This window comes from Paraburkholderia sp. J63 (assembly GCF_905220245.1).
Classification (GTDB): domain Bacteria; phylum Pseudomonadota; class Gammaproteobacteria; order Burkholderiales; family Burkholderiaceae; genus Paraburkholderia.
Genome location: NZ_CAJMZF010000007.1, coordinates 115,219 through 230,561, shown reverse-complemented (window position 1 = coordinate 230,561; position 115,343 = coordinate 115,219). Strand labels below are relative to the sequence as shown.

Here is a 115,343-nt window from a genome sequence, read left to right as displayed (position 1 = left end):
ACGCGATCGTCCTCGGCGCGGGTATCGTCGGCGTGAGCGTGGCGCTGCATCTGCAAGCGCGCGGCGTGCGCGTCACGCTCGTCGACCGGCGCGCGCCCGGCGAGGAAACGAGCTTCGGCAACGCGGGGCTGATCGAGGCTTCGTCGGTCGTGCCGTATGGTTTCCCGCGCGACTGGCGCACGCTGCTGCGCCTCATGCGCAACGACTCGACGATGCTGCGCTACGACCCGCGCTCGCTGCCCGCCTACGTGCGCTGGCTCGCATCGTTCTGGCGCGAATCGGCGCCGGCGCGGCTCGCGGCCGCATCTCACGACATGTGGCCGCTGATCGGGCGCTGCGTCGCCGAGCACGAGGCGCTGCTCGCGCGTACGGACCCGGGCACCGACTCAGGCGCGGATCTGCGCGCGCTCGTGCGTCCCGTCGGCTGGATCGAGGCGTACCGCTCGTCCGCGCAGTTCGAGCGCGAGCGCGAAGACGCGCAGCGCGTGGCCGCGCAGCATGGTCTGCGTATGGCGGTCCTCGATGCGGCGGGGCTGCGCGCGGCGGAGGCCTCGCTCTCGGAGGGCTATGCCGGCGCGATTCACTGGCTCGATCCGGCCAGCGTGGCCGATCCCGGCGCGCTCGTGAAGGGCTACGCGCAATTGTTCCTGCGCGAAGGCGGCCGGTTCGCGAAAGGCGATGCGCTCACGTTGCGCGCGCAAGGCAGCGGCTGGCAGGTGCAGACCGCGGACGGCCCGCTCCCGGCGGAGCTGGCCGTCGTCGCGCTCGGGCCGTGGTCGGATCTCGTGACCGGGCCGCTGGGCTATCGCGTGCCGCTGCGGCCCAAGCGCGGCTATCACATGCACTACGCGAGCGAGGCGCGCGCGCCGCTCACGCGTCCCGTCGTGGATATCGAGGGCGGCTATGTGGTCGCGCCGATGAACCGCGGTCTGCGGCTCACCACGGGCGTGGAGCTCGCCTCGCGCGAGCGGCCGCCCAATTACGCGCAGCTCGATGCGGCCGAGCGCGCGGCGCGGCCGATGTTCGGGCTCGGCAAGCGGCTCGACGATCAGCCCTGGATGGGCATGCGCCCGTGCACGCCGGACATGCGTCCGGTGCTCGGGCCCGCGCCGCGTCATGCAGGGCTGTGGTTCGCCTTCGGCCACAACCACCACGGGCTCACGCTCGGGCCCGTGTCGGGGCGGCTGCTCGCGGAGCAGATCATGGGCGAGACGCCGTTCACCGATCCGCGGCCTTATTTGCCGCAGCGTTTCGCGTAGCGCGTTGAACTGACAACGCGAGTTCAGCGCGGTGGCAACACGGGCTTAATGCGCGCCCGCCGCGCCGCCGCCGCCCGATCCCTTCGTCGACTTCGTGATCCAGATGAGCGGAATGATCGCGAGGAAGATGATCGCCGAGATATAGAAGATGTCGTTCAGGCCCATCATCGCGGCCTGGGTCGAGAGCTGGAAATCGAACAGCGCGCGCGCCGAGGGCTCGCTCAGGTGCAGCGCCTGCTGCGTCTGCGCGATCGACTGCGTGAAGATCGGGTTGTCGACGGAAGCCTGCTCGGTGAGGCGCGCGTGATGGAGGATCGTGCGGTTGTTCCAGGCGTTGGTTGCAATCGACGTGCCCACGGCGCCGCAGAACACGCGCACGAAGTTCGAGAGCCCCGCGGCGGCGGGAATGCGCTGCGGCGGCTGGCCCGCGAGAATGATCGCCGTGAGCGGCACGAAGAAGAGCGCCATCGGCACGCCTTGCAGCAGCGTGGGCAGCACGAGATGCCATGTGTCGATCTCGATCACGTAGCGCGAGCGCATGAAGAACACCACCGCGAACAACACGAACGCCGCCGTCGCGATCACGCGCGCGTCCGAGCGCGGCAGCACGCGCCCGACCACGGGCGAAAGCAGCAGCGCGAAGATGCCGAGCGGCGCGGTCACGAGGCCCGCGTCCACCGAGCGATAGTTGAGGTACTCCTGCATCCATTGCGGCAGGAGCACGAGATTGCCGAAGAACACGCCATACGCCACCGAGATTGCGATCGTCCCGCCAAGGAAATTGCGCTGCGCAAAGAGCCGCAAGTCGACGATCGGATGCGCCTCGGTGAGCTCCCAGACGAGAAAGAACGCGAAGCTCACGACCGCGACGATCCCGAGCGTGACGATCACGGGCGAGGCGAACCAGTCGAGGTCCTTGCCCTTGTCGAGCAGGATCTGCAGCGAGGCGACCCAGGCGATCAGCAGACCGAGGCCCACCACGTCGATGGGCGGCTTGCGCGTGGCCGATTCGCGGTGCCGGTAGATCGACCACACGATCGAGGCGGCGAACAGGCCCACTGGAATGTTGATGTAGAAGATCCACGACCAGTTGTAGCTGTCGGTGATCCAGCCGCCCAGCGCGGGGCCGGCGATCGGGCCGACCGTGGTGGTCATCGCCCAGAATGCGAGCGCGCTGGCCGATTTGTCGCGCGGCCAGGAGCCGAGCAGGATCGCCTGGGAGAGCGGAATCAGCGGGCCCGCCACGGCGCCCTGCAGCACGCGCGCGACGAGCAGGATCGGCAGCGTGGGCGCGATGCCGCAGAACCACGAAGCCAGCACGAACGAGAGGATCGAGCACACGAACAGGCGCACCTGGCCGAAGCGCTGCGTAAGCCAGCCGGTGAGCGGAATGGAGACCGCGTTGGCCGCGGCGAACACCGTGATGACCCACGTGCCTTCGTCGACCGAGACGCCGAGGTCGCCCGAGATGGTCGGGATCGCGACGTTGGCGATCGAGGTGTCGAGCACGTTCATGAAGGTCGCGAGCGCGACGGCGATGGTCGCGAGGATCAGCTTGCCGCCTTCGAGCGGGGGCGGCGGAGCGGGCGGAACAGACGGCGAAGACGGCTGCGACGGCGAGGCGGGCTGGCTCAAGCTTCTTCTCCGCAAATTCGGGGGGGCGGCAGGAAACGCGCAGGGTCCGCGCGGCGGACCGGATTTGCGGCAAGGATACCCGCAATCGCCTGGCGGCATGGGCGGTCGTGGAAGCATCTCCAGGCGTTGCAGGGGCATCGGCGGGCCGCGCGCGGCGCGGTTTGTTACGCCTGGCTTTCGTTTGGCCGGTGTGCATGCGCGTGCGGCAAGGGCAGCGTATGCTTGCGGCTGTCGCGTTTGCTGCAGCGCGATGCCAGGCGCGCGGCGCTGAATGAGGCGGGTTGGCAAGTCGGAGATACGGCGGAGAGGATCAGGACAATGAGCTGGAAACAATTCGATGGTGGCTGGCGTCTCGCGCCCGCCGAAGGTGCGGCGCGCGCGCTCGTCGTGTTGCTGCACGGGGTGGGGAGCAATGCGCGCGATCTGATGCCGCTCGCGGACGCCTGGCGCGACGCGCTGCCCGGCGTCGCCTTCGCCTCGCTCGACGGCCACGAGCCGTTCGACGGCGGCTTCGGAGGCCGCCAGTGGTTCACGTTGCGCGACGTGAACGAAACGAACCGCACCGCGCGCGTGGCCGCCGCGGCGCCGATGCTGGAAAAGCGCCTCGCCGACGAGCTCGCGCATTGGGGCCTCGGCCACGACCGCCTCGCGCTGGTCGGCTTCTCGCAGGGCTCGATCATGTCGCTCTATCTCGTGGCCACGCAGTCCGAGGGGGCGGCGGCCGTGGTCGCCTACGCCGGGCGCCTCGTTACGCCGGTCGTCGCGAAGAGCCGCACGCCGATCACGCTCGTGCACGGCGAGGACGACGAGGTGATTCCGGTGCTGGAGCTCGAGCGCGCCGCCGCGGCGTTCAGCGACGCAGGCTTCGCCGTGGCGGCGTTTGCGTTGCCGGGCGTCGGCCACACGATCACGGCGCAGGGCGCGATGCTCGGGCGCGACGCGCTGGTGCGGGCGCTGGGGTAGCGCGGGAGCGGGAAGGGCGCGCGCCGCTAACGTGCGTCACTAACGTGCGTCACTAACGTGCGTCACTAACGTGCGTCACTAAAGTCTTGGGCGATGCTGCCGTAAACGGAACGAGTGGGCCGTCATGGCCTCTTGCGCCCGGCGCGCGGCATTGCACCCAGTTCGCAGCGCTGCACCATCCGCAATGTTGAGCCGCTGCTGTCGCTGGCTGGTCAAACGTTTGCCGCCGCCGGGGTCGATTTCCAGGGCGCCCCGCCGCCAGGCGGACCACCGACCCACCACGACGAACAACGACGACATGGCCCGAGCCGCGCGGCACGCTTCGCTTCTGCACCGGTTGTCCCGCCCTCGCCACGATGTGGCGATCGATCTGGGCACCGCCAATACGCTGATCTATACGGAGGACGGCGGCATCGTGCTCGATCAGCCCTCGGTGGTTTGCCGCGCGCGCGGCGCGGCTGCCGGCCAGGGCCGCAAGGGCGAAGAAATCGCCGTCGCCGCGGTGGGCGCCCAGGCGAAGGCCCTGCTCGGGCGCGCGCCGCAGAACCTCGAAACCGTGAAGCCGCTCGTGCACGGCGTGATCGCCGACTTCGCCGCCGCCGAGCAGATGATGCGCCGCTTCGTGGCCATGGCGCGCCCGCGCCGCGCCTTCGGCCGGCGCCCGGCGTTCACGGTATGCGTGCCGGGGGCCGCGACGCGCGTGGAGCGCCGCGCGATTCGCGACGCCGCGTTCGCGGCCGGCGCGGCGAGCGTGAACCTGATCGGCGAGTCGCTGGCCTCGGCGCTGGGCGCGGGGCTGCCGGTCGCTTCGGCAACGGGGTCGATGGTCGTCGATATCGGCGGCGGCACGACCGAGGTGGGCGTGATCGCCCTGGGCGGCGTGGCGTGCAGCGGTTCGGTGCGCGTGGGCGGCGATCAGTTCGACCGCGCCATCATCGAGCACGTGCGCGGCCTCTACGGGGTGATCCTCGGCGAGCAGAGCGCCGAGCATGCCAAGAAGACCATCGGCAGCGCGCTGCGCGGCGAGCCCATCGGGCGCCTGCGCGTGACGGGCCGCAGCCTCGAAGACGGCCTGCCGCGCACCGTCGAGATCACGAGCGAGGACATCGCCGATGCGCTCGCGTTGCCGCTGCGTCAGGTGTTTGGCGTAGTGCGCCAGGTGCTCGAACAGGCGCCGCCCGAGCTCGTCAGCGATATCGCCGATACCGGCATCGTGCTCGCGGGCGGCGGCGCGCTGCTCGGCCGTCTCGACCAGTGCCTGGCCGCCGAGCTGGGCGTGGCGGTGCGCGTGGCCGACGCGCCGCTGACCTGCGCTGTGCGCGGCGCGGGCGCGGCGGCGGCGGGTGCGGTGTTCGCGGGCCAGCCGGACTTCTGCGCCTGCGATTGAGGGGGATTGAGCGGCGGCTGGGCGAAGACGCGGCCAGGCGAGCCTCCCATGCAAAGCGGCCACCCAGGGTGGCCGCTTTCACAGGACTCCAGAAGTATCGCAGTCCGAATTTAGCGCTTGCTTACTCGCGGCCGTGCGCGTGCGCGTCGAGCTTGTGCTCGGCGGCTTCGCCCACGAGGCCCGCGTAGTACAGATGCACGCCGATGGCGAGCGAGTCGTTGCGGATCTCGTGGAAGGCCTTCCATGCCTTCACCGGATCCTTGAACACGAGGTAATGCGCTTCCTGCGAGACGAGGCGCGCGACTTCGTGCAGGCCGTGGCCGTGCAGGGCGTCGACGAGCGCGTCGAGGCTGCGGTGCGTGCGCGCGTCGGTGCGCGGGTAGAGCATGTGGAGGACCGCCACGCGTTCGGACGCGAGTGCCGCGGAGAGCGCAACCACGATGTCCTGGTGATTGAGCGCGGTGACGATGGCGTCCTGTGCAAGTTCGTCTTCTGCGAACAGGGTGTCGATCGAGATGTTCATCTGTTCATTCCTTACGTTTTGCTTTAATCGCGTGCGGCGAAAAAAATGACCCGCCAAAGAAGGCGGGTCGGTTTACAGCCATGCGGGTCGACAGGGGAAGTCGTTGCATGTCAAGCAGTATCTCAGAGCAACGCTGATCCATGTTGCGCTGCAGTGGCAAAATATTGTTGCATAAATCAGCGTTAAGGAAGCTGCAAGCATTCAATGTTGCTAGCCTGAATAGGCATTGTTGCCGGGATCGCTATCAATCGATGGTGCAGTGCGCCGTAAAATGCGTCAAGTGGTCGCGGAGAAGCCGGCCTGAAACATTCAGGTCGGCATCCGGGCGGCGGCGCTGCCTGTTGCGCCTCTTGTGAGGCGAAGGCAAATCAATGCAAGGACAAGACATGATCGATTCGAAGACACACGCCACACTCACGATCCCCGGCCACGCCGAAGGCGTTCAGCTACCGGTCTACAAAGGCACGATGGGCCCGGACGTGATCGACATCCGCAAGCTCTATGGCCAGACCGGCATGTTCACCTACGACCCCGGCTTCATGTCGACGGCGTCGTGCAATTCGGCGATCACCTATATCGACGGCGACAAGGGCGAGCTGCTCTATCGCGGCTATCCGATCGACAACCTCGCGCAGAACGCCGACTTCCTCGAGACCTGCTACCTGCTGCTGAAGGGCGAGCTGCCGACGCAGAAGCAAAAGGACGAATTCGTCTCGATGGTCACGAACCACACGATGGTTCATGAGCAGATGCACTTCTTTTTCCGGGGGTTCCGCCGTGACGCGCATCCGATGGCGATTCTGGTGGCGGCGGTCGGCGCGCTGTCCGCGTTTTATCACGACTCGCTCGACATCAACGAGCCGACGCATCGTGAAGTGTCCGCGATCCGCATGATCGCCAAGCTGCCGACGCTGGTCGCGATGGCGTACAAGTACAGCATCGGCCAGCCGTTCGTGTACCCGCGCAACGATCTCTCGTACAGCGCGAACTTCATGCAGATGATGTTCTCGACGCCGAGCGAGACGTACAAGGTCAACGACGTGCTCGTGCGCGCGCTCGACCGCATCCTGATCCTGCACGCCGATCACGAGCAGAACGCCTCGACTTCCACCGTGCGTCTCGCGGGCTCGTCGGGTGCGAACCCGTTCGCATGTATCGCTGCGGGCATTGCGTGTCTGTGGGGCCCGGCGCACGGCGGCGCCAACGAAGCCGCGCTGAACATGCTCGAAGAAATCGGCTCGGTCGACAACATTCCCGAATTCATCCGCAAGGTGAAGGACAAGAACTCGGGCGTGAAGCTGATGGGCTTCGGCCACCGCGTCTACAAGAACTACGATCCGCGCGCGAAGCTCATGCGCGAGACCTGCTACGAAGTGCTCAACGAGCTCGGCCTGCACGACGATCCGCTGTTCAAGCTCGCGATGGCGCTCGAAAAGATCGCGCTCGAAGACGAATATTTCGTGTCGCGCAAGCTCTACCCGAACGTGGACTTCTACTCGGGCATCGTGCAGCGCGCGCTGGGCATTCCCACGTCGATGTTCACCTGCATCTTCGCGATGGCGCGTACGGTGGGCTGGATTGCGCAGTGGAACGAAATGATTGCTGATCCCGAGCAGAAGATCGGCCGTCCGCGTCAGCTCTTTATCGGCGATACGCCGCGTGAGGCGAAGCCGGTCTCGGCGCGCTGATGGATTGACGTTGCGTTGACGTTGTTTAACGCCGCCATCGCAACCAACACGGCGTGACGTTTTCACATTGTCACGCCGTGCCCGACGGGCGGGCGCACGTTTGATCGTGCGCCCGCCCGTCGTCGTTTCCGTCATGCCATGATCCTGCTGCGCGGAGGGAACGCACGCGCCTCGTACGAATCTCACGTGAGCCACTACAATCGAGCGAAAGCGAACCGAAGAGGAGGCACACGATGCAGGATCCTGAAGCACTCGGCGGCGTCACCCGCACAAGCGGCGTGGATCATCCCGCTCACGAAACCGATAGCGCATTTATCGCGCCCGAAACGCCCGAGGTCGCCAGCGCCGACCAGCACGTGCTCAAATCGGGCGACACGTTCATCGTCAACGACTCGCTCGGCGACATCACCGGCGTCGACGACGGCCTCTTCGTCAACGACACGCGCGTGCTCTCATCGCTGCGCCTCACCTTCGGCGGCCGCGTGCCGTCGCTGCTCTCGGGCAGCGTGAGCAGCGACAACACCGCATTCACCGCGCATTTCACCAATCGCCCGCTGCCGCCGCTCGGCGGCTCGACCACGCCCGAAGGCGTGATTCACGTCGAGCGCGAGCGCGTGCTCTCGGGCACGATGATGACCGAGGCCATCGAGCTCACGAACTACGGCACCGAAGAGGCCGTCGTGCCGCTTTCGATCTCGTTCGCGAGCGACTTCCGCGACATGTTCGAAGTGCGTGGCCTGAAGCGCGAGCGGCAAGGCACGATCGTGCCGCCGCGCGTCGAGGACGGCGAAGTGCGGCTCGAATACATTGGCCTCGACAAAGTCGCGCGGCGCGTGCGCATCGAGTTCTCGCCCGCGCCCGACAAGCTCTTCGCCGACCGCGCCGACTTCACCGTCGCGCTGCCCGCGCAGGCCTGCGTCTCGCTCTACCTCACGGTGGCGATCGAAGTGGAACCGCTCGCCGGCGCCGCCTCCGACGCGCCGAGCGCCGGCATCATTCAGCCCCCGCATTGCCTCGCGGATGCGAAGGAGCAGCGCGTGGGCCGCGCGGCCGTGCGCGCCGCGCTGGTCGATGCACACATCGTGATGCGCGAGCGTCGCCGCTCGGCCGCGCACGTGCGCTCGAGCAATCCGCTCTTCAATGCGTGGATCAACCGCTCGATCGCCGACCTCGGCCTCTTGACCACGGACCTGCCGACGGGACCGTATCCCTACGCGGGCATTCCGTGGTTCTCCACGCCGTTCGGCCGCGACGCGATCATCACCTCGCTGCAGACGCTCTGGCTCACGCCCGCGCTCGCGAACGGCGTGTTGCGCTTTCTCGCGGCCCATCAGGCGCAGGAGGATTCGGCGTTCCGCGACGCGGCGGTCGGCAAGATCATGCACGAGATGCGCAAGAGCGAAATGGCCGCCACCGGCGAAGTGCCGTTCGCGCTCTACTACGGCGGCGTGGATTCCACGCCGCTGTTCGTCGTGCTGGCGGGCGCCTATGCGGAGCGCACCGGCGACATGGCGTTGATCGACGAGCTCTGGCCCGCGCTCGAACGCGCCGCGGCCTGGGTCGCGGGCGTCTGCGACCGCAACCCGCTCGGCCTGCTCGACTATCGTCGCGAATCGGAAGGCGGGCTCGCGAACCAGGGCTGGAAGGACAGCCACGACTCGGTGTTCCATGCGGACGGACGCTTCCCCGACGGCCCGATCGCGCTCGTCGAAGTGCAGGCCTATGCGAGCGCGGCCTTCGAGACGATGGCGAAGTTCGCCACGCATCGCGGCCTCGTCGAAGAGTCCGCGCGCTATGCGGCCCGCGCGAACAAGATTCGCCGCTGCGTGGAAGACAAATACTGGATGGTGGAGTCGGACTTCTACGGCATCGCGCTCGACGGCCACGGCGACTTGTGCCGCGTGCTCGCGTCGAACGCGGGACACCTGCTCGCATTCGGCTTGCCCGAGTACGAGCGCGGGCGCGCCGTGGCCGGCATACTCGAATCGGCGCTGTTCCATACGGGGTGGGGCGTGCGCACGCTGGCGGCAGGCCAGGCGCGCTTCAATCCGATGGCCTATCACAACGGCTCGGTCTGGCCGCACGACAACGCACTATGCGCGCGCGGGTTCGCGCGCTACGGCCGCAAGGAAGCCGCCGTGCGCCTGCTGCAGGCGCTGTTCGAAGCGGCCGTCACGTTCGACATGCGTCTGCCCGAGCTGTTCTGCGGCTTCCCGCGCCGTCGCGGCGAGCCGCCCACCGCGTATCCGGTGGCCTGCCTGCCGCAGGCCTGGGCCGCGGGCTCGCCGTTCATGATGCTCGAAGCGTGCCTGGGCGTGAGCATCGACGCGGCGCGCCACGAAGTGCGCGTCGAGCAACCGATGCTGCCCGAAGGCATCGACTGGCTCGAAGTGGGGGATCTGCGCGTGGGCAGCGCAGCGGTCACGCTCACGTTCCGGCGCGTGGACGGCAAGGTCGTCGCATCGGCGGATCGCAGCGACGTGAAGGTGGTCGCGGTGCTGTGAGAACCTGCACGTTGCCCGATGCCTTGTCGTTCGCGTTGTTTCTTCGTGAATTCGTGAACGCAGGCGTCGGGCAACGTAATCGGGGCGCCAATGCCATTTGGCGCCGCTTTGCACATTTCAATTGCTTTACGCTTCGCCCCAAAAAGCGGATTAATTCTTTTGCATGCGCTTTTATGGGGCGTGCATTGCACCGCATTCGCCAGTTGTTCTTTCGGCACAACGCCGTATTCAATTTCAACGCAATTTTTATTTTCCGCGCCTTATGATGCGCGTGATCGCTATTTCACACCACCACGCATGACGCTTCGGGCGCGCACGCTGGGCGAATCTGTCTGATCGCCGCGCCAGGCTTGCCGCTGCAAGCGGCAGCTATTCCATTATTGGCAATAATTGATTGCCGATAATGGAATGAATCGCCATTGAAGCGCCTTGATTGCACGCGCATGGCTTTGGTGGAAAGCGCATTCGATTCAATTTATTACCGCCCAAACCCGGAGCCATAAAACATGAAAAAATCGCTAATCGCCCTCGCAATCACCGGCGCGTTTGCCGTCTCGGCACATGCGCAAAGCAGCGTGACGCTGTACGGCTTGATCGACACGGGCCTCGTCTACACCAATAACCAGTTGGGCCACAGCAACTGGCAGCTCAGCAGCAGCGCGACGCAGAACACGGTGTTCGGCCTCAAGGGCTCGGAGGATCTCGGCGGCGGCCTGCATGCGATCTTCAAGCTCGAACAGGGCTTCCTGCTCAATAACGGCGCGCAGGCATTCTCGGGCGACATGTTCGGCTCGCAGGCATGGGTCGGTCTGCAGAGCGACCCGTACGGCACGCTCACGTTCGGCCGCCAGTTCGACGTAATGAACGACCTCGTCGGCCCGCTCACGGCCGAGTTCAATACGTGGGGCGGCAGTCTCGCCGCGCATCCGTTCGAGAACGACAACCTCGCGGCGAACTCGGTCGTCATCAACAACTCGGTCAAGTACGCGAGCCCGACGTGGAACGGCCTCACGTTCGAGACCATGTACTCGTTCAGCAATCAGGCGGGCAACTTCGCGAACAACCGTTCATACGGCTTCGCGCTCTCGTATGCGCAGGGGCCCGTCAACCTTGCGGCCGGCTACCTGCAGCTCAACGGCGCCGGCAACGGCAGCGGCGCGGTCACCACGGGTGATACGAGCGCGAACTTCATCGCGCAACGTCAGCGCATCTGGTCGCTGGGCGGCAACTACACGTATGGTCCGGTCACGGCGGGCCTCGTGTGGAGCCATACGCAGATCGACAACGCGGCGGGCGTGTTCTCGTTCGGCACGGGCACCTATCTGGGCGCCGGCGATGACTCGGCGGGCTCGCTTGCAGGCTCGCTGCGTCTCGACAACTACGAAGCCAATGTGAAATACGCGCTCACGCCGGCGTGGACGGTCTCGGGCGCCTATACGTACACGCACGGTGCGTATAACGGCTCGAACCCGGGCTGGAACACGGCGATGCTGCAAACGGACTACGCGATCAGCAAGCGCACCGACTTCTACCTCGAAGGCGTTTATCAGAACGTGCACGGCGCGCCGCAAGGGTCGGTGCTCTCGCATGCGATGATCAATACGCTGTCGCCTTCGGCGACGGATACGCAGGTGGCGGTGACGGTGGGGATGCGGCACGCGTTCTGATTCTGGGCGCGAGACTGGTGTTTTGATTCGGAGTATTGCGCGCGGCGATTGCCGCGCCGCCGATGCCTACACCGCATTCGGGATGAACGATGTTTATCTCGAAGTCTGCGACGCTTCTTATTCGCAAGTTGGCTGGGGCGTTCTTGCCTTCCTGCTTTGTTTCCCGGCATTTGCTTTCCTCACTGTGGAAGCTGTTCAGAGTGCGATTGTCGATACGCCGGCCATGGTCAAAAGCGGGGAGCAGGGGATGTTCAGTGGCATTATGTGGATTTTCGTCGCAGTTACGGTGCTGTGCTGCGTGCTCACCGTCGTCGTACTGCTCCGCGATTGCTTTAACTACAGGCACAAGGCCGTGCGCTTCAATCGCCAGGCGCGCATGGTGTACGCCTTCCGGCACAACGGGCCGGGAGGCGTTATCGCGGTACCTTGGGACAAGGCGTTTTTCTACCCGCACCGGCTGCCTTCCAACAGCCTGGCCGGGGGAGCGCCAACCCTGATGCGCTGCTTTGTCCTCGACGAGACCGGAAAAAAAATCGTCAACACGTTCAGTTTCGGCGCCCGTGTGGTGAATGGCGCGGACGAGGCCACTCCAATTGGCAAACAGGTCCTCCATCAGGTTCAGGCCAATTTCGAGTTCATCCGGAGATACATGGAGCAGGGACCGGGCGCGCTACCGAAGGTCGAGCGATATCTCCCGCGAGGCCCCTCTCTGCGCGCTTCAATGAGCGTCTGGTTCCACGGTATAGGAGCTGTCGGGAGCGCCAGCGGTGCCATGCGTGGTCTCACCATACTGCTTTCGGGGCCGATATTCCTGCTTTCGATACTGCATTACATCGCGCAACTGACCAGGAATCGTTTGCGACCCACCAGGCGGCCCCCCTCCCGCAACATCCCGCAACACCAGTGGTAACATTTGTTGTCGTCCACCGCCCGTCAGTCATCCGCATGCCAGAAAGCTTCGACCAGCTTGCCGCGCTCATTCGCGCGCGCTTCTCCGAGCTCAGCCCGCAATTCCAGAGCGGCGCGGCGTTCCTGCTCGATCATCCCGATGAAGTGGCCGTCTCGTCGATGCGCAAGGTCGCCGAGCGCGCCCAGGTGCAGCCCGCGTCGCTCGTGCGGCTTTCGCAACAACTCGGCTTTCCGGGCTGGAACGAGCTGCGCACCCTGTTCGTCGCGCGCGTGCGCACGCGTCCCGAGCCGCTTTCGAGCCGCGCCCGCTCGCTCGTCGCGGGCAGCGCGAAGGATGCGCTCGCACGCGATCTGCTGCTTGCCCAGCAGCACAACCTCGAAGCCAGCGCCGCGCACAACGCGCGCACCATGGTCGAGGCCGCGCGCGTGCTCAAGAAGGCGAAGCACGTGCACGTGGCCGGTTTTCGCTCGTGCTACGCGGTGGCGTTCGGCCTCGTGTATGGCTACCGGCTCTTTCGGCCCTCGGTCTCGCTGCTGGGCGGCGAGGCCGGCACGCTCGAAATGCAGTTGCTCGGCATCGAGCGCGATAGCGCGACGATCGTCGTGAGCTTCGCGCCGTACTCGGTCGAAGCCGTGCGCGTGGCCGAGGCGGCGCTCGAAAAGGGTAGCCGGCTGATCGCCATTACCGATAGCGCTGTTTCGCCCATCGCGCTCAACGCCGAAAAAGTGCTGATTTTCACGCACGAAAGCCCGTCGTTCTTCCCGTCGCTGGTGGCCGCGACCGCGCTCACCGAGTCGCTCGTCGCGCATCTGCTCGCGCTGGAGGGGGCGGGCGCCGTGACGCAGCTCGAGCAGTCCGAGCGCACGCTCAATGCGCGCGGCGCCTATGTGCCGTGAGTTTGTGGCATCGGAGCCCAAGCCCGCCTGCGCCTGACCAGGTCTTCGTCCTGGTTGCCTGATTGTGAAGCCGCCCGCGAGGCGGCTTTTTTCGTGCGCGATCATCTCATTTGTTGTGGCAAGAATTTAATTTGACAACATATGTTGTGAAGCGTATAAATCGGGCATCGGCCGTTTCAGGCATTCAGACGAGAATTTCGATGCAGGGACTTAAGACTTTCCGGGGGCCGGCCTCCCGGATGGGCGGCACGCCCGAGGCGATCGGGCAGCGGCTCGGCGCGCTCGCGAGGCCCATCTTCGAAGCCTACATGGCGCAGAGCAGCGCCTGGGCGGCGGTGAGCCGCTGGCGCGGCAGCGCCTTTGCGCAGCAATTGCGCGCGGCGGCCGAGCAGTATTTCCCGGCCTATGTCGCGGAAATCGATGCCATGGCCGCCTCGCTCGGCTGGCCGGCGCACGACCTGTTCCTCTGGAATTGCCGCGGCGAGCTGATCCATAACGCGCCGGATGGCTGCACGACGCTCGCGGTGCGCACGCCCGAGGCCGGCCTGATCGCCCATAACGAAGACGGCGATCCCTGGCTGCGCGGGCGCTGCGCCGTGGTCGAGATCCAGCCCGAGGGCAAGCCCGGCTTCGTGAGCTTTTACTACCCCGGTTCGCTGCCCGGTCACACTTTCGCGGCGTCGCACGCGGGCATCGCGCAGGCGATCAACAACGTGCGCATCCGCGAGCCGCGTGCGGGCGTGCCGCGCATGATCCTCGCGCGCGCCGTGCTCGATGCGGCAACGCTCGCCGACGCCCTGGCCATTCTGCGCGACACACCGCGCGCGAGCGGCTTTCACCATACGCTCGGCGGCGTGGATGCGTCGGGCGAGGTGCGCGTCCATAGCGTGGAGGCCACGGCGCAGCGCACTTCGATCGTCGAAGTGGGCGCGCCTTCGGGGCACGCGAACCATCTGATTCACGCGGGTTGCGAGAGCGAGGCGCAGATCGTCACCGATTCGTCGCGCGACCGCCAGGCGCGGCTCGCCGAGTTGTTGCCCGCGCTTGGCGTGCGGCCCTCGGGCGAGGCGCTCGTGCGCACGCTTCAGGACCGCGCGGGCGCGGGCCTGCCGATCTACCGCGACGACCCTCGCGACCCGGACGACGAAAACACGCTGGCCACGGCCTGTATGCGCGTGGAGCCGCGTGGCGTGACCTTCGACGTCTGGCAGAACGGCGTGCACGCACTGGGCCTGCAGGTAGCGCGCGGCGGTTGAGGGCGCAGCCAGTCCCGGCGGCGCGCGAAGCGCAGCACGAGATTCAACGCATTCAACGGATTGAGCGGATTCAACGAAGCAACCCGATTTCAGCGATTTCAGCGAGAAAACCCATGTCCACGAAAGTCTTCCATCGGATGCCGAAGCAAACCTTGCCCGTCGCGGTGGCGGGCGACGGGATCGAGATCATCGATTCCACCGGCAAGCGCTACATCGACGCGAGCGGCGGCGCGGCCGTCTCGTGCCTCGGCCACAGCAACCAGCGCGTGATCGACGCGATCAAGCGCCAGGCGCAGCAACTGCCGTACGCGCATACCTCGTTCTTCACGATCGAGGCTTCCGAGCAACTCGCCGATCATCTGATCGCCGCGGCGCCCGCGGGGCTCGACCATGTCTATTTCGTTTCGGGCGGCTCCGAGGCCATCGAGGCCGCGCTCAAGCTCGCGCGCCAGTATTTCGTGGAAAAGGGCGAGCTCACGCGCCGCCATTTCATCGCGCGCCGCCAGAGCTATCACGGCAATACGCTCGGCGCGCTGGCGATCGGCGGCAATGCGTGGCGCCGCGAGCCGTTCCTGCCGATCCTGATCGAATCGCATCATGTGAGTCCGTGCTACGCGTACCGCGAGCGCCTCGAAGGCGAGACCGACGAGGCCTACGCGCAGCGCCTCGCCGACGAGCTCGAACAGAAGATCCTCGAGCTCGGTGCGGAAAACGTGGCGGCGTTCGTCGCGGAGACGGTGGTGGGCGCAACGGCCGGCGCGGTGCCGCCGGTGCGCGAGTACTTTCGCAAGATCCGCGCGGTGTGCGATCGCTATGGCGTGCTGCTGCTCCTCGACGAGATCATGTCGGGCATGGGCCGCACGGGCTATCTGTTCGCGTGCGAGGAAGACGGCGTGGCGCCCGATCTGCTCACGATCGCGAAGGGGCTGGGCGCGGGCTATCAGCCGATCGGCGCGACGCTCGTGAGCCAGCGCATCTACGAGACCATCGTGGGCGGCAGCGGCTATTTCCAGCACGGCCACACCTATATCGGCCACGCCACGGCATGCGCGGCGGCGCTCGAAGTGCAGCGCGTGATCGCCGAAGACAAACTGCTCGAAAACGTGCTCGCGCGCGGCGAGCAACTGCGGGCGCGTCTGCGCGAGCGCTACGCCGAGCACCCGTATGTGGGCGACGTGCGCGGGCGCGGCCTGTTCGTGGGCGTGGAGCTCGTGAAGGACCGCGCGACCAAGGCGAGCTTCGACCCGGCGCTCAAGCTGCATGCGGCCATCAAGCGCGAGGCGTTCGCGCGCGGCCTGATGGTCTATCCGATGGGCGGCACCGTTGACGGCAAGAACGGCGATCACGTACTGCTCGCGCCGCCGTTCATCTGTACGGCCCAGAATATCGATACGATCGAGGAGCGCCTGGCCGCCGCGATCGGCGCCGCGCTGAATGCGACGGGCGTGGCCAACGCGGCGTGATCTTTCCGGAGCTTATTTAATGACGCAATCCCAGACCCCGCGCTTGCCCGCCTTCGACGCGGCCAGCGCGACGTCCGAGCAGAAAGCGGTGCTCGACGAAATCCTCTCCGGCCCGCGCGGCAACCTGAACGGGCCGTTCCTCGGCTGGATCCACAGTCCGGAGCTGGCTCAGCACGCGCAGCGTCTGGGCGCGTTCTGCCGCTACAACACGGGGCTCTCGCTGCGCCTTTCGGAGCTGGCGATCCTCGTGACGGCGGTGCGCTGGCAGGCGCAGGCGGAGTGGTTCATCCACTATCCGATCGCGCTGAAGGCGGGCGTGCCCGAGGCGCTGGCCGAGCAGATCCGCACCGGCGCCGAGCCGGTTTTCGACGAGCCCGACGACGCGCTCATCTACGCATTCGTGACGGAGCTCTACGACACGAAGCGCGTCTCCGACGCGACCTACGCACGCGCGGTGGAGCGCTTCGGGCATGAGACCACGATCAACCTCGTGGGGCTGCTCGGCTACTACGCGCTCGTGGCGATGACGCTCAATGTGTTCGGCATGCGCGCCGAAGGCCAGAATTCGCTGCCGTTTTCCGAGTAAGGGCAAAGGACCGATGGGGCGCCATGACGCCCCGTTTCGTCGATTGAGCGTGCAAACCGCTTGAACGAAGTATCGTCTGAATATTAAGATGCGCCGTTCCCCTGACCGTTCGTCACGGGCGAGGTGCACATCCAAACGACTTCCACGTTCGGCAAGTGGGGGCGAAACAGACTGAGACTCTCAGGGAGCAGGCGATGACACGCAAGTTCATTCTCAAAGACGATAAGACGGACCATAACGGCGTGGTGCTGGACGGCATCGCCGGCTCGTCGTTCGATGGGCGTCCGATGGCCTACCTCGGCGCCCCGGTCAGGTGCCATACCTGCAATGAGCAGGGCGTCATCATTTCCGATGGCGCGCCGCATACCCTGTCCGTCATGGGCAAGCAGGTCGCGCTCGAAGGCGATCTCTGCCAGTGCAAATGCGAGCCGCTGCCCAAGCTGATCGCGTCGCAGGCTACGGGAACGCTGGCGGGCTGAGCCGGGCGGGCTCGCGTCGCGGGTCCGGTTGTGTCATGGGCGCTATAGGTCTTGCCATGGCCCGGTTTGGCCTGGTCGGACGAGGCGCTTTTTTATGCATTTGCCGATAATCGTGACGGCCGTATTTCAGCGGCGGGATTTTTTTGACAGTGTGATTAATGGTGCAACACGGCAATATATAAAAATCGGTTCATTCCAAGGCGAAAAACAAAACGTCCGGGCGATTTTCTTCGGGGGAAACGGGTTCAGACGGGTGCTCGGCGCCGTATTGGATCTGAACTATCTGGTTAATGCTCGGTGTAGAAGTGCTTTAGCGCCTGGTTTAAGGCCGCTTACGTATCGCCACAATAAGCCTTGCGCACTTGAAATAATATGATTGTTTGTGCATTGCGGGCCAGCTAGAGGCCCGGCAGAGGGCGCCGGGCGGCGCCGCAGCACGATTATGCGAGTCGATCCCCATCGATTAATCGCGGTTTTCCCGCATCCGTATCAAAATCGCTTGCGCGATTTTGTTTGTATTGTTAGCCTTGCGAGACTTATTAACGGTCGCCCGAATAACATTATCGATAAAAAGCCTGCATGTGGGAGAGCGGAACCCGCATCGGGAATCATTCGATGAGCGACCTGGCTTGCGGAGGCAGCGCCATGCTGGATACGCCCATTGAGCTTGCAGAAAACGAACCCGCCGCCATGGCTGGCGTTGGCGACGTGGTCACCCTTAAATCGGGTGGACCGCGCATGACCGTCATGTACGCAGGGCCGGTTGGCTTTGCAAACGGCCATTGGCTGATCTGCCAGTGGTTCGACGACCACGGCGAACTGCGTCAGGACATGTTCGCGCAGGACATGGTGCAAATCGAGCCACGCCTGATTTCGGCGGCCTCGGTCAAGCTGCGCATGCCGGCAACCCGTGCCAACGGGCGCGCTTGAATCGGCTTTGAATCCGTTCGAAGCCGGATTTGAAGGTTTGAAGCGCCGAACAATGGCGGACAGCGGGGCGGCACGGGCCGCCCATCGTCTGTCCTCGCGCCTGCTAACGCAGGCAGCCCCTTAACGCTGTCCTTCCGCCGCGATCCGCACGGCCAGCCCGGCCAGTACCGTCCCCATCAAATACCGCTGAAACGCCAGCCACTTCGGTCGGCCGGAAAGAAACGACGCAATCGTGCCCGCCGTAATGGCCGCGGTGGCGTTCACGGTAACCGAGAGCACGATCTGCACCGCGCCGAGCTCGATCGATTGCGCGAGCACGCTGCCTTTGGCCGGGTCGATGAACTGCGGCAGCAGCGAGAGATAGAGGATCGCCACCTTCGGGTTCAGCAGGTTCGTGACGAAGCCCATGAGGAAGAGCTTGCGCGGCCGGTCGGGCGTGAGCTCGCGCACCTGGAATGGCGATCGGCCGCCCGGCTTGAGCGTCTGCCACGCGAGCCAGGCCAGATAGAGCGCGCCGCCGAGGCGCAGCGCGTCGTACGCAAAAGGCACGGCCATCAGCAGCGCCGTGATGCCGAATGCGGCGCACAGCATGTAGAAAATGAACCCGAGCGCGACCCCGCCGAGCGAGATGAGGCCTGCCTTGCGGCCCTGGCAGATCGAGCGCGAGATCAGATAGATCATATTGGGTCCGGGCGTGAGCGCCATGCCGAGAGCGACGGCGGCAAAGGCGAGCAGCGGGGCGACGTGGGGCATGGCGGGCTCCGTGGGTCCTGCGGGTAAGGCGGCTGGGGAAATCGGGGGACGCGCACGGTGATGGACCTGCGTGCGCGACGAATATGAGCGTGATTATTTCATGCAAACGGGGCGCGTGCGCGGCCCGTCGGGCGGATTGGCCGTTCGGCCAGGGCAGGTATCTCGCGGCGACGCATGGCGTCTATCGCTTGCCCGATATCCGCAAGCGCCGGTTATCCGGACGGTGCGATTTTTCAATGCGAGGAGCGTCCGCGCTCGGCCTCACGGGCCTCGCGCGCGTGCACGCGGTCGTCGAGCCGGCGGGAGAACAGCAGCATGCCCAGCCGCCGCCGTCTTTCCTTCACGTTGCCGCCTATGTCCTTCGGCGGATTCGGCTGCAGCGCCCAGTAAAGCGCAAGCAGCCAGCCGAACACCGTCCAGCCGAGCACCGCGTTGAAGAGCGCGATCGTCAGCAGATCGTCGCGCACGCGCCGCTCCGCGATCAGCGCTGGCAAGAAATAAAGCGCGACCGCCGCGAGCAGAACGATGATCTCGAAGACGGAATGGCTCACCATGGCCGGTCCTCCCCAATGGCGCGTTACGCGCCCGATCATCCATTGTCGCGCGGATCGGCCTTGCGCGCTTGAAGTCCCTGGCCGAACGGCCAGCGCGTGGCGAGTTCGTGCGCGAGACCTGTCGGCGAAGGGCTGTTCGGGTCTATGATTTGAATTTTTCCCGCACGGAATTCGCACCATGAGCTCAGACACGACAGAGGACATCCGGCAACTGGATCACGACGAGTTGCGCGCGTTCGTGGAGCGCAAGTGGAACGACGAAATCGTCCCCGCGCTCACCGACTACATCGCGGTGCCGGCCAAGAGTCCGGCGTTCGACGCCGACTGGGCGAAGCACGGCTATCTGGAGCGCGTCGTGCAAGAAGCCGCGAAGTGGGCCGAAACCCAGCCCGTGCGCGGCCTGAAACTCGAAATCGTGCGTCTGCCGGGCCGCACGCCGGTGATCTTCTTCGAGGTGCCGGCCACGCGCTCGGGCAGCAGCGAGACCGTCGTGCTCTACGGGCACCTCGACAAGCAGCCCGAATTCGCGGGCTGGCGCAACGATCTCGGTCCCTGGACGCCCAAGCTCGAAGACGGCCGCCTCTATGGGCGAGGTGGCGCCGACGACGGCTACGCCATCTACGCGAGCGTCACGGCGCTGGCCGCGCTCGACGCCCAGGGCATCGAGCGTCCACGCTGCGTGGGCCTCATCGAGACCTGCGAGGAATCGGGCAGCTATGACCTGCTGCCCTATGTCGACGCACTGCGCGAGCGCCTGGGCACGGTCGGGCTAGTCGTCTGTCTCGACTCGGGTGCGGGCAACTACGATCAGCTTTGGCTCACCACTTCGTTGCGCGGTCTCGTGTCGGGCGATCTGGAAGTCGAGGTGCTGGAAGAGGGCATCCATTCCGGCTCCTATGGCGGCATTGCGCCGTCCAGCTTCCGCGTGATGCGCCAGTTGTTCGAGCGGCTCGAAGACGCCGCAAGCGGCACGCTCCTGCCCAAGGGCTTTCATTGCGCGATCCCGTCGAAGCGTCTTTCCGAGGCCGAGGCCACCGCCAGGATTCTCGGCGACAGCGTCTGGAAGGGGCTGCCCTGGGCATGCGGCCAGGACGGCCGGCCCGTGCTGCCCAAGACCACGGACCCGCAGCAGGCGCTGCTCGATTCGACGTGGCGCCCGTCGCTCTCCGTGACCGGCGCGGCGGGCCTGCCCGCGCTCGCCGACGCCGGCAACGTGCTGCGTCCGCGCACGGCGTTCAAGCTTTCGCTGCGGCTGCCGCCGCTGGTGGAGGCGTCGAAGGCCGTCGCCGAGCTGAAGGCGCTGCTCGAACTCGATCCGCCCTATAACGCGAAGGTCACTTTCAAGCCGGACACGGGCGCAGCCAACGGCTGGAGCGCGCCGGAACTCGCGCCGTGGCTCTCGCAGGCGCTCGATGCGGCTTCGCGGACGCACTTCGGGGCGGACTGCGCGTATCTGGGCCAGGGCGGCACGATACCGCTGATGAACGTCCTGCAAGCGGGCTTTCCCAAGTCGCAGTTCATGGTGTGCGGCGTGCTCGGACCGAAGTCGAATGCGCACGGGCCCAACGAGTTCCTGCACGTGCCGTACGCGAAGAAGCTCACGGCCGCGGTGGCCGAGGTGATTGCTTCGGCGCCTTGAAGGGCTGATCAGGCTTGAACGGCCTCAATGGGCCTCAATGAGCTAAAACCCGGATCTGGGTCCGGGTTTTAGCGGCGCCCTGTGCGCGGGCGCTCAAATATTTCTTGTGGCCTCGCCGCTGCGCGGCGATTTTCAACGGTGCACGCGCCCACCGCGCACCGTCCGCCATGCGGGCGTTTTATTCCTTCGCTGCCGCGTCGTCGTGCACTGCATCCGCGTGGCAGGAACAGCTTTCTTCGTCCATCGGCTGCTCCAGGTTCTTCATGATCCCGCACTCGGCGCTGCTGCTGTGGTGGGCATGGCAGCTCTCACGCAGCGTCCGCAACTGCTGTTCGAGCACGCGCATCGACTCGATCTGCTCGTGAATGCGCGCAATCTGGCAATCGATCAGTTGATTCACTTCGTCGCACGGCTGGCTCGGGTCCGCCTGATAGCGGCGCAGCGTGCGGATATCGGCGAGGCCGATGCCCAGCGAGCGGCAATGGCGGATGAAGTTCAGCTGCGCGGCATGCACGCCCGTGTAGCTGCGGTATCCGTTGGTTTCTCGCGCCGGCTCGTCGAGCAGGCCCTCGCGTTCGTAGAAGCGCACCGTTTCGACGTCGCAATGGGCCTGGCGCGCCAGTTCACCGATTCTCATGGTCGCAGTTCTCCCAAATTGGCTTGACCCTGTAGCCGCTACAGGCTGTTCAATGATTCTGTCACTTTTGGGAGAAATCGGCCATGGTCCAGGCTTTCTGGTCGCGTTGCGTGTCCGCGCAGCGTTTTCGGGCGCGCGACGACGGGCGGGACGCAGCGGCGTCGGGCTCGACGGAATCGGCAGTCTCGCTCGATGAAGCGGGGGAGGACCGCGTGTGCGGCCACGATCACAGTCACGCGCATGAGCATGGCGACGATCACGATCACGGACAAGCCCACGACCACGCCGCTGGTCACGCTCATGCCCACGACCACGCCGGCCATGAAGCATCGTCCTGCTGCGGGGGCGCTGCCGCGCTAAACCCCTCCCGCAGCACCGTTCACGCGAGCGCCCCCGAAGGCGCGCAGCGCGCGCGCTACCGCATCGACAACATGGATTGCCCGACCGAGGAGCGGCTCATCCGCAAGCGCCTCGAGCCGATGCCGGGTGTCGTGCGCCTCGACTTCGATCTGCTCGCGCGCGAGCTGACGGTCTACCACCGGCTGCCCGACGCGCAACCGCTCGAAGCGGCGCTGCACGCGCTCGACATGGCGCCGCGTCCGCTCGACGACGGCGCGCAGGCCAACGCGAACGCCGACACCGCCGCCCCGGCGCGCAGCCCCGGCCTCGCGCTGCGCGAGAAGCTGCTCCTCGCCGCAAGCGGCATTGCAGCAGCGGCCGCTGAGGTCCTGGCATGGAGCACGGGCCACGAGACCGGCTGGCCGGTGCTGGTCTGCACGGTGGTCTCGCTGTTGTGCGCGGGCTTGCCGACGCTGCGCAAAGGCTGGATCGCGCTCAAGAATTTCACGATCAACATCTATTTCCTGATGTCGCTCGCGGTCGCGGGCGCCGTTGTCATCGGCAAGTGGCCCGAGGCGGCCATGGTCGTGTTCCTGTTCGCGCTCGCCGAGGAGATCGAGGCGCTTTCGCTCGAACGCGCGCGTCACGCGATCCGCTCGCTGACCGCGCTCGCGCCCGAAACCGCCGAGGTCTGGATGGCAAGCGCCGGCGCCGCGGCTCAACAAACGCGACAACAGGGACGGGGAGAATGGCGTACCCGCGCCGTCGCCGAAGTGGCGGTGGGCGAGCGCATCCGCGTGCGCACGGGCGAGCGCGTGCCCGTCGACGCACGCGTGGCCACGGGGCGCGCCGCGCTCGACCAGGCGCCCATCACCGGCGAGAGCCTGCCCGTCGACAAGGTCGAAGGCGATGCGCTCTACGCGGGCAGCATCGTCGTCGATGGCGTCGTGGAGGCGATCGTCACCGCCGCCGCGCGCGACAGCACGCTCGCGCGCATCGCGGCGGCGGTCCAGGAGGCCCAGGCGCAGCGCGCGCCCACGCAACGCTTCGTCGACCAGTTCGCGCGCTACTACACGCCCGCCGTGGTCGCGCTCGCGGTGCTGATCGCGATTGCGGGGCCGCTCGCGTTCGGCGGCGCATGGGGCGCGTGGCTCTACAAGTCGCTCGTGCTGCTGGTGATCGCATGCCCGTGCGCGCTCGTCGTCTCGACGCCGGTGACGGTCGTGAGCGGCCTCGCGGCGGCCGCGCGCAACGGCATGCTCGTGAAGGGCGGCGTGTGGCTCGAACGCGCCCGTCTGCTCAAGGCCGTCGCGCTCGACAAGACCGGCACGCTCACGCGCGGCGCGCCGGTGCTCACCGACACGCTCGCGCTGGCGGCACTGCCCGAGGACGAGGCGCTGCGCCTCGCCGCGAGCCTCGACGATGCGAGCACACATCCGGTCGCGCGCGCGCTCGTGGCGGGGTGGCGCGAGCGCGGCACAGAGGCGTCGCTTGCGCCGATCGACAATTTCGCGGTGCTCAACGGTCTCGGCGTGACCGGGCGCATTGACGGCGAGGCTTGGCATCTGGGCAATCATCGGCTCGTGGAATCGCTGGGCCTGTGCTCGCCCGATCTCGAAGCCCGGCTTGAGCAACTCGAAGCCGCGGGCAAGACCGCCATCGTGCTGTGCTCGCCGCGCGAGCCGGTGGCGCTGTTCGCCGTTGCCGATGCGGTGCGGGCCGAGAGCCTGCCCGCCGTGCGCGCGCTCAAGCAACTCGGCGTGACACCTGTGATGCTGACCGGCGATAACCCGGCGACGGCGCGGGCGATTGCGGCGCAGCTCGGCATCGACGACGCGCGCGGCAATCTGCTGCCGCAGGACAAGCAGGACGCGGTGGCGGCGCTTTGCGCGCAGCACGGGATGACGGCGATGGTCGGCGACGGCGTGAACGACGCGCCCGCGCTCGCGCGCGCCGACATCGGCTTTGCGATGGGCGCGGCCGGTACGGCGACGGCGCTCGAGACCGCCGACGTCGCGATCATGGACGACGATCCGCGCAAGATCGCGGCGTTCATCGGATTGAGCCGCAAGGTGTCGGCGGTGCTGATGCAGAACATCGCGCTCGCGTTGGGGATCAAGGCGGTGTTTCTCGTACTGGCGCTGGCGGGCGAGGCGACCCTCTGGATGGCCGTGTTCGCGGACGTGGGCGCGAGCCTGCTGGTCGTCGCGAACGGGTTGCGGGTGCGGCGGCATTTCGTTGGGCGTGGCTAGGGAGTCGTGTGCAACTAACGGGCGCACTCGCCCGAATGCGTCGTTATGCAACTAACAGCCCGACGCAGCCCTCCACACCGACAAACTTCCCCGTGGCACAGAACACGGATCGCCCATAACCAAGCATCAAACGCCCGACGCAACGCCACCTGAGCGAGCAAGCGCCGCCCGCAGGGCAGCGCGAGTCACCTCGTCGAAATCGCCGAGAAACTCGCAATGCCCGGCGATCAACGTGGCGACGGGCACGCCATCGCGAAACACGATGCGATTGCCCGCGACAGCGGGCACTTTCTCCCCGGGCAGCACGGTTCCAACCAGATTCAGCGGGTCCGAGGCGGCGACGCAAACCAGCGCGTCGTCTCCACCCCCGCGCCGCCGCACGTCGCGCAGCAGCGCGACGGCTTCGGGCAGGGCGAACTGCTCGCCCGAGAGGCCCGTGACGAAGCGGCCGCCGCGCACGTCGCCGCGCGCCTCCATGCGATGCAGCACACGCAGCAGATCGCGCCACGGCGGCAGCCAGGGCGCCTCGCGCGCGAGCAGTTGCCAGCACACGACGCCATAGCGGCGCAGCAGCACGTTGGCGACGTGCTCCAGCAGATCGGGGTGGGCTGGCGGTCGCCGTGATGGCGCAGGGTTCGTCGCGCGCAACGATCGCATTTCCTTCGGGGCGACCGTCGCCTGCGCCGATGATCCCTCCGCGACATCTCCCGCCGACACCGTCTCCCCAACAGGCACCGCCGCCCGCCGCAGCACCGCCCAGCGCCCGGCATCGGCCATGCCGCCCGCGAGCGGCCCGAAGCCGCGCGGGCGCCGTCGTCCGTAATGGCCGTGCTGCGCCTGGCGCTTCGCGGCGGGGCGCACCAGCGCGCGCAGTCCTGCGAAGCTGTCGGCGTTCACGAGCCCAGCGGCCACCAGCTCGCCGAGTGCGGTCTCCAGCTCCACGCCGAGCAGGTGCGCATCGGCGGCCAGCTCGTCGAAGAACATCGCGCCGTGGCGCAGCAGCGCCTCATGGACGCGCCGTGCGCGCGCCGAATCCGCGGCTTCGGGCAGGTCGACGAGCGCCGTCCAGCGCGCGAGCTCGCGGCGCGGCAGAAGCACCACTGGCGTGCTGCGCACCGTCGTGCTCGCGGCCCGCGCCGGCAGCCGCGCCCACGCGATCTGTCCCGAGCGGCACAGGTCGTCGAGCAGCATCGGCGTGTAATCGTCGATGCGCGCGGGCAGGATCTCGTCCTCCCACGCGAGCGCCGACGCCTCCCAGCCTTCGAGTTGCCCAAGCATGGCAGTCAGCGCGTCGCGGCCCGAGCCGCGCGTGTCGTTGCCCGTCGTGGCCGCCACGTGCTGCCACTCGAACAGGAAGCGCATGAAATCCTGCCGCTCGACCGGCTCGATCTCGCGGCGCAGCTTGCGCACCGTATAGCGGTGGATGCGCGCCAGCAGATGGCGTTCGCACCATTCCTCCTCGCGCGCGCCCGGCGTGAAGCGCCCGCGCATGACCGTGCCTTCGGCTTCGAGCCGCGTGAGCGCGAGCGCCACGACGCTGGCCTCCAGCGCGAGCGGCCGCGCGATCTGCGCAACCGTTAGCGGTCCGAATCCCGACATTCGCGCGCGCACGATCTCGACCAGCGCCGTGTCCTCGTTCCACGGTTCGTCGCGCGGCTCGTCGGCGCCGGCGAGCGCGGCCAACGGCGGCTCGCATCGCGCCTGCGGATAGATCGCGCGCACGCAGGCGAGACGCTCGATGCTCACCCACAGCGCGTCGTGCTCGGCGACCGGCATGCGCGTCGCGCGCCCCGCGGCGGCCAGCTCCGCGAGCCACGCGTTCCAGCCCTGCGCGTGCGCCTCGCTTTGCGTCAGCGCGCCGAGCGTGTTGATGGCGTCATGGAGTTCGTCGACGTCGCGCACCTGCGGCCAGGCCTCCTCGCGCACGCTCGCGATCGCCTCGGGATCGAGCGCGCCCATGTCGTCCGCCGATTCGGGGTCGCTCCAGCGCCGCGACAGCACTGCCTGGGTGCGCCGCTCCTCGATGGGGGCATCGTCGAGGAACGCATAGGGGCGCGCGGTCAGAATCTCGGCCGCGAGCGGCGAGGGCGCCGGCAGCTCGCGCGTCACGAGCCGCACGCCGCGCGACTCGATGCGGCGCAGCAGCGCGAGCCATCCTTCGGTGTCCATCGCGTCGTGGAGGCAGTCGTCGAGCGTTTGATCGACGAGCGGATGGTGCGGAATCTCGCGCTCGCCCGCGAGGTTCTCCACGCACGCGGCCTGGTCGGGGAACACGGCCGCGAGCAGATCCTCGCTGCGCATGCGCTGGATCTGCGGCGGCGTCTTGCGCCCGCCCGTCTGGCGCGGCAGCGCGAGCGCCGTGGTGGCGTTCCAGCGCCAGCGCACGCCGAACAGCGGCGCGTCGAGCAGCGCCTGCACGAGCAGGTGCTCGGCGCTGTTCGAATGCAGATAGCGCCACACCTCGTCGAGCGCGAAGCTGTGCGCGTGGGTGAGCGAGAGGATGATCGCGTCCTCGGTGGCGGCGGCCTGGAGCTCGAAGTTGAACTGGCGGCAAAAGCGCTTGCGCAGCGTGAGGCCCCACGCGCGGTTCACGCGGCTGCCGAACGGCGCGTGGATCACGAGCTGCGTGCCGCCCGCTTCGTCGAAGAAGCGCTCCAACACGAGCGTGTCCTGGGTCGGCAGGACGGTGAGCGCGGCGCGGGCGCGCGCGAGGTACTCGACGATCTGGCGCGCGGGGGCGTCGTCCAGACCGAGCGTGGCGCACAGCCATGCGGTGGCGCGTTCGATGGCCGCGGCGTTGGCCGGGGCGCTTGCGGGCGGTGTGGCGCCCGCATCGTTTGCGGCGTCGATCGGGCCGTTCTCGCGCAGATCGCTCGCCGCAGCCTCGTCATCATCTGTGCCCAGCGCCGCCTCGATCTGGCCGCGCAAGCGCGAGATCGCGAACGAAAGCTCGTCGCTGCGGCCCGGCGCCTCGCCGAGCCAGAACGGGATGTTCGGCGGCTGGCCTTGCGCGTCCTCCACGCGCACGCGTCCCGCCTCGATGCGCAGGATGCGGTACGAAGCGTTGCCGAGCTGGAACACGTCGCCCGCGAGGCTTTCGACGGCGAAGTCCTCGTTCACGGTGCCGATCTGCACGGCTTGCGGTTGGAGCAGCACGGCGTAGTCGGCGTTGTCGGGGATCGTGCCGCCCGAGGTCAGCGCGACGAGGCGCGCGCCGCGCCGGGCGCGCAGCGTATGGCTCACGACGTCGCGGTGCAGATACGCGGCGCGCGGTCCGTGACGGCTCGTGTAGCCAACGGCCAGCATGCGCAGCACCGCGTCGAAGCGCGCGCGCTCGAACTGCGCGAACGGCGCGCTGCGGCGCACGAGCGCGAACAGCGCGTCTTCGTTCCACTCCTCGCACGCCACCTCGGCGACGATCTGCTGCGCCAGCACGTCGAGCGGCGCGTGCGGCAGCGCGAGGCGGTCGAGCTCGCCGCGCCGCACGCAATCGAGCAGCGCCGCGCATTCGATGAGATCGTCGCGCGAGGTCGGAAAGAGCCGTCCCTTCGGCATGCCGCCCACCTGGTGGCCGGAGCGTCCGACGCGCTGCAAAAAGCCCGCGATCGAGCGCGGCGAGCTGATCTGGCAGACGAGATCGACATCGCCGATATCGATGCCCAGTTCGAGCGAGGCCGTGGCCACCAGCACGCGCAGCTCGCCGCGCTTCAGGCGCTGCTCGGCGTCGAAGCGATGCTCGCGCGCGAGGCTGCCGTGATGCGCGGCCACGACCTCGGCACCGAGGCGGTCGGTGAGATGGCGCGCGACGCGCTCGGCCATGCGGCGCGTATTCACGAACACGAGCGTCGTGCGGTGCTGCGCGACGAGCTCGGCCATGCGATCGTAGACGCGCTCCCAGACGTCGTTGGCCATGACAGCCTCGAGCGGCACGGGCGGCACTTCGAGCGCGAGGTCGCGCGCCCGCACGTGGCCCGCGTCGACGATCGCGCACGCGGGCGGCGCCGCAGCGTTTTCGCCGATGCCGACGAGAAAGCGCGCCACGGTTTCGATGGGCTTTTGCGTCGCCGAAAGCCCGATGCGCAAGAGACGCTGGCCGCACAGCGCGTCGAGGCGTTCGAGACTGAGCGCAAGATGGACGCCGCGCTTGTTGCCCGCGAGCGCGTGAATTTCGTCGACGATCACGCTGCGCGCGCCCGCGAGCATGCGGCGGCCCGACTCCGAGCCGAGCAGCACGTAGAGCGACTCGGGCGTGGTGACGAGAATATGCGGCGCGCGCAAGCGCTGCGCGGCGCGCTCGGGCTGCGGCGTGTCGCCGGTGCGCACGGCGGTGCGGATCTCGACCGGCGGCAGGTCGCGGCGCGCGAGCTCCGCGCGGATGCCTTCGAGCGGACGCTCCAGGTTCAGGTGGATGTCGTTGGAGAGCGCCTTGAGCGGCGAGACGTAGACGACGAGCGTGGCGTCGGGCAGCGCGCCGCCGTTCGCGAGGCCTTCGCGCACGAGCGCGTCGAGCGCGGTGAGAAAACCCGTGAGCGTCTTGCCCGAGCCGGTAGGCGCGGCCACGAGCGTGGCGTGGCCGCTCGCGATGAGCGGCCACGCGGCGCGCTGCGCGGGCGTGGGGGCCGCGAAGCTGCTCCGGAACCACGCGGCCACGGCCGGATGGAAGAGGGCGAGCGGATCGTCCGGGTCGGCCGCATTGGGCGTGGACACGGAAGAATCGGGCTGGACGGAGGCGGGCGAAAGCAGGCTCATGCGCACAAGGGTTGAGGGCGCGTCGCGCGGGTTTCAAGTGCCGGGCATGCGGGACATGCGGCTCGTGGGATTCGCACGATTCATCGGACTGCAGTTGTGCGAAAGAACAAGGCACGAACAAGGCAAAACACGGCGCAAAAAAACAGTCTCGCAGGTTTCGCGCGCGGCTGCCAGGCGGCGCTTCGGGAGCGCTGCGGCGCGTGGGCGCCGCAGCGCCCATGTCCCCGATTACGTAAGCCGCGAGCGCCCTCAGCACGTCTCGCGCGTTCGCAGTATCCTCTGGCCCGTTGGATGTTCCCTCGGCCCACGTCGGAGTTTTCCCATGCAAATGCGCCCTCTTGGCCGTACCGGCCTCTTTGTTTCCGAACTTTGTCTCGGCACCATGACCTTCGGCGGTGGCGCCGGCATCTGGAACCAGATCGGCGACCTGCAGCAGACCGACGCCGAGCGCCTCATCGGCGGCGCGCTCGATGCGGGCATCAACTTCATCGATACCGCCGACATCTACTCGCAAGGCATTTCCGAGCAGATCACGGGTCAGGCGCTCAAGAACCTCAAGGTGGTGCGCGATCAGGTCGTCGTCGCGACCAAGGTGTTCGGCGAAATGGGTCCGTCGCCGAACCAGCGCGGCGCGACGCGCTATCACATCATGGAGGGCGTGAAGGCGAGCCTGCGCCGCCTCCAGCTCGACCACATCGACCTCTACCAGATTCACGGCTTCGACCCGGTCACGCCCATCGAGGAGACCGTGCGCGCGTTCGACACGCTCGTGCAGCAGGGCTACGTGCGCTATGTGGGCGTCTCGAACTGGGCCGCGTGGCAGATCGTGAAGGCGCTGGGCATCGCGCATCATCACGGGCTCGCGCGCTTCCAGTCGCTGCAGGCGTATTACACGATCGCGGGCCGCGACCTCGAGCGCGAGATCGTGCCGATGCTCGCGAGCGAAGGGCTCGGGCTCATGGTCTGGAGTCCGCTCGCGGGCGGGCTGCTGAGCGGCAAATATGGGCGCGATCGTCAGGGCGAGGAGGGCAGCCGCCGCACGACGTTCGATTTTCCGCCCGTGGAACGCGAGCGCGCATGGGACTGCATCGACGCGATGCGGCCGATCGCCGAACGCAAGGGCGTCTCGGTGGCGCAGATAGCGCTCGCGTGGCTCCTGCATCAGCGCGCGGTGACGACGGTGATCGTGGGCGCGAAGCGCACCGATCAACTCGACGACAACGTCGCGGCCACGAAGGTGAAGCTCTCGACCGAAGAGCTCGCGATTCTCGACGACGTGAGCCGCCTGCCCGCCGAATATCCGGGCTGGATGCTCGCGCGTCAGGGCGATGCGCGGCTGGAGCAGTTGCGCGACGAACGCTGAAGGGCGCGGCCGGACGTGCGCGAGGCACGCGTCCGGCCGCATAGCGGATCAAGCCACGGCTAATCCGCAGTTACTTAGCGGTTACTTAGCGGTTATTGCGCGGCCACCACCTTCAGGTGATTTTTCACCGAACTCACGCCCGACACGCCTTCGACCACCTCCTTGGCGTTGTCGCGATCCTCGGCGCTCGGCACCGTGCCCGTCAGCGAGACGACGCCCTTGCGCGTCTTCACGTGAATGTGCTCGGACTTCACATTCTTCGCGGCCAGCAACTCGGCTTTCACCTTGGTCGTGATGGTTGTGTCATCAACGTGCTGGCCAACGCTTTCGGAGCTCGCCGAGGGCGCCGTCGAAGTATCGGTCGTGGTCGTCTGCGCGCCGGCAGCGAGCGCGAAAGTCATGCAGGCCACCCCCGCCATGGTCTTGAGCATCGGAATGCGCTTCATGCGTTTCTCCTTTTCCGTTGGTGTTCGCCGGACGATGTCGCAAGGTCCATGCCGCGCCATGCCGATCGTGCCAACTGGAGCGCAAATCGCGATTTAAATCGTGGCGCGAGCGGCACCGCCACGGCGGGCGAAGCGAACACTATGTGGGACGGCGGCATGGTCGCGGGCCGCGCGTGAGGATGGGGCCGGAGCGGTCGACGAGCGCTCGGTCAGATACGCAATCAGGGACGCAATTTTTTCGGGGGATTGTAAAAACGTCCGCGGGGCGGGGCGGCCCGGGTGCTGTAATTGCGTCGTCGCAAGGCGCGATCCCGTTATAAAACAAGCCTTTGTAAAAACTGGCATGGGTGTTGCGTAGTGTCGGCCATTGACACCCCACTCAGAAACAGGACAGCCATGCCTTCCATCGCGTTACACGCCCGTCAGCATCTGGCACTGACGCCGCGTCTGCAGCAGGCCGTGCGCCTGTTGCAACTGTCGTCGCTCGAATTTCAGCAGGAACTGCGCGAGGCGCTCGATACCAATCCGTTTCTCGAATATGTGCCGCCCGCCCAGGAGACCGGCGAAGCCGCCGAGGCCGCTGAAGGCGCAGCCGGCATTGGCGCCGCCGCGTCCGCCGTGCCCATCGCTGCCGGTGCGCACGAAGGCGATCTCGATGGCGGCATGGAAAGCGCCGGCGATGTCGGCATGAGCCCCGATGCGACGAGCTATGGCAGCGAGTCGGGCACCTACGGCGAGGATGCCGGGGGCTACGGCGACGAAGGCGGCTCGTACACCGCCGATCTGCCGATGCCGGGCGCGATGCGCGCGTCGTCGGGCTATCGCGGCTCCGAAGACGGCGAAGCCGAGGCCGCCGACTGGGTGCGCGTGCCCGTCTCGCTGCGCGAGCAATTGCACGAGGCGCTGCGGCTCTCGCCGCTCGAAGACCTCGATCGCGCGGCGGTCCAGGTCGTGATCGAAGCGCTCGACGACGACGGCTATCTGCGTCAGGAGCTCGCCGATCTCGCCGAAGTCGAAGGCTTGGGCGACACGCTCGACGAAGACCGCCTGCGCGTCGCGCTACGCGTGGTCCAGACGCTCGACCGGCCCGGCATTGGCGCGCGCTCGCTTGCGGAATGCCTCGCGCTGCAGCTCGAAGCGATGCCCGAAGACACGCCGCACCGCGATATTGCGCATCGCATCGTGACCGACCATCTCGAGCGTCTCGCGCGCCGCGAGCATGGCGAGCTGCAACGCCAGCTCGGCTGCGATGCGCAGTCGCTGCAGGCCGCGAGCGCGCTCGTGCGCCGCCTCGACCCGAAGCCCGGCAATCACTACGGCCGCGCGGACGGCGGCTATGTAGTGCCGGACGTGATCGTGCGCCAGGTGCGCGGCCGCTGGGTGGTCACCGTGAATCCGGCCATCGAGCCGCGCGCGCGCATCCACAAGCTCTATGCGGAGCTGTTCGCGCGCTCGGAGCAGACGAGCCGCTCGCCGCTCGCGCAACAGTTGCAGGAAGCGCGCTGGCTGATTCGCAACGCGCACAAGCGCTGCGAGACGATCCTGCGTGTGGGCGAATGCATCGTCGCGCGCCAGAAAGCCTTCTTCCAGTACGGCGAGATCGCGCTGCGCCCGATGCTGCTGCGCGACGTCGCCGACGAGCTCGGCCTGCACGAGTCGACCGTGTCGCGCGCGACCGGCAACAAGTACATGGCCACGCCGCGCGGCATCTTCGAGTTCAAGCGCTTCTTCCCGCGCGAACTGGAGACGCGCACGGGCGGGACCTGTTCTGCCGCCGCCGTGCGCGCGCTCATCAAGGAGATGATCGACGCCGAGAATCCGCGCGATCCGCTCTCGGACGTCGTGCTCACGCAGGAACTGGAAAAGCAGGGCGTGCGCGTGGCGCGCCGCACCGTCACGAAATACCGTCAGATGATGAAGCTGCCGGCGGCGGAAATGCGGCGGCAGCTTTAACGAGGGGGCGTAAAAGGCGCGGGCTGTGCGGCGAGATCGATTTCGGCGCGCAGCCCGCGGTTTTGTTGTGTTCGGCGCGTCTTCGTCTTCGTTGGACGCGCCGTTGCATTCGTTCCTGCGTTCACTGCGCGCCGCGTTCGCGCAGGCGCTCGATCAGCGCCATCGCCGCGGCGGGATTGCGCTCCTTATAGCCGCTGATCACATAAAGATAGACATCGCGTCCCGTGTTGGCCGCGAGCGGTGCGTCGAAGGTGGCGAGATCCTCGGGGCTGCCGCCCCGCGCCCATGTGAGCGCGCGCTCGGCCCACCGGTCGAGTTCCTCGGGCGCGTAGCCGAGAGGCTCGCCATCGGCCGTGCCCATGATGCGGGCATAGACGAAGGGCGCGCTCACGTCGGCGATCTGTGGGTATTCTGAATCGCCGGACATCACGATCGCGGCCCCGCGCTGCCGCGCCAGCGCGACGAATTCCGGCGTGCAGAAACTCTCGTGCCGCACCTCCAGCGCATGCTTTAGCGCGTACCCATCGGCCTCGACAGGCAGCAGTTCGAGAAATCGTGCGTAGTCCTCTGGATCGAAGCGCTTGCCCGCGAGCAATTGCCAGTTGATCGCGCCAAGCTTGTCGCGCAGATTCAGCACGCCGCTGGCCAGAAAGCGCTCGATCGTCGGGCCGGCCTCGGCCAGCACGCGGCGGTTCATCGCGAAGCGCGGGCCCTTCACCGAGAACACGAAATCGTCGGGTGTCTCGTCGTGCCAGCGCGTGAAGCTCGTGGGGCGCTGGGCGCCGTAATAGGTGCTGTTGATTTCGATCGAGGTGAGGTGGCGGCTCGCATAGTCGAGCTCGAGGCGCTGGGCGAGCCCTTCGGGATAGAACGTGCCGCGCCACGGCTGATAGATCCATCCTCCAATGCCGACGCGAATGCGGCCGGTTTTCACGGGCGAAGCAGATGAGCGTGCCATGGGAATTGCACCATCGAGTCCGGAATTCCGCAGTTTAGCGCGGCTTTTGTGCATGAAGGGCCGAAACGGCATCTTTGCAATAGCACGATTTCGAAAGCACAGTTATGCAGGTGGAATGCGATACTGACTGTATCACCACGCCGATTTTCAGACCGTTTTAGGCATAGTCCGATATTTTCCCCGGGGACGTGAGGCTAATTTAGTCGTTGTGTGTCAGACAACCTCACTTGGAATATCAGATGCAGCCTCGTCCCTCGATGGAACTCAGCGACGCGCAGTGGCGCAGCGTCGAACCGCTCTTCCATGAAATCCGTTCCGCCGGTCCGCGCCGCGGCCGCCCGGCGCATTGCTCGCGCGCCGTATTCGAAGCCATTCTCTGGGTGCTTTCAACGGGCTCCGTCTGGGCGAAACTGCCCGAGCGCTACCCCGACTTCCGCACCTGCCATCGCCGCTTCAAGCTATGGTTCGACGCCGGCCTCGTGCAGCAGGCCATGGAGCGTCTCTATGGCGAAGAAGGCGCGGCCATGTGCGCGGCCATGAGCGCGCGCATGCAGCCGTGGCGCGCGCCGGCCGGGCGCAAGGCGCCGCGGTTTCCGGTTGCTTTCTCGCTGCGCTGGCCTTTGGCACGCACCTGAGCGTTAACCTGCGAGTCCGGCTGGGAAAGCGTCCGGCAGCGGATTATGAGTCCGCCGCCGGACGCTTTCGCATGGTGCTGGCCACGCGGGCCGGCTCGAAGGCGGCGCGTCCTTGCCGCGGCATCCGCGGGAATTGCAGCGCGCGAAGTCGGTCGATTCGCTGAGCGAATCCGCCTTCGCCAGGATCGGTCAATTCCGCCCTTTGTGGGATTCGCCTCCGGTGCGCGATACTGTGAGGCTCAACGCAACGGAACCCATAGGACATGGCGCATTTCGACGTATTCAACGGCGACGCGGACGGCATCTGCGCGTTGCACCAGCTTCGCCTCGCCCGGCCGCGCGAGGCCACGCTCGTCACGGGCGTGAAGCGCGACATCGCGCTTGTCAAGCGCGTGCAGGCGAAATCCGGCGACTCGCTCACGGTCCTCGACATTTCGTTTGATTCGAACCGCCAGGCGCTTTGCGCGCTGCTCGACCAGGGCGTCCACGTCGAATACTTCGATCATCACCGCGCGGGCGAGCTGCCGATGAACGTCAACCTCGTCGCGCATATCGACACCACGGCGCAGGTCTGCACGAGCGTGCTGGTCGACCGTCATCTGCGCGGGCAATACCGCCCTTGGGCAATCGCGGCGGCGTTCGGCGACAACCTCCATGCCACCGCGCACGCGCTCGCGCGCGAAGCCGGGCTCAGCGAGGCGCAGGCCGCCCAGTTATGCGAGCTGGGCGAGTCGATCAACTACAACGCCTATGGCGACAGCATCGACGACCTCTTCATCGCGCCGGACGCGCTCTACCAAACGCTCAAGCCCTACGCCGATCCGTTCGACTTCATCGCGTCGGAGCGGCTAGTAGCGCGTCTTTCGGCGTGCTGCCGCGAAGACCTCGAACGCGCCCAGCAGATCACGCCCTTGTTCACGGTGCAGTACGGCAGTGTGTGCGTGCTCCCCGACGAGCCCTGGGCGCGCCGCGTGCGCGGCGTGTTCGCCAATGCGCTCGCGATCGAGGAGCCGTCGTGCGCCCATGCGGTACTGAGCGTCAATCCCGATGGCAATTACGCGGTCAGCGTGCGCGCGCCGCTCGTGCATCCGTGCGGCGCCGATGAGCTGTGCCATGCGTTCCCGGGCGGCAGCGGCCGCGTGGGCGCGGCGGGCATCGACTGTCTCGATTCGGAGCGGCTCGACCTGTTCGTCACCGCATTCGTGCGCGTGTTCGGACGCTCCGCGCCGCGCTGAACGCCGCGCGCTTCCTCACTTGCCGCCGTCCGGCGCAGGCGTGCTCGTGCGCGACCAGCGCCAGTCGCGGATCTCGGGCATGTCGTCGCCGTATTCGTCCACGTAGCGGCGGTGCGCGGCGAGCTTGTCGTGCAGTGTCTGCCGCAGATGCGCGGCGCGTTGCGCGAGTCCATCCACGCGATCGATCACGGCTTCGCACAAGTGATAGCGGTCCAGCCGGTTCACCACCGTCATGTCGAATGGCGTGGTCGTCGTCCCTTCCTCGATGAAGCCATGCACGTGGATGTTCGCGTGGTTGGCGCGCCGGTAAGTCAGCCGATGGATCAGCGACGGATAGCTGTGATGCGCGAAGATCACGGGCCGGCTCGTCGTGAAGAGCGCATTGAAGTCGGCGTCGGAGAGACCGTGCGGATGGCGGTCCGCGGGCTCCAGCGTCATCAGGTCCACCACGTTCACCACGCGTATTTTCAGATCGGGTAGCCAGCCGCGCAGCAGATCGACCGCCGCGAGCGTCTCCAGCGTGGGCACGTCGCCGGCGCAGGCCATCACCACGTCGGGCTCGCCGCCTTCGTCGTTGCTCGCCCACTGCCAGATGCCGATGCCGTCCGCGCAATGGCGGATAGCGGCGTCCATGTCGAGCCACTGGGCCTGCGGCTGCTTGCCCGCAACGATGATGTTGATGCGGTTCCAGGTGCGCAGCACGTGATCGGTCACGGCGAGCAGCGTATTGGCGTCGGGCGGCAAGTAGACGCGCACCGTATCGGCCTTCTTGTTGACCGCGTAGTCGATGAAGCCCGGGTCCTGATGACTGAAGCCGTTATGGTCCTGGCGCCACACGTGCGAGGTCAGCAGGTAGTTCAGCGAGGGCAGGGGGCGCCGCCACGGAATCTCGCGGATCACCTTGAGCCACTTCGCATGCTGGTTGAACATCGAATCGACGATGTGGATGAACGCCTCGTAGCACGACATGAAGCCGTGGCGGCCTGTCAGCAGATAGCCTTCGAGCCAGCCCTGGCAGGTGTGCTCGCTCAGGATCTCCATGACGCGGCCGTCCTGCGCGAGCTGGATGTCGTCGGGCGACGTTTGTGCGAGCCATGTGCGCGCCGTCACGTCGAAGACGTCGGACCAGCGGTTCGAGGCCGTTTCGTCCGGGCCGAAAATGCGGAAGTTGCGCGTGGGCAGATTCACGCGCATCACTTCGCGCAGGAACGCACCCATCACGCGCGTCGCCTCGGCGTCCACCTGGCCCGGCGCGGGCACGTCCACGGCATGGCGCTCGAACGCGGGCACGCGCAGTTCGCGCACGCGCCCGCCGCCGTTCGAGCGCGGGTTCGCGCTCATGCGGCGCTCGCCTTGCGGCGCGAGCGCGGCGATCTCGGGCGCGAGCCGGCCCTGCGCGTCGAATAGCTCTTCGGGCTTGTAGCTGCGCATCCAGTTTTCAAGCAGTGCGAGGTGGCCTGGCTTCGCGATGTTCGCGAGCGGCACCTGATGCGAGCGCCACGAGCCCTCGGTCTTCTGGCCATCGACGCTCTTCGGGCCGGTCCAGCCCTTGGGCGTTCGCAGCACGATCATCGGCCAGTGAGGGCGCTCGATCTGCGCCTGCGGATCGGCTTCGGCCGCCTTGCGCGCGGCCTGCTGGATGCGCGCGATCTCGTCGAACGCGCTGTCGAAGGCGGCGGCCATCAGGCGGTGCGCGACGCCGGGGTCCTCGGCCTCCACGAAGATCGGCTCGTAGCCGTAGCCCTTCATGAGCGCGGCGAGTTCCTCGTCGCCGATGCGCGCGAGCACGGTCGGCCCCGCAATCTTGAAGCCGTTCAGATGCAGGATGGGCAGCACCGCGCCATCGGTCACCGGATTGAGGAACTTGTTGGAATGCCACGAGGTGGCGAGCGGCCCCGTTTCGGCTTCGCCGTCGCCGATTACGCACGCGGCAATCAGGTCCGGGTTGTCGAACACCGCGCCATACGCGTGCGACAGCGCGTAGCCGAGCTCGCCGCCCTCGTGAATCGAGCCCGGCGTTTGCGGCGCAACGTGGCTCGGAATGCCGCCCGGAAAGCTGAACTGCTTGAAGAGCCGCGCCATGCCTTCTTCGTCCTGCGGCACGTTCGGCCAGGTCTCGCTATACGTGCCTTCGAGCCAGGTATTCGCGACGACGGCCGGCCCGCCATGCCCCGGCCCCGCAATGAAGAGCAGATCGAGATCGCGCTCGTTGATGATGCGGTTCAGATGCGTGTAGAGGAAATTGAGGCCGGGCGTGGTTCCCCAGTGGCCGAGCAGCCGCGGCTTCACGTGGGCGAGTTGCAGCGGCTCGCGCAGCAGCGGATTGGCGAGCAGATAGATCTGGCCCACCGCGAGATAGTTGGCGGCGCGCCACCAGGCGTCCATGCGCTGTAGCAGTTCGTCGGAAAGCGGCGGGCGGGTGGAAGGGCTGATTGGGCTCATGCGGTGCTCCTCACGCGGTGCTTCGATCGATCGGAGGTATGGTGCCACGATCGCTGGGAGCGTTTCCGCTGGGTGTACGCGCGGTTGGCGCGCGCCCTCGTCGCGGTGCGCGCGTACACCGCGTAACATGGATGATGCGTCCCCGCGGATCGTGCGGCGTGGACGTCTCGCGGATCTTCCTGAAGGCCTTCCGGGATGGGGACGCGAGTTTTGCATGGAGAACGGCGATGCGAGCGATGGTGTTCGACGGTACGAGTCCGCAACTGCGGGAAGCGGACGTGCCCGATCCGGTTCCCGCGGCGGGCGAACTGCTCATCGACGTCCATGCGTGCGGCGTGTGCCGTACCGATCTTCACGTGGTCGATGGCGATTTGACGCAGCCCAAGCGTCCCGTGATTCCGGGGCACGAAATCGTCGGCACGGTGGCGGCGCTCGGCGCGGGCGTCACGGGCTTCGCCTTGGGCGACCGCGTGGGCGTGCCGTGGCTCGGCCACACCTGCGGGCATTGCCGCTTCTGCCTGCGCGGCCGCGAAAACCTCTGCGACGCGCCCGGCTTCACCGGCTACACGATCGACGGTGGCTACGCGCAACGCACGGTCGCCCACGCCCATTACTGCTTCCATCTGCCGCGCCAGTACAGCGATGTCAAAGCCGCGCCGCTGCTGTGCGCGGGTTTGATCGGCTATCGCACGCTCGCGCTGGCCGGCGACGCGCCCTGTATCGGCATCTATGGATTCGGCGCGGCGGCGCATATCGTCGCGCAGGTCGCGCGGCATCAGGGCCGCACGGTGTACGCGTTCACGCGTCCCGGCGACCACGATGCGCAGCGTTTCGCTCGGCGGCTGGGTGCGGCATGGGCGGGCGGCAGCGACGAAGCGCCGCCCGAGCCGCTCGACGCCGCGCTGCTGTTCGCGCCCGTCGGCGCGCTGGTGCCCGCGGCGCTGCGCGCGGTGGCCAAGGGCGGCACGGTCGTCTGCGGCGGCATCCATATGAGCGACATTCCGTCGTTTCCGTACGCGTGGCTGTGGGAGGAGCGCCGCATCGTCTCCGTGGCGAATCTCACGCGCGACGACGGCGCAGCATTCATGGCTATCGCTGCGCGCCACACGCTCGACATCGAGACCACGGCGTACCCGCTCGCGCGCGCCAACGACGCGCTTGCGGATCTGCGCGAGGGGCGGCTCACGGGCGCCGCGGTGCTGACGATGCGATGAGCGCGCCATCGGTGACGTTATCGACGCCATCGGCGCGCGGGCAGGCCACGCAGCGACGATGCGACACAGCCAGAGGCGCATTCTCGTTTCCATCTATGTGGAGACGACCAAGCCGACGCGATCAGACCAGGTCGATCAGGACAAACGCGCAGGACCAACGAATACATCGTTTTTTGATTGCGCGAGCTTGCGACACGGCTCGCGCGTGACGCAACGGCCGGCAATGCCATTGCGCGCCGCCGGGAAGACCGGGACCGCGCACGGTGGATGCCGCGCATCATGGGCCATGCCCGGGAGGTAACAATGTACAAGCGGATTCTGGTGGCCGTGGACGGCAGCCGCAGCGGACGCCGCGCGCTGGACGAGGCCGTGAAGATTGCCAAAGCGACGGGCGCCACGGTCGAGGCGCTTTGCGTGGTCCAGCACCCGGCGCGCCTTGTCGATATCAGCTCGGGTTTCGCCGAAGAGCAGACGCGCCAGTCGGCCGAGGCCGACGTCGCCACGGCCGGGCTCGAGGAAGCGAAGACGGTGTTCGCAGAGGCCGGCGTGACGGGCACGGCACGCGCGGCCGACTCGATGGGCGAAGAAGTGGCGGCCGTGATCTACCGCATTGCGGCGGAAAACGAGGCGGATCTCGTCGTGATGGGGACGCGTGGTTTGTCGGGCATGAAGCGGCTGTTGCTCGGCAGCGTGGCGGAGTCGTTCCTGCGCATGGCCGACCGCCCGGTCATGCTCGTGCGCAACGAGGAACCGAAGGTGGACTGACACCGGCCTTCGCAGACGAAAACGGGCGCGCCGCCGATGCGGCGGCGCCCGACACCCTGCCTGCAAATATCTCGAAATCCGACCTGGATCAAATCTTCCGATTGAGGGCAGCACTCGGGAGGCGGGCGCCTTGCTTATCATGTGAATTCGACCGTTTGCTGGGCGCACGCGCTGCGCTCCGAGTCATCGTCGCCGTGCCGCGTGAATGAGCACAGCGCACTGGAGTTCACGTGCGTGCTGCATGACGGGTTTGCCAGCCGCAGGTCAGCCGCCGGTCAAGCTGGAGTCCCGCACCGCCGTGCGTCCTTGCCACGCACGCTCTGGCCGGAATGCCTTGAGGCGAACGTGAACGGAAATCCACTGACGCCTATGCGCCAGCGCATCCGAAAGCACACGGCACGGCCTTACGTTTTTCGTTCATATAGCAAGGAATCCGATTCATTTGCTCACGCGAATGCGTGACACATTGTTGACATCAGCGGACTTGCGACGCATTTCTTCACCGGCCATCGATCGCGCCGGTAATACGAAGAAACACGACTGTAGCGAAACTGTACGTTTTGCTCGCTATGCTGATGTCCACGATGAGTTTCTGTACAGGAGAAATTCGATGCTCAGCCATCACGAACTGGCGGCACTATTGCTGATTCGCGACGCCAATGCGCCGCTTCAGTCACTCGATTCCGATTTTCTGGCGCTGACGCGCTACCACCTCGTGGAGATGGACGAAGACGAGGACGGCTACGCGCCGCGCCTCACGACGCGCGGCAAGGAATTGCTGCGGCGGCTCACACAGGGCGGCCAGCCGAGTCGCGAAGGTGGGGCGCGATGATGGGCTCGTGCTTTCGCGCGGACTGTAACCCAATTGCAAAGCAGGTTGCCGCCGTGCGGCTGTCAAGTGCCTGACATTAGACGCTACGCTCGTTACAACCGTGTAACGAAGCGGCACGTTCCTTGCGCTACAGTACTTCCTCTTGTTTCAACGACACTGATATCACCAGGGAGAGTCATACATGAAAACCTTTGCCAAACCGTTCGCCCGCTTGTCCGCCCTGATGCTTTGTGCAGCGCTGGCCGCGCCGCTGGTCGCTGTTGCCGCGCCATATCATCATGAGGTGTGCCATACCGAAACGCACCATCATCACCCCGTGCGTGTCTGCCATCATGTGCACTGAGCGACGCTGAGCAGTATGCCGCACTTCGGTGCGGTTTTTTTTGCCTCAAATAGTTAGGTATCCATATTAAATAATCGACATCGTAGTTCTGTTGCTGAGAGTCGCAGATTTCGAATGAGGAAGCCATCGGTGCAGGCTCGCGCGTCCATTTATACGAGGGTCAACGGCGTGAGCACGCGACGCGCGTGAGGGCAGGCCGCGTCGTCATCCGTTGCAGGGCCGGTGCGATCCTGGAGGATCTGAAACCGGTCCTGTGCGACACCACTCAATCGCAGTTCAATTATTGCCGTTGCCGTGGTGTCCGCCGCCGCCGGGCGGCCGATTGTTGCCACCGCCGGGCGGCCGGCCGCCCTGGCCCGGCGGGCGCCCACCGCTATTGCCGGGCGGCCGGGCGCCACCGTGTCCCGGCGGCTTCGCACCACCATGACCGGGCGGACGCGCGCCCGGGTTGGGCGGACGATGATCGTGTCCGTGTCCATTGCCGGGCCGGTTGCCGTGATGACCGCCGGGCGGCCTCGCGCCATGCGCGGGCGGACGCACCGGCGGGCGGATGGCCGGCGGCGGTCCGGGGCGCGGCCCCGGGTGCCGATACCAGTGCGATTGATTGCCGTACCACGGGCGGTCGCGATAGTAGTTGCCCCAGTACGCGCCGAGCGAGAACGTGACGATGGGCAGGCCGATAGTCGAGCCGTAGTTCATCAGCGGCACTCTCGCGCCCTGATACGGATACGTGAGATACCCGCCGTAGACCCAGCCGCGCAGGCCGGGCAAGCTTACGTCGCACCAGCTATAGCCGGCCACGCAGCCCATTACGGCGAGCGAGACACCACCCGGGACTTGCGCCACGACCGGATAGTCGCCGGCCGGCCCGGCATAGAGATTGACGGTCGTGCTCGTGAATGCCTGACTCTGCGCGAGCGCCGGCGCCGCCGACACGGCGGCCAGACCGGCGAGCATCGCGCCAACGAATTGCTTGTGCATCGCTGCTCCTCCTCGGTGGGAACTACCCGACGACTGTTTATTGCACATCAACGAATTTGCAACCGTTACGGTAGCAGATATGTGTTCGGGGGCGCGGCTGCGTATGTAACGGGAAATTGCTTCGCCAGCGTGGACTCGCCACGTCGGTCCTCGCGCTGGACATTCGTCCCGGTTACGGGCCGCGCCTTGCAGACATCGGCAATTAATCAGGATTACTTATCAAATTTCACGATGAATATCGCCAACTCTCTGCCGCATTCGCTTCAGATCAGCATCGTCAGTTCTTCCTCAACCTTGAGGCGATCACATTCGATGTATTCGATTTCCAACTGAATTTCAGTTGAATATTTAACTTTTTAATGGAAATCGGCTTCGCTAACATCCGCTCCGCTGACGACACAATCCCGCGCGGCTCGCGCCGAAAGCGGGACGGAACCGTCGTCGCAACCGACAAAAAATCAATAGCGAGATCGCGTTCGTCAACGGAGAAGAGACAGGTGAGCAACCCAATCAGGATCGCAGCGGCAGGCGTGGTGATGAGCTGCGCGTTCGCGCAGGCGGCAAACGCGCAGTCGACGGTTACGCTGTACGGCATCGTCGATGCCGGCGTGCTTTACACGAATAATCGCGAGGGCCATTCGTCATGGGAATTGGCGGGCGGCAACGAGTCGGGGCCGCGCTGGGGCCTGATGGGCTCCGAGGACCTCGGCGGCGGCACGAAGGCAAACTTCCGGCTGGAGAATGGCTTCAACGTCGCCAACGGCGCGCTCGGCCAGGGCGGCCGGATGTTCGGACGGCAGGCGTGGGTCGGCCTGAGCGGCACCAACTGGGGCGCGGTGACGCTCGGTCGCCAGTACAACTCGACGCAGGACGTGCTCGGCTCGATGCAGATGAGCGGCTATCTTGCGCAGTATTCGACGCACCCGTTCGACAACGACGACATCAATAACACGTTCCGCACCAACAACTCGGTCAAGTACGTGTCCCCGACCTTCGCCGGCTTGCAGGCGAACCTCGTCTATGGCTTTTCGAACGCCACCGGCTTCGCGGACGACAATAGCTGGAGCGCGGGCCTTACCTATGCGAACGGGCCGCTGAACGCGGGCGCCGCCTATGCGCGGATGAACCATCCGGCGCTGAGTGCGTCCGGCGCAGTTGCTTCGGACAACTACTATCCTGCGTCGGCGAGCGTGTTCGGCGCGAGTCTTGCGAATACTACGCGCCAGCAGATCTGGGGCGCGGGCGGCACCTACACGTTCGGCCAGGCGACGTTCGAGCTGCTGTACACCGGCACGAGCTTCGAAATGTCGGCGGGCGGCGCGCTGCGCTTCAACAACTACGAAGGCAGCCTGCGTTATATGCTGACGCCCGCGCTGATGGCGATGGCCGGCTACACCTATACGCAGGTCGCGCGAGGCGACGACGATGGCCACTACCATCAGGTATCGGCTGGCCTCCAGTATCTGCTGTCCAAGCGCACCGACGTGTACGTGAACGGTTTCTATCAGAAGGCGTCGTCGGGCATCGGCAGTGCGTGGATCGACGGAACCAGCGGGCCGTCGTCGACGACGTCGCAGGTCGCGATCGTCGCCGGCATCCGCGAGAAGTTCTAAGCGGCGCTCACGCGCAGGTCATTCGTCGGCGAGGCTGAACTCGATGTCCTGCGCGCCTTCCCACAGCACGAGCTTGCCGAACGCGGCGAGATGCTCGTGTCCTTCGAGCAGCGTGAAGAAGTGATTGCCGGCGAGCTGGCCCATCTTGCTCGCGAAGATCGAGCTGCCGTACACGAACAGGAACTCGGTCTCGCTGAATCCGCCCGGATACAGCAGGATGTCGCCGCGCGACGCGTGGCTGGTGTGGTTTTCGAAATCGAGGCCGGTATCGAAATCGCCGAGCGGAATCCAGACCGCTTCGCCGCTCCAGCGCGAATGGATGACCTTGTTCCTGAACGGCAGCAACTCGAGGAAGCGCTTGCAGGTAAGCGGGGCTTTTTCTTCTTCGAGGCGGCCGACGAAGCGGTACGGGCCGGCGTTGACGACGATCTTTTTCATGGGTTGTTCTCCGTGGGTAGCGCTGTAACGCGCCTACATTAACGCAGTTTGTGCGCGTGACGGCGCACGAATAGTGGCGTTTCGCCGGGCGGTATGGCGCACGCTCCGGGAGCGTCGATGGTGCGCGGCGTTATTTGCAGCGTTATTTGCGCCGTTTCTTCAGCAGATAGTCGCGCAGCACGGTGGCGTTGTTGCGCACGGTTTCGTGCGAGCTGAAAAGCAGCACCACCGGTCGCGTTTTACTCGTCTCGACGATGGGCTCCCACGCGGCAGGGTTCGCATCGAGTTCGGCGATGTAGCGGCGCTCGAACTCGTCCCATTGTGCGGGGTCCTTGTGGAACCACTGGCGCAGTTCCGTGCTCGGCGCAACGTCTTTCGCCCAGCTCACGTCCGCGAGCCTCTCCTTGCGGATGCCGCGCGGCCATAGCCGGTCGACCAGAAAGCACGCCGCTCCGTCTTCGGGCAGCGGTTCGTAGACACGCTGGACCGTGATCGCGGGTTGGGTCATTTTCCGCTTCTCCTTTTTATGGGGATTCGTGTCCGCTTGCTGCGCCGGCGACAAGGCATCGGCCACGCGCTCGCGCAGTGCGGGCAGCACGTCGTGCGCGAACCACGGATGCCGCTGGAGCCACGGCGTATTGCGTGGCGAAGGGTGGGGCAGCGGTACGCAGGCGGGGGTGTAGTCGCGCCACGCTTCGACGGTCTCGGTGAGCGAGGCCTTGCGCCGGTTGCCGAGGAAATAGCGCTGCGCATACTGGCCGACCAGTAGCGTGAGGCGCACCTCGGGCATCAGCGCGAGCAGGCGTTCGTGCCAGAGCGGCGCGCATTCGGGGCGCGGCGGCTTATCGCCGCTGCCGCCTTTGCCCGATACGCGTCCCGGATAGCAAAAGCCCATCGGCACGATGGCGATGCGCGCGGCGTCGTAGAACGTCTGCGCGTCGATGCCCATCCATTCGCGCAGGCGCTCGCCGCTCGCGTCGTCCCAGGGCACGCCCGAGGCGTGGACCTTCGCGCCGGGCGCCTGGCCGACGATCAAAAGCCGCGCGCTCGCGCTCGCCTGGAGCACCGGGCGCGGGCCGAGCGGCAGGGCGCCGGCGCAGGCGCGGCAGGCACGGATTTCGGTCAGGAGGCGGGGGAGCGAGCGGGTATTCGACACGGCGGGAACGCATTCGGCGAGCGGACAACAAGGGTCTCAGTCTACCAAAGAGCCGCGGCGCGCCGTGACGGCTTGCGTGGCCGGCGGCGCGCGCAAGCGGACGTCATCGGCACGCAAAGGTGGCATTCTGGCTCCCGATCGTGCGCCCGCGTTGGTCGCGCCCGGCCTGGCGCCGCCGCGAGCACCGCCGCACAAAGACGCGTAGACTCGCACGAAGCAGCAGTGTCAGACAGCAGGCGCGGCGCGTGCTGTGCCTGCCGGGCGCCTTCAGGTCTGCGACGTCCGCGATACCGGTTATGTCGACTATGTCGATGACATCGGTACGCACGTTACGGACGTCACGTGGCGCACCCCGCACTTCCGGATCGACCGCCTCTGCCGCGTGCTTCGTGCGGCGCCGCAACGCCTTCCGGACGACGACCGTGAACGACACCGCGAGCGTCCGGCCCACCGCGCCGGCCCGCCCGGGAGACCACGCACCGGCGCGACGCCGGCGGTTCGCTCCCGCGGCCGGCCGCACTGCACAGCGCGTCGGGTGGGTGCCTCGCAAGGAGGCTTCATGAGATTGCTTGCTGTCCACCCGAGCGGCCTGATGTATACGCGCGTGTTCCTTCGGCTCGAGCCGCTGGGTCTCGAATCGGTTGCCGGCACGGCGCGCGAGGCGGGCCACGACGTGCGCCTCATCGACCTGCAGGTGGAAACCCATCGCGACCTGATGCGCATGGTGCGCGACTGGCAGCCCGAGGCGCTCTGCTTTTCGGGCAACTATCTGGCGAACATTCCCGAGATCATCGATCTTTCCAGGGCCGTGAAGGCCGCGCTGCCCGCGTGCTTCGTGTTCGTGGGCGGCCATAGCGTGTCGTTCACGGCGCCCGATCTGCTGCGCCATGCCGAGGGCGCGATCGACTGCATCCTGCGCGGCGAGGGCGAGGCGTCGATCAACACATTGCTCCAAACGGTTGCGCAAGGCGGCGATCTGCTAGCGGTGCCGGGCGTGGTGACGCGCGAAGGCTCGGGGCCGCCTCCGCGCTTCGTCGAGCAACTCGACCCTGTGCGTCCCGCGCGCGACCTGTTGCGGCATCGGCGCAAATACTTCATCGGCACGCTCGATCCGTGCGCGTCGATCGAGTTCGCGCGCGGCTGTCCGTGGGACTGCACGTTCTGCAGCGCGTGGACGTTCTACGGGCGCAGCTATCGCACGCGCAGCCCCGAGGTCGTGGTGGAGGAACTGGCGTCGCTGCGCGAGCCCGGTGTCTTCATCGTCGACGACGTGGCCTTCGTGCACGCCGAGCACGGCATGGCGATCGCCGATGCGATCCGTCAACGCGGCATCAAGAAGCGCTACTACCTCGAGACGCGCGGCGACGTGCTCCTGCGCAACAAGGAAGTGTTTCGCGCGTGGCAGACGCTCGGCCTCAAATACATGTTCCTCGGTCTCGAAGCGATCGACGACGAAGGTCTCAAGGCGTTTCGCAAACGCATCAGCCTCGATCGCAATTTCGAGGCGCTGGAGTTTGCACGCTCGCTCGGCATCACGGTCGCGGTCAACCTGATTGCCGACCCCGACTGGGATCGGGCGCGCTTCGAGACGATTCGTCAGTGGTGCCTGGAGATTCCGGAGATCGTGAACATCAGCGTGAACACGCCGTATCCGGGCACGGAGAACTGGCAGCACGAGGCGCGGCGGCTCACGAGCCTCGACTACCGGCTCTACGACATTCAGCACGCCGTGGTGCCGACGAAGCTGCCGCTGCCCGAGTTCTATGCGGAACTGGTGCGCACGCAACAAGTTCTGAACCGCAAGCACATGGGCTGGACGGCTTTTCGCGGCGCGTTCGGGCAGGCCTCGCATCTGCTGTTGCGCGGCCAGACCAATTTCGTGCGCATGCTCTGGAAGTTCAACTCGGTGTTCGATCCGCGCCTCCAGCTTGCCGATCACGCGCGCGAGGTGCACTACGAGATGACGCCGCCGCCCGGCATGACGGGCGAGCGCCAGATCGACATGAAGACCATCTATATTCATGGCCCGACCGGGCGCAAGGGCCGAAAGATCGACGACGCCACCGAGAAGTTCGTCGATGAGACGCGCATGGGCATGGGCTGAAATCAGCTGGCCTGGCTCACCGGCACCCAACCATATTGCGTGGCGGCCTGCGCAAGCTGCTTCGCGATCGAGGTGGCGAGCTTGCCGGCGTCGGCGGTCGTGGTGTCGCGCTTCGCCTCGGACGCGCCGTGCAGTCCCGCGCCCGCTGCCGCCGACATCGCAACCTGACCTGCCGCCGCGCCCACGCCCGCCGTTTCCGCCATGCCGGGCATATGGCCGCTGTCGGCCTTCGCATCGAAGGTGACGAGCGTTTGCGGTGCGCCGTTGGCCGGCAGGAACGACACGGCGATGGTCGCGCCCACTTCGCTCTTGCCCGCGCCGAGCCCGATGAGCACGCGGCGGCGACGGCTGCCCGCATCGACGGTATCGATGCGGCCTTCGACCACGATCGCGCTGCGTCCTGCCGGCACGGGGCCGTCCACGCGCATGGCGGGCAGGCCCATCTTGCGCAACTGGGCGACGATGTTGTCGGCCAGCTTTTCGCGCGCCGCGAGCGCCATCTGTTCCTGCTGCTGCGCCGACGACTCGCCGCTCGCCATCATCTTGAGTTTCTGCGCCATGCCGCTGTCGAGCTTCACGACGTCGGGCGAGATCTCGAACGCGGACACGTAGATCACCTCTGCGCGCACTTGCGGCAGCGGGCCGGCTGCCTGCAGCGCCGTGGCGGCCGAGGCGCAGCCCGACGCGAAGAGCGCGCCTGCGAGCAATGCAGCGCCCGCGAGCCGACGGGTCTTGTTGAAGAGGGAGTGGAGAATCGTGTTCATGTCGGGTCGCCTGGGTGCGGGTGCCGATATCCACCAATTAATCAGGATGGCGAAATATCGTCAAGGGTTCGTGAGGGCTGACTGAGCGGTTTGCCTGAGTGATCTGTCTGCGCTTGCCAGCTTCTTCAGGTCGCTGTGCAGGTTGCTCGGTACAGGCGCAAGTATGGGGGGAAGCGCCTGGCCGCGCCACGCGCAAATTATGTCGTTCTATGTCGCCCGGCCCGGCGCGTATGTCACCCGCGTGCGGCTGCGTCCTGAAGCACGGGATGATTGAGCGGCAGCTTAACCACGGCTTCGAGTCCGCCGCCTGCACGATCGACGAAGGTCAGCGAGCCGCCGTGCAGCCGCGCGATTCGTTCGACGATTGCGAGCCCGAGGCCGGTGCCGCCCGAATGGGTCCGTGCGTTGTCGCCGCGGCTGAAAGGCAATTTGAGCCGCTCCAGTTCTGCCGCGCGGATGCCGTTGCCGCGGTCGCCGATCGCCACGCAGGCCTGGCCGTCCGCCTGCCATGTGCGTATGCACAACCCGGTGCGGCCGTAGACGACGGCGTTCTGCATCAGGTTCATCAGGAGCCGCATGATGGCCACGGGCCGGAACGCGAAGTGGGGGAGATCGCCTTCCTCGAAGTCGAATTCGTGCCCGAGCCCCGCGAAATCGGCCACGAGCTGGCCCGCGAGCGCGTTGAGGTCGCCCGGCTGCGGCGCTTCGCGCTCGCCGCTGCCCGCGTAGTCCATGAACTGCTGGAGGATCGTGTCGATGTGGTCGAGATAGCCCTCGGCCGAATCGACGAGCTTGTCATTGGTGCCGCGCGGCAGCGCCATGGCGATGGCGAGGCGCAGCTTGGTGAGCGGCGTGCGGATGTCGTGGGAGACGCCGGCGAGCATCAGCGCGCGCGTTGCTTCGGCTTGTTGCAGCGCGGCGGTCATCTGATTGAAGGCCTGGCTGACCTCGGCGATTTCGGTCGGGCCGTGGGTCGGCAGTGGGGCGGGCGCTTCTCCAGCGCTTACGCGGCGCGCCGCGTGGGCGAGATCGGCGAGCGGACGGTTCAGGTGCAGCTGGATCAGCCAGCCCGTGAACGCCGCGAGCAGCGCGAGACCGATCGACAGCACGATGGCCGTGGTGATGCCACTCGCGCGCGCGTCGGCGGTCATCGGCAGGGCCACCCAGATGGGCTCGGCCGCCGCGTGCACGCGGATCCAGAGGCGCTCTTCGTCTGACGTTTCCCAGCGCACGGGCATGTCCGCGGGCAAATGGCGCTGGAGCGCCTCGATAAAGACGTCGCGCTGCCAGGTCTGAAAAAAGTGCAGCGGATTCACGCCCGGCAAATCCGTGCTTTCGGCGGGCGCGCTACGGTGACCGTTCAGGCGCGCGGCGGCGGCGCGGCCTTCGGCGGGCGGCATTGCGGCGAGCGTGCCGTCGAGCATCTTGACGTAGTCCGCGAAGATGATCGAGGCGCGCTCGATGCGCGGGCGCTGCACGAAATGCAGCAGCGCGGCGAACGAGCAGACCTGGGTGAGCGCGACGAGCGCCACCAGCAGCGCGATATTGCGCGAGAGGAGCGAGCGCGGCAGCCAGTGTGTGGGCGTACGCATTTCAGCCGTCGACGCCGGCCACCAGCATGTAGCCGATGCCCCAGACGGTCTTGATGAAGCGCGGCTTGGCGGGATCCTCCTCGACGATCTGGCGCAGCCGCAGGATCTGCACGTCGACGCTGCGGTCGAGCGCGGCGTGGTCGCGACCGCGGGCGCGCGCGAGCAGATTTTCGCGGCTCACGGCGCGGTTCGGCGAGGAGCCGAGCGCGTGCAGCAGGAGCATCTGCGCCGAATGAATTTCGACGGACACGCCGTCGCGCAGGAGCGTTTGCTGGCCGACGTCGAAGACGAAATTGCCGAAACGCAGCCGCTGCGTCGTGACAGTGGGCTCGCCCGCGGCCATCTTCTGGCGGCGCAGCAGCGCCTTCACGCGCGCGACGAGCTCGTCGGGCAGGAACGGCTTGGCGAGATAGTCGTCGGCGCCGGTTTCGAGGCCGATCACCTTGTCGGCGGCATCGCCCTTGGCCGTGAGCATGAGGATCGGCAGCGTATGGCCCTCCGCGCGCAGGCGGCGGCACACGCTCAGGCCGTCTTCGGGCTCCATCATGAGATCGAGCACCAGCAGGTCGTAAGGCTCACGCTGCAGCATGCGGTCGAGGCGCTTGCCGTCGGCGACGGCGCGCACCTCGAAACCGTGCCCGCTCAGGAAGCGCTGCAGCATGTGGCGCAGCTCGGCTTCGTCGTCGAGCACGATGATCCGGTTTGCCTGCTCCATGGGCCGCCTCGGGTGGGGAATGCTGGTGGTCGTTGTGCGGATGCATCCAGGGCCGCGCGGCGCTGTCATGCGGATGCGCAAGTCAGGCGCATTGTTCAGGGGTGCTATCGGTACTGCGGGTGCTATCGGCTTGCCGCGCTCATACGATAGTAGATGAGATGCGCCTGCCCGAACGTCGCGTCGCGCACGTTGCGTGTGAACTCGTGGGGCCTCCGGGCATCGCGCGATTCATTCGCCGGGCGTTTGCGTGCGCTCGACGCAACGACGAGCGGCCGGACTATGGCTGGGCAACTCACCCAGTCACGCGTCCGGCCGCGAATCAGCAGACGAATCAAGCCCAGTGCGCGGGCACCCAGACGCCGCCTGCCCAGTGGCCCGGCACCCAGATCGCGGCGCGCGGCGCCGGCGCGACATAGACGGGACGCGGCGCGACATAGACGGCGCGCGGCAGCGGGCGCGCGACATACACCACGCGGGGAGCGGGCGGCGCAACGTACACGACCTTCGGCGCGGGCGGCGCGACATAAACCGGCTTCGGCGGCGGGGGCGCGACGTAGACCGTCTTGGGCGCCTGGGCGACGACCACGGTATTCGGCGCGGGCGGCGGAGCCACGTAGACGGTGCTGGTCGCCGGCGGCGGGGCCGTGACGACCACCGGCGCTGGCACGGGCGCCGGGACCGGCGCCACGGCCACGGTGGCGCCCACGGCCACCGTGGATCCGCCCGTGACCACGGTGGTGCCACCCGTCGTGACCGTGCTGCCATGGACGACGGTCGAGCCGCCCGAAGTCGTCACCACGCCCGGCGCGACTTGCGTGGCGCTGCCCGAGTGCGTGACGGTGCCGCCGTTGCTGCCCGTGGCCGTGCCCGAGCGATAGCAGGTCGAGCCCGCGCAATTCGTCGAGGCGTTGTGGCTCACGCTATTGCCGTTTGCGGCGGTGACCGTGCCCGTCGACGAGTACTGGCCCGGCGCCGTGCGCGTCACGCTGCCCGAGGTCGACGCGCTGCGGCCGTCTTCGCCCGTCATGGTGCCGGTGTGCGAGCAGGTGCCGCCCGCGCAGCTCGTGTCGCCGGCGTGCTGGACCGAACGCCCGTTCGGGCCGACTGCCGTGCCGCTGTTCGAGAACTGTCCCGGCGCGGTGCGCGTAACAGTGCCGGTGTTGGTCCCGACGCCGCCCCACGGGCCAACCACGCCGCCTGCGTGCGAGCAACTGCCGCCGCCGCACGAACCGGCGTGCGCGCCGTTATAGGTGCCGTGCGGCGTGTAGGCGGTGCCGTGGCCGGACCAGCCCGCGAACGCCGGCGCGCTGGCGAGGGCGAAGAGGGTGGCGGCGAGGGCGGAGCGGGTGAGCGATTTCATCGGGGGTCCTTGCGGTTCGGTTCAGGGCACGCATTCGGCGTGTCAGCGGAACGAACTATAGGGCGATCCCCTGCGCGAGTCTCGTGCAAAACCATGTCGAAATATGTCACGGCGCGCGCATGACATGCGGCGACATAGTTTGTCAGTGGTTCTACGCGTTTCGCGCCACTAAAGTGCGGTTCATCCGACGCGACGCCCGATGCAGCAGCGAACGACGCGTCCTTTTCGACACCGCGCCAGGCGCTTATTCGCACATCGCTCACCATGCTATCCACTGGAAAACTCGCGTCCTATGTCACGCTCTTCATTGTTGCCGCTTCGCTGATTGAAGCGGCGGTGCTCTCGCAGCGCAAGCGCTGCGACGGCCAGGTTCCGTTCGACTGGTCCGAGGTCTGGCTTTCGCTCGCCGATCTCGTCGGACGAAAACTGTTCGCCCTCCTGCCCATTTCGCTCGCCACGCCGGTGTTCCATTTCGCGTGGGACCATCGTCTGTTTACGCTGACGATCGATAACGTCCTGCTCGTGCTGCTCGTCTTCGTCGGCCAGGAATTCTGCTACTACTGCTATCACCGCGCCTCGCACCGCATGCGCTTTTTCTGGGCGTCGCACGCGGTGCATCATTCGCCCAACCAGCTTACGCTGTCTTCCGCGTATCGCCTCGGGTGGACCAGCAAGCTCGCCGGCCCGGTGCTTTTCTTTGCACCGCTCGTCTGGCTCGGTGTACGCCCGGAGATCGCGGTGGCGATTCTCTCGTTCAACCTGCTCTATCAGTTCTGGCTGCACAACACCTGGATGCCGAAGCTCGGCTGGCTCGAATACGTGTTCAATACGCCTTCGGCACACCGCGTGCATCATGCGTCCAATGTCGATTACCTCGATGCGAACTATGGCGGCGTGCTGATCGTGTTCGACCGCCTGTTCGGGACCTATGTGGCCGAGCGCGCCGAGGAGCCGTGCCGCTACGGGCTCGTCACGCCGACGCGGTCGCGCAATCCGCTCGTCGTCGAATTCGGGCACTGGGCGAGCCTCGCGCGCGACATCGCCTCGGCGCCCGATCTGTGGACCGCGGTGCGCCATGTGATCCTGCCGCCTGGCTGGCGCGCGGACGGCAAGGGCGAAACCACCGAGGAACTGCGCCGGCGCGATCTGGCGGCGGTGCGGACGGAGGCGTGAGCCGTGGTTAGGGGCCAACGTGCTTGAACGTGCCGCCGCGCGCGAACGATGCAAGCCATGCACGCGGCAGTTGATGGGAGCTTCGTGCTCGGCTAACGTTGCGGCACGCGGCGGCCACGAGTTGCCGCGGCAATTTTCAACCCATCGTTCGAAGGTTCGAACCGACCCGGACGAACGACTCGCAGGCGCTCAAGATGGACAACTCAGTGAATGGCAAGACGGTGGCGATCACCGGCGGTTTCGGCAATCTCGGCATGGCGAGCGCGCAGTTTCTCGCGGCGCGCGGCGCACGCGTCGCGCTCATCGGCCGGGGCGCGGCGCCTGGCGACGACGCATGGCCCGCCACGCTGGCCCGGGCGGTGCGCATCGGCGGTGTCGATCTCGTCGATGCCGGCGCGGCGAACACGGCGCTGAAGACGGCGAGCGAGGCGCTCGGCGGCCTCGACGCGCTCGTCAATATTGCGGGCGCGTTCCGCTGGGAAACGATCGCCGACGGCGACGCGCGCACATGGGACCTGATGTTCGACCTGAACGTAAAGACGGCGCTCAATGCGTCGAAGGCGGCGCTCCCGCATCTGCTCGCGCGCGGTGCAGGGCGCATCGTGAACATCGGCGCGGGCGCGGGTCAGAAGGCCGGGCTCGGCATGGGCGCCTATGCGGCTTCGAAGGCGGGCGTGGCGCGCCTCACCGAAGCGCTGGCCGAGGAGCTCAAGGACCGGCGCGTGACCGTCAATGCGATCTTGCCGAGCATCATCGATACGCCGCAAAACCGCGCCGACATGCCCGACGCCGATTTCACGCGCTGGGTGCAGCCCGATGAAATCGCGGCGGTGATCGCGTTTCTGATGTCCTCGGACGCGCGCGCGGTTACGGGCGCCGCGATCTCGGTGAATGGGCGCGTGTGAGGCGCCTGGCGCGGCCGGTTTGGCGCGAACGGTTCAGCACGGCAAGCGAGTTCGGCACGGCCAGTTCGGCACGGCCAGTTCGGCACGGCCAGTTCGGCACGGCCAGTTCGGCGCAGGCGGATGATGCAGGCCAGCGCGTCACGGCGTGGGTGATACGCCGCTAATGCCCGTGTCCGCCGCCATGCCCACCACCGCTTGGCCAGTTGCCGCCGCCTCCGCCGTGCCAACCCCCGCCACCGCCATGCCAGCCGCCACCTCCGTGCCAACCACCACCGTGCCAGCCGTGATAGTGGTAGCAGCATCCGCCACCGCCGCCCCAGTACGCGAAGCCGAAGCTCGGCCCGTAATCGTAGGCGGGATAGCCGTACCCATAGGGATAACCGTAGCCGTAGGGATAGGGGTAGCCATAGCCATACGTGGCGTCGTAATAGCCCGGATAAGGCGCGACGCAGCCTGCCAGCGCCGCAGCCATCCCCAATGTAGATAAGAGCCGGAACACAGTTGTCTCCCGCCGACCGGAGCCGGCGCACCGCGCGTGGCTCCGGTCCTATGCAAGGCAAGGCCTCGATATTGCTTTGAAACCGGAATGCAGGGCCGGGTTCAAGGACAATTGTGTCCTCAGATTACTGCAGGGCGCGCATCACTGCTTAAGCGTGCTTTCGAGCCCGGCGCGCGGGCGCGACCGTCTATTTGTCAGGAAGACGAAAGATTTCGCGAGCGGCCGAAAGCGAGCCGGTCGAGCACCCAGACGGCCAGGATCGTTGCGCCCATCAGCGGGAAGATCACGCCGAGCACGGCAAGGCCCGCCTTCCACGCACGCATGGGCGGCGCGGCGCGCTCGCGCGACGGAGCGCCAATCCCGCGTGCTGCGCGGTCGGTGCGGGCGGGGCGGCGCAGCCACCACATCGTGAAGCCGGTGACGGCCAGCATCGCAAGCCCGAGCGAGATCGCCGCACAAATCAGCTGGTTCGTGAGGCCGAAGTAGCGCCCCATATGCAGCGACGTGCCATACGCAATGGCCTGCGAGACCGCGCCGTAATCGGTGTAGCGGATGTCCTTGAGCACGGCGCCGCTGTACTGGTCGATATAGATCGTGCGTTCCGCTTGCGGGTCCGCCGGGAAGTACGAAACGACGTAGACGCCCGTTGCCGTCGCGGGCAGCGCGACGTCGTAGCCGCTTTCCACGCCGAGCGCGCGCATTTGCGCGACCACCTGATCGAGCGTCCAGTGCGAGGCGGGTGGCGCGCTCGCCTCCAGCGATTGCGGCACCGGCACGGCGCCCACGGCCCACGGCACGTTGGGGAGCGGCAAGTCGTCCATCACCATGCCGGGCATCGACGCCATGTCGTGGCCCGCGTGCTCCGTCTCCGAGGCGTGATTCGCTTGACCGCTATGGTTGGCGTGGTCCGCAGATACCGTGCCTTGCGCACCAGGCAGCGTCGAATGCAGCGGCAGGCCGCCGCCCCATGCGCCGCGCGGCTCGCCGAGACTCGCACGCGTCGCGAGCGCCTTGAACTGCTTGCCCCACGAGCCCGTCCACGGCAGGCCGCTCACGACGAAGGCGAGCGCGCCCACCGCGAGCCAGATGCCGATTGCGCTGTGCAGGCTCTTCCAGAACGGCCGGCCCGTTGCGCCGAAGCGCGGCCACAGCGCGGCAAGTATCGTCCGCCACCGGGTCGAGCCCCGCTCGCTGGCCTGGCGCGGCCACCAGAGCGCGACGCCGGTCACGATCATCACGAGCGTCCAGCAGGCGGCGAGCTCCATCAGCAACTCGCCGGGTTTGCCGAGCAGCAGCTTGCGATGCAACATGCGGTCCACCTGCATGAAGCGGCGCTCAACGTCGAGCGTGCCGAGCACTTCGCCGCTGTACGGGTTCAGATAGACGCTCTCCTTGGCGCCGCCCGCGAGCGCGAACACGAACTCCGCGCTGCGCGCGGGATTCGCTTCGATATGCGCCCGCACGGGCCGCGCGCCTGGCGGCAGCGCAGCGCGCGCCCGCGCGAGCAGGACATCGGCGGGCAGGCGAGGCGTCGCGGCCGGCGCGACCACGAGCCGGTGCGGATACAGCAGCGGCTCGATCTGAGGCTGGAAGCAATAGATCGTGCCGGTGATCGCGAGCACGATCAGAAATGGCATGACGAACAGGCCGGCATAGAAATGCCAGCGCCATAGCGTGCGATAGCCGGGATGAACGGCGCCGGCGGCGCGGGCGGCGCGCGTGCCGGAGACGGGCAGCGTAGCGGACATCGGATGCTCCTCATGGTCCGGCGCGGCGGCGCGGGTCGCGCGCCGGGCCGGTGGTTGCTGTTGCGGTTGCGATGGTTGCGACGTTTTCCGCAGGGACGAATGCAGGCGCTGGCTCACAGGCCGAGCTTCGCCTCGACGTAATACGTGCGGCCCGGATAGGGGTGGTAGACGAAGTAGCGCGCATCGAACAGGTTGTCGATGCCCACGCCGATCTCGCTCCTCTTCGTGGGCCGGAACGTGTACTTGATGTCGGCGACCGTGTACGTGCTCGTGCCGCCGAACACGTCCGGATTGGTGTCGGTGTTGGTGAGCGTGTTGTACTGGCGCCCCGAATAGCGGGCTGCGAGCGTGAGCGCGTTCTTAGCGTCGAAGCGGTAGGTCGCCACGAGATTCGCGCGCCACAGCGGAATCCGGTAGAAGTACTTACCAACGCTCGCCGGATTCTGTGCATTGGCGAGAATCTTCGACTGCGTATAAGCCACGTTCGCCGCAAGATCGAGGCCGTGCACGACCACGTCCTCCCCTTGATAGCTCGTTTCCACGCCGCGCGAGCGCACTTTGCCGATGTTCTGGAAGTTCGTCACGTTCGGAATGACCGTGGTGTCGGTCTGGCTGAAGATCGTGTTCTTTACGTCATCCTGAAAGAGCGTGAAGCGGAACAGGCCGTTCCAGTGCGCCCATTCGGCGCTGAGCTCTTTCGAGAGATCGTCTTCGGGGCGCAGGTTCGGATTGTTGTTCACGATCGACGAGCCGTTCACCTGCCCCTGGAACAGTTCGCTCACGGTGGGGAAGCGATACGCGCGCGCGATGGAGGCGCGCAGCGTGAGGTCGTCGGTGACGTCGAACGAGAGCGAGGCCTTCGGCGAGAGGTGGCGATCGCCGGCGCTCGCATAGGGCAGGCTCGAAGCGCCGAGTGCCTGGTAGCCGTCGTAGGCGCGCCAGTCTTCGTAGCGCACGCCGTAGACGAGCTTCCAGCGCGGCAGGAAGCGCCACGCGTCCTGCGCGTAGAACGCCTGCGTCTCGGTCTTGCCGGAGAACGCGTTGGCGAAGCTGCCCGCGCCGCCGTCGCGCCACGCGAGCGTGTTCCAGGTCTGGTTGTCGACGAAATAGTTGTCGTAGTGGTAACCGAAGCTGAGCCAGTGCGCGCCGAGGCCCGCGTCGGGCCGCTCGGGCGTCCACGTCGTCCTGAGGTCGAGCGTCTTCCAGCCGGTGCCGTCGCCGAGCGTCATCGTACCGGGGCCATCGCCGGGGCCGCCGGCATTGGCGGTGCGCGCGACGCTGTTGCTTACGTCGTAGTACGAAGCAATGGCCTCGGCGTTCCAGCCGCTCGCCTGATGCGTGCGCAGCGAAACGCCGTAGAGCCAGTTCTCGCTCCAGCCGCGGCTGGGCGCGAGCGCGGCGGCGGGGATCGTGTACTCGTAGCCCCCCATCGACACCTTGCCGCTATAGACCGGGTTGCCGTTCGCATCGTAGAGGAACGTCGAGGTCTGGCTGTCGTAGGTCTGGTGCCAGTAGCCGAGCGTCGCGCCGCCTTGCACGGTGGGCGTGAAGTCGTATTGCATGCGCAGCTTGAACTGGTCCTGAACGGTGTGCTCGATGCCCTCGCCGTTCACGCCCAGCACGGCCGTGGGCGTGTTGGTCTGATTGTTGTAGAAGTACGCGCCGTGTACGGGAACGTCGCCCGGTTTCGCGGGCGTCTGTGATTGCGCGAGCGTCGCGAACTGCAGCGGCTGGCTCGTGTTCTCGAGGTGATTGACGCCGAGCAGGTACGAGAACTTGCCGATCGCGTCGCCTATCGAGGCGCTCATTTCGCTGCCGTTGAAATTCTGGTTCACGCCATAGAGGCTGAAGTGCTGCGCGAACGCCTTGACGTCCGCATTGGCTTCGAACTGCTTCGGCATGCGCGTCGTGATCAGCACCGTGGCGCCGAGCGAATTGCCCGGATAGAGCGCCGAATACGGCCCGTAGATCACGTCCACTTGCTGGATCTGGTCGGGAAACACCATCGACCAGCGCGGCGGAAACGAGTAGCTGTTGCCGAGCAGATTCGAGAGCAGCAGGCCATCGGCATAGACGAGGCCGCGCGCGCTTTGCGTGTTGCTCGTGCCGCGCACGGCGATGATCGAATTGAGGTCGCCGACGAAGCGCTTGCGGACCGCCAGATTCGGCAGGTACTTGAGCACGTCTTCGGTGTTGACGACGTTCCAGTTCTGGAACTGCGCCGGCGTGACGGTCTCGACCGTGGCGGGCAGGTTCGGGTCGACGGCGGGTATGGCGGCGCTGGCCGTGCCGCCGCTCGCGGCGCTCACGGCGACGGTGGGCAGCGTGGCGTCGGCGCTGGCGTCGGTCGTGTGGACGGACGCGGAGCTGGACGTCACCGCGTCGGCCGCAAAAGATGCGATGGGCGTCAGAGACGCAATGGGCGCGAGCAGCGACAGCGGCACGAGGCCGAATCCTGTCCGCGTGAGCGGGCCGCTAAAAGACGGCTTGAAACGTGGCTTGAAAGACGCGCCAAGGCACGCATGGAGCTGCGAGCGAATGCGCGCGCCGCGCGGGGTGGGCGTGGACATGACGAAGTTTCCCGAAGGCGATGGACGTGCGGCTGCACGCGAGCACCGCGCAATCGCCCCGATAGACGGGCTTGCGCGTGCTACAGCACGGGTTTCGATGCACACGCGACGATGCGCATTGCCGACGCTATCGACAACGCGGGGGCCTGCGCCCGATCATGCGTGGCGCGGGCAGACTGAATCGCGAACGTGGGTGCGAAAGAAACGCGAACGTGCAGCCGATGACGGCGGCAGTCAGGAAACGAATGGTGGGGCGCGTGGCCTGCCCGTGGGGAAGGCGCCAAACGGCGTGTGGCGGGTGGAGAGCGGCGCGACGCGCTCGAGCGTGGCCACGAGTGCGCGCGAGGACTCGGGCACGGGGACGCCCGGCATCGCGACATGATGTTCGAGCAGATGGCAGTAGCCGCATGCGCCGAATGCATCGTCGTGCGAAAGATGCGGCGCGGTAGAGGCCGGCTGCATCGCGGAGCAAAGCGTTGCGTCGGGCTCGTGCGCGTGATGCGCGGCAACGAGCTGACTCACGAGCGGCGCAAGCACGATGAGCCACATGGCGACGAGGCCAAGCCATGCGGTCAACAGGGTGTGTTTGCGTAAGTTCATGACGGAGCGAGCGATTGCGCGGCGCAGTCTACCATGATGTGCGCGAGTTGCGCATGCGGGCTATCGCGCTGAAGACGGTCATAAGCAGCGGAGTATTGGGGGAGAGCGGGGCGCGAGAATCGATTTGCGGCGGCGATTTCGAACATGTTCTATGGCGAGTGCGTGGGCGGCGAGCGACAATTGCTGCTGTCTGCAACGATTTATGGCGCCGCCTTTTTCGCGGCGAACGATCATGCCCGTCTTTTCAATTCGCCAGGCGCCCAGCCTGAGATGGATGGCCCGCACCGCCGAGCCTTGTGGTGTACGCGCGCTGCGCCATGATGGCGATGCCGCCGCGCTGGAGCATGCGCCGTCCGCTCGCGAAGCCAGAGCGCGGGTGAGCCGTTGCGGCATCGAATTGCCCGACGGGTATGCATTGAGGCTCGAAGCGCGCACCCATGCCACCGCGCGCAATCCGGCCGGCTGCCCACTCGAGGGAAGCGTGCTGCGCCAGTGGTGCGTACGCAGGCAGTGTGGCGAGTGCCCTCATCAGGCAAAGTCCGCTGGCCCCGCATTTCTTCAGAATCGCATGTGAGCTTTTGAGGCGTTGCTTCTGGCAGCTCCCCTTCCTCAGGTCAAAACCCGGCCGATTCAGGCCAATTCAGGCCGAATCCGGCGTCGAGGCCTGCTCGCGCAGCGCCTCCAGTTCCGCTACCACCGCCTCCGAGAGCGCGCCCACATCGTTGGTCCATTTGCCGGCTTCGCGCATCGTTGCGCGTAGTTCCAGACAGGCCTCGTTGAGCATCGAGGGGCCCAGCACGGCAAGACCGCCCGAGACGCGATGCGCCCAGTCGCGCAGTTGCTGGAAGTCACGCGCCGACGCAATCTGCGCATAGTCGGCGATATCGTGGTCGGCCTGCTCGACAAAGAGCGGCGCGAGCGCGGGCGACAACGCGGGAAAGCGCGGTAGATCGTCGTCGTCATCGTCGTCGTCGGGCTGTGCACCGGTGCGAGCAGCAAGCGCCTGAGGGGTTTCCATCGGGCTCATCGCGGCCTCGGCGACGGCGGCCTGCACCACGCTGCGCGGATTCGCCGCCACGTCGGCGAGCACGCGCGCAAGCGCCGCGAGCGGCACAGGCTTGCTCAGATAATCGGTGAAGCCGGACAGGCGGCCTTGCGCGATCTGCTCGGGCAGCGCGTTGCCGCTCACCGCATAGACAGGCAGCCCCACGTGCTTCGCGCGCGTGGCCTGCAGCAGTTCGTAGCCGTTCATCTTCGGCATGTTGAGGTCGGTGAGCACGACGTCCACATGCACGTCGTCGAGCCGCGCGAGCGCTTCTTCGCCGTCCTTCGCTTCGGTCACGTTCGCACCGAGCGTGCGCAACTGATCGCGCAGGAGGCTGCGATTGAGCAGATTGTCTTCGGCAATCAGCACGTTCAGCCGCCGGAAATCGCTGTCTTGCAGCGGCTCTGCTCCGGCAGATCCGGCAGCCGCTCCAGCGCGAATCCCCGCGCCGGTCGGCACGGTGGGTGCGGCCGCGCCGGCCCGGCCACGCAGCATTTGCGTGGCGGTACGAATGCCCGCGAGACTGTAGAGACTCACTTCCGCGCCGCCGTCTTCGCGCGCGAGCGGCACGAGCGGTCCGTCCTGGCGCAACCACACCACGTTGGCCGTGCCGCCCCACAGTCGCTGCACGTCGTCGACCGAAAACTCGCCCGTCACGAGCAGATAGTCCCATGTGCCTTCGCGCGGCGGCGCTTCGTTGGCGCTCAGCCAGGTGGGCGTGCTGACCTTGGGGTCGAAGAGATTCGTGAGCCATTCGTGATTTTCGGGCGCGCGGCACAGCATGGCCGGATGCACGTCGGGCAGAGCCCATTCCTCGCCCGCGGTGGCCTTGCCTTCCACGCGCAGCGGCAGCGTAACGATGACGCGCGTGCCCACGCCGAGCGTGCTCTCCACCTCGCAGCGCCCGTGCATAAGTTTCGCGAGGCGTCCGCAGATCGACAGGCCGAGGCCCGTGCCGCGCGCCTCCGTGAGCCGGTGCTCGTCGCCCTGCGTGAACGGCTGGAACAGCCGCGCCTTGAGCGAGTCGGGCATGCCCACGCCCGAGTCGGCCACGCTGATTTCGAGTGCGTTGTCGCGCCAGTTCGCGCGCAGCACGACCTTGCCCGAGTGCGTGAACTTGAACGCATTGCTCAAGAGATTGTTCACGATCTGCGCGAGCCGCACGGAATCGAAGTAGAGCCGTGCGGGAACGCTGCGCTCCATCACGAGATAGAACGGCAACTGCTGCCGCGCGGCAAGCGGCGCATGCGCGAGCGCGATGCGCACGAGCAGCGCCGCAATCGATTCGGGCTCCTCAGAAAGCGTCATCGCGCCGACGTCGATCTTCGAGAAGTCGAGCACGTCGCTCACGATCTGCAGCAGTTCCGAGGAAGACACCTGCATGGCCTGCACGCGCGCCTCCTGCTCGGGTGCAAGCGGCCCGCGCGCCACCAGCTCGATGTTGCCGACGAGCGAGGCGAGCGGCGTGCGGATCTCGTGGCTCATCGCCGCGAAGAAGCTCACCTTGCTGCGCGCGGCTTCGTCGCTCGTGCGCTTCGCTTCGCGCAGCAAGCGCTCGGCCTCGTAGTGCTGCGACATGTCGGCGAAGGCGCAGAACATGACGTCCTCGCGATACATCGACGCGGGCGCGTAGGTGATCTCCAGATGCACGCTTTCGCCGTCGTCGCGCACGAGCGAGAACGGCAGGACGTGGATCGGCGTGTCGCCGGCCGTCGACGGCACGTAGGGCAGATGCTTCTCGAACTCGACGCACAGGGCGCCGGGCAGCCGGGTGGCGTGCGTGTCGAGGCCGAGCACGTTGCGCACGATCTGGTTTGCGATCACGATTTCGAAGTCGCGCTGCCGCACGATGCACAAGCCGACCGGCGTCGCGTGCACGAGCAGGTGGTTGAGCAGCTCGCCTTCGAGCGCGCGCGTGGCTTTGGCATAGGTGCGCTCGAGCACGTGCCGGTTCCAGTAGCGCGCGAGCGCGACGAGCAGCGCCACGAGCGCCGCCGTCATCAGCAGGATGACGGCGAGCGGCGTGCGGATCAGCGCGAGTTGCGCATCCCAGGGCAGCGCGAGCGTGTAATGGCCGAACTGATATTCGAGCGGCTGCTCGCGCAGCGCCCAGCCGAAGCGCGGCAGCAGGTGGAAGCGCTCGACGGGCAGTGTCGCGACCACACGGTCGACGTACTGCGCGGCCGGTGCGGACAAGGTTCCGGCCAGCATCGTGCCGTCGCTGTCGAACAGGGTTGGCTCGATGTCCGGGGTGTCCGGAGCCTGCACTTTCGGCAGCGCGCCCAGATCGACGCTCGTGATCACCAGCGCATAAGGTTTGGCATCCTTAAGAACAGTTGCCGCCCCCAGCATGAGCTGGGAGGGAAAGCCTAGCCCGGGCGGGGGGCGGAACCAGATCACGTCGCGCCAGTGGCCCTGATCCATCGGGTCGATGCCGTGCGCGCTCATGCGCAGCAGCGCGGCGTCCACCAGCATGCGCGCGTCATCCACGCCCTCGTGCAAGGGCTCGTGGTTTTTGCTGTGCGGGTTTGGCGTGAGCTGGTATCCCCATGCGGCGCTGCCGTCGAGCAGCACGAAGAGCATCGGCGAATCCGGGCTGACGCGCGAAGCCATCTGCGCGGCGCGCTCGCACAGCGCCTGCACAGCGGGCGAGCCGGCGACGCCCGCGAAAGCCGGTGCGCAGCGCTGTGGCGTCTCGGCAATAGACGGCGGCGTGAACCTGCCCGCCTCCTCCAGCGAGAACAGCAGCCGCATGCTCGACAGGAGGGAGTAGCGGCGCAAAAGGAACTCGTTCGTTTGCGCCGTGAGCGTGCGCAGCTGCGCGGCCTGGCTCGAGAGCGAGGCCGCGCCGATGCTGAACGCCGCCACGCACGCGGCCACGAGCCCCGCAAATGCGAGCAGCGCGAGCAGCATGGCGAAGACGCGCCGCTCGCGCTTGAGGTTGCGTTCGAGAGCCTTGAGCGCGTCGAGGGGCGAAGCCAGCGAGGCCATGCGCCGTTCCATCATGCGAATCCGTGTTCGCTCGCGTAGCGGATCAGGTCGGCGTTCGATTCGAGGTGGAGCTTGCGCATGGCCGCGCGCTTCTGGGTGGCGACGGTCGTCACCGAGCGGCTCAGGCGCTTCGAGATTTCCGTGACGCTCAGGCCGAGTGCGAAGAGACGCACGACTTCGAGCTCGCGCGGCGAGAGCGGGTTGGTGCGGCGGAATTCGTCGGCGGTCGAGCCTTCCGTGGCGAGCCGCTCAGCAATGCGCGCGGAGAGCGTCGTGCCCGGCTCGACCAGCGCGCGCTGGCAGACTTGCGCGAGCGTCGGGATCGGCTCGTCCTTGCCGACGAGGCCGGCCACGCCCAGCTCGGCGAGCTCGTGCAGGATGCCGCCATTGGTGAGCATCGTGAACACCACCACGGGGATGTCCGGATAGAGCCGGCGCAGGCGGCTGATGAGGCGCAGCCCGTCTTCGTCCTCGAGCCCGCCTTGCATCGAGAAGTCGGTGACGATGAGGTCGCAAGGGGTGCTGCGCAATGTGTCGACGAGCTCGGCGCCCGACCCGGCGGTTGCCACGACCCGGTGTCCGGGTAGCTGGCCCAGATAGTCGGTGACGGCCGAGAGCACGACCGGATGGTCGTCGGCCACCACGATCCGCAGGTCTTGTATGGCATTCGTCATGAGCGTGAGCGCTTGCTGGATTCTCAGTCTGAAGGAAGGCGCGAGGCCGGCCCCGCGGCAATGCCGGATGCCTATCTCATTATATGTCAGCGGTCTGTCTGGCCTGTTGCAGGGTGTCGCGGTGCTTCGCGCAGGACTACGGTCCGTGGCACAGGTCAGGCTCGTCCGGGCGTTGCGGCATGCGGTTGCGTTATCAGCGGCATTGTCGGTTGCATCATCGATCGGCTTGCGGATGCGCTGCGCCGGTGCCATGCGCGTCCGCCGTGTTGGCTGCCGGACAGCGCGCGTGGAAGCAGGCGACCGAAAAGCGGGCTTCGCTGCCCGATGCCGTGGCGCAGGCCTGGAGGCACGAGCGCGTGGGCATCTGCGCGAACCGCAGCGGCGCGGGGCGCATGCGCGGCTGAGCGGCATGGGCGGCTTCCGCGCGGCCGTGCGCGGGTGCGCTGGCAGGCCTCGCGCTGGCGAGGCAGAACACGACCGCCCACGCCATCATGGCCCAGCCGAGGGCGCCGCCCGCCGCAATCAGCCAGAAGGTGGAACCGGGCTCGCGCCAGAGCAGGAACAGCGTGGCGAAGAAGGCGATGTAGAAGACCGGCAGGAGGTAGACCCCGAAGCCGCTCGCCGAGTCGCAAGCGCCCAGGATCCACGACGCAGCGGATCGTTTCTGACGAAGGGGTTGGACGATGGACATCGCGGTATCGGGTTCGAGTGGGTTGGGAGCAAGGCGACGTTGTTCGCGTCATGTCTTGACTCTATCGCTTGAGTCTGACGAACAAAATCGGACGATTTCGAGAAACGATGGCGTGGATTCGTGAGGATTCGCGTGGCGCAAGATGGCCATGCGGAGGGGTATGCCGCGCCGCAGCATTGTGCGGCGACGGCCCGGAGCCCGGTGGCTTTCGGCGGCGCGGCGCGAACTCGATGCGCCGCGCATGGTCCTATCCCGCCAGGGAAGGGCCGGCATGGCCGCCGCGGTTGCCCGCGGGAAACGCACAGATTGCGTCGATGCAGCGGCCGGCGACCATGCACGCTATCCTGTGGCGCTTCGCGCAGCCCTTGCGCGCGCGAGCCTCTTCTTCATGGCTTTGTCTTGACAGGAACCACTCAATGCGCCGACGTCAATTTCTTCTCAGCTCCAGCGCCGCGCTTGCCGCGAGCGGCCTCGCTCTCGCCGGCTGCACGACGACCCCGCTGGGCTCGGGCAACAGCGCCGCCCAGAACGCGGCCAGGCGCAACGCCATCGACGCGAGCGTGGACGCCACGCTTACGCGCCTCTATAGCACGGTGACCGGCTCACGCGAGTTGCTTTCGAAGGCGAGCGGCGTGCTGGTATTCCCGAGCGTGATCGCGGCGGGCTTCTGGATCGGCGCGCAGTACGGCACCGGCGCGCTGCGCGTGGCCGGGCGTAGCGAGGGCTACTACAGCACGCTCGGCGGCTCGTTCGGCTTGCAGATCGGTGCGCAGTCCAAGGCCATCATCTTCGCGTTCATGAACCAGGGCGCGCTCAACGACTTCGTGAACAGCCAGGGCTGGTCGGCCGGCGCCGACGCCACGGTCGCGCTCGTGACCGTGGGGGCGAACGGCAATATCGATACCTCGACGGCAACCAGTCCCGTCGAGGCGTTCGTGCTGACCAATGCCGGTCTGATGGCCGGTGTTTCGCTCGAAGGCGTGAAGGTCTCGCGGCTGGTGATCTGAGCGCCGGCCGCTGCATCGGCCCGATTCTTCAGACTTCATCCGCTTCATGCAGGCAGCCGGCACTATTCTGCCGGCTGCATGAAAGTGCATTTTTTGAGCGGTCTTGCCCTTTTTGCCACGCGGCCACGCTCCGTGGGACGGCCGATTGCCGGGTTAACTATGATTTTGGAAATATTTAAATCTAAACTATACTGATCTGGCGTCGGGCATGGTCGTGCCGTGCGCCAGAGAAAGATTATCGAAGGGGACGGTCATGGCAGAGCGGTCGTTTGTCGAAGAAGTGAAGAAGCTGCGCCTGGGCGCGGGCGAGGTGTTCAGCGGCGAGGGCATTCTCGCCGTGACGAAGGCGCTGCTCGAATCGGGCGTGGCCTATGTGGCTGGCTATCAAGGCGCGCCGATCTCGCATCTGATGGATGTGCTCGCGGACGCGCAGGACATCCTGAGCGACCACGGCATCCGCTTCGAGAACAGCGCGAGCGAGGCCACCGCCGCAGCGTCGCTGGCCGCTTCGGTCAACTATCCGCTGCGCGGCGCGGTCACCTTCAAGGCCACGGTGGGCACCAATGTAGCGTCCGACGCGCTCGCGAATCTCGCCTCGGGCGGGGTGACGGGCGGTGCGCTCATCATCGTCGGCGAAGACTATGGCGAAGGCTCCTCGATCATGCAGGAGCGCAGCCACGCGTTCGCGATGAAGTCGCAGATCTGGCTGCTCGATCCGCGCCCCAATCTGCCCTCGATCGTGCAGGCCGTGAAGGACGGCTTCGATCTTTCCGAGGCCAGCAACACGCCCGTCATGCTGCAATTGCGCATTCGCGCGTGCCACGTGCACGGCCAGTTCGTCGCGTCCGGGAATCGCCGCTCCGCGTTCACCATCAAGGACGCGCTCGAGCATCCCGCGCGCGACGTCGAGCGCATCGTGCTGCCGCCCGCGAGCTTCCTGCACGAGCGCGAAAAGATTCACGAGCGCTGGCCGGCCGCCGTGAAATTCATCGAGGAGCGCCAGCTCAACGAATTTTTCTCGGCCGGCGCGCGCGACATCGGCATCGCGGTGCAGGGCGGCAGCTACAACACGGTGCTGCGCGCGCTGGAGCGGCTCGGCCTCGCGGACGTCTACGGCGAAACCGACATTCCGCTCTACGTGATGAACGTCGCGTATCCGCTCATCGATCCGGAGTGGGAACGATTTTGCGCGGGCAAGCGCGCCGTGCTCGTGATCGAGGAAGGGCAGCCGAACTTCGTCGAGCAGAACGCAAGCGCGATCCTGCGCCAACGCGGCGTGAGCGCCGCGCTGCATGGCAAGGACGTGCTGCCGCTCGCCGGCGAATACAACGCGGCCACGGTGATGAAGGGACTGCGCGCGTTCTTCGAGCGCTACGGCGTGCTCGAACCGCAACCGGTGCCGCGCAAGGTGATTCCGGTGAAGGCGGTGGCCGCCGAAGCTGCGGCCGTTGCCAGCTCAGCGCCCGAGGCCGCGCAGGCCAACAACACGCAAGGCGTGGAAAGTGGGGAAGGCGTCCAGGCGGCGACCGTGCCGCCACTCGACGCCAGCGTGCACGCGCGCCCGCCCGGCTTCTGCACGGGATGCCCGGAGCGCCCGATCTTCACGGCAATGAAGCTCGTCGAGCGCGAGCTGGGCCCGCACCACGTGAGCGCCGACATCGGCTGCCATCTGTTCTCGATCCTGCCGCCGTTCAACCTGGGCGCGACGACCATGGGCTATGGTCTCGGCAGCGCGAGCGCATCGGCGCTCAATGCGAGCGCGGACAAGCGCGCCATTTCGGTGATGGGCGACGGCGGCTTCTGGCACAACGGCCTCACGAGCGGCATCGCCAACGCGGTATTCAACAAGAGCGACAACCTCACGATCGTCGTCGACAACAGCTATACGTCGGCGACGGGCGGCCAGGACATTCTTTCGTCGACGGCGCTCAACCCCACGCGCAGCACCGGCCACGAAATCGAGCAGGCAGTGCGCGGCGTGGGCGTGAAATGGGTCAAGGCGGTGCGCCGTACCTACGATCTCAAGACGATGATGGCGACGCTCAAGGAAGCGCTCACCACCAGCGAGAAAGGGCCGAAGGTGCTGATCGCACAGAGCGAGTGCATGCTGAACAAGCAGCGCCGCGAGAAGCCGAAGCAGCGCAAGGCCATCGCCGCGGGCGAGCGTGTGGTGCGCGAACGCTTCGGCGTGGATTCGGACACCTGCACGGGCGATCACTCGTGCATCCGCCTCTCGGGCTGCCCGTCGCTCTCGATCAAGCCGAACCCCGATCCGCTGCGCACCGACCCGGTCGCGAGCGTGCTCGACAGTTGCGTGGGCTGCGGGCTGTGCGGCGAGGTTTCGCACGCGGCGGTGCTGTGCCCGTCGTTCTATCGCGCGCAGATCATCAGCAATCCTACGAAAATGGACAAGCTGCGCCAGCGCATGCGCGATGCGGCCATCGGCTGGCTGCAACGCCGCGAGGCGCGACGCCGCGCGCGCCATGCCTTCTGAGCATGCCTTCCGACTCTTGGGCTAGACCATGAACAAAGCACAACCGATCAAGATTGCGATTCTCGCCATGGGCGGCGAGGGCGGCGGCGTGCTGGCCGACTGGGTCGTCGACCTGGGCGAGCACAACGGCTATTACGCGCAGACCACCTCGGTGCCGGGCGTCGCGCAGCGCACCGGCGCGACGATCTACTACGTCGAGCTCTTCGCGCGCGACGAGAGCGAGCCGCGCACGCCCATTCTCGCGCTGATGCCGTTGCCCGGCGACGTCGACGTGGTGCTGGCCTCCGAGCTGATGGAGGCGGGCCGCGCCGTGCAGCGCGGGCTCGTGACACCCGAGCGCACGACGCTCGTGGCCTCGACGCATCGCGTCTATTCGATCGCCGAAAAGACCGCGATGGGCGATGGCCGCGTGGACGACGGCGCGCTCGTCGCGCATGCGGGCCAGGCCTCGAAGCGCTTCGTGCGTTTCGACATGGCGCAGGCCGCCGAAGCAAGCGGCAGCGTGATCAGCGCGGTGCTGTTCGGCGCGCTGGCCGGGACCGGCGTGCTGCCGTTCAGCCGCCGCCAGTTCGAGGAAACCATCGAGCGCGGCGGCGTGGGCGTGAAGCCCAGCCTGCGGGCCTTCGATCTGGGCTATACGCGGGCGGGCACCGACGAGACACAGGACAGCGCGCAGAACGGCGCGCAGCCTTCCGGGCAAGGGCCAGCGCCTGCGCCTCGCGATCCCGCCGTGGCCCGTCTGCTCGAACGCGTGCGCGCGGAATTGCCGGCGGGGGTCCAGTCGTTCGCCATCGAGGGCGTGCGCAGGCTGATCGATTATCAGGACCCCGAATATGCGGCGCTCTATCTCGACCGGCTCGCGAACCTGCGCCGCACGCTGCCCGACGCGCCGGAAGCCTTGTTGCGCGAAACGGTGCGCCATCTCGCGCTGTGGATGTCGTATGAGGACACGATCCGCGTGGCCGACCTCAAGACGCGCGCCTCGCGTTTCGACCGCGTGCGCGGCGAGGTGCGTGCGCAGCCGGACCAGCTGCTCGCGATCAACGAGTTCATGCACCCGCGCATCGAGGAGATCTGCGAGACGCTGCCCGCCGGGCTCGGCCGCTGGCTCGCGAAGCCGCACGCGATCCACCGCCTCGTCAAGCGCCATACGAAAGCGGGGCGCGTGGTCAGGACGAGCTCGCTGCGCGGTTACCTGATGCTCTACGCGGTCGCGCGTCTGCGCGGCATGCGCCGGCGCACGCTGCGTTACGAACTGGAAAGCGCGCGCATCGAGGCCTGGTTGCAGCAGATCGTGCAGTCCGCGCAGCACAATCCGGCGCTGGCCACCGAAGTCGCGCAATGCCAGCGTCTCGTGAAGGGCTACAGCGACACGCATGCGCGCGGGCTCGCGAACTACCAGACCCTCATGGGCGCGGTCGGGCGCGCGGGCGCGCGCCTTGCGCCCGCGACCTTGCGCGAGCTGCGCGACGCGGCGCTCGCCGACGAGCACGGCCACAAGCTGCGCGCCGCGCTCACGCGGCACGCGCTGGCATAATCGCCGCGCGTCCTTCGAGGGAGACATCGCAATGAAAACGAACGCGCCCGTGTTTCGCCGCCAGCACAAGATTCACTTTTCCGAATGCGATCCGGCCGGCATCGTGTTCTATCCGCAGTACTTCGTGCTGTTCAACGATCTCATCGAGTCGTGGATCGACGCGCTCTTGCCCGAGGGCTATCACGGCGTGATCGGCGCGCGCCGCGTGGGCATGCCCACGGTGCATCTGGAGGTCGATTTCAAGGCGGTCAGCAAGATGGGCGACGAAGTGTGGCTCTCGCTCGAGGTGGCGCGCATCGGCCAGGCGTCGCTCACGCTCGCGTGGGCCTGCACGGGCACGGACGGCGTCGTGCGCATGAGCGCCCAGCAGACCATCGTGACGACGTCGCTCGACACCCATAAGGCCATGCCGATTCCGGACGATTTGCGTCGTGCGATAGAAGGCGCCGCGCAAGAGGCCGAGGCGCGCGCAAGCGAGGGCTGAGCCGTTCGCGCGTGCGGTGGCGGGGCGCGCGTGCCCCGGTGTCAGGCCGGTGGCCGGTGCAGTTCGATCAGCATGCGCAGCGTGGCCTTCAGTTCTTCGGCCTTTTGTGCACCGAGCGGCGCAAGCACCTGATCCTCGTGCCGCCTGGCCTGCACGATCAGTTCGGAGACGAGCTTCTGCCCTTGCGGCGTGATGCGCACGAGCGTGACGCGCCGGTCCGTCTCGCTCGGAATGCGCTTGACGTAGCCCTGCGCCTCCATGCGGTCGAGCAGACGCGTCACGGTCGGCTGTTTCGTAACGGAAATTTGCGCGAGGCGACCGATGCTCATCGCTTTCCCATCGGAAAGTGTGGAGAGCACGCGCCAGTCCGAGATCTCGAAACCGGCTGCCTGCACGATCACGTGGAATTCACCGGAGATCAACTGGCTGACCTGGGCAAGGAGCGCCGGGGTGTAACTGTCGACAAAGCTGCAGGGGGGAGACAGGCTCATACAGGGAAATTGCGTAAGGACGGCCACGGGCTGCGGAACGCGGACTGTCTCCGCCGGAACGCAAACATACCATGGCCCTCGCGCGCGAACGCGGTTCGCAGACGGGGTCGCAAACATCGGCCAGCCCCTTGTTGCCGAAAGGAAAAAAGGGGTTAACCATGATTTTGAATTGATTTAGACCTAAAGATAATTTTAGCGCGTCCGGCGTACTGTGTGGCGATGTGCAGCACAGGCGCCAGGCAGAGTATGGAACGCGGTGAACGAGGAGAGGAGCGCAAGATGACGAGCAGTCTGGAGCAACTGACCACCGATCTGGCGAGCGGCCGTGTGCGCGTGGTGGATCTCACGCAAACGCTGTCGCCCGAATTTCCGGCGCTGCAATTGCCGCCGCAGTTCGGCCAGGTATGGGCGTTCAAGATGGAGAAGATCAGCCAGTACGACGAGCAAGGCCCCGGCTGGTACTGGAACAATTTTTCGTGCGGCGAGCATACCGGCACGCACTTCGATGCACCGGTGCACTGGATTTCCGGTAAGGACCACGCGCAGAACGCCGTGGACACCATCGACGTGAAAAATTTCATCGCGCCGGCCGTGGTCGTGGACGCGAGCGCCGAAGTGGCCGCGAATCCGGACTGGCTCTTGACTGTGGGCTTTCTGGAGGCGTGGGAGGCGCGGCACGGCCGCATTCCCGCAGGCGCGTGGGTCCTGCTGCGCTCGGACTGGTCGAAGCGCACGGACCCGGCCGAGTTCCTGAATCTGCGCGACGACGGCGCGCATACGCCGGGGCCGACGCAGGAGGCCGTCGAGTGGCTGATTCACGAGCGCAAGGTGCATGGCTTCGGCGTCGAGACCATCAATACCGACGCGGGGCAGGCTTACGCCTGGCCCGTGCCGTATCCGTGCCACACGCTCATGCATGGGTCAAACCGTTATGGCCTGCAGTGCCTGAAGAACCTCGATCAGTTGCCGCCCACGGGCGCGGTGATCGTCTCGGCGCCGCTGAAGATTCAGGCCGGGTCGGGCAGCCCCCTGCGCGTGCTCGCGCTCGTGCAGGACTGAACGCGGCGGGCGCGCGCCGCTGCCCGATCAGCGGCCCGTGCCCAGCGCGTGCTCGAGCACCGAGAAGGTCCGTTCATCGGTGCGATCGAAATAGAGCGGCGTGACCGAAACGCGCCCCGAGTTCACCACGGCCGTTTCCGAATCGGGTCCGTTCTCGCGCGGGCCGCGCGTGAAACGCAGCCAGTGATATTCGATCCCGCGCGGATCGATCTGCGGGACCACATCGATGCCCTGCACGAGTCCCACGCCCTGACGCGTGACCGTGAGCGGTCCCGCCGCACTCGCCGCCACATCGGGGAAATTCACGTTCAGACACACCGGCGCCTCGTGCGAAATCGCCGCGAGGCGACGGATCACGTCGGGCGCGAGCGCGCGGGCCGTATCCCAGCGCACGTGCTCGCGGTCGCGGAAGGTCTGACTAAGCGCGATCGACGGCAGGCCGAGCAGCAGGCCCGTCATGGCCGCGCCCACCGTGCCCGAAAACATCGTCTCCACACCAAGATTGGCGCCGCGGTTGATGCCCGAGAGCACGAGCGTGGGCGTCACGTCGCCCATCAGGTGGCGCACGGCCATGACCACGCAGTCGCCGGGCGTACCGAGCACGCCGAAGCGGCGCTCGCCGCGTCGGCTCACGCGCAGCGGCGAGTGCAGGCTGATCGAATGGGACGTGCCGCTCTGGTCGTGCTCGGGCGCGACCACCCACACTTCATGCGCGAGCTCGGACGCGACGGCTTCGAGCACGGCGAGACCGGGCGCGTCGATGCCGTCGTCGTTGGTGAGGAGCACGCAGGGCAGTTTCGATTCGGTTGCGGACATGGCGGGTCTCTTTCGCGGATGGCGATTTTCGGTTGGACGGTTGCGCGGGAAGCGGAGCGGCCATTATCGGCGATCGAGGCGAGCTGAGCCGGTTGAGCGCTATTTCGCGACGGATCAGGGCCTATCCGGGATAGACTAGCGGGTCGGCGGCGGCGCGCTCCCGGGCCGGCACGTCCGGGCCCGGAAGCACGATGCCGCCGAGCCAGTTCGAGTCCATTGCATTGATGCGGCCTGCCTGCCGCGAGGAGACCCCGTGAAGTCGCAAGACCTGCCAGATATTGCTCGCGTACTGTTTATCGTCGCGATTCTCTGCGCATTGACGGTCGGCTCCCTGTACGTCATGCGCCCGTTTATTCCGGGGCTCATCTGGGCCACCATGATCGTCGTGGCGACCTGGCCCGCGATGCTCGCGGTCGAGCGCCGCTGCGGCAAGCGGCGCGGGATCGCCACCTTCATCATGCTGCTGATCCTGCTGGTCGTGATCGTCCTGCCGCTCTATGAAGCGATCTCGACGCTCGCCGAGCACGGCGGCGAAATCATGGACGTGATCCGCAAGCTGCCCGGCTACGCGTTGCCGCCGCCGCCCGACTGGATTCACGACGTGCCCGTGGTCGGCACGCGCGTGGCCGGCGAGTGGCAGACGCTCTCGGACGCCGGTCCCGGCGGCCTGCTCGCACGGCTCGAGCCCTACGTCTCGATCGCGGCGCACTGGCTCATCGGGCATGCCGCTTCGGTGGGCGTGTTCGTGATCCACATGGTCGTCACCGTGATCATCACCGGCGTGCTGTACATGCAGGGCGAGCAAGCCGCCGCCTATGTCCTGCGCTTCGCGGAGCGCGTCGGCCCGCGTTACGGCGCGGAGGCCGTGCGCCTCGCCGGCGCCGCGATCCGCGCGGTGGCGCTGGGCATCGTCGTGACGGCGGTGCTGCAGTCGGCGCTCGGCGGCATCGGGCTCGCGGTGGCCGGCGTGCCGGGCGCGGGCGTGCTCACCGCCTTGATGCTCATGCTTTGCCTCGCGCAGATCGGGCCGGGCCTGCCGCTGTTCGGCAGCGCGATCTGGCTGTTCGTCCACGACGCGCACGTCGCCGCGATCCTGCTCGCGGTCTGGTCCGTGCTGGTCGTCATGCTCGACAACTTCGTGCGGCCGGTGCTGATCCGGCGCGGCGTGAACCTCTCGATGCTGCTGATCCTCTCCGGCGTGCTCGGCGGCATGTTCGCGTTCGGCATCGTGGGGCTGTTCATCGGGCCCGCGATTCTCGCGGTGTCTTCCGCGCTGCTGAGCGCCTGGATGGACAAGGCGCCGGTGCCTTCCGCCTGATTTTCAGGCACGGTTTCCGCCCCGACGAGGCCCATCCCGCAGGCCGTCCTCGGCCCCACGCCCCTCTGCCCGGCACCCGGCAGCGAAGCAGGCAGCAAAGCGGCACGCCAGCCGAATCGACGTTACGATGACGGCTGGACTTCGCTTTGCCCTTGCGTTTTGCCTTTGGGTTTTGCCTTTGCGTTCTTCGCATCCTCGCGTGTCGGCGTGCGTGAGTGCCCAAGCACTCACGCACGCTCCATGCAGCGTACTCACTCATCTGTCATGCGCTGACCCGCTGCACAGGTCGTCCCGGCTCCCGGGTGCACTCGTGCGCGTGCACGGCACATTGCTACCAAGGAGGGGAGATGGCTCAGTTCAACTGCGACATATGCGGTGTTCGTCCCGCAACCGTGCGGGTGGCCGTGTTGCAGGACGGCAGGCGGCGCTTTCTCGACGTCTGCGACTACCACTACGCCCAGCTCACGCGCCATCAGCGCACACTGAGCCCGCTCGAATCGCTGTTCCGCGCGTCCCGGCAGCAACCGGAAGCAGCGGAGAGTTCCGGCGCGCCGCACACGATGGAAGCCGGCGACGGCTCCATCGTCGAGCGCTATTTCAGCGACGTGGCGCGCGACTTGCTCCAGCGTGCCGCCGAGCGCGCCGTGCAGTTCGGCCGCCGCGAAGTGGATACAGAGCATCTGCTCTACGAGCTCGCCGGCAACGACGCGGCGGCGGCCGCGCTCAAGCGTCTCGGCATCGAGCCCGACGACGTGCGCGCCTTCATCGACGCCAATGCGCAAAAACGCGAACCCGCCGCCGCGGGCGAGGACGGCCGCGTGGCCGTGTCGCCACGCCTGAAGAGCGCGCTCGACCGCGCATTTCTCGTTTCGCGCGAGCTCGGCCACAGCTACGTGGCGCCCGAGCATCTGCTGTTCGGACTCGCGCAGGTGCAGGACAGCTTCGCCGGGCATTTGCTCGGCCGTCTTGGCGTCACGCCGCAGAAGGTGCTGCAACGCCTCGTGGAAGCCCAGGGAGACCAGCGCGAGCGTGCCGCCGCGAAGGCCCCGAGCCCCACGCCGCAACTCGACCAGTACAGCCGCGACCTCACCGCGCTCGCGAGCGAAGGCAAGCTCGATCCCGTGATCGGGCGCTCGAGCGAGATCGAGACCGTGGTGGAAGTGCTCGCTCGGCGCCGCAAGAACAATCCCGTGCTGATCGGCGAGCCGGGCGTGGGCAAGACCGCAATCGCCGAAGGCCTCGCGCAACGCATGCTGGGCGGCGACGTGCCGGAATCGCTGCGCGGCCGGCGCCTCGTCGAACTCAACGTCAACGGCCTGATCGCGGGCGCGAAGTATCGCGGCGAATTCGAAGAGCGCGTGAAGGGCGTGATGGAGGAAATCAACGCGCAACGCGACAGCCTGGTGCTGTTCATCGACGAAGTGCACATGATCGTGGGCGCGGGCCAGGGCGGCAACGAGGGCGGACTCGACATCGCCAACGTCTTCAAGCCGGCGATGGCGCGCGGCGAGCTGAACCTGATCGGCGCGACAACGCTTTCGGAGTACCAGAAGTACATCGAAAAGGACGCCGCGCTCGAACGCCGCTTTCAGCCGGTATTCGTGAACGAGCCGAGTGTGGACCAGACCATCAACATCCTGCGTGGCCTGCGTGACAAGCTCGAAGTGCATCACCACGTGACGATACGCGACGACGCGCTCGTGTCGGCGGCCGAACTCTCCGACCGCTATATCACGGGCCGCTTCCTGCCCGACAAGGCGATCGACCTCGTCGACCAGGCGGCGGCGCGTGTGCATCTTTCGGCCACCTCGCGCCCCGCGCAGATTCTCGAGTTCGAGTCCGAGCTCGCGCAGCTCAAGCGCGAGCAGGACTACGCGGCGACGCGCAAGAACTTCGAGCGCGCGCATGCGCTCGACGAGCCCATCGCGCAGAAAGAGAAGGCGCTCGCCGACGCCACGGGCGAATGGAAAGGGCGCCTCGGCTCGGTGACCTCCGACGTGACGACCGAGCAGGTCGCCGAGATCGTCTCGAAGCTCACGGGCGTGCCCGTCACGCAATTGACGGCGGAGGAACGCACGCGCCTGCTGGAGATGGAGGCGCGCCTGCACGAGCGCGTGATTGGCCAGGAGCAGGCGATCACGGCGGTGAGCGATGCGGTGCGCCGCTCGCGCGCGGGCTTGCGGCGCGGCCGGCGGCCGACCGCGGTGTTCCTGTTCCTCGGGCCCACGGGCGTCGGCAAGACGGAGCTCGCGAAGGCGCTGGCCGAAGTGGTGTTCGGCGACGAGGACGCCATCGTGCGCATCGACATGAGCGAGTACATGGAGCGCCACGCGGTGTCGCGCCTGATCGGCTCGCCGCCTGGCTACGTCGGCTACGACGAGGGCGGCCAGCTCACCGAGCGCGTGCGCCGCCGTCCTTACTGCGTGATCCTGCTCGACGAGATCGAAAAGGCGCATTCCGACGTCTACAACGTGCTGCTGCAAGTATTCGACGATGGCCGGCTCACGGACGGCAAGGGGCGCGTGGTCGACTTCAGCAATACGATCGTGATCGCGACGAGCAATCTCGGCTCGGACGTGGTGTCGGGGCAAAAGCGCTCGGGCCCGGGCTTCCTCTCGAGCGCCGACGCCTCGATGCAAAGCGCGGTGCTGGGCGAGTTGCGCCAGCATTTCAGGCCGGAATTCCTGAACCGCATCGACGACATCATCGTGTTCAAGCCGCTCACCGACGATGAACTGCGCGCGATCGTGCGCCTGCAGCTCGAGCAGGTCCAGCGCATGGCGCGTAGTCAGGACATCGAACTGACGTTCGACGAGAGCGTGGTGGATTTCCTTGCCGCTGAAGGGTATCGGCCCGAATACGGCGCGCGCGAGCTCAAGCGCCAGATTCAGCAGACGCTGGAGAACGAGCTGGCGAAGGAGATGCTCAAGGGGGAGGTGAAGGAGGGCGCGAAGGTCGTGTGCAGGTACGACTCGGCGCAGCGGCGTATGGAGTTCGCCACGCAGAGCTGATGCGGCTGCGAACTGGTTGCGGGGGCGGAAGTTTTCCCGATTTCGGATCGGAAAGTGCTAATGATGCGGCGGCTGGGGTGAGGCCCGGTCACCGCTTTTTTTTGCGGCCGCCCCAACATGGATAAAGACATTATACGGATAATGTCAAATTAAAAGCCGACAATCGTGTAATTTCAATCGGTTTACGTTGTATTACTCATGAAAAATAGCGTTTAAGATCGGAAACCAGGAAAACAAAGGGGCGATGCGCTCACAAAACGCATCGCCCCCTATCGAACTTCACAACTCAGCCAGTCACATCGTCTTCAATGCCGAGCGCTTGAGCTTGCCGGTCTCGGTTCTCGGCAGCGCATCGATAAACGCGATCAGGCGCGGGTACTTATAAGCCGCCACCGCGTTCTTCACGAAGTTCTGCAGCTCGGCCACCATGGCATCGCCGCCCTCGAAGCCCGGCCGCAGCACGACGAAAGCCTTCACCACCTGCCCACGCAACTCATCGGGCACACCCGTCACGCCACATTCCGCCACGGCGGGGTGCTGCATCAGCACGGTCTCGACCTCCGGCCCCGCGATGTTGTAGCCCGACGAGACGATCATGTCGTCGGCGCGCGCCTGGTAGAACACATAGCCGTCGGCATCGATGGTGACGGCGTCGCCGGGCAGGTTCCAGCCGTCGCGCACGAACTTCATCTGCCTCTCGTCGGCCAGATAGCGGCAGCCGGTCGGTCCACGAACCGCGAGATTTCCGGTCACGCCGGGCGGCACCGGCTGCATCGCATCGTCGAGCGCCTGCACGACATAACCCGGCACTGCGCGGCCGATCGAGCCGGGCCGCACGTCGCCCGACGAGGAAATGAAGATGTGGATCATCTCCGTGCCGCCGATGCCGTCGATCATCTCGATGCCCGTCGCGTCGCGCCACAGGTCGCGCGTGGCCTGCGGCAGCGCCTCGCCGGCCGATACCGTGTTGCGCAGGCTCGAAATGTCGGCGTCCTTCGCGAGCGGCGCCATCTGCCGGTAGAAGGTGGGCGCCGTGAACACGGTCGTCGCGCGAAAACGCTCGATGGTCTGCAGCAGCAGCGCGGGCGTGAGTTTTTCGATCAGCACTGTCGATGCGCCCACGCGCAACGGGAAGCAGAGCAGGCCACCCAGCCCGAACGTGAACGCGAGCGGCGGCGTGCCGCAAAACACGTCGTCGGCCGTGGGTTTGAGCACGTGGCGCGGGAACAGGTCGCACATCGCGATCACGTCGCGATGGAACTGCATGCAGCCCTTCGGGGTGCCCGTCGTGCCGCTCGTGAATGCGATCAGGCAGACGTCGTCGCTGGCCGTATCGCACGCGGTGAAGGTGGCGGGCTTGCTCGCGGCGAGACCCTCGAGGCTCTCGGGCGCATCGTCGTGGAAGTAGCGCACCTGCTTGAGGTCGGCGCAGAAGAACTCGTCGCCGGGCGTCGTGCAGCGCGCGAGCTCGTCGGCCAGGCGCACGTCGCAAAGCGCCGCGCTCACGCACGCCTTGTCGACGATCTGCTTGAGCTCCTTTGCGCGCAACAACGGCATGGTCGGCACGACCACGAGCCCCGCCTTCAACGAGGCCAGCAACGCGACGGCCATCTGCAGCGTATTGGGCCCACGCAGCAGCACGCGATTGCCGGGCTTCAGGCCCATGTCCTCCACCAGCACGTGGGCGCTGCGGTCCACGAGTTCGCGCAATTGCACATACGTGGTCGCCTGCGGCTGGCCGTCGACTTCGGACCAGATGGCCGGGCGCTCGCCATGCCCGGCCTCGATGGCACGGTCCAGCAACTCGGCCGCGCAGTTCAGACGCGCCGGGTAGGCGACGTCGGGATTGTCGAGAAGCAGCACGGGCCACTGCGCTTCGGGCGGCAGGTGATCGCGTGCAAAGGTATCGACGTGTGCGGTCGGTTGCATGGTGTCTCCGGCTTGGCTGTGAACAGTCTCTTGTGGTGTTCTGCTGATGGGGCGCGGTCTGGGCGTCGCTTATTGATTCGACAAGCGGGCGTCGTCGGGAATCACGGCCGTGGCCTCGATTTCCACTTTCGCCTCGTCCTCCACGAGCGCGACCACCTGAACGGCGCTCATGGCGATGTCGTAGTCGCCTATCAGTTCGCGGAACGCCGCGCCAATCTCCTTTAGCGATGCCAGGTACTCCTTTTTATCGGTGACGTACCAGGTCAGGCGCACCAGGTGCTCGGGCTTGCCGCCCGCCGCTTCGAGCACGGCGACGATGTTGCGCAGCGCCTGCACGGCCTGCGCGCCGAACTCGCGGCTCGTGAAGCGCGCGTTCTCGTCCCAGCCGATCTGGCCGGCAATGTAGACCTGGGTGCCCACGGCGGCGACGCCGTTGGCATAACCGCGCGGCTTGACCCAGCCTGCGGGAAGAAGGGCTTTTTTCATAAATGTCTCGCGTCCGGGGTTGGGTTCGAGTTTGCGTACATTGAGCGGTGTGGCGAACAAAACGCTCACACCGCGGGATGTTCCGCGTGGTATGCCTTGAGCAGGTCGCGTCCGACGATCAATTGCTGGACCTCGGTCGCGCCTTCATAAATGCGCAGCGAGCGAATCTCGCGATAGAGCGACTCCACGATGTTGCCGCTTTGCACGCCCATGCCGCCCCAGAGCTGCACGGCCGCGTCGATCACCTGCTGCGCGCCTTCGCTCGCATGCCACTTCGCCATGGCCGCTTCGCGCGTGACGCTCACGCCCTGGTCGCGCAGCCAGGCGGCGCGATAGACGAGCAGGGCGCTGCTGTCGATGGTGAGCGCCATCTGCGCGAGCTTCGCCTGGGTCAACTGGAAATCGCCGAGCGTCTGGTTGAACATCTGGCGCGACGCGGCGCGCGCGAGCCCTTCGGCCATGGCACGGCGCGCGAAGCCGAGCGACGCGGCGGCCACCGAGGTGCGGAAGATGTCGAGCGTGCGCATGGCGATCTTGAAGCCTTCGCCGGGCGCGCCCAGCATCTGGCTCTGCTTCACGCGCAGGCCGGTGAAACGCAGGCGCGCAAGCGGATGCGGCGCGATCACGTCGATACGCTCGGCAATTTCGAGCCCCGGCGTGTCGGCATCCACGACGAATGCGCTGATGCCGCGCGAACCCGGCGCCTCGCCGGTGCGCGCGAAGACCACATAGAAGTCGGCAATGCCGCCGTTCGAAATCCACGTCTTCTCGCCGTCGAGCACGTAGTCGTCGCCCTCGGAGCGTGCGGCCAGCGCCATCGCGGCGACGTCGGAACCGGCGTTCGGCTCGGAGAGCGCGAACGCGGCGATCGCTTCACCCTTCGCGACGCGCGGCAGGTAGCGCGACTTCTGCGCGTCGTTGCCCGCGAGCGAGATCGCGCCCGAGCCCAGGCCTTGCATCGCGAGTGCGAAGTCGGCGAGGCCCGCGTGCTTCGCGAGCGTTTCGCGCAGCAGACACACGGCGCGCGTGTCGATGGTGTCGCCGTGGCCGCCGTAGGCGGTACCGCCCACGCCGTAGCGCAGCCAGCCCGCGGCGCCGAGCTTGCGCACGAGCGCGCGGCAGGTTTCGTCGACGTCATCGTGCGGCACATGTGCGAGATGCTCGCGCGCCCATGCCTCGATGTCCGTCGCGAGCGCGCGGTGATGGTCTTCAAAGAACGGCCATGCGAGCGCGTCGTGCAGCGCGTTTTCAGCCGGTGCGCCCAGTTGCTTGTTCACTTGCTTAGTCTCCCTGAAAAACCGGACGCGTCTTTGCCGCGAACGCTTCATAGGCGCGGCCGAAGTCGCGCGTCGCCATGCAGATCGCCTGCGCCTGCGCTTCCGATTCGATCGCTTCGTCGATGCTCATGGTCCATTCCTGGTGCAGCATCGTCTTCGTGATGCCGTGCGCGAAGGTCGGGCCCGCGGCGAGATCGGCGGCGAGCTTCTGTGCCTCGGCGAGCAGCGCCTCGGGTTCGCACAGACGGTTGTAGAAGCCCCATGCGTGACCTTCCTCGCCGCTTGCGGAGCGCCCCGTGTAGAGCAGCTCGGCTGCACGGCCCTGGCCGATGATGCGCGGCAGGATTGCGCACGCGCCCATATCGCAGCCCGCGAGGCCCACACGCGTGAACAGGAACGCGAGCTTGCTGCGCGCGGTGGCGTAGCGCATGTCGGAGGCCATCGCGAGAATGGCGCCCGCGCCTGCGCAAACGCCGTCAACGGCGGCGATGATCGGCTGCGGACAATGGCGCATGGCTTTCACGAGATCGCCGGTCATGCGCGTGAACATCAGCAGCTCGGGCATCGGCAGGTCGATGAGCGGCGCGATGATGTCGTGCACGTCGCCGCCCGAGCAGAAGTTCTCGCCCGCGCCGTGCAGCACGACGGTCTTCACGTCGGTTGCGTAGGCGAGTTGACGGAACAGGTCGCGCAGCTCCGCATACGATTCGAACGTGAGCGGGTTCTTGCGCTCGGGGCGGTTGAGCGTGATCGTCGCGACGCGGTCCTCGACCGACCAGCCGAAGTGCTTCGCCTCGTAGCCGGCCAGCGTCACACGGTTGCCCGCGAAGAGCGCGTCTGCGCTGGAGCGTTCTGTCGTCAAGGTCTTCTCCTTCCTGAGATCTGCTTCGTACTGCTTGTTTTTCCGGTCCGCGCGCTTTCAGCCTTCGAGGCTGTCACGCAGATGTTGCTTGAGCTTGCCGAGGCGCTCGTGCATCTTCGACTTCTCGTCGAGCGAGAGGCCGCCGAACATCTCCACCACCCATTGCTCGTGAGCGGCCGCCATGCGGTCGAACGCGGCGCGGCCCTCGGGCGTGAGGCGCACGGCGATCGAGCGGCGGTCCTCGGGGTCCGCGTCGCGCACGACGAGGCCTTCTTTTTCGAGCTGATCGGTGATGCCGGTGACGTTGCCGCCCGTGACCATCAGGCGGCGCGAAAGCTCGGTCATCCGGAGTCCTTCGGGATGACGCTCGAGCTGCGCCATCAAGTCGAAGCGGGGCAGCGTGGTATCGAACTCGGTGCGCAGGCGGCGGCGCAGCTCGGCCTGCACGAGGTTCGTCGTGGTGAGCAGACGCAGCCAGAGGCGCAGGCCCATATGGCTATCGGCGCCGGTGCTCATCTCCATGTCGACGACGTTCCCGGCGGGCTGGGCCACGCCCTTGCGCGCCGTCTTCGCGGCAGGCGTCTTGCGCGCCTTGTCTGCCTTATCCGCTTTGTCTTTCAGCACGGGCGATGTCATGTGATCTCTCCACCGGAAACGGATATCGATTGCCCAGTGATCGCGGACGACCCGGGCGCACAGAGCCACAGCACCGCGTTGGCGACTTCCTCCGGCTGCACGAAGCGCTGCTGCGGGTTGTGGCGCACGAGGAGGCTACGCGCCTCGGCCTCGCTGCGCGAGGTCTTGCGCGTGATCTGATCGAGCGAAGCCTGCAACAGTTCCGTTTCCGTATAGCCGGGGCAGACCGCGTTCACCGTGACGCCCTGGGTGGCCACTTCTAGCGCGAGCGCGCGCGTCATGCCGATCACGCCGTGCTTCGAGGCGCAATACGCGGCCACGTAGGGATAGCCCACCTGGCCCGCCGTGCTCGCCACGTTGACGATGCGCCCGCTCTTGCGCGCGAGCATCGCGGGAATCACGGCGCGCGTGCAGAGGAACACGCCCGTGAGGTTCACTTCCAGCATGCGCTTCCAGAGCGCGAGATCGGTCTGCGCAAACGGCGCGGCAGTGGCCTGGCCCGCGTTGTTCACGAGGATGTCGATGGCGCCCAGACCCTCGGCGGCGCGTGCGAACGCGGCGTTCACGGCGTCTTCGTCGGTCACGTCGACGCTCACGCAGGCGATGCGCTCGCTGCCGCCGAGCGCGGTCCGTTGCGTTTCGAGCTTGGCCGCGTCGCGGCCCATCAGCGTGACGCGCGCGCCCGCATGCAGCAGCGCGACGGCCGTCGCCGCGCCGATGCCGCTGCCGCCGCCAGTGACGACGGCGTGCCGGTCTTTAAGCGTAGCGTCGCTCATGCTCACACCGTGCCTTCCGCGCGTTGCGCGCGTTCGAGCGGGGAGAGGCCCGCGGCTGCGGCGGCCGCCGCGCGCTCGCGCTCGATGTTGCGCTCGAGCTGGGTCTTCGCGGCCGTGTACTGGCTCGGCCACTTCACGTCGAAGTAGCCGATCTTCGCGGCCTCGTTGAGCGTCCACGACGGATTCGCGAGATGCGGACGCGCCACGGCGCAGAGGTCGGCGCGGCCCGCCGCGATGATGCCGTTCACGTGATCGGCCTCCGAGATCGCGCCCACAGCGATCGTCGCGATGCCGGCTTCGTTGCGGATGCGGTCGGCGAACGGCGTCTGGAACATGCGACCGTACACGGGCTTTTCTTCCTTGCTCACCTGGCCCGACGAAACGTCGATCATGTCGGCGCCCGCTGCCTTGAAGGCGCGCGCGATCTGCACAGCGTCGTCGGGCGTGATGCCGCCTTCGACCCAGTCGTGCGCGGAAATACGCACGGAGATCGGCTTGTCTTCGGGCCACACGGCGCGGATCGCATGGAACACCTGCATCGGGAAGCGCAGGCGGTTCTCGAGCGAGCCGCCATATTCGTCGGTGCGCTGGTTCGTGAGCGGCGAGAGGAAGCTCGAGAGCAGATAGCCGTGCGCGCAGTGCAACTCGAGCCAATCGAAACCGGCCTCGGCCGACATCTGCGTGGAGCGCACGAATTGCGCCTCGATTTCGCGCAGCTCGTCGGCGCTCGCCGCGTGCGACCACTGGCTCACACCGCGCAGATACTGCTGCGGCGAAGCGGAAACGAGCGGCCAGTTGCCGTCGTCGAGCGGTTGGTCGATGCCTTCCCATGCGACGCGCGTCGAGCCCTTGGCGCCCGAGTGGCCAATCTGGATGCCGATCTTCGCATCGGAGTGCGAATGAACGAAATCCACGATGCGCTTCCAGGCCGTGAGATGCTCGGGCGCGTACATGCCGGGGCAGGCCGGCGTGATGCGCGCTTCGGGCGACACGCAGGTCATCTCGGTCATCACGAGCGCCGCGCCGCCCATCGCGCGCGCGCCCAGATGCATCAGGTGATAGTCGCCGGCCACGCCGTCATGTGCGGAGTATTGCGCCATCGGCGAGACCACTACGCGATTCTTGAGCGTGACGCCGCGCACCGTGTACGGCGTGAACATCGGCGGCGCGGCGCGCTGGCCGGCATTCGTGGCCGTTCCCGCGCGTTCGGCGAGCCACGACTCGAAGCCGCCCAGATAATGCGCATCGCGTTCGCGCAGGTTCTCGTGCGAGATGCGCTGCGAGCGCGTGAGCAGCGAGTAGGCGAACTGCTCGGGCTCGAACTGCGCATAGCGGTCCACGTGCTCGAACCATTCCGTCGAGTTGCGCGCGGCGTTCTGGATGCGCAGCACGTCGACGCTGCGCACGCTCGTGTAGTGATGAAGCGCGGCGTGCAGATCGCCCGGATGCGTATCCATGCTGTTGGCGAGCTCGATGGCGTCTTCGAGCGCGAGCTTGGTGCCCGAGCCGATCGAGAAGTGCGCGGTGTGGGCCGCGTCGCCCATCAGCACGACCGGCGTCTGCTTGCCGTCCGCAGCGGTTTTCCAGTGCACCCACTCGCGGTTCACGACGCGCGGGAAACGAATCCATTGCGACGAGCCGCGCAGATGCGACGCGTTCGAGCGCAACGCATGGCCGTCGAGATAGCGCGCGAACAGCTTCTCGCAGAACGCGATGCTGTCTTCCTTGCTCATTTCGTCGAGGCCGGCAGCCTTCCAGACGTGCTCGGGCGTTTCGACGATGAACGTCGAGGTGTTGTCGTCGAAGCGATAGGCGTGCGCCTGGAACCAGCCGAATCCGGTTTGCTCGAACGCGAACGTGAAGGCGTCGAACAGCTTCGAGGTGCCGAGCCACACGAAGCGGCAATCGCGCATGTCGATGTCGGGCTGATAGGTGGCCGCGTACTTCTGGCGGATCGCGCTGTTCAGGCCGTCGCTGGCGATGATGAGGTCGGCGTTTTGCACGTCGTCGTCGCTCATCTGGGTCTCGAACACGAGCTTCACGCCAAGCTGCTCGCAGCGCGCCTGCAGGATGTTCAGCAAGCGCTTGCGGCCGATGCCGCAAAAGCCGTGGCCCGACGAGCGAACCGAGCGCCCGCGGAAATGGATCTCGATGTCGTCCCAGTGATTGAACGCGTCGAGGATTTCGTCGGCGCTTTCCGGATCAGCCGCGCGCAGGTTGCCCAGCGTCTGGTCGGAAAACACCACGCCCCAGCCGAACGTGTCGTATGGGCGGTTTCGTTCGATCACCGTGATCTCGTAGTCCGGGTGACGCCGCTTCATCAAGAGGCCGAAGTACAACCCGGCTGGCCCGCCACCGATGCAAACAATGCGCATGCTCGCTCCCTTGTTCAATCTGCAAGGTCAATGTAGTTTTATTTACTTTAGGTGTCAAGTAATTTCAGGTTGGGGCGGGAAAGCCCTGGCGCGGGCGAGAAAAAGGGGAACCTGCCGCCGATGCGGGCGTCAACCCACCGGGGCCGCGCGCGCGATGCTTACGCGCGTCTTTCCGTCTGACGTAGAAACTGCGGGCGGGGCGCGGAGTGTGAGATGCTGGAGGCGATGCAGGTGGAGAACCGTGCTTCGAGCTGGCATTGAATTCGCATGGTTTTGAAGTGAAGGCGCCGAGTCATTACGAAGCCCTTTCGAGCGACAAACGCCACGCCGCGCTATGCATACGCTCAGTAATCCTGATGAAAGTGCCGTGCCAGTTTCGTCGGGCCGCCGCGCGCACGATCCGGCCGTTTCCTCCACCCCATAACCCGACCCGAACGGGAGTATTGATTGATGAGTCAGACGCCGAAGCGATCGATCGAAATCGACTTTTTCCGTGGTTTCGCGCTGATTGCGATCGCCCTCGATCACATGCCTTCCAGTGTGCTTTCGCATGGCATGCTGCACACCTTTGCGTATTGCGATTCGGCCGAGGTATTCGTCTTCGTCAGCGGCTACGTGGCGGCGGCGAGCTGGCTCGCGATCGCCGCGAGGAAGGGCGCCGCTGCCGCCAATCAGCGCTTCTGGCGGCGCGGACGTGAAATTTACGCCGCCTATTTGTGCGCGGCGGCGCTGATGCTGCTTTCCGGTGCGGCCGCCGTGGCGCTGCGCGTGGATTCGCCGCTCGTCGCGGATTCGGGCTTTCTGCGCTTCGTCGCGCATCCGTTCACGATGCTCGGCAATATCGCGGTCTTTCGCGACCAGCCCTATCTGGCCGGCGTCCTGCCACTCTATGTGGTTCTCGTGCTCGCGCTGCCCCTGGTCATGCCGCTCGCGCGGCGCTCTCCCGACCTCGTGCTGCTGGGCAGCTTCGGCATCTGGCTCGGGGGCTGCTGGCTCGTGCGCTATCTGCCGGCCGCGCCGGGAACAAACTGGCCGTTCAATCCGTTCGCGTGGCAGGCCATGTTCCTGCTCGGCCTGCTGTGCCGGCTCTATCCGGTCTCGGAGGCCTTTCAGGTCTCGCGGCTCGGCCGCACGCTGACGGTGCTCGCATGTACGCTTGTCGCCTTGTTCGCGTTCGTGCGGCTCTTCGTCGAAGTCGACCCGCAGCCGGGCTATATGAAGCAGAACCTCGCGAGCCTGCGCATCGTGAGCTTTGCCGCGGTGGCCTGGCTCGCTGCGCAAGCGGTGCGTCTCGGCTGGATCGGTTGGCTCGCGCGGCGCCTGCCGGGCGTCGTCACGGTGGGGCAGCAGGGGCTCGTGTGCTTCGTGGGCGGCGCGCTCGCGTCGAATACGATCGATACGCTGCTGCGCGCCGCCCACGCGAGCGCTTTCTTGCCGGCGCGTCTCGCGGGCGATCTGCTCGCGATCGGCGCATTACTGATGCTGGCCGGCGGCGCGAGACGATGGAAAGCGGAGCGGCCGCGCGTTGCGCTCACGTGAACGATTCGTGTGCGCCCGCCCGCATAGGTGAGTGTTTGCGGGAGCGCTGGCGCATCTGGCTACACCATGTGTGCCAGATGCCTGCTAAACATAGGGAAAACAACGGCTCGAATTCAATGCGCGCGCAAAGCGGCTGGCACGCCTGGTGAGCTTATGCGGGAGCCGTCCCTCAGCGCGGCGCGAGTTCTCGCACGTCGGACGTTGGCGTTGCGCCGAACGTGTCGCTCAACGCGTAATCGATCAGTTGCCGGGCCGCCTGCTCCGGCGAGGCCAACTGGCCGGTTTCCTTCAACTGCTCGAAGCGCTCGCGCAGCGGAAATTTGTCGGCGCCGGTCGCGCGTATGGTGGCCTGCATGCCGGTGTCCACTACGCCCGGGGCGACGCTGCAGATGCGCACCGCGGGCGGCGCATCGAGCGCCACGGCGCGCGCGTGATGATCTAGCGCGGCCTTGGTCGCGCAGTAGATGCTCCAACCCGCATAGGCGTTGCGCGCCGCGCCGCTCGAAATGTGCACGATGCGGCGATCCTGCGTGTGGCCCGACGCTTCGTCCGAGGCGAGCGCGTTGGCGAGCATCAGCGGCGCCGCGACGTTGAGCGTGACCGCGCGTGCGATCGCGCTGGCGTCCTGGCCGCCGAGCGGCGCGATCGGATCGACCGTGCCCGCGTTGTTGAACAGCAGCACGCACTGCGCGCCTTGCGCGAATTGGCGCAGCGCGCCGCTCGCGAGCCAGCGCTCGAGCGCGGCCGGATCGGCCAGGTCGAGCGCGGTTTCCGTGAATCGCGCGGCGGACAGCGAACGCTCGCGCGTAGCCAGCGTGGGGTGCGCGCTGCGGCCGAGGCCGAGAACGTCGACCTCGCGCTCCAGCAGCAATTCGGCGAGGGCGGCGCCGAGTCCGCGGGAATGGCCGGTCACGATGGCGCGAATCGGGGTGGGCGTTGCGGTGGTTGCGGTCATGATCTGAAAGAAAAGGCGCACGATGCGCGCGCGTGGGCGCGGGCGTCGGCTGATGAAAAATGGGGCATTGCAGCGCGGGAACCGGCGACGGCGGCAGGGGCGCTACCACGCTAGTCAAAGGGCAATTCCGGGCCGATCGAGGCGCCGGGAGGAGCGTAATTCCGGCTTTAAACCGACGAATTATGTCGTGCCTGGAACCCGTGCCGCCTGCCCGGAAAAAGGTGCCTCTCGTGTCGGGATAAAAACACGCCGCGCGAATTCTGTATCATAGCGTCCGATCCAATAAGGAAGAGATCTGGACGTGAAAGCCGCATCGCAACAACGACGTACCCTGAGCTTCAAAGACGGGCTTCTGGAAATCAAGAAGAGCATGGGCCTGGGTACCGAGCAGCCTCCCGAAGAGCAGGCGCAGTCGCCGCAAGGCCGGCACGCGCCCAAACAGACCAAGGCGGGCGCAAAGACCGGGCCACAGAAGGGGGCTCAAGGGCAGCGGCGCGCCCAGGGCGCGCCCGGCCACAAGGGCGCTAACAGCCCTAAGGGCCCGAATGCTCCCCAAGGTTCCAAAGGCCCTCGTCCCGGCGGTGCGGACGAGGCGCATTCGCGCGCGCGTCCCCCGCGCGGCCAGGCGCCGGGCAAGCCCGGTGGTGAGGGCGCCGAGGCGGGCAAGGCGGGAGAGAAGCGTCACGAGGCCCGCGGCCAGCAGGGGCGTCCGTCGCGCGGCCCGCGCGATGGCGAGCGCGGCGCACAGCGCCAGCGCCCGGCGCGCCCGCAGCAGTCGATGGCCAATCTGAGCGAGGCCGAAAAGGCCCGCATCGAGCGCAATCGCCAGCTCAACTCGGTCTGGAACGTATTTGCGAAGCACTATCCGGCGTTCCGCGAGCGTTTGCCGCTGAAGATCGGCGTGGTCGAGGACCTCGTCGCGCGCCATCCTGATTACGAGCGCACGCTGATCGTCGCCGTGCTCAAGCGCCATGTGAATCATCCGCGCTATCACGAGCGCGTGGCCGAAGGCGGCTCGCGCTACGAACTCGACGGCAGCACCTCGGAAGGGCCGGGCATCGAGCCCTCGCACGTGGGCCGCGCCAAGGCGGCGCTCGCGCACCAGAAGGCGAAGGCCGAGGCGCGCGCCAAGGAGCAGGAAGCCGGCAAGGCTGGGCAGGCGACGGCAGCCGAGCCGTCAGCCGCGCCCGTGGCGGCTGACGCTGCGACGGCGCCCGCGCCCACGCAAGACCCCGCTGCCGCTGCGCAGTCCGTGGAGCAGGCTGCGGCCGCGCCGGAACAGCAGGAACAGCCGGCGACGGAGCACGCCTCTGCCGCACCCGGCGAGGCACCTGGCAACGACGACGCAGCACCGGCCGCCCAAGGCTGAGCAACGCATCGTGAAAGGCGCGGCCGGCGCGGCGAATGAGCCGCGCCGGCCGTTTTCATTGGTGGAGCATTTACGCTGCGATGGTTGTCGTGCTGCGCCGGCCATCCCAATCCGGAAGATCGGGCCGACGCCGGGCTAATCCGCCGACTCGCCCGGTATTGCCGCCGCTGGACGATTATCCCGAGCGAACGACTGGCCGACTGACCGACACAGACGCGTAACAGCCCCGTCTAGCGTTCGCGCGAGCGAGCGTTGTTGCGCGACTCGAGCACGCCGCGCATGGCCGACGCATCGGTGCCCGCGGCGGATGCCGACTGCATAGCCTGCGCGGAAGTTTGCACAGCCGACGCCGCGCTGCCAGGCGCCGCCGTGCCGGAAGCCGCTGACGAGTCGCTCGCGGCAACGTCGCCGCTCATGCGCGCCGAGAACGCGCCGCTAAACGTTGCGGGCGCATCTGTCCTGGCGCCGTCCGCTTGCGGCACGCTTGCCGCGTCCAGCACGCGGCTGAATTCGGCGGCGCGCGTGCGGATCTTTTCCGCATAGGCTTTCGACCCGCCGTAATTCTTCATCGCCGCATCGAGATCGCCGCCGGCCGCGCGCTTGTAGCCGTAGAGAATCGACGAGCCCACCTCGATATTGACCTCGGGGTCCGTGAGGTCCTTCCCGTCGCGCAGCAAATTCCGGTGCGCCGAAGGCACGACCTGCATGAGCCCGGTCGCATTGTTCGCGCCGTGGGCCTTCTCGCGAAAGCGCGATTCGATCGAGATGATGGCGAGGAGCACGGCGGGCGGCAGCGAGTATTTCTCGGCGGCCGTGGTGACGGCCTGCGAGATCAGGGCAGCCTTTTCCTTTGCCAGTCCGAACTTCTGGCTCAGGTAAGTGGGGAGCTTCTTGTCGTCTCCCGGAGGCTGCTGGGCCGCCGCGTATTGCACGAGGCCGGGCAGCATGACGAGCAGGCAGAGTAACCGCCTCATGGCCGGTCCTTTCGTGAGCAAACAACAGGTGAGCGAATGAAAGGCGCACAGTATAACCGGCCACAAAACAAGACAGCCGGGGCGTGACCCGGCTGTCCATCTCAATGCGCTTCGCTCTGACCGTGCTCAGACTTTGTCGACGGAAGCCTTGTAGATTTCGTCGATGCTCGCGGCGAGCGCGGCGTCGAATTCGGCGTCGCTCATCGACCGCGTGAGGTCGTTGATGAGCGCGCGCGAGAAGCTCGCGATCATGCCGTGATTGGCCGCCAGCCGCTTGCAGGCGTCGCTGCGCGTGTAGCCGCCCGAGAGCGCGACCACGCGCACGACGCGCGGGTGATCGATGAGCGGCTGGTAGAAGTCGGGCGTGTCGGGGATCGTCAGCTTGATCATGACGTTGCGCGAAGCGGGCAGGGCGTCGAGGCCCTTGATGAGCTCGTCGCGCAGCAGCGCCTCGGCCGCCCCCTTGTCCGGCGCCTTGATCGACACCTCGGGTTCGAGAATCGGCACGAGCCCGTGCGCGCCAATCTGCTCGCCCACCTCGAACTGCTGCTTCGCGATGGCCGCGATGCCCGCGGGCGACGCGTGCTCGATCACCGAACGCATCTTGGTGCCGAAGATGCCGGCTTTCCCCGCGCGCTCGAGCAGCGCGTCGAGACCGGGCATCGGCTTCATGAGCCGCACGCCGTCGGCCTCGGCTTCCAGACCCTTGTCGACCTTGAGGAAGGGCACCACGCCGCGCTCTTCCCAAAGGAACGCGGGCACGGGCTTGCCGTGCGCCTGGCCGTCCATGGTCTGCTCGAAGAGAATCGCGCCGATCACCTTCGCGCCCGTGAAAGCCGGCGCGCTGATGATGCGCACGCGCATTTCGTGCATGAGCCGGAACATCTCGGCATCGCCGCTATATTCGCTCTCCGGGATGCCGTATTGCCGCAGCGCGCCAGGCGTCGAGCCGCCACTCTGGTCGAGCGCGGCGATGAACCCCGGCTTCTCGCGCATCTGCTGCAGCATCGTGTCGTTGGCCATTTTCAAACCTCCCGAAAAAAAGCGCCGGCGCGCGGCGCGGTGACGTGGGGCCCGGTGGCGAGACCGCCTGCGGGCCGCATCCGATCCGGTGAGTGTACTGGCGCGACGTGACAGCGTCTCGGCCGATGTGTGCGTCAACCGTCCCTCGTGCGTCCAGCGCGTCCGGCTGGAAGGAAAGCAAACGCGATGCCAGCCCGCGCGCAAGCCCGACCGGGAGCGCCATCGGAAGCTCGGCGTGCATGCGTACCGCGAGCCGAGCCGGGGTGAATCGGACGATCAGACGAGCACTTGCGCGGGCGCCGACCGGTCGCTCGCGAGCAGCGCGGAAAGCCGCCGCAGCGCGGCCTGCAGGCGCGCGCGCTCGGCGGTCGCGCCCAGCGAGATGCGGATCGCGTTCGCCGTGCTCCTGGCCGTGCCCATGCTCGTGGTTTGCTCGAATGCCGTGGACGGCGCCACGGCGAGGCCTTCGGTGCTCGCGGCCGCCGCGAGCTCGCGTGCCTGCCAGTAGCTCGGCAGCGCGTACCAGAGGTGGATGCCCGCGTTCTCGCCGGCCGCCGGGCCGAGCGTCTGCGCCGCCATGCGCTGACGGGCCTGGGCCTCGGCGCGCACGCCTGCGAAGATGTGCGCGGCCGTGCCGTCTTCGATCCATTGCAGCGCCAGCGCGTTCGTGAGCGGCGCGGCCATGAGCGAGAACGTGCGCAGCGCGCTCAGCACGCGCGCGTGCGACGCCGCGTCGGGCAACGCAAGAAACGCGGTGCGCAGGCCCGGCGAGAGCGTTTTCGAAAGCGTGGAGAGGTAGCAGACCTGGGCCGGCGCGAGACGCGCGAGCGGCGGGGGCGCATCGGGTGCGAAGCGCCAGTAAGGATCGTCTTCGACGATGCGCAGGCCGCAGCGCGCCGCCACCTTCAGGATCGCGCGCCGACGCGTTTCCGGCATGGTCGTGGCGGTGGGATTCTGCAGCGTGGGGTTCAGGTACAACAGGCGCGCGCCATGCAGGCCGCCCTGACCGCCCTGACTGTTCAGACCGTTCTGACTGTTCAGACGACAGGCGGCTTCGAGCGCGTCGGGCAGCATGCCGTCGGCGTCCGTCGCCACGGTTTCGAGGCGGCGCCCCAGTTGCGCGACCGCGTGCGGCAGCCCCGGATAGACGAGCGGCTCGCTCAACACCACGTCGCCGGGCTCCGTGAACGCGAGGATCAGCGCGGCCAGCGCCGCCTGCGCGCCGGGGCATACGGCCATCCGCGCGGGGTCGATTTTGCCCAGCATCGGCTCCAGCCATTTCGCGCCCGCCGCGCAATCGGCCGCGCTGCCGCCGCCGATGTGATAGGTCATCAGCAAATCGGCATCGCTGCGCAGCAACAGGCGCGAGAGGCCTTCGCGCAGCAGCGCGTCGGTGTCGATGCCGGCCGGCGGCGGGATGTTCATGCTCAGGTCCACGCGCCGCTCGAGTTCCGCGCGCGGCGCCGCGATGAAGGTGCCGAGCGGTCCGCGCGCCTCGATCAGCCCGCGCCGCCGCGCCTCGTTGAAGCCGCGCGTAACCGTGGTGAGATCCACGCCGAGGAGCGCCGCGAGCGCGCGCTGCGCGGGTGCTCGCTCGCCCGGCGCCAGCGTGCCTTCGGCCACGGCGCGCTCGATGAAGTCGACGAGCCGTAGATAGCGCGGACCGCTGCCGCCCTGGAGCGCCGCAGCCCAGACCGGGGTCCAGGAAGCCGCGGCATCGTTGTCGGGATCGATCGGGTTATTTCGCGTCATTTTGTCGCGCATGTATGCATGATGTCTTACTCTAGCATGCGGACACGAAGCGCGTAAATCCATACATAAAGGCGATGTATGGCTGTCCGGGGCGGCGGTGTCAGGCCGTCGGCGTGAAAGCGATGTGAGCACGTATGGATGGGTTTGCGCGACCAGTCAACCATGGAACCCGACATGCGCAACTCCCCCACACGAAGAGGACCGGCCGCCGAAGCCGGCCCGCCGCTTCCTCAACCTGAGCGCTTACGCTCATCGCTGCAGCGTCCCCTAAGTCATGTGCGCACCATTGCGACGCTCGCTGGCGCGACCGCGCTCGCGCTGCTCGGCGGCTGCAGCTCCGTGCTGCTCGACCCGAAAGGCGATATCGGCGTGCAGGAGAAGAATCTCATCCTGATCGCGCTCGGCCTGATGCTGCTCGTGGTGATCCCCGTGATCGCGCTCACGCTCTGGTTCGCATGGCGCTATCGCGCGTCCAACACGAACGCGACCTATGCGCCGAAGTGGGCGCATTCGACCGCGATCGAAGTCGTGGTGTGGTCGATTCCCTGCGTGATCGTGCTCTTGCTCGGCGTGCTGATCTGGCGCACGACGCATTCGCTCGATCCGTACCGGCCGATCGAATCGCAGCAAAAGCCCATCCGCGTGGACGTGATCGCGCTGAACTGGAAGTGGCTCTTCATCTATCCGGACTACGGCGTCGCTTCGGTCAATCAATTGGCGATTCCGGTCGACACGCCCGTGTCGTTCCGCCTGACCGCCGATTCGCTGATGAACTCGTTCTTCATCCCGCAACTGGGCAGCCAGGTCTATGCGATGTCGGGCATGCAGACGCAGTTGCATCTGATCGCGAACCATCCTGGCATCTACGCGGGCCGCTCGTCGGCATTCAGCGGACCCGGCTTCTCGGACATGCACTTCGACACGCTCGCCACGAGCCGCGCCGACTTCGACGCATGGATCGCGCGCGCGAAGGCCTCGCCCACGATGCTGAGCCGCGGCGCCTACCAGCAGCTCGCGCAGCCGGGCGAGAAAGCGCCCGTCACGCTCTATTCGAACGTTGCGCCGGGCCTGTTCGACGGCGTAGTCGGGCAGTACATGCGCGACGTTCACGGCAATCCGATCTGCGGCACGGGCACCGGCGCTGGCGTGGCCGGCGTGAACAACCCGGCGCCCGGCCTCGATCGTCCCGGCGGCCGTATATCGTCCACCCCGTCCACGTCGTCCCGTTCGGCCAGCGCGGCCGGTTCGCCCCTCTCGGCCACCCTGGCAGCGGAGTAAACAAACATGTTCGGAAAACTCACGCTCGACGCCGTTCCCTGGCACGAGCCGATCATCATGGGCACGGGCGCCGTCGTGGCGCTCGGCGGCCTGGTCCTGCTCGGCGCGATCACGCTTGGCGGGAAGTGGGGCTATCTGTGGCGCGAGTGGCTCACCTCGGTCGATCACAAGCGCATCGGCATCATGTACATCGTGCTCGCGATCGTCATGCTGCTGCGCGGTTTCGCCGACGCGATCATGATGCGTGCGCAGCAGGCCGTCGCCTATAACGACGCAGCCGGCTATCTGCCGCCGCATCACTACGACCAGATCTTCACGGCGCACGGCGTCATCATGATCTTCTTCGTGGCCACGCCGCTCATTCTCGGGCTGATGAACGTGGTCGTGCCGCTGCAGATCGGCGCGCGCGACGTGGCGTATCCGTTCGTGAACTCGCTCTCCTACTGGCTCTCGGTGGTGGGCGCGATTCTGGTGATGGTCTCGATGTTCGTCGGCGACTTCGCCGCGACGGGCTGGGTCGCGTATCCGCCGCTCTCGGAGCTCGGCTACAGTCCGACCGTCGGTATGGACTACTACATATGGTCGCTGCAGCTATCGGGCCTCGGCACCACGCTCTCGGGCATCAACTTCATCGTGACCATCCTGCGCATGCGCGCGCCCGGCATGGACCACATGAAGATGCCGGTGTTCGTGTGGACGGCGCTCATCACAAACATCCTGATCGTCGCGGTGTTCCCGGTGCTCACCGGCACGCTCGCGCTGCTCACGATGGACCGCTATCTCGACATGCATTTCTTCACGAACGAGCTCGGCGGCAACGCGATGATGTACATCAACCTGATCTGGGTGTGGGGCCACCCCGAGGTCTACATCCTGATCCTGCCCGCGTTCGGCGCGTTCTCGGAGATCATCGCGACGTTCTCGGGCAAGCCGCTGTTCGGCTACAAGTCGATGGTGTACGCGACGTCCTCGATCGGCATCCTGTCGTTCTTCGTGTGGCTGCACCACTTCTTCACGATGGGCTCGGGCGCGAACGTCAACGCGTTCTTCGGCATCATGACGACGATTATTTCGATTCCGACCGGCGTGAAGCTGTTCAACTGGCTCTTCACGATGTACCGCGGCCGCATCCGCTATCACAGCGCGACGCTCTGGACCATCGGCTTCATGGTGACCTTCGCCGTGGGCGGCATGACCGGCGTGCTGCTCGCGGTGCCGGGCGCGGACTTCGTGCTGCACAACTCGCTGTTCCTCGTCGCGCACTTCCATAACGTGATCATCGGCGGCGTGGTGTTCGGCTGTCTCGCGGGCATCAGCTTCTGGTTCCCCAAGGTGTTCGGCTTCACGCTCAACGAGTTCTGGGGCAAGGTGTCGTTCTGGTGCTGGTTGATCGGCTATTGGCTCGCGTTCACGCCGCTCTACATCCTCGGCTTCGAGGGCATGACGCGCCGCATGAATCACTACGCGGTGCCCGGCTGGCATCCGTGGCTCGTGGTGGCGCTCGTGGGCGCGGTGTTCGTTGGCCTCGGCATTCTCTCGTTCATCGTGCAGATTTACGTGAGCATTCGCGACCGCGACGCAAGCCGCGACCTCACGGGCGATCCGTGGGACGGCCGCAGCCTCGAATGGTCGACGGCCTCGCCCGCGCCGTTCTACAACTTCGCCGTGCTGCCGGAGATCAGCTCGATGGAACAGCACTGGGACAACAAGGAAGCGGGCCGCGCGTACGTGCAGCCGCGCGCCTACGAAGACATCCACATGCCGCGCAATACGGGAGCGGGCTTCGTCATCGCCGCGTTCAGCCTGCTGTTCGGCTTTGCCATCGTGTGGCACATGTGGCTGTTCGCGGCGGTGGGGCTCGCCGGCATGATCGCCACGTTCATCGTGCGCAGCTACAACCAGGACGTCGATTACTGGGTGCCGGCCGCAGAGGTCGAGCGCATCGAGAACGCGCGCTTCAGGCAGCTCGGTATCCAGCCCATTGAACGACCCGGGCAAGTTGAACAACTCAAGGAGATCGCTTGAACCATGGCTCACGCTGCTATCACTCATGCACAGGGCCACGATCACGGCCATGACGACAGCACCAAAACCACGCTGGGGTTCTGGATCTACCTGATGAGCGACTGCCTCATCTTCGCGACGCTCTTCGCCACCTTCGGCGTGCTCGCGAATGCCACGGCAGGCGGCCCCGGCGCGAGGCAGCTCTTCGAACTGCCTTACGTGCTGGGCGAAACGCTGCTGCTGCTCGCGAGCAGCGTGACCTTCGGCATGGCGATGCTGGGCCTGCACGCGCAGCGCCGCGCGCAGGTGATCGTGTGGCTCGCGATCACGTTCGCGTTCGGCGCGGGCTTCGTCGGCATGGAGGTGAACGAGTTCGCCAAGCTCATCGCCGATGGCGCGGGCCCGCATACGAGCGCGTATCTTTCGGCGTACTTCACATTGGTCGGCACGCACGGCCTGCACGTGACGGCCGGTCTGCTATGGATCGCGATCATGATGCATCAGACCTGGAAGTTCGGCCTCACCGGTGTGATCCGCCGCCGTCTCGCGTGCCTGAGCCTGTTCTGGCACTTCCTGGATCTCGTGTGGATCTGCGTTTTCACCTTTGTTTATCTGCGAGGCATGCTGTGAGTTCAACCAACGTAACGCATTCGAGCGGTCACGACAGCAGTCACGATGATGCGCATGGCAGCCTCAAGAGCTACATGATCGGCACGATTCTCTCGCTCGTGCTCACGCTCGCGTCGTTCGGCGTGGTGATGCTGCATCTGGTGTCGCCAGAAGCGGGGCTCGTGGCCATCGTCGTGCTGTGCGTCGCGCAGCTCGTCGTGCAGCTCGTGTATTTCCTGCATATCGGCGCGTCGCGTAGTCAGCGCGCGAACACCGGCATCTTCATCTGCACGGGGTTTCTGATTGCGGTGATCGTCGGGCTTTCGCTGTGGGTCATGCACAACGCGAACGTCAACATGATGCCCACGCAGATGAGCGTCGAACGCGCGATGGCGCGCGACTGATCCCACGCACTCACGCAAACCTGGCTGGCAACGCGCAGCGCGCGCGTTGCCAGCATCGGCTCAAGCCGGGTTCAGGACCCTTGCCTGCCTGCGCATGCCCGCGAAGATCGCCTCGGCCACGTCGAGCGGAAAGTCGCCGGGAAGCTGCGCGGCGACTTCGCCGATCACGCGTTCGGTTTCCCCGGCCACCGTCTCCATCATTGCTTCGACTTGCTCGACGGAAAAGCCCACGCGCTGCCCCTGGGCGATCCAGTGCCGCGGCAGGATCTGCGCGATGCGATAGTGGGCGTTGCGACCGCGCACGGCCATCGCGAGGCTCGCGCGCTGCGCCGGAAGCTGATTGCGCCCGCGCCCGATGATCGGATGCGCCGAAAGCACGTCATAAAGCGGCGTGGCGACGTAGCGGCTGCCGGGCAGATGCGCGATGCTGAAGTTCTTGGCGTGGCCATCCGTGGCGGCGAGCAACCAGAAAATCAGTTGTGCCATGAAAAAATGACGCCGGTCGTCCGCCTGGCGCGAGGAGCCTCCGAGCACGGCCATGACACTTTCGATGCCGGGGCCGCCGTCGGCTTCGTACTTGTGCAGGCCCGACGTGCCGGTGGCCTGGCACAGGTCCTCCTGCGGCAGCCGCACGATCCAGCGGCCGTTGCGCGCCATGCGCCGGTCGAAGCGCTCCACCACGAGCGCCTTGGTGTCTTCGAAATGCGCGATTTCGCACGCCGCGATCGGCAGCCCGAATGCGGCGACGATCTTCGCGCAGAGCCATTCGTTTTCGACCGAGGTGCGCATGTCGGCGCGCATATTGCCAACGAGGCCGAGCGGCAGCTTCAGGATGTGCGTAGTGGGCGTGCTGCCCAAAGGCAGCAGCCAGCGGCCGCCGTGGTGGAGCAGGGCGGTCTTTTCCTGGGCGCCGGCAATCGAGAGGCGCAGATCGTCCACGCTCTCGTGCTCGCCGAACGGCGGCGCGGAGGTGGTGTCGCGCAGCAGCCGCGCGATGGCGCTTTCGGATAGCGGCTTGCCTTCGATGCTTTCGAGTCCGACCGGCGCTTCGCCCGCCGGCAGGAGCTGCAACGCTCCCACGCAGTCGCGGCCGAGCACGGCGAGCAGCTCGAACGGCGTGATGCCGGCCGTACGGTAGCGGGCCGCGATGCGGCGCCGGATGCGCTCGCTGTCGGGCAGCAGATTGTCGAAGTAATCGGCGACGACTGCGCCGCGCAACGGCTGGTTGCCGGGCGTGAAGGGCAGCGAGAGCGAGAGTGGGCGGCCTTGCTCGTCTTCCGTCCAGCTTTCTGAATACGCGAGACGCTCCACGCCTCGCGCAATTTCCCAGTAGCCAACGGGCAGACCGTTCATCCACAAGTCGAGCCGGTTCGTCTGGCGGGCGCGCGCCATCACCAGTCCTCCCGCTTGCGCGGCTTCGCGCGGGCCTTGGGCGTCGAGCCCCTGGCGACGGTGGGCGCGCTAGTGCGTTTTGCTGCGCGCGTAGGTGCCGCAGGCGCTGCTGTGGGCGCAGCACGCTTTTTCGTGGCGGCGCTGCGTGTTGCGGGCGCGGGCGCCGCCTTGCGCTTCGGCGGGCTAGCCGGAGCGCCGCGGGTCTTGGCCGCTGCGGGGCGGGTTTCGGAGACTTTGCGCTTTGCGGCCCGAGCCGGCGCCGCGGCGCCTGGGGACGCTTTGACCGCTTTGGCCGGCTTGCTGCGCGCGGCACTCACGGATGCCGCAGCCGCAGAGGACAGGCGCATTTCCACCGCGAGCAGCCGAAGAACGCGAAAAAGCCGGTCGACGCTTGCGGACTCGGGGTGCGCTTCGAAGGCGGCATAGCTTTGCTGGGAGATGCCAAGGCGCTGCGCGACCTTTTCCTGGGTGAGGCCGGCTTGCTTGCGGAATCCCAGCAGCATGGGGCGCAACTGGCTGACGGTCTTGAGCGAATAGTCCACGCGAGGCTCCTGCAGCGGTAACGTGGTGAAGGGCAAATCACAGTGTATAGACTGTAAATGCAAAATACAATCTTAAACCTGTAAAAGCAAAATACAGACTATAGGCTGTAAATTTTAATTACAGTCTTCAGGCTGTAGAGGCTCCATGTCGGGATGCGCGGGCGAGTGCCAGGTGCGGGCGTGCCAAAGCAGGCGTCAAGGCGCCGGCGCAAACGCTCTGCGCCTGGAACGAATCAGACGTATAACTCATGAATCCCTGCAATCCAGGAATATGCGGGAAAACTAGAGGCGCGGGTTTTTGCTGGTGTCGATATATTGCAGCAAGCCGGGGGCTTGTCTTTGCGGGCCTCCATCTTCCAGAGCGCGGACCCAGCGGCGAGGTCAGGCGGCCTCGAGTGTCGGCGCAAGCCCCTTGCGAGGAACAGTCGTGGAGAACTATGGCGAATTGCACCGGGCCATTCTGAACAATATCCCGGATCAGGCATGGCTGAAGGATACCGAGTCGCGCTACGTCCTCGTCAATGAAGCGTTCATTGACGCGTGCGGACGCCCCGAGAAGGACATCATTGGCCGCACGCCGGACCAGGTCTGGTCGCCGGAACTGGGCGAGGTCTATCTGGACACCGACCGCGCCGTGCTCGAAGGCGGCAAGCGCCGGCGCTACGAGGAAAGGCGCCCCGGCCCCAACGGCAAACTGCTCTGGTTCGACACCGTCAAGATGCCTGTGCGCGGCGCGGACGGGAGCATCGTCGGCACGGTCGGCATCTCGCGCGACATCACCGGTTTCAAGCACACGGAGACGGAGCTGCGCGATTCGCGCTCCCAGTTACGGCAGCTTTCCGCGTGGCTTCAGTCGGTGCGTGAAAGCGAACGCGCACGCATTTCGCGCGAGCTGCACGACGAGCTCGGCCAGCTGCTGAGCGGGCTGCGGCTCGGCCTGAACTACCTGGAGACGCAAGCACGCGCGTTGACCTTCGGGCAGATTGATCACATCGGGATGCTCAAGGAGCTCGTGGACACCACGATGGATGCCGTGCACCGCATCGCGTCCGATCTGCGTCCGCCGGTACTGGACGAGCTGGGACTCCACGCGGCGCTCGAATGGTTGACGGAATCGTTCACGCAACGCACCGCTCTGCCGTGCGAGCTGCGGCTGAACATTGCGGAGGCGCTGCTGGGCGAGCTCGATACGGAGCGCAGCACCGCGATCTTTCGCATCGTTCAGGAGTCGCTCACCAATGCGAGCCGCCACGGGCGGGCCTCGCGCGTCGTCGTCGAGCTTGACGCGCACGACGATCACTGCCACCTCGCGATTGCCGACGACGGCTGCGGCATGGACACCGCGCGCGCCCCGAACGCGCGCGGCCTCGGCCTCGTCGGCATGCGCGAGCGCGCGCTGATGCTTGGCGGACAGCTGAGCGTCACGAGCCGGCCCGGCCACGGGACGCGCGTGGCCGCCCGCATTCCGCTGCACCCCACAGCCGCCAACGGAGAACATCCCTCATGCGCGTCATGATCGCCGACGACCACGCGATCATTCGCGACGGTCTGAAAAGAATCCTCTCCACCGTGCCGGACATGCAGGTCGCGGCGGAAGCCGTCGACGGCACCGACGTCGTCGAGCAACTGCGCAGCACCGCCGTCGACGTGCTGCTGCTCGACATGTCGATGCCGGGCAAGAGCGGCATCGCCCTGATCCAGCAGATCAAGGCGAGTCATCCGTCGCTGCCGGTGCTGGTCCTGAGCATGTACCGCGAGTCGCAGTACGCGGTCCAGGCGATTCGCGCGGGCGCGGACGGCTATCTCACCAAGAACGCAGAATCCGATCAGCTGATCGGCGCGATACGCAAGGTCGCCCGCGGCGGCACGATCGTCTCGCCGCTCGTGGCCGAAAAGCTCGTCAAGCAGTTGCACCAGCCCGCGAGCTCCTTTCCTCATACCTTGCTCACGCCGCGCGAGTTCCAGATCTTCCAGATGCTCGTGGAGGGCAGCAGCATCAACGAGATCGCGCACAACCTCTCGCTGTCGAGCAAAACGGTCAGCACCCACAAGGCCAATATCCTCGAAAAGATGGATATCCCGTCGACCGCCGGGCTCGTCCACTACGCCATCCAGCATGGCCTGATCGTCGCCGGCACGGATACCTGATATCCGCCGTATCCGCCTCGTCCGGCTTGCCCGGTTTGTGCGGTGCGTCTCGGAAAATCCCTGGACGAAAACCAGCCGATCCCGATGCCAGGCCGCAGGCCGCCCATCTAATCTGTCTTTACCGCGCAAGCCGCGGCGGGCCGCCAACGGGCGACGCCGCCCACGCACGACGCGCCGGAGCGCGGGCGCGCCGCTTCCGGCCGACCCATTACAGCAAGTAAGGAGACCCGACCATGCATGTGGACCTGCTGATCAACAACGTCTGCGTTCGCGACGACGACCCGCTGGTCGACATCGCCATTCGCGACGGACGCATCGTGGCGATCGAGGCGGGCATCGACGCCTCGGCCGACGAGATCATCGACGCGGGCGGGCGCGCCGCCATTCCGGGGCTGATCGAAGCGCACCTGCACCTGGACAAGGCGTTGCTGCACCGCCGCCTGCCGGCCCGCTTCGGCACGCTCGACGAGGCGATCCGTGTGACGGGCGTGCTCAAGAGCAAGCAGGAGCGCAACGACGTGCTCGATCGTTCGCGCCAGGTGCTGGACATGGCGGTCAAGAACGGCACCGTGGCGGTGCGGGCGCACCCCGACGTCGACCTCATCCAGGGGCTGATCGGCGTGGAAACGCTGCTAGAACTGAAATCCCAATACGAGGGCCTGCTCGACCTGCAGATCGTGGCGTTTCCGCAGGAGGGCATACTCAAGTCGCAGGGCACGCACGAGTTGATGGTCGAGGCGCTGGAAATGGGCGCCGACGTCGTGGGAGGCTGCCCGTACAACGAGCTCAACTGGGACGATACGCGGCGCCATGTCGATATGGTGTTCGAGCTCGCGCAGCGCTTCGACGCGCCCGTCGACATGCATGCGGACTTCGCCGACGACACCAGCGACCCGCGCTTCGCAGCGATCTCGTACATCGCGCAAAAGACGATCGAGACCGGCTATCAGGGACGCGTGACGCTAGGACACGTCACGAGTCTCGGCGCGCTCGACGACGAAGCGCTCAAGCCCGTCATCGACCGGATGCGCGAAGCAGGCATCAGCATCGTGACGCTGCCGGCCACCGACCTTTATCTGGGCGGCCGCAGAGACCAGCGCAACCCGCGGCGCGGCCTCACGCCCGTCAAGGCATTGCATAACGCGGGCGTGAACGTCGCCTATTCGTCGAACAACGTACGCAACGCCTTCACGCCGTTCGGCAAGGCCGACATGCTGCAGATCGGCAACATGCTCGCCCACGTGGCGCAGTTCGGCGTGCCGGAGCACCAGCAGGCGATCCTCGACATGGGCACGCGCAACGCCGCGCGGGCCATCGGGATCGAGCATGGTTACGGCATCGCCGTGGGCAATCAGGCCGATCTCGTCATCCTCGACACCTTCAAGGTGGCCGATGCGCTGCTCGACATCCCGCCGCGGCTGTGGGTCGTCAAGCGCGGCCGCATTACCGTGGTCACCACCCACCATTGCGAAATCCATCGGCACGCGTGTTGTTGCGCCCAGTGAAGTTCGATCAAAACTCAAGGAGACGATCATGAAGAAGCTGCCCGCGGAAGTCGTTGCATCAGCCCTTGCCGTCACGACCATACCGATCAGCATGTTGCCGTTGCATTTGCCGCCGTGGGCCATCTTCATCAGTTGGGCCGCCACCTTCGCAATGGGCGGCCCGACTGCGAAAAATCTCAAGCGGATCTGGCCCACCTTGCCGGTTGGATCATGCTTCGCATTCCTGATCGTGCTCGGCTTCGATCAGGCATCGCGGCAGTTCAGCGGCAGCTCGCTGGTTCTCGCGCAAATGGCGATTCTCTTCACGCTGAACGGCACGATGATGGCGCTGGCTCGCCTGTTCGTCATGTTCAATTTCATCCCGGGCATGTTCTTCGGGTTCGCGACGTATTTCGGCACACTCTTCGGCGGCTTCGGTCCCATTGCGCACGATCCCGTGACGGCCTTGATTGCGGCCATCGCAATGAACGCGCTCGGACCGGCGTATGCCTGGGTGAAGGAGCGCTATTCCGCGCCCGAAGTGGCCACGCATCGCTGGTGGAAGGGCTGGAAGCCGGAAGTCCGATAGCGCGCGGAGGGAATGACCGCGGCACAAGCGATCAATGCATAGGGGAGGCAGCATGACGTTCGTAGCACAGGAACCAACAGGTATCGATATGGATATTGATTCGGATACCGAAGAAATTGCGACACTGGCGGCACGTGAGACCGGCGTCGCATTCGCTCCCGGCACGATCGGCGAAACGCCGTGTCTCGCGCGCTCGACGCGCGGCATGGTGACCAGTCCGCACGAGCTGGCGAGCGAGGCCGGACGCGAGGTGCTGCACGCAGGCGGCAACGCGATCGAGGCCGCCATCGCGATCGGCGCAGTGTTGAGCGTGACGTATCCGCACTTCACCGGGCTGGGCGGCGACGCCTTCATGGTGATCAGCGATCGTGCCGGCAACGTTCGTACGCTCTCGGGCATCGGCCAGGCCGCCGCACGGTTGCCGGACTACGCGGGCGCCATTCCGGTGCGCGGGCCCGGCGCGGCGCTGACGACGGCAGCGTCGCTCGCCGTCTGGGACAAGGCTTATTCGCTGAGCCGCGGCGCGTGGGGCGGCAGGCAGGGCTGGTCGTCGCTGTTTTCGCGCGCCATCGAATACGCGGTCAACGGCTTCCCGGTCACACCGTCACAGCAGTTCTGGCAAACGCTGCGCGCGAGCGAACTGGCCGGCTGGGCGGGCTTCGCGCGAGTCTTCATGCCGCGCGGACGCATCCCGCAGGCCGGCGAGCCATTCGTCCAGCCCGAACTGGCGCGCAGCCTCGAGCGTATCGCCACGCACGGCGGCCGCGAGTTCTACGAGGGCGATCTGGCGGCCCGCGTTGCCGCCGGCCTCAAGCAGGCAGGCTCGCCGCTCACGCTGGCCGATCTGGCCCGCACGCAGGCCCGCGAGGAGGTGCCGCTGCGCGTGGCGTATCGCGGCGGCGAGCTGCTGGGCTTGCGGCCACCGACGCAGGGCGTGACCACGCTCGAAATCATGGGCATTCTCGAGCGCTTCGATCTCGCCGGCATTCCCGAGAATAGTGCGGATTACTATCATGTGCTCGTCGAGGCGGTGAAGCTCGCGTTTCTCGACCGCGACCGTTACGTCGCGGACCCGGATTTCGTTGACGTGCCCGTCGATCAGATGTTGTCGGCGCAGACGCTCGACGCCCACGCACGCCGTATCCGGATGGATCGCGCAATGCCGTGGCCGCATGGCTTCAAAACGGGCGATACGGTCTACATCGGCGCGGCCGATTCGCAAGGCAACAGTGTCAGCATGCTGCAAACCGTGTATTTCGACTGGGGCAGCGGCGTCGTGGCGGGCGATACGGGCGTGCTATGGCACAACCGCGGCGCCTCGTTCAGCCTCGATCCGAAGAGCCCCAACGTACTGCGCGGCAGCAAGCGGCCATTCCATACGCTCAACCCGGGCATGTATCTCAAGGCGGGGCGGCCCCATCTGCTGTATGGCACCCAGGGCGCCGACGGGCAGCCGCAGACGCTTGCGGCCGTGCTCACGCGTCTGATCGATTACGGCATGGATCCGCTCACGGCGCTGGCCCGGCCGCGCTTTCTGCTCGGCAAGACCTTCTCGGACAGCCGCGACAGCCTCAAGCTCGAAGAGGACGCAGGCGCGCGCGTGTTCTGCGAGCTGACGTCGCGCGGCCATCAGATGAGCGCCATTCCCGCGCAAAGCCAGCTCGCCGGACACCCCGGGGCCATCCGCATCGAAGCGAACGGGCACATGACGGGCGCTCACGATCCGCGCAGCGACGGGCGCGCGCTGGGACTCTAGCGAGCTATCGGAAAAGTAAATGATGAACATTCCAATATTTAATTTGTCGATAGCGACCGTGTCCGATATGGTGTCGATATCTATCCCCCCATAGGGCCACGCAGCGCGGCGAACGCAACGCAGATCGGGACGCGTTGAGTGGTTCCTGATTCGCCGAGGCACAGTCATGTTCGATCGCGTATTCGTCAACGCCGTGGGCGCCGACGGCAAACCCCTGAATCTCACCGTACGCGACGGACGCCTTGTCAGCCTCGGCTCGGCGCGCCCCGAAGCCGGCGGCGCCGAAGTCGTCGACCTCCAGGGGCACCTCGTGCTGCCGGGCTTCGTCGACGGCCACATCCACCTCGACAAAAGTTTCGTCGGCGACCGCTGGCGCCCGCACCGTGTTGCGACGACGCTGCGCGAACGCCTCGCCGACGAAAAAGCGGCGCTGGCAAGCGCCGCGCCCATTGCCGCCCGCGCCGACGCGCTGATCCGCCAGGCGGCATCGTTCGGCACCATGGCCATGCGAAGCCACGTGGACGTGGACGCCACGACCGGCCTGACCCATCTTCACGCCGTGATGGAAGCGCGCGAAAAATGGCGTGGCATCGTCGACATCGAGCTCGTCGCGTTTCCGCAGGCCGGCGTCGTGTCGTGCCCCGGCACCGCTGAGGTGCTCGACGCGGCCGCGCGCGAAGGCGTCGACGTGGTGGGCGGCATCGACCCGACCACGCTAGACGGCGACGCCGAGGGCCAGCTCGACATCGTCTTCGGCATTGCGCAAAAGCGCGGCGTGAAAATCGACATTCATCTGCACGAGCCCGGCGAGCAAGGCATCGAGCAACTGCACCGCATCGCGGCGCGCACTCACGCAGCCGGCCTGCAGGGCAGGGTGGCGGTGAGTCATGCGTACGCGCTGGGCGACGTGGGGCCGGACGAAGTCGCGCGCATCGCCGACGCGCTTGCCGCAGCGGGCGTGTCGATCATGACGAACGCCCCCGGCGACCGCGCCTTCCCGCCGATTCTCCAGCTACGCGCGGCCGGCGTACGCGTGTTCAGCGGCAACGACAACATTCAGGACGCCTGGTGGCCGTACGGCAACGGCGACATGCTGCAGCGCGCCATGCTGCTCGGCTACCGCTCCGGGTTCTATACCGACGAAGAATTGTGGGTGGCGCTCGAAATGGCGACTGACGCTGGCGCGGCCGTGCTCGGCAAGGACGATTACGGCCTGAAGCCGGGCAACGAGGCATCGTTCGTTATCCTGAAGGCTCCGAATGCGGCCGCCGCCGTTGCCGCTGCGCCCGCCGAACGCGTCATCGTTCGACGCGGGCAATTCTGGGGCGAAACCGCCCGCATGCACTTCGAACCCACGCGGGCTTAACCCGGCCGACGCGATTAGCACGGTTAATTATCCCGAGCGCTTTCGCGCGCGTTGGTCCGCGCGCGGCCTCGTCTTTGAAGTTGTGACATCAAATCCTCACGGAGCATAGAGCATGTCATCCAGTTCTTACTACGCACCGAAAGGCGGCCATCCGGCTCAAACCGAATTGCTGACCGATCGCGCCATGTTCACCGAAGCGTACGCGGTCATTCCGAAAGGCGTGATTCGCGACATCGTCACGAGCTATCTGCCGTTCTGGGACAATACCCGCCTGTGGGTCCTCGCGCGTCCGCTGACCGGCTTCGCCGAAACGTTTTCGCAGTACATCATGGAAGTGGGCCCCGGCGGCGGCAGCGATCGTCCCGAACTCGACGATCTCGCTGAAGGCGTGATCTTCGTGGTCGACGGCGAGCTCGAGCTCAAGCTCAACGGCGTCGAGCACAAGCTCGTGCCGGGCGGCTACGCGTTCATTCCGCCGGGCACGAACTGGTCGCTGCACAACCGCAGCAGCAACCTCGCAAGCTTCCACTGGCTGCGCAAGCACTATGAAGCCGTCGATGGCGTGCCGATGCCCGAAGCCTTCGTGACGAACGAGCGCGACATCGAGCCGATCCCGATGCCGGGCACCGAAGGCCGCTGGGTGACGACGCGCTTCGTCGACATGAGCGACATGCGCCACGACATGCACGTGAACATCGTCACGTTCGAGCCGGGCGGCGTGATTCCGTTCGCCGAAACGCACGTGATGGAGCACGGCCTCTATGTGCTCGAAGGCAAAGCAGTCTATCGCCTGAACCAGGACTGGGTGGAGGTTGAAGCCGGCGACTTCATGTGGCTGCGCGCGTTCTGCCCGCAGGCCTGCTATGCGGGCGGCCCGTCGCGCTTCCGTTACCTGCTGTACAAGGATGTGAACCGCACGGTGAAGCTCACGCTCGGCCAGCAGCCGGTGCGTAAGGCTTAATAGCCGAGCTTAAAGGCGGGCTTAGTAGTGGCTAGCCCGCCACAGCGTCGCCGGCATTTCCAGCAGGTGACGCAGGCCGCTGCGCTCGAGCATGTGCTCCGCAGCGGCTTCAACACCTTCCAGTATCTCCGTTTCATCGACCGATAGCACGCGGTAGTCCTCCATCAGGACCCGGCCGCCTACCATCGTCATGCACACGTCCGCGGCATTCGCGAAGCACGTGACGCGATAGACGGGCATGTTCATCGGCATCAGGTGCGGCTTGAACAGGTCGACCATGATGATGTCGGCCAGTTTGCCCACCTCCAACGAACCGATTTCCGCGTCGAGCGACAACGCCCTGGCGGCGTCGATCGTGACCATCTCCAGCACCTTGCCATGCGGCAGCACGTCCGGATCGCGGAAGTGGCGACGGTGATAGTGCATGCACTGCCACATATGGCGGAACATGTCGTAGCCGCGGTCGGGCGCGGCGGCGTCCGAGCCAATCGCCACGTTGACGCCCGCATCGATCAGCTCCGGCACGGGGCAGCGTCCGATAATCGACATGATCGCGCTTGGGTTGTGCACGATCGACGCGCCCGATTCCACGCACGCGGCAATATCGGCTTCGGTGAGGTCGATGGCGTGCGACATGAACGACTTCGCATTCATCAGTCCCAGCTCGCGGCGCGCGAACTCCAGCGTACCGGCGCGATGACCGTCCTGCGTGAAAGCGAGCCCGCGCGACTGCGCCAGCGCCATGTAGCGCGCCGCCTCGTTGCGCGCCACGTCTTCCCACTGCGCCTGTTCCGGGTAGTGCTGCGGCGCGTAGACGGGCAGCGTCAGCGCGATGTGGATGCGGCCGTTCGCGTCTCCATGGCAGGCGTCGACGATCGCTTTACATACTTCGTACATCTGATCGAAATCGACGTCGCGTGTCACGCTGCCGTTTGCGCCGTGGCTTGTATAGGCGCGTGGCGCGGGCGGCCGCGAAGGACCGACCGCGACCATCGAACGAGTGCCCGTCTTGACCACGGCGTCGCAATGGCGCCGCGCGTAGACCGGGTCGTCCACGCGCATGATCGAGTCGCCGCCGCCGAGCAGCGAGACGCCTGTCGTCACGCCGGCCTTCAGGCGTTCGAGCGCCGCGAGATGCGACTCCATCTCCCAGAATTCTTCATCCGATGCCTGCGTATAGATAACCTCGCAGGCACGAGTCCACGCATCGCCATCGGCGCCGCCGATGGTGCGCAGCATCGCATGGCCCGCGTGCGCGTGAGCGTCGATGAAGCCCGGCAGCACGGCTTTGCGGCGTGCGTTGATGGTTCGTTCCGCTGAATACTTCGCGCAAAGTTCGGCGGTCTTGCCGACCGCGACGATGCGATCGCCCTTGACCGCCACCGCGCCGTCGTCGATCACGCGGCGCGCGGGGTCGAGCGTCATCACGCAGCCATGCACGATCAGCACATCTACGTGTTCCCGATTGTCCATATCCATCCTCTTTCGTGGTCTTTTTTATATGGCAAGTTACGCGGCACCGGTAAATACGCCGTCGCGCGCGACGATGCGCCCGTTGGCCATCACCAGCTTGCGCACCGGCCGCCCGACCACGGCATGGGCGAGCGTCTGGGCGTCCACCAGCACGAGATCGGCGCGCGCGCCCGCGTGCAGGCCGTAATCGGCAAAATCGCAGCCGCGCGCGGCCGCTGCGCTCACGCAATCGAACGCGACCGCGAGATCGTCGTCGCGCCGCAGGTCATAGCGCATGCCGATCAGCATCGCGCGTTCGAGCATGTCCGGCTCGCCGTACGGCGACCACGTATCGCGTATGCCGTCATTGCCGCCGAAGATCGTGATGCCCAGCTCGCGGCAGCGCTTGAGCGGCGGCACGGTGCGCGACGGCGGTGCGCTCGTCAGCAGCGCCACGCGCAAGCGCGCAACGCGTTCGAGCAGCGCCGTGGGTTCGGGCAACGCGCCCAGGCAGAATGCGTGGCTCACCACGACGCGTCCCTGCATCCCCATGGCCTCGACGCGATCGAGCAGCAGCTTCAGCGTGAACGCGCCAATCTCGCCCTGCTCGTGCAGATGGATGTCGATGGGCTTGCCGTAACGCTCGGCCAGCGCGAAGGTGGCGTCGAGCGAGCGCACCGGATCGCCGTCGATCAACGCGGGATCGAGTGCGCCAAGCACGTCGGCACCGGCGGCGAGCGCATTGCCCAGCAGTTCTTCCGTACCGGGGCGGATCAGCAGGCCCGATTGTGGAAACGCGACGATCTGCATGTCGAGCACGTCGGCCAGCGTGTCGCGCGTGTCGAGCACGCCTTCGAGGTAGCGCAGGCCCGCATCGGTGTCGACGTCGACATGAGTGCGCAAGCGCGTCGTGCCCGCAGCGAGAAACGCGTGCGACAGCGCGAGCGATTGCTCGCCGGCATCGTGGCCCGAAGTCTTGCGAAAAGCGCGTTCGTTGGCGATGCGGTCGGTGAGATTCGGGCCGACTTCGTTGCAATACCACTCGCGGCCCCAGAGGGTTTTATCGAGGTGCGTGTGCCCCTCGATAAAGCCGGGCAGCAGCAGCGCACCGCCGCCGTCTTCGACGATGGCATCGGGCGGCGTCGCCACGTTGGGACCGATCGCTTCGATGCGTCCGCCGACGACCGGGACGGAGACCGCCTTGCCATGCGGATCATCGGGCAGGCGAACGTTGGAAAGCAGGAGAGGGCGGGTAGCTGAGGTCATGCCGATTCCACCGTAGTGGCCATGGGGCCTCGCAGTGCGCGTTGCGCGGCGCTGATGAGGACGAACACCAGCGCATTGGCGAACAGCGCGACGAGGCCCGTGTTAATGGAAGTGAAAGCGAGCGGCGCGCTCGGGAAAACCGAGGCGAGCGTCATGCCTCGCCAGTTTGCCAGCGCGAGCACGATCGCGCCCGCGAAGATGCCGCCGAACGCGGCTTCGCGCGTGCCGAACGGGCGCTTGAGGAAACTCGAGGCGAGCATCGGCACGAGCTGCGTGAGCAGGCTCGACGAGAAGATCGCGAGCGAGACGAAGGTGGCGCCGCCGCGCAGCACGAAGTACACGACCACGAGCGTGAACAGCGGCAGCGCGATGCGCGCGACGCGGGCGACGTCGCGGTCGCTCGCCTGCGGCGCGAAGCCTTCGCGATAGATGTTGCGGGCGATCGTCGTCGACGCATTGAGCATGATGAGCGAGCCGGGCACGAGCGCGGTGAGCAGGCCCGCGCCGCCGACGATGCCGACGAACCACGACGGGAAGGTCTGCTTGACGAGCCGCAGCAACGCGAGATCGGTCTGCGCGCCTTCGAGCCCATGAACGGTCAGGACTGCTGCAAATCCGACCATGAACAGGAAGGCGATCAGCACCTGATAGATAGGCATGAGCACGGTATTCTTGCGCAGCGCCGCGGCATCGCGCGCCACGTAGGTCGCGGTGAAGCCGTGCGGATAGAGGTAGTAGCCGAGCGAGGTGAGCAGCAGCGTCGAGTTGTACCAGCTCAGATTGTAGCCATGCTCGGGCATGCGCAGCAGCTCGGGATGCACGGCGTTGATGCGCGCGAACATCTCGCCGTAGCCGCCGAAATAGTGGATCGGCAAATAGGTGCCGAGAAAAATCGCGAGGGCGAGAATCAGCACGTCCTTGAAGATCGCGATGCTCGCCGAGCCGTGAATGCCGGAGACGCTCATATAGAGCACCATCAGCGTCGCGCTGATCCAGATCGCGGTGTTTTCCGCGATCAAGCCGTACGACATCTCGGAGACGATGATGCCGAGTCCGCGCAACTGGATGATGAGCAGCGAGACCATCGCAAAGACGGCCACGACCGAGACGAGCACCCCGACCGCGCGGCTTTCGTACTTGGCCGCGAAATAGTCGGCGAACGAGACGAGGCCGCGCTCCTTCGCAAAGCGCCAGATGGCGGGCAGCATCCAGTAGCCGAATAGATAGGCTAGACAGCCATATGAAAGGATGTAGAACGCGGGCACGCCCTTGCTATAGGTCCAGCCGCTCGCGCCGAGAAACGTGAACGTCGAGAACGCCTCGCCGGCCATCAGCAGGAACGTGAGCAGTGAGCCAAAGCCGCGGCCGCCGACGGCCCACTGCTCGAGGCTCAGCTTTTTGCCGCGACGCGCGCGCAGGCCGATGAAAAGCGAAAACAGCGCGAACAGGACGATGATGATGAGGGCCGGATTCATGGTTGGCCCTCCGTCTTCTCGCCTGCGCGCGCGGCTTCATCGCGGCTGTCGAGGATGTAGATGACGGCGAGAATGGCGGCCGTGCCCGCCATCCAGATCAGATTCCAGACCAGCAGGAAGGGAACGCCGAACAGCATCGGCACATGGGTGGCGAGCGAGCCGCCCGAATAAATGCCCACGAACGGCAGCGCTGCCAGCAGAACGCGAAGGTTCACCGCCGGTTTCGTGCGCGCTGGCCTGCTCAACTGCGTTTGCGCCATTCCTGTCTCCAGACTTCTATATGTTTTTGCTGATCCCGACATTCAGCCGGGCCGAAACGTTCAAATGTTAGCGACTGCGTCTGTTATTCGAAAATTAAATGTTCGAATGCAAATCAGTGGAAAATCAAATATGATCGTGCAATTGTCAGCCCCGATATCGCGTGATAGAACGCGGTATCTCATTCGAAAATCAAATAGTCCGATGAAAAGCAACGCAAGAGGGCATCGGCCGCTGTTCGATCTGGACCTGCTCAAGGCGATCGTCATGGTGGCGGATTGCGGCACGTTCACGGCGGCATCGGCGCGGCTGCATTCGACGCAGTCGACCGTGAGCCAGAAAGTGAAGCGTCTGGAAGACATGGCGGGGCACAAGCTGCTCGAGCGCGGCGCGCGCGACGTGAGCCCGACCGATGCGGGCGAGACGCTGCTGGCTTACGCGCGGCGCATGCTCGCGCTCAACGACGAGATGATCGAATCGTTGGCGGGCGCGACGGTGGGTTTGACGGTACGCCTCGGCGTACCCGAGGATTTCGTCGGCGGACCGACGACGCATATGCTCGCGGCGTTCAATCGCAAGCATCCGCAGGTGAAGCTCGAAGTCACGAGCGGCCTGAGCCGCGACATCGCCAGCAGCTACGACCGCGGCGACCTCGACCTCGCGCTCGTGAAGCACCGGCGCAACAGCCGCGAGGCGGTGGCCAGCTGGCCGGAGCAATTGCGCTGGATCGACAGCGCGAAGAATCCGTCGTTTCAGCTCGACCCGATACCGCTGGTCGCGTTCCCGCCGCGCGGCCTCTATCGCGACGACATGACGAACGCGATCGAAGGGCTCGGGCGCCGCTGGCGCATGAGCTTCATCAGCTCGAGCCTGAGCGGCATCCAGGCGGCCGTGGCCGACGGGCTCGGCATCAGTCTGCTGCCGCTGCGCTCGGTCACGGCCGACCACGTCGTGCTCACGCAAAAGAGCGGGCTGCCCTTGGTCGAGACCATGGATATCGCGTTGCTGCACCGGCCGACCGCCGACACCGTCGTGCAGGAACTCGCGCGGGCGATGTCACGGATGATCGGCAAGCCGCGGCGCTGAAAGCGCACTGGACAGCGTAACCGTGCGTGCCACCGGGGTTATCCCTGGGGATCGACCGTCCGCGTAATTCGTATGATGACCGGATCACCCGACCATGACCGCCCCTACCGTGAACCGCAGTGCCGCCGCCCAGCCGTTGCTCGGCTGCATCGCCGACGATTTCACCGGTGCGACCGATCTCGCCAATATGCTCGTGAAGAGCGGCATGCGCACCGTGCAGACCATCGGCGTGCCTGAGGCGGGCGCGCGGATCGACGCCGACGCGATCGTCATCGCGCTGAAGTCGCGCACGATTCCCGCCGCCGATGCGGTCGCGCAATCGCTCGCCGCGCTCGCCTGGCTGCGCGAGCAGGGCTGCCACCAGTTTTTCTTCAAGTACTGCTCAACATTCGATTCGACCGACGCGGGCAACATCGGTCCTGTTGCCGATGCGCTGGCCGACGAACTCGGCAACGCGTTGGGCGAAGCGGCGACATTGTCGATCGCCTGTCCCGCGTTTCCCGAGAACGGGCGCACTGTCTATCGCGGCCATCTGTTCGTCGGCGACGCGTTGCTCAGCGAATCGGGCATGGAGCATCATCCACTGACGCCGATGAGAGACGCCAACCTCATGCGCGTCTTGCAGCGTCAAACGGCTTCGCAGGTCGGCCTCGTTCGCTACGACACGATCGCGCGTGGAGCGGCGGCGGTACGCGAATGCTTCGCACAACTACGTGCTGAAGGCGTGCGCTTCGCCATCGCTGACGCGCTGGCCGACGCCGATTTGCACGTACTCGGCGAAGCCTGCGCGGACCACGCGCTGATTACGGGCGGCTCCGGCATTGCGCTCGGCCTGCCCGCGAACTTCCGCCGGGCCGGACTGCTGCCCGAACGCAGCGACGCCGCGAAGCTCAGCGGGGTTGCGGGCCACGCCACGGTGCTGGCCGGCAGCGCCTCGAAAGCGACGCGTGCCCAGGTGGCCGCGTGGCGCGCATCGCGCCCCGCGCTGCGCCTCGATCCGCTGGCCGCCGCGCGCGGCGAGCCCATCGTCGAAACGGCGCTCGCATTTGCGCGCGAGCACTTGCCCGAGCCGGTGCTGATCTACGCGACCGCCTCGCCCGAAGAGGTCAAGGCGGTTCAGCAACAGCTCGGCGTGGAAGCGGCGGGGGCGCTCGTCGAGCGCACGCTCGCGCAGATCGCGCGCGGCCTGTTCGCACTCGGCGTGCGCAAGTTCGTGGTCGCGGGCGGCGAGACCTCGGGCGCGGTGGTCCAGGCGCTCGACGTGAAAGCCCTGCAGATCGGCGCGCAGATCGATCCGGGCGTGCCGGCAACCGCGGCGCTCGACGGCGCAATCGGCCTCGCCCTCAAGTCGGGCAACTTCGGCGCGACCGACTTCTTCGAGAAGGCATTGCAACGGCTGGAGGCCCCGGCATGAACGCCGAAGCCAGGCTGCGCGAAACGATCTGCAGCGTTGGCGCGAGCCTCTTTGCGCGCGGCCACGCGGTGGGCACCGCGGGCAACATCAGCGCGAAGCTCGACGACGGCTGGCTCATCACGCCAACCGATGCATGCCTGGGCCGGCTCGATCCTGCGCGGATCGTGAAGGTCGATCTGTCCGGGCAAGCCGTATCGGGCGATAAACCCTCGAAGACGCTCGCGCTGCATCGCGGCATCTATGCGCGCAACGCCCAAGCGCGCGGCATCGTCCACACGCATTCGACGCATCTCGTGGCGCTGACGCTCGCGGGCGTCTGGCGCGACACCGACGTGCTGCCACCGATTACGCCGTACTACGTGATGAAGGTGGGCCACATTCCGCTGATCCGCTATCGTCGCCCCGGCGACCCGGCCGTGGCCGCAGAAGTGGCCGCGCTGGCAGACCGCGTGCGCGGCGTGCTGCTCGATCGGCTGGGTCCGGTGGTGTGGGCGCCGGATGTCGAACAGGCGTCGGCGGTGCTCGAAGAGCTCGAAGAAACGGCGCGCCTCTGGCTCATGACGAACCCGAAGCCCGCGCCGCTCGACGAGCGCGCGCTGGACGATTTGCGCCAAAGTTTCGGCGCGCGCTGGTAAAGCGCGGCGCGCCTTTATGCCGTTTTTTTGTTATCTAACTGGATCTGATGCCATGCCGCGCTTCGCTGCGAATCTCAGCATGATGTACAACGAGCACGCGTTCCTCGACCGCTTCGCCGCCGCCGCGCGCGACGGCTTTCGCGCGGTCGAGTATCTCTTTCCCTACGAGCACCCGGCCGC

94 protein-coding genes and 1 pseudogene (2 of these 95 only partly in view) are annotated in these 115,343 nt (G+C 66.6%); 53 read left to right on the top strand and 42 right to left on the bottom strand.

Features of this window, described 5'->3' with window-relative positions; all coding sequences use genetic code 11:
• Positions 1 to 1,259: the 3' portion of an FAD-dependent oxidoreductase gene (locus tag U5775_RS10825; protein ID WP_322058130.1), read on the top strand. It extends 10 nt beyond the left edge of the window; the window shows 1,259 of its 1,269 coding nt (coding positions 11-1,269); its start codon lies off the left edge, out of view; the stop codon is at positions 1,257 to 1,259.
• 45 nt (positions 1,260 to 1,304) lie between these two features.
• Here U5775_RS10825 and U5775_RS10820 read toward each other — a convergent pair whose 3' ends face one another.
• Positions 1,305 to 2,894, bottom strand: coding sequence for a DHA2 family efflux MFS transporter permease subunit (locus U5775_RS10820; RefSeq protein ID WP_322058129.1), 1,590 nt, complete (start codon positions 2,892 to 2,894; stop codon positions 1,305 to 1,307).
• Between the two features lie 318 nt (positions 2,895 to 3,212).
• Between U5775_RS10820 and U5775_RS10815 the strand changes: the two genes are divergently transcribed.
• On the top strand, positions 3,213 to 3,857 hold the full coding sequence (locus U5775_RS10815; protein ID WP_322058128.1) for an alpha/beta hydrolase: 645 nt from the start codon (positions 3,213 to 3,215) through the stop codon (positions 3,855 to 3,857).
• A 298-nt stretch (positions 3,858 to 4,155) separates the two neighbouring features.
• Positions 4,156 to 5,244 carry a rod shape-determining protein gene (locus tag U5775_RS10810; RefSeq protein WP_322058127.1) on the top strand — a complete coding sequence of 363 codons (1,089 nt, stop codon included), beginning with the start codon at positions 4,156 to 4,158 and terminating at the stop codon, positions 5,242 to 5,244.
• Between the two features lie 121 nt (positions 5,245 to 5,365).
• Here the strand turns inward: U5775_RS10810 and U5775_RS10805 are convergent, their stop codons facing one another.
• A complete protein-coding gene (locus U5775_RS10805) occupies positions 5,366 to 5,767 on the bottom strand; it encodes a hypothetical protein (protein WP_322058126.1) in 402 nt (133 codons plus the stop codon).
• A gap of 386 nt (positions 5,768 to 6,153) precedes the next feature.
• Here U5775_RS10805 and gltA point away from each other — a divergent pair, with 386 nt between their 5' ends.
• From gltA to U5775_RS10750, 11 genes are all read left to right on the top strand, one after another.
• Positions 6,154 to 7,455, top strand: coding sequence for a citrate synthase (gltA, locus tag U5775_RS10800; RefSeq protein ID WP_322058125.1), 1,302 nt, complete (start codon positions 6,154 to 6,156; stop codon positions 7,453 to 7,455).
• Between the two features lie 233 nt (positions 7,456 to 7,688).
• The gene (locus U5775_RS10795) at positions 7,689 to 9,959 is read left to right on the top strand and encodes an amylo-alpha-1,6-glucosidase (protein ID WP_322058124.1); all 2,271 of its coding nucleotides are present in this window, start codon (positions 7,689 to 7,691) and stop codon (positions 9,957 to 9,959) included.
• Positions 9,960 to 10,049: 90 nt separating this feature from the next.
• Complete coding sequence (locus U5775_RS10790) at positions 10,050 to 10,295, top strand: hypothetical protein (protein WP_322058123.1); 246 nt, start codon at positions 10,050 to 10,052, stop codon at positions 10,293 to 10,295.
• A 170-nt stretch (positions 10,296 to 10,465) separates the two neighbouring features.
• Positions 10,466 to 11,626: a porin gene (locus U5775_RS10785; protein WP_322058122.1), complete on the top strand. Its 1,161-nt coding sequence runs from the start codon at positions 10,466 to 10,468 to the stop codon at positions 11,624 to 11,626.
• An 82-nt stretch (positions 11,627 to 11,708) separates the two neighbouring features.
• Positions 11,709 to 12,536, top strand: coding sequence for a DUF6708 domain-containing protein (locus tag U5775_RS10780; RefSeq protein ID WP_322058121.1), 828 nt, complete (start codon positions 11,709 to 11,711; stop codon positions 12,534 to 12,536).
• Positions 12,537 to 12,571: 35 nt separating this feature from the next.
• Positions 12,572 to 13,432 (top strand): MurR/RpiR family transcriptional regulator, encoded by an 861-nt coding sequence (locus tag U5775_RS10775; RefSeq protein ID WP_322058120.1) that lies wholly within the window; start codon positions 12,572 to 12,574, stop codon positions 13,430 to 13,432.
• Between the two features lie 200 nt (positions 13,433 to 13,632).
• A complete protein-coding gene (locus U5775_RS10770; protein ID WP_322058119.1) occupies positions 13,633 to 14,688 on the top strand; it encodes a C45 family peptidase in 1,056 nt (351 codons plus the stop codon).
• A gap of 113 nt (positions 14,689 to 14,801) precedes the next feature.
• Positions 14,802 to 16,151, top strand: coding sequence for an aspartate aminotransferase family protein (locus U5775_RS10765; protein ID WP_322058118.1), 1,350 nt, complete (start codon positions 14,802 to 14,804; stop codon positions 16,149 to 16,151).
• A gap of 19 nt (positions 16,152 to 16,170) precedes the next feature.
• Positions 16,171 to 16,737, top strand: a complete 567-nt coding sequence (locus tag U5775_RS10760) for a carboxymuconolactone decarboxylase family protein (protein ID WP_322058117.1) — start codon at positions 16,171 to 16,173, stop codon at positions 16,735 to 16,737.
• 194 nt (positions 16,738 to 16,931) lie between these two features.
• Complete coding sequence (locus U5775_RS10755; protein ID WP_322058116.1) at positions 16,932 to 17,216, top strand: PAAR domain-containing protein; 285 nt, start codon at positions 16,932 to 16,934, stop codon at positions 17,214 to 17,216.
• 645 nt (positions 17,217 to 17,861) lie between these two features.
• Entirely contained in the window at positions 17,862 to 18,146 is a 285-nt protein-coding gene (locus tag U5775_RS10750) for a YodC family protein (RefSeq protein WP_415913553.1), read from the top strand.
• A gap of 120 nt (positions 18,147 to 18,266) precedes the next feature.
• Here the strand turns inward: U5775_RS10750 and U5775_RS10745 are convergent, their stop codons facing one another.
• Both U5775_RS10745 and U5775_RS10740 read right to left on the bottom strand, forming a co-directional pair.
• Entirely contained in the window at positions 18,267 to 18,899 is a 633-nt protein-coding gene (locus U5775_RS10745) for a LysE family translocator (protein ID WP_322058115.1), read from the bottom strand.
• A gap of 233 nt (positions 18,900 to 19,132) precedes the next feature.
• The gene (locus tag U5775_RS10740) at positions 19,133 to 19,453 is read right to left on the bottom strand and encodes a superinfection immunity protein (protein ID WP_322058114.1); all 321 of its coding nucleotides are present in this window, start codon (positions 19,451 to 19,453) and stop codon (positions 19,133 to 19,135) included.
• Positions 19,454 to 19,631: 178 nt separating this feature from the next.
• Here U5775_RS10740 and U5775_RS10735 point away from each other — a divergent pair, with 178 nt between their 5' ends.
• Positions 19,632 to 21,092, top strand: a complete 1,461-nt coding sequence (locus tag U5775_RS10735) for a M20 family metallopeptidase (protein ID WP_322058113.1) — start codon at positions 19,632 to 19,634, stop codon at positions 21,090 to 21,092.
• Between the two features lie 178 nt (positions 21,093 to 21,270).
• Here U5775_RS10735 and U5775_RS10730 read toward each other — a convergent pair whose 3' ends face one another.
• On the bottom strand, positions 21,271 to 21,729 hold the full coding sequence (locus U5775_RS10730) for a Cd(II)/Pb(II)-responsive transcriptional regulator (protein ID WP_322058112.1): 459 nt from the start codon (positions 21,727 to 21,729) through the stop codon (positions 21,271 to 21,273).
• Between the two features lie 431 nt (positions 21,730 to 22,160).
• Here U5775_RS10730 and U5775_RS10725 point away from each other — a divergent pair, with 431 nt between their 5' ends.
• Positions 22,161 to 24,320: a heavy metal translocating P-type ATPase gene (locus U5775_RS10725; protein ID WP_322058111.1), complete on the top strand. Its 2,160-nt coding sequence runs from the start codon at positions 22,161 to 22,163 to the stop codon at positions 24,318 to 24,320.
• A 126-nt stretch (positions 24,321 to 24,446) separates the two neighbouring features.
• On the opposite strand, the gene U5775_RS10720 is transcribed toward U5775_RS10725, so the two are convergent.
• Positions 24,447 to 29,069, bottom strand: coding sequence for a DEAD/DEAH box helicase (locus U5775_RS10720; RefSeq protein ID WP_322058110.1), 4,623 nt, complete (start codon positions 29,067 to 29,069; stop codon positions 24,447 to 24,449).
• A gap of 322 nt (positions 29,070 to 29,391) precedes the next feature.
• Here U5775_RS10720 and U5775_RS10715 point away from each other — a divergent pair, with 322 nt between their 5' ends.
• On the top strand, positions 29,392 to 30,432 hold the full coding sequence (locus U5775_RS10715; RefSeq protein WP_322058109.1) for an aldo/keto reductase: 1,041 nt from the start codon (positions 29,392 to 29,394) through the stop codon (positions 30,430 to 30,432).
• 92 nt (positions 30,433 to 30,524) lie between these two features.
• On the opposite strand, the gene U5775_RS10710 is transcribed toward U5775_RS10715, so the two are convergent.
• Positions 30,525 to 30,878, bottom strand: a complete 354-nt coding sequence (locus U5775_RS10710; protein WP_322058108.1) for a BON domain-containing protein — start codon at positions 30,876 to 30,878, stop codon at positions 30,525 to 30,527.
• Between the two features lie 396 nt (positions 30,879 to 31,274).
• On the opposite strand from U5775_RS10710, the gene U5775_RS10705 reads away from it, so the two are divergent.
• Positions 31,275 to 32,831 (top strand): RNA polymerase factor sigma-54, encoded by a 1,557-nt coding sequence (locus tag U5775_RS10705; protein WP_322058107.1) that lies wholly within the window; start codon positions 31,275 to 31,277, stop codon positions 32,829 to 32,831.
• 121 nt (positions 32,832 to 32,952) lie between these two features.
• Here the strand turns inward: U5775_RS10705 and U5775_RS10700 are convergent, their stop codons facing one another.
• Positions 32,953 to 33,789, bottom strand: coding sequence for a DUF72 domain-containing protein (locus U5775_RS10700; RefSeq protein WP_322058106.1), 837 nt, complete (start codon positions 33,787 to 33,789; stop codon positions 32,953 to 32,955).
• Positions 33,790 to 34,028: 239 nt separating this feature from the next.
• Between U5775_RS10700 and U5775_RS10695 the strand changes: the two genes are divergently transcribed.
• Both U5775_RS10695 and U5775_RS10690 read left to right on the top strand, forming a co-directional pair.
• Positions 34,029 to 34,424, top strand: coding sequence for a transposase (locus U5775_RS10695; RefSeq protein ID WP_322058105.1), 396 nt, complete (start codon positions 34,029 to 34,031; stop codon positions 34,422 to 34,424).
• Between the two features lie 263 nt (positions 34,425 to 34,687).
• Positions 34,688 to 35,659 carry an acetyltransferase gene (locus tag U5775_RS10690; protein WP_322058104.1) on the top strand — a complete coding sequence of 324 codons (972 nt, stop codon included), beginning with the start codon at positions 34,688 to 34,690 and terminating at the stop codon, positions 35,657 to 35,659.
• A 15-nt stretch (positions 35,660 to 35,674) separates the two neighbouring features.
• Here U5775_RS10690 and U5775_RS10685 read toward each other — a convergent pair whose 3' ends face one another.
• A complete protein-coding gene (locus U5775_RS10685) occupies positions 35,675 to 38,101 on the bottom strand; it encodes a phosphoketolase family protein (protein ID WP_322058103.1) in 2,427 nt (808 codons plus the stop codon).
• 227 nt (positions 38,102 to 38,328) lie between these two features.
• Here U5775_RS10685 and U5775_RS10680 point away from each other — a divergent pair, with 227 nt between their 5' ends.
• The 4 genes from U5775_RS10680 (at position 38,329) to U5775_RS10665 (ending at position 41,255) form a co-directional block, all read left to right on the top strand.
• Positions 38,329 to 39,315, top strand: a complete 987-nt coding sequence (locus U5775_RS10680; RefSeq protein ID WP_322058102.1) for a zinc-dependent alcohol dehydrogenase family protein — start codon at positions 38,329 to 38,331, stop codon at positions 39,313 to 39,315.
• Positions 39,316 to 39,618: 303 nt separating this feature from the next.
• Entirely contained in the window at positions 39,619 to 40,080 is a 462-nt protein-coding gene (locus U5775_RS10675) for a universal stress protein (protein WP_322058101.1), read from the top strand.
• Positions 40,081 to 40,690: 610 nt separating this feature from the next.
• Positions 40,691 to 40,912: a hypothetical protein gene (locus U5775_RS10670; RefSeq protein WP_322058100.1), complete on the top strand. Its 222-nt coding sequence runs from the start codon at positions 40,691 to 40,693 to the stop codon at positions 40,910 to 40,912.
• Positions 40,913 to 41,093: 181 nt separating this feature from the next.
• A complete protein-coding gene (locus U5775_RS10665; protein ID WP_322058099.1) occupies positions 41,094 to 41,255 on the top strand; it encodes a hypothetical protein in 162 nt (53 codons plus the stop codon).
• 276 nt (positions 41,256 to 41,531) lie between these two features.
• On the opposite strand, the gene U5775_RS10660 is transcribed toward U5775_RS10665, so the two are convergent.
• Positions 41,532 to 42,236 carry an SH3 domain-containing protein gene (locus tag U5775_RS10660; RefSeq protein ID WP_322058098.1) on the bottom strand — a complete coding sequence of 235 codons (705 nt, stop codon included), beginning with the start codon at positions 42,234 to 42,236 and terminating at the stop codon, positions 41,532 to 41,534.
• Between the two features lie 536 nt (positions 42,237 to 42,772).
• Here U5775_RS10660 and U5775_RS10655 point away from each other — a divergent pair.
• On the top strand, positions 42,773 to 43,849 hold the full coding sequence (locus U5775_RS10655) for a porin (protein ID WP_322058157.1): 1,077 nt from the start codon (positions 42,773 to 42,775) through the stop codon (positions 43,847 to 43,849).
• 18 nt (positions 43,850 to 43,867) lie between these two features.
• On the opposite strand, the gene U5775_RS10650 is transcribed toward U5775_RS10655, so the two are convergent.
• The 3 genes and pseudogenes from U5775_RS10650 to U5775_RS10640 form a co-directional block, all read right to left on the bottom strand.
• Entirely contained in the window at positions 43,868 to 44,287 is a 420-nt protein-coding gene (locus U5775_RS10650; RefSeq protein ID WP_322058097.1) for a DUF3830 family protein, read from the bottom strand.
• Between the two features lie 142 nt (positions 44,288 to 44,429).
• Positions 44,430 to 44,795 carry a DUF488 domain-containing protein gene (locus U5775_RS10645; RefSeq protein ID WP_322058156.1) on the bottom strand — a complete coding sequence of 122 codons (366 nt, stop codon included), beginning with the start codon at positions 44,793 to 44,795 and terminating at the stop codon, positions 44,430 to 44,432.
• A gap of 60 nt (positions 44,796 to 44,855) precedes the next feature.
• Positions 44,856 to 45,443, bottom strand: a pseudogene (locus U5775_RS10640) (uracil-DNA glycosylase family protein); the annotation flags it as partial.
• Positions 45,444 to 46,002: 559 nt separating this feature from the next.
• On the opposite strand from U5775_RS10640, the gene hpnR reads away from it, so the two are divergent.
• A complete protein-coding gene (gene hpnR, locus U5775_RS10635) occupies positions 46,003 to 47,547 on the top strand; it encodes a hopanoid C-3 methylase HpnR (RefSeq protein WP_322058096.1) in 1,545 nt (514 codons plus the stop codon).
• 2 nt (positions 47,548 to 47,549) lie between these two features.
• Here hpnR and U5775_RS10630 read toward each other — a convergent pair whose 3' ends face one another.
• From U5775_RS10630 to U5775_RS10615, 4 genes are all read right to left on the bottom strand, one after another.
• Complete coding sequence (locus U5775_RS10630; RefSeq protein WP_322058095.1) at positions 47,550 to 48,311, bottom strand: DUF4410 domain-containing protein; 762 nt, start codon at positions 48,309 to 48,311, stop codon at positions 47,550 to 47,552.
• A 233-nt stretch (positions 48,312 to 48,544) separates the two neighbouring features.
• Positions 48,545 to 49,903: an ATP-binding protein gene (locus tag U5775_RS10625; protein ID WP_322058094.1), complete on the bottom strand. Its 1,359-nt coding sequence runs from the start codon at positions 49,901 to 49,903 to the stop codon at positions 48,545 to 48,547.
• A 1-nt stretch (position 49,904) separates the two neighbouring features.
• Positions 49,905 to 50,618 carry a response regulator gene (locus U5775_RS10620; protein WP_322058093.1) on the bottom strand — a complete coding sequence of 238 codons (714 nt, stop codon included), beginning with the start codon at positions 50,616 to 50,618 and terminating at the stop codon, positions 49,905 to 49,907.
• Positions 50,619 to 50,949: 331 nt separating this feature from the next.
• A complete protein-coding gene (locus U5775_RS10615; protein WP_322058092.1) occupies positions 50,950 to 51,978 on the bottom strand; it encodes a hypothetical protein in 1,029 nt (342 codons plus the stop codon).
• 264 nt (positions 51,979 to 52,242) lie between these two features.
• Between U5775_RS10615 and U5775_RS10610 the strand changes: the two genes are divergently transcribed.
• Positions 52,243 to 53,151: a sterol desaturase family protein gene (locus U5775_RS10610; RefSeq protein WP_322058091.1), complete on the top strand. Its 909-nt coding sequence runs from the start codon at positions 52,243 to 52,245 to the stop codon at positions 53,149 to 53,151.
• Between the two features lie 194 nt (positions 53,152 to 53,345).
• On the top strand, positions 53,346 to 54,056 hold the full coding sequence (locus U5775_RS10605) for an SDR family NAD(P)-dependent oxidoreductase (protein ID WP_322058090.1): 711 nt from the start codon (positions 53,346 to 53,348) through the stop codon (positions 54,054 to 54,056).
• A gap of 693 nt (positions 54,057 to 54,749) precedes the next feature.
• Here U5775_RS10605 and U5775_RS10600 read toward each other — a convergent pair.
• The 3 genes from U5775_RS10600 to U5775_RS10590 all read right to left on the bottom strand — a co-directional run bounded on the left by U5775_RS10600 (position 54,750) and on the right by U5775_RS10590 (position 59,473).
• The gene (locus tag U5775_RS10600) at positions 54,750 to 56,303 is read right to left on the bottom strand and encodes a PepSY domain-containing protein (RefSeq protein WP_322058089.1); all 1,554 of its coding nucleotides are present in this window, start codon (positions 56,301 to 56,303) and stop codon (positions 54,750 to 54,752) included.
• A gap of 113 nt (positions 56,304 to 56,416) precedes the next feature.
• Positions 56,417 to 58,873 carry a TonB-dependent receptor gene (locus U5775_RS10595; protein ID WP_322058088.1) on the bottom strand — a complete coding sequence of 819 codons (2,457 nt, stop codon included), beginning with the start codon at positions 58,871 to 58,873 and terminating at the stop codon, positions 56,417 to 56,419.
• Positions 58,874 to 59,107: 234 nt separating this feature from the next.
• Positions 59,108 to 59,473 carry a DUF2946 domain-containing protein gene (locus U5775_RS10590; protein ID WP_322058087.1) on the bottom strand — a complete coding sequence of 122 codons (366 nt, stop codon included), beginning with the start codon at positions 59,471 to 59,473 and terminating at the stop codon, positions 59,108 to 59,110.
• A gap of 274 nt (positions 59,474 to 59,747) precedes the next feature.
• Here U5775_RS10590 and U5775_RS10585 point away from each other — a divergent pair, with 274 nt between their 5' ends.
• Positions 59,748 to 60,047, top strand: a complete 300-nt coding sequence (locus U5775_RS10585; protein WP_322058086.1) for a hypothetical protein — start codon at positions 59,748 to 59,750, stop codon at positions 60,045 to 60,047.
• 66 nt (positions 60,048 to 60,113) lie between these two features.
• Here U5775_RS10585 and U5775_RS10580 read toward each other — a convergent pair whose 3' ends face one another.
• From U5775_RS10580 to U5775_RS10570, 3 genes are all read right to left on the bottom strand, one after another.
• Positions 60,114 to 63,509: a hybrid sensor histidine kinase/response regulator gene (locus tag U5775_RS10580; RefSeq protein ID WP_322058085.1), complete on the bottom strand. Its 3,396-nt coding sequence runs from the start codon at positions 63,507 to 63,509 to the stop codon at positions 60,114 to 60,116.
• 11 nt (positions 63,510 to 63,520) lie between these two features.
• Positions 63,521 to 64,183: a response regulator transcription factor gene (locus U5775_RS10575; protein WP_322058084.1), complete on the bottom strand. Its 663-nt coding sequence runs from the start codon at positions 64,181 to 64,183 to the stop codon at positions 63,521 to 63,523.
• 214 nt (positions 64,184 to 64,397) lie between these two features.
• A complete protein-coding gene (locus U5775_RS10570; RefSeq protein ID WP_322058083.1) occupies positions 64,398 to 64,874 on the bottom strand; it encodes a hypothetical protein in 477 nt (158 codons plus the stop codon).
• A gap of 416 nt (positions 64,875 to 65,290) precedes the next feature.
• On the opposite strand from U5775_RS10570, the gene U5775_RS10565 reads away from it, so the two are divergent.
• The 4 genes from U5775_RS10565 to U5775_RS10550 all read left to right on the top strand — a co-directional run bounded on the left by U5775_RS10565 (position 65,291) and on the right by U5775_RS10550 (position 70,396).
• Positions 65,291 to 65,881: a YSC84-related protein gene (locus U5775_RS10565; protein WP_322058082.1), complete on the top strand. Its 591-nt coding sequence runs from the start codon at positions 65,291 to 65,293 to the stop codon at positions 65,879 to 65,881.
• A 253-nt stretch (positions 65,882 to 66,134) separates the two neighbouring features.
• The gene (locus U5775_RS10560; protein ID WP_322058081.1) at positions 66,135 to 68,375 is read left to right on the top strand and encodes an indolepyruvate ferredoxin oxidoreductase subunit alpha; all 2,241 of its coding nucleotides are present in this window, start codon (positions 66,135 to 66,137) and stop codon (positions 68,373 to 68,375) included.
• 28 nt (positions 68,376 to 68,403) lie between these two features.
• On the top strand, positions 68,404 to 69,912 hold the full coding sequence (locus tag U5775_RS10555; protein WP_322058080.1) for an indolepyruvate oxidoreductase subunit beta family protein: 1,509 nt from the start codon (positions 68,404 to 68,406) through the stop codon (positions 69,910 to 69,912).
• Between the two features lie 31 nt (positions 69,913 to 69,943).
• Positions 69,944 to 70,396 (top strand): thioesterase family protein, encoded by a 453-nt coding sequence (locus U5775_RS10550; protein WP_322058079.1) that lies wholly within the window; start codon positions 69,944 to 69,946, stop codon positions 70,394 to 70,396.
• 41 nt (positions 70,397 to 70,437) lie between these two features.
• Here the strand turns inward: U5775_RS10550 and U5775_RS10545 are convergent, their stop codons facing one another.
• Positions 70,438 to 70,887 (bottom strand): MarR family transcriptional regulator, encoded by a 450-nt coding sequence (locus U5775_RS10545; protein ID WP_322058078.1) that lies wholly within the window; start codon positions 70,885 to 70,887, stop codon positions 70,438 to 70,440.
• 279 nt (positions 70,888 to 71,166) lie between these two features.
• Here U5775_RS10545 and U5775_RS10540 point away from each other — a divergent pair, with 279 nt between their 5' ends.
• Positions 71,167 to 71,946 (top strand): cyclase family protein, encoded by a 780-nt coding sequence (locus tag U5775_RS10540; RefSeq protein WP_322058077.1) that lies wholly within the window; start codon positions 71,167 to 71,169, stop codon positions 71,944 to 71,946.
• A gap of 27 nt (positions 71,947 to 71,973) precedes the next feature.
• Here the strand turns inward: U5775_RS10540 and surE are convergent, their stop codons facing one another.
• Positions 71,974 to 72,762 (bottom strand): 5'/3'-nucleotidase SurE, encoded by a 789-nt coding sequence (gene surE, locus U5775_RS10535; RefSeq protein ID WP_322058076.1) that lies wholly within the window; start codon positions 72,760 to 72,762, stop codon positions 71,974 to 71,976.
• Positions 72,763 to 73,015: 253 nt separating this feature from the next.
• On the opposite strand from surE, the gene ydiK reads away from it, so the two are divergent.
• Both ydiK and U5775_RS10525 read left to right on the top strand, forming a co-directional pair.
• Complete coding sequence (gene ydiK, locus U5775_RS10530; protein WP_322058075.1) at positions 73,016 to 74,080, top strand: AI-2E family transporter YdiK; 1,065 nt, start codon at positions 73,016 to 73,018, stop codon at positions 74,078 to 74,080.
• A gap of 347 nt (positions 74,081 to 74,427) precedes the next feature.
• A complete protein-coding gene (locus U5775_RS10525; RefSeq protein WP_322058074.1) occupies positions 74,428 to 77,091 on the top strand; it encodes an ATP-dependent Clp protease ATP-binding subunit in 2,664 nt (887 codons plus the stop codon).
• 294 nt (positions 77,092 to 77,385) lie between these two features.
• On the opposite strand, the gene U5775_RS10520 is transcribed toward U5775_RS10525, so the two are convergent.
• From U5775_RS10520 to U5775_RS10490, 7 genes are all read right to left on the bottom strand, one after another.
• Entirely contained in the window at positions 77,386 to 79,020 is a 1,635-nt protein-coding gene (locus tag U5775_RS10520; RefSeq protein ID WP_322058073.1) for an AMP-binding protein, read from the bottom strand.
• Positions 79,021 to 79,089: 69 nt separating this feature from the next.
• On the bottom strand, positions 79,090 to 79,506 hold the full coding sequence (locus U5775_RS10515) for a RidA family protein (RefSeq protein ID WP_322058072.1): 417 nt from the start codon (positions 79,504 to 79,506) through the stop codon (positions 79,090 to 79,092).
• A gap of 65 nt (positions 79,507 to 79,571) precedes the next feature.
• On the bottom strand, positions 79,572 to 80,783 hold the full coding sequence (locus tag U5775_RS10510) for an acyl-CoA dehydrogenase family protein (protein WP_322058071.1): 1,212 nt from the start codon (positions 80,781 to 80,783) through the stop codon (positions 79,572 to 79,574).
• Between the two features lie 4 nt (positions 80,784 to 80,787).
• Positions 80,788 to 81,645 carry an enoyl-CoA hydratase family protein gene (locus tag U5775_RS10505; RefSeq protein WP_322058070.1) on the bottom strand — a complete coding sequence of 286 codons (858 nt, stop codon included), beginning with the start codon at positions 81,643 to 81,645 and terminating at the stop codon, positions 80,788 to 80,790.
• Between the two features lie 57 nt (positions 81,646 to 81,702).
• Entirely contained in the window at positions 81,703 to 82,281 is a 579-nt protein-coding gene (locus U5775_RS10500; RefSeq protein WP_322058069.1) for a MarR family transcriptional regulator, read from the bottom strand.
• Positions 82,278 to 83,063 (bottom strand): SDR family oxidoreductase, encoded by a 786-nt coding sequence (locus tag U5775_RS10495; protein WP_322058068.1) that lies wholly within the window; start codon positions 83,061 to 83,063, stop codon positions 82,278 to 82,280. Before U5775_RS10495 ends, U5775_RS10500 begins: the two co-directional genes overlap by 4 nt.
• Positions 83,060 to 85,432: a bifunctional salicylyl-CoA 5-hydroxylase/oxidoreductase gene (locus U5775_RS10490; protein ID WP_322058067.1), complete on the bottom strand. Its 2,373-nt coding sequence runs from the start codon at positions 85,430 to 85,432 to the stop codon at positions 83,060 to 83,062. Before U5775_RS10490 ends, U5775_RS10495 begins: the two co-directional genes overlap by 4 nt.
• A gap of 450 nt (positions 85,433 to 85,882) precedes the next feature.
• On the opposite strand from U5775_RS10490, the gene opgC reads away from it, so the two are divergent.
• Complete coding sequence (gene opgC, locus U5775_RS10485) at positions 85,883 to 86,971, top strand: OpgC domain-containing protein (RefSeq protein ID WP_322058066.1); 1,089 nt, start codon at positions 85,883 to 85,885, stop codon at positions 86,969 to 86,971.
• Positions 86,972 to 87,140: 169 nt separating this feature from the next.
• On the opposite strand, the gene U5775_RS10480 is transcribed toward opgC, so the two are convergent.
• Positions 87,141 to 87,926, bottom strand: a complete 786-nt coding sequence (locus U5775_RS10480; protein ID WP_322058065.1) for an SDR family oxidoreductase — start codon at positions 87,924 to 87,926, stop codon at positions 87,141 to 87,143.
• Between the two features lie 301 nt (positions 87,927 to 88,227).
• On the opposite strand from U5775_RS10480, the gene U5775_RS10475 reads away from it, so the two are divergent.
• Positions 88,228 to 89,295: a ProQ/FINO family protein gene (locus U5775_RS10475; RefSeq protein ID WP_322058064.1), complete on the top strand. Its 1,068-nt coding sequence runs from the start codon at positions 88,228 to 88,230 to the stop codon at positions 89,293 to 89,295.
• Positions 89,296 to 89,525: 230 nt separating this feature from the next.
• Here the strand turns inward: U5775_RS10475 and U5775_RS10470 are convergent, their stop codons facing one another.
• The 3 genes from U5775_RS10470 to U5775_RS10460 all read right to left on the bottom strand — a co-directional run bounded on the left by U5775_RS10470 (position 89,526) and on the right by U5775_RS10460 (position 93,044).
• Entirely contained in the window at positions 89,526 to 90,269 is a 744-nt protein-coding gene (locus U5775_RS10470) for a transglycosylase SLT domain-containing protein (protein ID WP_322058063.1), read from the bottom strand.
• A gap of 126 nt (positions 90,270 to 90,395) precedes the next feature.
• Entirely contained in the window at positions 90,396 to 91,292 is an 897-nt protein-coding gene (locus U5775_RS10465) for a fructose bisphosphate aldolase (RefSeq protein ID WP_322058062.1), read from the bottom strand.
• A 276-nt stretch (positions 91,293 to 91,568) separates the two neighbouring features.
• Complete coding sequence (locus tag U5775_RS10460) at positions 91,569 to 93,044, bottom strand: PLP-dependent aminotransferase family protein (RefSeq protein WP_322058061.1); 1,476 nt, start codon at positions 93,042 to 93,044, stop codon at positions 91,569 to 91,571.
• A 174-nt stretch (positions 93,045 to 93,218) separates the two neighbouring features.
• On the opposite strand from U5775_RS10460, the gene cyoA reads away from it, so the two are divergent.
• Genes cyoA through cyoD form a run of 4 tightly spaced genes read left to right on the top strand, consistent with a single transcriptional unit; the run spans position 93,219 to position 97,339 of the window.
• Complete coding sequence (cyoA, locus tag U5775_RS10455; RefSeq protein WP_322058060.1) at positions 93,219 to 94,322, top strand: ubiquinol oxidase subunit II; 1,104 nt, start codon at positions 93,219 to 93,221, stop codon at positions 94,320 to 94,322.
• A 6-nt stretch (positions 94,323 to 94,328) separates the two neighbouring features.
• Complete coding sequence (gene cyoB / locus U5775_RS10450; RefSeq protein WP_322058059.1) at positions 94,329 to 96,347, top strand: cytochrome o ubiquinol oxidase subunit I; 2,019 nt, start codon at positions 94,329 to 94,331, stop codon at positions 96,345 to 96,347.
• A 3-nt stretch (positions 96,348 to 96,350) separates the two neighbouring features.
• Entirely contained in the window at positions 96,351 to 96,956 is a 606-nt protein-coding gene (gene cyoC, locus U5775_RS10445) for a cytochrome o ubiquinol oxidase subunit III (RefSeq protein ID WP_322058058.1), read from the top strand.
• Positions 96,953 to 97,339: a cytochrome o ubiquinol oxidase subunit IV gene (cyoD, locus tag U5775_RS10440; RefSeq protein WP_322058057.1), complete on the top strand. Its 387-nt coding sequence runs from the start codon at positions 96,953 to 96,955 to the stop codon at positions 97,337 to 97,339. The genes cyoC and cyoD overlap by 4 nt, the downstream gene beginning before the upstream one ends.
• 60 nt (positions 97,340 to 97,399) lie before the next feature.
• Here cyoD and U5775_RS10435 read toward each other — a convergent pair whose 3' ends face one another.
• Complete coding sequence (locus U5775_RS10435; RefSeq protein ID WP_415913549.1) at positions 97,400 to 98,734, bottom strand: type II toxin-antitoxin system HipA family toxin; 1,335 nt, start codon at positions 98,732 to 98,734, stop codon at positions 97,400 to 97,402.
• The gene (locus tag U5775_RS10430) at positions 98,731 to 99,273 is read right to left on the bottom strand and encodes a helix-turn-helix domain-containing protein (protein ID WP_322058055.1); all 543 of its coding nucleotides are present in this window, start codon (positions 99,271 to 99,273) and stop codon (positions 98,731 to 98,733) included. The genes U5775_RS10435 and U5775_RS10430 overlap by 4 nt, the downstream gene beginning before the upstream one ends.
• 427 nt (positions 99,274 to 99,700) lie before the next feature.
• On the opposite strand from U5775_RS10430, the gene U5775_RS10425 reads away from it, so the two are divergent.
• From U5775_RS10425 to U5775_RS10395, 7 genes are all read left to right on the top strand, one after another.
• The gene (locus tag U5775_RS10425; RefSeq protein ID WP_322058054.1) at positions 99,701 to 100,789 is read left to right on the top strand and encodes a PAS domain-containing protein; all 1,089 of its coding nucleotides are present in this window, start codon (positions 99,701 to 99,703) and stop codon (positions 100,787 to 100,789) included.
• On the top strand, positions 100,777 to 101,421 hold the full coding sequence (locus tag U5775_RS10420) for a response regulator transcription factor (RefSeq protein ID WP_322058053.1): 645 nt from the start codon (positions 100,777 to 100,779) through the stop codon (positions 101,419 to 101,421). The genes U5775_RS10425 and U5775_RS10420 overlap by 13 nt, the downstream gene beginning before the upstream one ends.
• 233 nt (positions 101,422 to 101,654) lie before the next feature.
• The gene (locus U5775_RS10415) at positions 101,655 to 102,926 is read left to right on the top strand and encodes an amidohydrolase family protein (protein WP_322058052.1); all 1,272 of its coding nucleotides are present in this window, start codon (positions 101,655 to 101,657) and stop codon (positions 102,924 to 102,926) included.
• A 28-nt stretch (positions 102,927 to 102,954) separates the two neighbouring features.
• Entirely contained in the window at positions 102,955 to 103,494 is a 540-nt protein-coding gene (locus tag U5775_RS10410; RefSeq protein ID WP_322058051.1) for a DUF1097 domain-containing protein, read from the top strand.
• A gap of 205 nt (positions 103,495 to 103,699) precedes the next feature.
• A complete protein-coding gene (locus tag U5775_RS10405) occupies positions 103,700 to 105,250 on the top strand; it encodes a gamma-glutamyltransferase family protein (protein ID WP_322058155.1) in 1,551 nt (516 codons plus the stop codon).
• Positions 105,251 to 105,416: 166 nt separating this feature from the next.
• Entirely contained in the window at positions 105,417 to 106,616 is a 1,200-nt protein-coding gene (locus U5775_RS10400; protein WP_322058050.1) for an amidohydrolase family protein, read from the top strand.
• A 112-nt stretch (positions 106,617 to 106,728) separates the two neighbouring features.
• A complete protein-coding gene (locus tag U5775_RS10395) occupies positions 106,729 to 107,577 on the top strand; it encodes a bifunctional allantoicase/(S)-ureidoglycine aminohydrolase (RefSeq protein WP_322058049.1) in 849 nt (282 codons plus the stop codon).
• Between the two features lie 21 nt (positions 107,578 to 107,598).
• On the opposite strand, the gene U5775_RS10390 is transcribed toward U5775_RS10395, so the two are convergent.
• Genes U5775_RS10390 through U5775_RS10375 form a run of 4 tightly spaced genes read right to left on the bottom strand, consistent with a single transcriptional unit; the run spans position 107,599 to position 112,030 of the window.
• On the bottom strand, positions 107,599 to 109,050 hold the full coding sequence (locus tag U5775_RS10390; protein WP_322058048.1) for an amidohydrolase family protein: 1,452 nt from the start codon (positions 109,048 to 109,050) through the stop codon (positions 107,599 to 107,601).
• A gap of 36 nt (positions 109,051 to 109,086) precedes the next feature.
• Positions 109,087 to 110,295, bottom strand: a complete 1,209-nt coding sequence (locus U5775_RS10385) for an amidohydrolase family protein (RefSeq protein ID WP_322058047.1) — start codon at positions 110,293 to 110,295, stop codon at positions 109,087 to 109,089.
• Positions 110,292 to 111,770, bottom strand: a complete 1,479-nt coding sequence (locus U5775_RS10380; RefSeq protein WP_322058046.1) for a sodium:solute symporter — start codon at positions 111,768 to 111,770, stop codon at positions 110,292 to 110,294. Before U5775_RS10380 ends, U5775_RS10385 begins: the two co-directional genes overlap by 4 nt.
• The gene (locus tag U5775_RS10375; RefSeq protein ID WP_322058045.1) at positions 111,767 to 112,030 is read right to left on the bottom strand and encodes a DUF3311 domain-containing protein; all 264 of its coding nucleotides are present in this window, start codon (positions 112,028 to 112,030) and stop codon (positions 111,767 to 111,769) included. Before U5775_RS10375 ends, U5775_RS10380 begins: the two co-directional genes overlap by 4 nt.
• Before the next feature lie 202 nt (positions 112,031 to 112,232).
• Here U5775_RS10375 and U5775_RS10370 point away from each other — a divergent pair, with 202 nt between their 5' ends.
• The 4 genes from U5775_RS10370 to otnI form a co-directional block, all read left to right on the top strand.
• The gene (locus tag U5775_RS10370) at positions 112,233 to 113,114 is read left to right on the top strand and encodes a LysR substrate-binding domain-containing protein (protein ID WP_322058044.1); all 882 of its coding nucleotides are present in this window, start codon (positions 112,233 to 112,235) and stop codon (positions 113,112 to 113,114) included.
• Positions 113,115 to 113,208: 94 nt separating this feature from the next.
• Complete coding sequence (gene otnK / locus U5775_RS10365; protein WP_322058043.1) at positions 113,209 to 114,528, top strand: 3-oxo-tetronate kinase; 1,320 nt, start codon at positions 113,209 to 113,211, stop codon at positions 114,526 to 114,528.
• Positions 114,525 to 115,163, top strand: a complete 639-nt coding sequence (locus U5775_RS10360; protein ID WP_322058042.1) for an aldolase — start codon at positions 114,525 to 114,527, stop codon at positions 115,161 to 115,163. The genes otnK and U5775_RS10360 overlap by 4 nt, the downstream gene beginning before the upstream one ends.
• Before the next feature lie 52 nt (positions 115,164 to 115,215).
• Positions 115,216 to 115,343, top strand: the beginning of a protein-coding gene (gene otnI, locus U5775_RS10355; RefSeq protein ID WP_322058041.1) for a 2-oxo-tetronate isomerase. The gene runs 667 nt beyond the window's last position; 128 of the gene's 795 nt are visible here — the first part of the coding sequence; it begins with the start codon at positions 115,216 to 115,218; its stop codon lies beyond the right edge, outside the window.

Bases quoted from the DNA above. Each gene is read 5' to 3' on its own strand.
- U5775_RS10780 (WP_322058121.1), top strand. From the start codon at position 11,709: ATGAACGATGTTTATCTCGAAGTCTGCGACGCTTCTTATTCGCAAGTT.
- U5775_RS10790 (WP_322058123.1), top strand. From the start codon at position 10,050: ATGCCATTTGGCGCCGCTTTGCACATTTCAATTGCTTTACGCTTCGCC.
- U5775_RS10810 (WP_322058127.1), top strand. From the start codon at position 4,156: ATGGCCCGAGCCGCGCGGCACGCTTCGCTTCTGCACCGGTTGTCCCGC.
- U5775_RS10650 (WP_322058097.1), bottom strand. From the start codon at position 44,287: ATGAAAAAGATCGTCGTCAACGCCGGCCCGTACCGCTTCGTCGGCCGC.
- U5775_RS10570 (WP_322058083.1), bottom strand. From the start codon at position 64,874: ATGTCCATCGTCCAACCCCTTCGTCAGAAACGATCCGCTGCGTCGTGG.
- U5775_RS10715 (WP_322058109.1), top strand. From the start codon at position 29,392: ATGCAAATGCGCCCTCTTGGCCGTACCGGCCTCTTTGTTTCCGAACTT.
- U5775_RS10730 (WP_322058112.1), bottom strand. From the start codon at position 21,729: ATGAGAATCGGTGAACTGGCGCGCCAGGCCCATTGCGACGTCGAAACG.
- U5775_RS10465 (WP_322058062.1), bottom strand. From the start codon at position 91,292: ATGGCCAACGACACGATGCTGCAGCAGATGCGCGAGAAGCCGGGGTTC.
- U5775_RS10710 (WP_322058108.1), bottom strand. From the start codon at position 30,878: ATGAAGCGCATTCCGATGCTCAAGACCATGGCGGGGGTGGCCTGCATG.
- U5775_RS10605 (WP_322058090.1), top strand. From the start codon at position 53,346: ATGGACAACTCAGTGAATGGCAAGACGGTGGCGATCACCGGCGGTTTC.
- U5775_RS10500 (WP_322058069.1), bottom strand. From the start codon at position 82,281: ATGACATCGCCCGTGCTGAAAGACAAAGCGGATAAGGCAGACAAGGCG.
- U5775_RS10740 (WP_322058114.1), bottom strand. From the start codon at position 19,453: ATGGTGAGCCATTCCGTCTTCGAGATCATCGTTCTGCTCGCGGCGGTC.
- U5775_RS10775 (WP_322058120.1), top strand. From the start codon at position 12,572: ATGCCAGAAAGCTTCGACCAGCTTGCCGCGCTCATTCGCGCGCGCTTC.
- U5775_RS10665 (WP_322058099.1), top strand. From the start codon at position 41,094: ATGAAAACCTTTGCCAAACCGTTCGCCCGCTTGTCCGCCCTGATGCTT.
- U5775_RS10490 (WP_322058067.1), bottom strand. From the start codon at position 85,432: ATGCGCATTGTTTGCATCGGTGGCGGGCCAGCCGGGTTGTACTTCGGC.
- U5775_RS10645 (WP_322058156.1), bottom strand. From the start codon at position 44,795: ATGACCCAACCCGCGATCACGGTCCAGCGTGTCTACGAACCGCTGCCC.
- cyoB (WP_322058059.1), top strand. From the start codon at position 94,329: ATGTTCGGAAAACTCACGCTCGACGCCGTTCCCTGGCACGAGCCGATC.
- U5775_RS10515 (WP_322058072.1), bottom strand. From the start codon at position 79,506: ATGAAAAAAGCCCTTCTTCCCGCAGGCTGGGTCAAGCCGCGCGGTTAT.
- U5775_RS10565 (WP_322058082.1), top strand. From the start codon at position 65,291: ATGCGCCGACGTCAATTTCTTCTCAGCTCCAGCGCCGCGCTTGCCGCG.
- cyoC (WP_322058058.1), top strand. From the start codon at position 96,351: ATGGCTCACGCTGCTATCACTCATGCACAGGGCCACGATCACGGCCAT.
- U5775_RS10805 (WP_322058126.1), bottom strand. From the start codon at position 5,767: ATGAACATCTCGATCGACACCCTGTTCGCAGAAGACGAACTTGCACAG.
- U5775_RS10685 (WP_322058103.1), bottom strand. From the start codon at position 38,101: ATGAGCCCAATCAGCCCTTCCACCCGCCCGCCGCTTTCCGACGAACTG.
- U5775_RS10600 (WP_322058089.1), bottom strand. From the start codon at position 56,303: ATGTCCGCTACGCTGCCCGTCTCCGGCACGCGCGCCGCCCGCGCCGCC.
- U5775_RS10375 (WP_322058045.1), bottom strand. From the start codon at position 112,030: ATGGCGCAAACGCAGTTGAGCAGGCCAGCGCGCACGAAACCGGCGGTG.
- U5775_RS10795 (WP_322058124.1), top strand. From the start codon at position 7,689: ATGCAGGATCCTGAAGCACTCGGCGGCGTCACCCGCACAAGCGGCGTG.
- U5775_RS10580 (WP_322058085.1), bottom strand. From the start codon at position 63,509: ATGGCCTCGCTGGCTTCGCCCCTCGACGCGCTCAAGGCTCTCGAACGC.
- U5775_RS10380 (WP_322058046.1), bottom strand. From the start codon at position 111,770: ATGAATCCGGCCCTCATCATCATCGTCCTGTTCGCGCTGTTTTCGCTT.
- hpnR (WP_322058096.1), top strand. From the start codon at position 46,003: ATGAGATTGCTTGCTGTCCACCCGAGCGGCCTGATGTATACGCGCGTG.
- U5775_RS10585 (WP_322058086.1), top strand. From the start codon at position 59,748: ATGGCCCGCACCGCCGAGCCTTGTGGTGTACGCGCGCTGCGCCATGAT.
- U5775_RS10460 (WP_322058061.1), bottom strand. From the start codon at position 93,044: ATGACGCGAAATAACCCGATCGATCCCGACAACGATGCCGCGGCTTCC.
- U5775_RS10660 (WP_322058098.1), bottom strand. From the start codon at position 42,236: ATGCACAAGCAATTCGTTGGCGCGATGCTCGCCGGTCTGGCCGCCGTG.
- U5775_RS10550 (WP_322058079.1), top strand. From the start codon at position 69,944: ATGAAAACGAACGCGCCCGTGTTTCGCCGCCAGCACAAGATTCACTTT.
- U5775_RS10615 (WP_322058092.1), bottom strand. From the start codon at position 51,978: ATGAAATCGCTCACCCGCTCCGCCCTCGCCGCCACCCTCTTCGCCCTC.
- U5775_RS10670 (WP_322058100.1), top strand. From the start codon at position 40,691: ATGCTCAGCCATCACGAACTGGCGGCACTATTGCTGATTCGCGACGCC.
- U5775_RS10595 (WP_322058088.1), bottom strand. From the start codon at position 58,873: ATGTCCACGCCCACCCCGCGCGGCGCGCGCATTCGCTCGCAGCTCCAT.
- U5775_RS10560 (WP_322058081.1), top strand. From the start codon at position 66,135: ATGGCAGAGCGGTCGTTTGTCGAAGAAGTGAAGAAGCTGCGCCTGGGC.
- U5775_RS10785 (WP_322058122.1), top strand. From the start codon at position 10,466: ATGAAAAAATCGCTAATCGCCCTCGCAATCACCGGCGCGTTTGCCGTC.
- U5775_RS10545 (WP_322058078.1), bottom strand. From the start codon at position 70,887: ATGAGCCTGTCTCCCCCCTGCAGCTTTGTCGACAGTTACACCCCGGCG.
- U5775_RS10610 (WP_322058091.1), top strand. From the start codon at position 52,243: ATGCTATCCACTGGAAAACTCGCGTCCTATGTCACGCTCTTCATTGTT.
- U5775_RS10525 (WP_322058074.1), top strand. From the start codon at position 74,428: ATGGCTCAGTTCAACTGCGACATATGCGGTGTTCGTCCCGCAACCGTG.
- cyoA (WP_322058060.1), top strand. From the start codon at position 93,219: ATGCGCAACTCCCCCACACGAAGAGGACCGGCCGCCGAAGCCGGCCCG.
- surE (WP_322058076.1), bottom strand. From the start codon at position 72,762: ATGTCCGCAACCGAATCGAAACTGCCCTGCGTGCTCCTCACCAACGAC.
- U5775_RS10630 (WP_322058095.1), bottom strand. From the start codon at position 48,311: ATGAACACGATTCTCCACTCCCTCTTCAACAAGACCCGTCGGCTCGCG.
- U5775_RS10695 (WP_322058105.1), top strand. From the start codon at position 34,029: ATGCAGCCTCGTCCCTCGATGGAACTCAGCGACGCGCAGTGGCGCAGC.
- U5775_RS10815 (WP_322058128.1), top strand. From the start codon at position 3,213: ATGAGCTGGAAACAATTCGATGGTGGCTGGCGTCTCGCGCCCGCCGAA.
- U5775_RS10555 (WP_322058080.1), top strand. From the start codon at position 68,404: ATGAACAAAGCACAACCGATCAAGATTGCGATTCTCGCCATGGGCGGC.
- U5775_RS10395 (WP_322058049.1), top strand. From the start codon at position 106,729: ATGTCATCCAGTTCTTACTACGCACCGAAAGGCGGCCATCCGGCTCAA.
- opgC (WP_322058066.1), top strand. From the start codon at position 85,883: ATGAGTCAGACGCCGAAGCGATCGATCGAAATCGACTTTTTCCGTGGT.
- U5775_RS10360 (WP_322058042.1), top strand. From the start codon at position 114,525: ATGAACGCCGAAGCCAGGCTGCGCGAAACGATCTGCAGCGTTGGCGCG.
- U5775_RS10655 (WP_322058157.1), top strand. From the start codon at position 42,773: ATGAGCTGCGCGTTCGCGCAGGCGGCAAACGCGCAGTCGACGGTTACG.
- U5775_RS10520 (WP_322058073.1), bottom strand. From the start codon at position 79,020: ATGCAACCGACCGCACACGTCGATACCTTTGCACGCGATCACCTGCCG.
- U5775_RS10705 (WP_322058107.1), top strand. From the start codon at position 31,275: ATGCCTTCCATCGCGTTACACGCCCGTCAGCATCTGGCACTGACGCCG.
- U5775_RS10700 (WP_322058106.1), bottom strand. From the start codon at position 33,789: ATGGCACGCTCATCTGCTTCGCCCGTGAAAACCGGCCGCATTCGCGTC.
- U5775_RS10725 (WP_322058111.1), top strand. From the start codon at position 22,161: ATGGATTGCCCGACCGAGGAGCGGCTCATCCGCAAGCGCCTCGAGCCG.
- U5775_RS10405 (WP_322058155.1), top strand. From the start codon at position 103,700: ATGGTGACCAGTCCGCACGAGCTGGCGAGCGAGGCCGGACGCGAGGTG.
- U5775_RS10385 (WP_322058047.1), bottom strand. From the start codon at position 110,295: ATGACCTCAGCTACCCGCCCTCTCCTGCTTTCCAACGTTCGCCTGCCC.
- U5775_RS10410 (WP_322058051.1), top strand. From the start codon at position 102,955: ATGAAGAAGCTGCCCGCGGAAGTCGTTGCATCAGCCCTTGCCGTCACG.
- U5775_RS10625 (WP_322058094.1), bottom strand. From the start codon at position 49,903: ATGCGTACGCCCACACACTGGCTGCCGCGCTCGCTCCTCTCGCGCAAT.
- U5775_RS10620 (WP_322058093.1), bottom strand. From the start codon at position 50,618: ATGGAGCAGGCAAACCGGATCATCGTGCTCGACGACGAAGCCGAGCTG.
- gltA (WP_322058125.1), top strand. From the start codon at position 6,154: ATGATCGATTCGAAGACACACGCCACACTCACGATCCCCGGCCACGCC.
- U5775_RS10750 (WP_415913553.1), top strand. From the start codon at position 17,862: ATGCTGGATACGCCCATTGAGCTTGCAGAAAACGAACCCGCCGCCATG.
- U5775_RS10575 (WP_322058084.1), bottom strand. From the start codon at position 64,183: ATGACGAATGCCATACAAGACCTGCGGATCGTGGTGGCCGACGACCAT.
- U5775_RS10760 (WP_322058117.1), top strand. From the start codon at position 16,171: ATGACGCAATCCCAGACCCCGCGCTTGCCCGCCTTCGACGCGGCCAGC.
- U5775_RS10370 (WP_322058044.1), top strand. From the start codon at position 112,233: ATGAAAAGCAACGCAAGAGGGCATCGGCCGCTGTTCGATCTGGACCTG.
- U5775_RS10590 (WP_322058087.1), bottom strand. From the start codon at position 59,473: ATGAACTTACGCAAACACACCCTGTTGACCGCATGGCTTGGCCTCGTC.
- U5775_RS10420 (WP_322058053.1), top strand. From the start codon at position 100,777: ATGCGCGTCATGATCGCCGACGACCACGCGATCATTCGCGACGGTCTG.
- U5775_RS10675 (WP_322058101.1), top strand. From the start codon at position 39,619: ATGTACAAGCGGATTCTGGTGGCCGTGGACGGCAGCCGCAGCGGACGC.
- otnK (WP_322058043.1), top strand. From the start codon at position 113,209: ATGACCGCCCCTACCGTGAACCGCAGTGCCGCCGCCCAGCCGTTGCTC.
- U5775_RS10770 (WP_322058119.1), top strand. From the start codon at position 13,633: ATGCAGGGACTTAAGACTTTCCGGGGGCCGGCCTCCCGGATGGGCGGC.
- U5775_RS10680 (WP_322058102.1), top strand. From the start codon at position 38,329: ATGCGAGCGATGGTGTTCGACGGTACGAGTCCGCAACTGCGGGAAGCG.
- U5775_RS10690 (WP_322058104.1), top strand. From the start codon at position 34,688: ATGGCGCATTTCGACGTATTCAACGGCGACGCGGACGGCATCTGCGCG.
- U5775_RS10765 (WP_322058118.1), top strand. From the start codon at position 14,802: ATGTCCACGAAAGTCTTCCATCGGATGCCGAAGCAAACCTTGCCCGTC.
- U5775_RS10480 (WP_322058065.1), bottom strand. From the start codon at position 87,926: ATGACCGCAACCACCGCAACGCCCACCCCGATTCGCGCCATCGTGACC.
- U5775_RS10720 (WP_322058110.1), bottom strand. From the start codon at position 29,069: ATGAGCCTGCTTTCGCCCGCCTCCGTCCAGCCCGATTCTTCCGTGTCC.
- U5775_RS10745 (WP_322058115.1), bottom strand. From the start codon at position 18,899: ATGCCCCACGTCGCCCCGCTGCTCGCCTTTGCCGCCGTCGCTCTCGGC.
- U5775_RS10735 (WP_322058113.1), top strand. From the start codon at position 19,632: ATGAGCTCAGACACGACAGAGGACATCCGGCAACTGGATCACGACGAG.
- U5775_RS10540 (WP_322058077.1), top strand. From the start codon at position 71,167: ATGACGAGCAGTCTGGAGCAACTGACCACCGATCTGGCGAGCGGCCGT.
- U5775_RS10400 (WP_322058050.1), top strand. From the start codon at position 105,417: ATGTTCGATCGCGTATTCGTCAACGCCGTGGGCGCCGACGGCAAACCC.
- U5775_RS10755 (WP_322058116.1), top strand. From the start codon at position 16,932: ATGACACGCAAGTTCATTCTCAAAGACGATAAGACGGACCATAACGGC.
- U5775_RS10415 (WP_322058052.1), top strand. From the start codon at position 101,655: ATGCATGTGGACCTGCTGATCAACAACGTCTGCGTTCGCGACGACGAC.
- U5775_RS10470 (WP_322058063.1), bottom strand. From the start codon at position 90,269: ATGAGGCGGTTACTCTGCCTGCTCGTCATGCTGCCCGGCCTCGTGCAA.
- U5775_RS10390 (WP_322058048.1), bottom strand. From the start codon at position 109,050: ATGGACAATCGGGAACACGTAGATGTGCTGATCGTGCATGGCTGCGTG.